General features: G+C 67.9%; 100 protein-coding genes and 1 pseudogene. 41 read left to right on the plus strand and 60 right to left on the minus strand.

The window, feature by feature from the left end; all coding sequences use genetic code 11:
* The first annotated feature begins 1 nt into the window (after position 1).
* From BC358_RS03885 to BC358_RS03915, 7 genes are all read left to right on the plus strand, one after another.
* Positions 2-526 carry a chemotaxis protein CheW gene (locus BC358_RS03885; protein WP_066160790.1) on the plus strand — a complete coding sequence of 175 codons (525 nt, stop codon included), beginning with the start codon at positions 2-4 and terminating at the stop codon, positions 524-526.
* Positions 527-529: 3 nt separating this feature from the next.
* Positions 530-2485, plus strand: a complete 1956-nt coding sequence (locus BC358_RS03890) for a methyl-accepting chemotaxis protein (protein WP_079364777.1) — start codon at positions 530-532, stop codon at positions 2483-2485.
* Positions 2486-2512: 27 nt separating this feature from the next.
* Positions 2513-4336: a methyl-accepting chemotaxis protein gene (locus BC358_RS03895; protein WP_079364778.1), complete on the plus strand. Its 1824-nt coding sequence runs from the start codon at positions 2513-2515 to the stop codon at positions 4334-4336.
* A 49-nt stretch (positions 4337-4385) separates the two neighbouring features.
* Positions 4386-5936: a methyl-accepting chemotaxis protein gene (locus tag BC358_RS22415; protein ID WP_143434164.1), complete on the plus strand. Its 1551-nt coding sequence runs from the start codon at positions 4386-4388 to the stop codon at positions 5934-5936.
* Between the two features lie 33 nt (positions 5937-5969).
* Positions 5970-7520, plus strand: a complete 1551-nt coding sequence (locus BC358_RS03905; protein WP_127805620.1) for a methyl-accepting chemotaxis protein — start codon at positions 5970-5972, stop codon at positions 7518-7520.
* A 91-nt stretch (positions 7521-7611) separates the two neighbouring features.
* Entirely contained in the window at positions 7612-9114 is a 1503-nt protein-coding gene (locus BC358_RS03910) for a M20 family metallopeptidase (protein ID WP_079364781.1), read from the plus strand.
* Between the two features lie 13 nt (positions 9115-9127).
* Entirely contained in the window at positions 9128-9979 is an 852-nt protein-coding gene (locus BC358_RS03915; protein WP_079364782.1) for an alpha/beta hydrolase, read from the plus strand.
* Between the two features lie 3 nt (positions 9980-9982).
* Here the strand turns inward: BC358_RS03915 and BC358_RS03920 are convergent, their stop codons facing one another.
* The 5 genes from BC358_RS03920 to BC358_RS03940 all read right to left on the minus strand — a co-directional run bounded on the left by BC358_RS03920 (position 9983) and on the right by BC358_RS03940 (position 14037).
* On the minus strand, positions 9983-10489 hold the full coding sequence (locus tag BC358_RS03920; RefSeq protein ID WP_079364783.1) for a YidB family protein: 507 nt from the start codon (positions 10487-10489) through the stop codon (positions 9983-9985).
* A gap of 48 nt (positions 10490-10537) precedes the next feature.
* Positions 10538-11713 (minus strand): MFS transporter, encoded by a 1176-nt coding sequence (locus BC358_RS03925; RefSeq protein ID WP_079364784.1) that lies wholly within the window; start codon positions 11711-11713, stop codon positions 10538-10540.
* Positions 11714-11769: 56 nt separating this feature from the next.
* Positions 11770-12114 carry a hypothetical protein gene (locus tag BC358_RS03930; RefSeq protein ID WP_079364785.1) on the minus strand — a complete coding sequence of 115 codons (345 nt, stop codon included), beginning with the start codon at positions 12112-12114 and terminating at the stop codon, positions 11770-11772.
* 97 nt (positions 12115-12211) lie between these two features.
* Entirely contained in the window at positions 12212-12934 is a 723-nt protein-coding gene (locus BC358_RS03935; RefSeq protein ID WP_079364786.1) for a 16S rRNA (uracil(1498)-N(3))-methyltransferase, read from the minus strand.
* A gap of 11 nt (positions 12935-12945) precedes the next feature.
* A complete protein-coding gene (locus tag BC358_RS03940) occupies positions 12946-14037 on the minus strand; it encodes an aminoglycoside phosphotransferase family protein (RefSeq protein WP_079364787.1) in 1092 nt (363 codons plus the stop codon).
* A 188-nt stretch (positions 14038-14225) separates the two neighbouring features.
* On the opposite strand from BC358_RS03940, the gene BC358_RS03945 reads away from it, so the two are divergent.
* The 3 genes from BC358_RS03945 to rsmA are packed head-to-tail and all read left to right on the plus strand — an operon-like array spanning position 14226 to position 18826.
* Positions 14226-16676, plus strand: coding sequence for an LPS-assembly protein LptD (locus tag BC358_RS03945; protein WP_256861414.1), 2451 nt, complete (start codon positions 14226-14228; stop codon positions 16674-16676).
* Positions 16677-16701: 25 nt separating this feature from the next.
* A complete protein-coding gene (locus tag BC358_RS03950; protein ID WP_243721654.1) occupies positions 16702-18039 on the plus strand; it encodes a peptidylprolyl isomerase in 1338 nt (445 codons plus the stop codon).
* A 22-nt stretch (positions 18040-18061) separates the two neighbouring features.
* Complete coding sequence (rsmA, locus tag BC358_RS03955; protein ID WP_079364789.1) at positions 18062-18826, plus strand: 16S rRNA (adenine(1518)-N(6)/adenine(1519)-N(6))-dimethyltransferase RsmA; 765 nt, start codon at positions 18062-18064, stop codon at positions 18824-18826.
* 192 nt (positions 18827-19018) lie between these two features.
* Here rsmA and BC358_RS03960 read toward each other — a convergent pair.
* The 5 genes and pseudogenes from BC358_RS03960 to bfr all read right to left on the minus strand — a co-directional run.
* Positions 19019-19414, minus strand: a pseudogene (locus BC358_RS03960) (barstar family protein); the annotation flags it as partial.
* A 58-nt stretch (positions 19415-19472) separates the two neighbouring features.
* Complete coding sequence (locus tag BC358_RS03965; RefSeq protein WP_079364790.1) at positions 19473-19904, minus strand: ribonuclease domain-containing protein; 432 nt, start codon at positions 19902-19904, stop codon at positions 19473-19475.
* Positions 19905-20109: 205 nt separating this feature from the next.
* Entirely contained in the window at positions 20110-22416 is a 2307-nt protein-coding gene (locus BC358_RS03970) for an NADP-dependent malic enzyme (RefSeq protein ID WP_079364791.1), read from the minus strand.
* Positions 22417-22621: 205 nt separating this feature from the next.
* Positions 22622-22834 (minus strand): bacterioferritin-associated ferredoxin, encoded by a 213-nt coding sequence (locus BC358_RS03975; RefSeq protein WP_066159489.1) that lies wholly within the window; start codon positions 22832-22834, stop codon positions 22622-22624.
* Between the two features lie 110 nt (positions 22835-22944).
* Complete coding sequence (gene bfr / locus BC358_RS03980) at positions 22945-23421, minus strand: bacterioferritin (RefSeq protein ID WP_066159482.1); 477 nt, start codon at positions 23419-23421, stop codon at positions 22945-22947.
* A gap of 220 nt (positions 23422-23641) precedes the next feature.
* On the opposite strand from bfr, the gene BC358_RS21715 reads away from it, so the two are divergent.
* The 3 genes from BC358_RS21715 to BC358_RS03995 all read left to right on the plus strand — a co-directional run bounded on the left by BC358_RS21715 (position 23642) and on the right by BC358_RS03995 (position 25945).
* The gene (locus BC358_RS21715; RefSeq protein ID WP_066159479.1) at positions 23642-23968 is read left to right on the plus strand and encodes a hypothetical protein; all 327 of its coding nucleotides are present in this window, start codon (positions 23642-23644) and stop codon (positions 23966-23968) included.
* Positions 23965-24423, plus strand: coding sequence for a hypothetical protein (locus BC358_RS03990; protein WP_179130003.1), 459 nt, complete (start codon positions 23965-23967; stop codon positions 24421-24423). The genes BC358_RS21715 and BC358_RS03990 overlap by 4 nt, the downstream gene beginning before the upstream one ends.
* Positions 24424-24523: 100 nt before the next feature.
* Positions 24524-25945 (plus strand): lyase family protein, encoded by a 1422-nt coding sequence (locus BC358_RS03995; protein ID WP_079364793.1) that lies wholly within the window; start codon positions 24524-24526, stop codon positions 25943-25945.
* Positions 25946-26047: 102 nt separating this feature from the next.
* On the opposite strand, the gene BC358_RS04000 is transcribed toward BC358_RS03995, so the two are convergent.
* The 15 genes from BC358_RS04000 to BC358_RS04070 form a co-directional block, all read right to left on the minus strand.
* Entirely contained in the window at positions 26048-28066 is a 2019-nt protein-coding gene (locus tag BC358_RS04000; protein ID WP_079364794.1) for a hypothetical protein, read from the minus strand.
* A complete protein-coding gene (locus BC358_RS04005; RefSeq protein ID WP_079364795.1) occupies positions 28063-28419 on the minus strand; it encodes a hypothetical protein in 357 nt (118 codons plus the stop codon). The genes BC358_RS04000 and BC358_RS04005 overlap by 4 nt, the downstream gene beginning before the upstream one ends.
* A gap of 126 nt (positions 28420-28545) precedes the next feature.
* Positions 28546-29580, minus strand: a complete 1035-nt coding sequence (locus BC358_RS04010; protein ID WP_256861415.1) for a DUF1513 domain-containing protein — start codon at positions 29578-29580, stop codon at positions 28546-28548.
* A gap of 136 nt (positions 29581-29716) precedes the next feature.
* Positions 29717-30781 (minus strand): imelysin family protein, encoded by a 1065-nt coding sequence (locus BC358_RS04015; RefSeq protein WP_079364797.1) that lies wholly within the window; start codon positions 30779-30781, stop codon positions 29717-29719.
* Positions 30782-30791: 10 nt separating this feature from the next.
* Complete coding sequence (locus tag BC358_RS04020; protein ID WP_256861416.1) at positions 30792-32297, minus strand: di-heme oxidoredictase family protein; 1506 nt, start codon at positions 32295-32297, stop codon at positions 30792-30794.
* Between the two features lie 6 nt (positions 32298-32303).
* Positions 32304-33491 (minus strand): imelysin family protein, encoded by a 1188-nt coding sequence (locus tag BC358_RS04025; protein ID WP_079364798.1) that lies wholly within the window; start codon positions 33489-33491, stop codon positions 32304-32306.
* Between the two features lie 70 nt (positions 33492-33561).
* On the minus strand, positions 33562-33930 hold the full coding sequence (locus tag BC358_RS04030) for a DUF3325 domain-containing protein (RefSeq protein WP_079364799.1): 369 nt from the start codon (positions 33928-33930) through the stop codon (positions 33562-33564).
* The gene (locus BC358_RS04035; RefSeq protein ID WP_079364800.1) at positions 33923-35635 is read right to left on the minus strand and encodes a PepSY domain-containing protein; all 1713 of its coding nucleotides are present in this window, start codon (positions 35633-35635) and stop codon (positions 33923-33925) included. Before BC358_RS04035 ends, BC358_RS04030 begins: the two co-directional genes overlap by 8 nt.
* A 12-nt stretch (positions 35636-35647) precedes the next feature.
* Positions 35648-35953, minus strand: coding sequence for an iron uptake protein (locus BC358_RS04040; RefSeq protein WP_079364801.1), 306 nt, complete (start codon positions 35951-35953; stop codon positions 35648-35650).
* Between the two features lie 38 nt (positions 35954-35991).
* Positions 35992-38154: a TonB-dependent siderophore receptor gene (locus tag BC358_RS04045; protein WP_079364802.1), complete on the minus strand. Its 2163-nt coding sequence runs from the start codon at positions 38152-38154 to the stop codon at positions 35992-35994.
* Between the two features lie 44 nt (positions 38155-38198).
* Positions 38199-40355 carry a TonB-dependent siderophore receptor gene (locus BC358_RS04050; protein ID WP_079364803.1) on the minus strand — a complete coding sequence of 719 codons (2157 nt, stop codon included), beginning with the start codon at positions 40353-40355 and terminating at the stop codon, positions 38199-38201.
* 168 nt (positions 40356-40523) lie between these two features.
* The gene (locus tag BC358_RS04055; protein WP_079364869.1) at positions 40524-41474 is read right to left on the minus strand and encodes a 1-phosphofructokinase family hexose kinase; all 951 of its coding nucleotides are present in this window, start codon (positions 41472-41474) and stop codon (positions 40524-40526) included.
* Between the two features lie 44 nt (positions 41475-41518).
* Entirely contained in the window at positions 41519-42052 is a 534-nt protein-coding gene (locus BC358_RS04060; protein ID WP_079364871.1) for an MOSC domain-containing protein, read from the minus strand.
* Positions 42053-42098: 46 nt separating this feature from the next.
* Entirely contained in the window at positions 42099-43496 is a 1398-nt protein-coding gene (locus tag BC358_RS04065; protein ID WP_079364804.1) for an aminopeptidase P N-terminal domain-containing protein, read from the minus strand.
* 43 nt (positions 43497-43539) lie between these two features.
* Complete coding sequence (locus BC358_RS04070) at positions 43540-44274, minus strand: nucleotidyltransferase family protein (protein WP_279512604.1); 735 nt, start codon at positions 44272-44274, stop codon at positions 43540-43542.
* 113 nt (positions 44275-44387) lie between these two features.
* On the opposite strand from BC358_RS04070, the gene tkt reads away from it, so the two are divergent.
* Positions 44388-46463 carry a transketolase gene (gene tkt, locus BC358_RS04075; protein WP_079364805.1) on the plus strand — a complete coding sequence of 692 codons (2076 nt, stop codon included), beginning with the start codon at positions 44388-44390 and terminating at the stop codon, positions 46461-46463.
* Positions 46464-46504: 41 nt separating this feature from the next.
* A complete protein-coding gene (gene gap, locus BC358_RS04080; RefSeq protein WP_079364806.1) occupies positions 46505-47503 on the plus strand; it encodes a type I glyceraldehyde-3-phosphate dehydrogenase in 999 nt (332 codons plus the stop codon).
* Positions 47504-47623: 120 nt separating this feature from the next.
* Here gap and BC358_RS04090 read toward each other — a convergent pair whose 3' ends face one another.
* The 3 genes from BC358_RS04090 to BC358_RS04100 are packed head-to-tail and all read right to left on the minus strand — an operon-like array spanning position 47624 to position 49580.
* The gene (locus BC358_RS04090) at positions 47624-48307 is read right to left on the minus strand and encodes a hypothetical protein (RefSeq protein WP_079364808.1); all 684 of its coding nucleotides are present in this window, start codon (positions 48305-48307) and stop codon (positions 47624-47626) included.
* The gene (locus BC358_RS04095; RefSeq protein WP_079364809.1) at positions 48301-49098 is read right to left on the minus strand and encodes a biotin--[acetyl-CoA-carboxylase] ligase; all 798 of its coding nucleotides are present in this window, start codon (positions 49096-49098) and stop codon (positions 48301-48303) included. Before BC358_RS04095 ends, BC358_RS04090 begins: the two co-directional genes overlap by 7 nt.
* Complete coding sequence (locus BC358_RS04100; RefSeq protein WP_243721652.1) at positions 49095-49580, minus strand: SET domain-containing protein; 486 nt, start codon at positions 49578-49580, stop codon at positions 49095-49097. Before BC358_RS04100 ends, BC358_RS04095 begins: the two co-directional genes overlap by 4 nt.
* 99 nt (positions 49581-49679) lie before the next feature.
* On the opposite strand from BC358_RS04100, the gene BC358_RS04105 reads away from it, so the two are divergent.
* Together BC358_RS04105 and BC358_RS04110 are read left to right on the plus strand one after the other, a co-directional pair.
* Positions 49680-52619, plus strand: a complete 2940-nt coding sequence (locus tag BC358_RS04105; RefSeq protein ID WP_079364810.1) for a DNA topoisomerase III — start codon at positions 49680-49682, stop codon at positions 52617-52619.
* A 33-nt stretch (positions 52620-52652) separates the two neighbouring features.
* Positions 52653-53303, plus strand: a complete 651-nt coding sequence (locus tag BC358_RS04110; RefSeq protein ID WP_079364811.1) for a glutathione S-transferase family protein — start codon at positions 52653-52655, stop codon at positions 53301-53303.
* A gap of 39 nt (positions 53304-53342) precedes the next feature.
* Here BC358_RS04110 and BC358_RS04115 read toward each other — a convergent pair whose 3' ends face one another.
* Genes BC358_RS04115 through BC358_RS04125 form a run of 3 tightly spaced genes read right to left on the minus strand, consistent with a single transcriptional unit; the run spans position 53343 to position 56039 of the window.
* Positions 53343-54812 (minus strand): sensor histidine kinase, encoded by a 1470-nt coding sequence (locus BC358_RS04115; RefSeq protein ID WP_079364812.1) that lies wholly within the window; start codon positions 54810-54812, stop codon positions 53343-53345.
* A 26-nt stretch (positions 54813-54838) separates the two neighbouring features.
* Entirely contained in the window at positions 54839-55507 is a 669-nt protein-coding gene (locus tag BC358_RS04120; RefSeq protein ID WP_066159418.1) for a response regulator transcription factor, read from the minus strand.
* A 43-nt stretch (positions 55508-55550) separates the two neighbouring features.
* Positions 55551-56039, minus strand: a complete 489-nt coding sequence (locus BC358_RS04125; protein ID WP_079364813.1) for a MarR family winged helix-turn-helix transcriptional regulator — start codon at positions 56037-56039, stop codon at positions 55551-55553.
* A gap of 137 nt (positions 56040-56176) precedes the next feature.
* Between BC358_RS04125 and recA the strand changes: the two genes are divergently transcribed.
* On the plus strand, positions 56177-57271 hold the full coding sequence (gene recA, locus BC358_RS04130; protein ID WP_066159414.1) for a recombinase RecA: 1095 nt from the start codon (positions 56177-56179) through the stop codon (positions 57269-57271).
* 8 nt (positions 57272-57279) lie between these two features.
* Positions 57280-57729, plus strand: a complete 450-nt coding sequence (recX, locus tag BC358_RS04135; RefSeq protein WP_079364814.1) for a recombination regulator RecX — start codon at positions 57280-57282, stop codon at positions 57727-57729.
* An 11-nt stretch (positions 57730-57740) separates the two neighbouring features.
* Here recX and argC read toward each other — a convergent pair whose 3' ends face one another.
* Positions 57741-58664 carry an N-acetyl-gamma-glutamyl-phosphate reductase gene (gene argC, locus BC358_RS04140; RefSeq protein ID WP_079364815.1) on the minus strand — a complete coding sequence of 308 codons (924 nt, stop codon included), beginning with the start codon at positions 58662-58664 and terminating at the stop codon, positions 57741-57743.
* A gap of 183 nt (positions 58665-58847) precedes the next feature.
* On the opposite strand from argC, the gene sucC reads away from it, so the two are divergent.
* The 10 genes from sucC to BC358_RS21725 all read left to right on the plus strand — a co-directional run bounded on the left by sucC (position 58848) and on the right by BC358_RS21725 (position 69469).
* Complete coding sequence (gene sucC, locus BC358_RS04145; protein ID WP_079364816.1) at positions 58848-60008, plus strand: ADP-forming succinate--CoA ligase subunit beta; 1161 nt, start codon at positions 58848-58850, stop codon at positions 60006-60008.
* Positions 60009-60023: 15 nt separating this feature from the next.
* Positions 60024-60917: a succinate--CoA ligase subunit alpha gene (gene sucD, locus BC358_RS04150; RefSeq protein ID WP_066159401.1), complete on the plus strand. Its 894-nt coding sequence runs from the start codon at positions 60024-60026 to the stop codon at positions 60915-60917.
* Between the two features lie 187 nt (positions 60918-61104).
* Positions 61105-61893, plus strand: coding sequence for a Stp1/IreP family PP2C-type Ser/Thr phosphatase (locus BC358_RS04155; RefSeq protein ID WP_066159398.1), 789 nt, complete (start codon positions 61105-61107; stop codon positions 61891-61893).
* Positions 61894-61932: 39 nt separating this feature from the next.
* Positions 61933-62553: an FHA domain-containing protein gene (locus tag BC358_RS04160; RefSeq protein WP_079364817.1), complete on the plus strand. Its 621-nt coding sequence runs from the start codon at positions 61933-61935 to the stop codon at positions 62551-62553.
* Between the two features lie 42 nt (positions 62554-62595).
* Entirely contained in the window at positions 62596-64857 is a 2262-nt protein-coding gene (locus tag BC358_RS04165) for a CHASE2 domain-containing protein (protein WP_256861417.1), read from the plus strand.
* A 35-nt stretch (positions 64858-64892) separates the two neighbouring features.
* Positions 64893-65696 carry an MBL fold metallo-hydrolase gene (locus BC358_RS04170; RefSeq protein WP_066159391.1) on the plus strand — a complete coding sequence of 268 codons (804 nt, stop codon included), beginning with the start codon at positions 64893-64895 and terminating at the stop codon, positions 65694-65696.
* A gap of 188 nt (positions 65697-65884) precedes the next feature.
* The gene (locus tag BC358_RS04175) at positions 65885-66460 is read left to right on the plus strand and encodes a prepilin-type N-terminal cleavage/methylation domain-containing protein (RefSeq protein ID WP_079364819.1); all 576 of its coding nucleotides are present in this window, start codon (positions 65885-65887) and stop codon (positions 66458-66460) included.
* Between the two features lie 171 nt (positions 66461-66631).
* Positions 66632-67213: a pilin gene (locus BC358_RS04180; protein WP_306292785.1), complete on the plus strand. Its 582-nt coding sequence runs from the start codon at positions 66632-66634 to the stop codon at positions 67211-67213.
* 37 nt (positions 67214-67250) lie between these two features.
* Entirely contained in the window at positions 67251-68063 is an 813-nt protein-coding gene (tfpZ, locus tag BC358_RS04185) for a TfpX/TfpZ family type IV pilin accessory protein (protein WP_079364820.1), read from the plus strand.
* 131 nt (positions 68064-68194) lie between these two features.
* On the plus strand, positions 68195-69469 hold the full coding sequence (locus tag BC358_RS21725) for a sulfatase-like hydrolase/transferase (RefSeq protein WP_143434165.1): 1275 nt from the start codon (positions 68195-68197) through the stop codon (positions 69467-69469).
* Positions 69470-69497: 28 nt separating this feature from the next.
* On the opposite strand, the gene BC358_RS04195 is transcribed toward BC358_RS21725, so the two are convergent.
* Genes BC358_RS04195 through moaC form a run of 7 tightly spaced genes read right to left on the minus strand, consistent with a single transcriptional unit; the run spans position 69498 to position 76134 of the window.
* On the minus strand, positions 69498-70187 hold the full coding sequence (locus tag BC358_RS04195) for an NTP transferase domain-containing protein (RefSeq protein WP_079364822.1): 690 nt from the start codon (positions 70185-70187) through the stop codon (positions 69498-69500).
* A complete protein-coding gene (locus tag BC358_RS04200; protein ID WP_079364823.1) occupies positions 70163-70762 on the minus strand; it encodes an HAD family phosphatase in 600 nt (199 codons plus the stop codon). The genes BC358_RS04195 and BC358_RS04200 overlap by 25 nt, the downstream gene beginning before the upstream one ends.
* Positions 70759-71520, minus strand: a complete 762-nt coding sequence (locus BC358_RS04205) for a class I SAM-dependent methyltransferase (protein WP_079364824.1) — start codon at positions 71518-71520, stop codon at positions 70759-70761. The genes BC358_RS04200 and BC358_RS04205 overlap by 4 nt, the downstream gene beginning before the upstream one ends.
* Before the next feature lie 24 nt (positions 71521-71544).
* Positions 71545-73599: a sulfatase-like hydrolase/transferase gene (locus BC358_RS04210; RefSeq protein WP_079364825.1), complete on the minus strand. Its 2055-nt coding sequence runs from the start codon at positions 73597-73599 to the stop codon at positions 71545-71547.
* Positions 73600-73611: 12 nt separating this feature from the next.
* A complete protein-coding gene (locus tag BC358_RS04215) occupies positions 73612-74256 on the minus strand; it encodes a YidC/Oxa1 family membrane protein insertase (RefSeq protein WP_079364826.1) in 645 nt (214 codons plus the stop codon).
* Positions 74256-75563, minus strand: a complete 1308-nt coding sequence (locus BC358_RS04220) for a hypothetical protein (RefSeq protein WP_143434166.1) — start codon at positions 75561-75563, stop codon at positions 74256-74258. Before BC358_RS04220 ends, BC358_RS04215 begins: the two co-directional genes overlap by 1 nt.
* A 55-nt stretch (positions 75564-75618) precedes the next feature.
* Positions 75619-76134 carry a cyclic pyranopterin monophosphate synthase MoaC gene (moaC, locus tag BC358_RS04225; protein WP_079364828.1) on the minus strand — a complete coding sequence of 172 codons (516 nt, stop codon included), beginning with the start codon at positions 76132-76134 and terminating at the stop codon, positions 75619-75621.
* Positions 76135-76195: 61 nt separating this feature from the next.
* Between moaC and BC358_RS04230 the strand changes: the two genes are divergently transcribed.
* Positions 76196-77764 (plus strand): M48 family metalloprotease, encoded by a 1569-nt coding sequence (locus tag BC358_RS04230; protein ID WP_079364829.1) that lies wholly within the window; start codon positions 76196-76198, stop codon positions 77762-77764.
* Here the strand turns inward: BC358_RS04230 and BC358_RS04235 are convergent.
* A complete protein-coding gene (locus tag BC358_RS04235; RefSeq protein ID WP_079364830.1) occupies positions 77747-78097 on the minus strand; it encodes a phage holin family protein in 351 nt (116 codons plus the stop codon). The genes BC358_RS04230 and BC358_RS04235 overlap by 18 nt on opposite strands.
* 78 nt (positions 78098-78175) lie before the next feature.
* Positions 78176-78931, minus strand: coding sequence for a TerC family protein (locus BC358_RS04240; RefSeq protein ID WP_079364831.1), 756 nt, complete (start codon positions 78929-78931; stop codon positions 78176-78178).
* Positions 78932-79275: 344 nt separating this feature from the next.
* Between BC358_RS04240 and BC358_RS04245 the strand changes: the two genes are divergently transcribed.
* Positions 79276-79710 carry a DUF3717 domain-containing protein gene (locus tag BC358_RS04245; RefSeq protein ID WP_079364832.1) on the plus strand — a complete coding sequence of 145 codons (435 nt, stop codon included), beginning with the start codon at positions 79276-79278 and terminating at the stop codon, positions 79708-79710.
* Here the strand turns inward: BC358_RS04245 and BC358_RS04250 are convergent.
* Positions 79692-80459: an MBL fold metallo-hydrolase gene (locus tag BC358_RS04250; protein ID WP_079364833.1), complete on the minus strand. Its 768-nt coding sequence runs from the start codon at positions 80457-80459 to the stop codon at positions 79692-79694. The two genes, BC358_RS04245 and BC358_RS04250, sit on opposite strands and share 19 nt — an antisense overlap.
* Positions 80460-80679: 220 nt before the next feature.
* Positions 80680-82095: an adenylosuccinate lyase gene (gene purB / locus BC358_RS04255; RefSeq protein ID WP_079364834.1), complete on the minus strand. Its 1416-nt coding sequence runs from the start codon at positions 82093-82095 to the stop codon at positions 80680-80682.
* 112 nt (positions 82096-82207) lie between these two features.
* On the opposite strand from purB, the gene BC358_RS04260 reads away from it, so the two are divergent.
* Complete coding sequence (locus BC358_RS04260) at positions 82208-82822, plus strand: glutathione S-transferase N-terminal domain-containing protein (protein ID WP_066159338.1); 615 nt, start codon at positions 82208-82210, stop codon at positions 82820-82822.
* Between the two features lie 117 nt (positions 82823-82939).
* Here the strand turns inward: BC358_RS04260 and BC358_RS04265 are convergent, their stop codons facing one another.
* From BC358_RS04265 to glnE, 9 genes are all read right to left on the minus strand, one after another.
* Positions 82940-83386 (minus strand): nuclear transport factor 2 family protein, encoded by a 447-nt coding sequence (locus BC358_RS04265; protein WP_079364835.1) that lies wholly within the window; start codon positions 83384-83386, stop codon positions 82940-82942.
* 6 nt (positions 83387-83392) lie between these two features.
* The gene (locus tag BC358_RS04270) at positions 83393-84259 is read right to left on the minus strand and encodes an SDR family oxidoreductase (protein WP_079364836.1); all 867 of its coding nucleotides are present in this window, start codon (positions 84257-84259) and stop codon (positions 83393-83395) included.
* Complete coding sequence (locus BC358_RS04275; RefSeq protein WP_079364837.1) at positions 84256-84798, minus strand: DUF3833 domain-containing protein; 543 nt, start codon at positions 84796-84798, stop codon at positions 84256-84258. Before BC358_RS04275 ends, BC358_RS04270 begins: the two co-directional genes overlap by 4 nt.
* Positions 84795-86141, minus strand: a complete 1347-nt coding sequence (locus BC358_RS04280) for an MFS transporter (protein WP_079364838.1) — start codon at positions 86139-86141, stop codon at positions 84795-84797. Before BC358_RS04280 ends, BC358_RS04275 begins: the two co-directional genes overlap by 4 nt.
* A gap of 7 nt (positions 86142-86148) precedes the next feature.
* Positions 86149-86715, minus strand: a complete 567-nt coding sequence (locus BC358_RS04285) for a chalcone isomerase family protein (protein ID WP_256861418.1) — start codon at positions 86713-86715, stop codon at positions 86149-86151.
* Between the two features lie 16 nt (positions 86716-86731).
* A complete protein-coding gene (locus BC358_RS04290; protein ID WP_079364839.1) occupies positions 86732-87940 on the minus strand; it encodes a cyclopropane-fatty-acyl-phospholipid synthase family protein in 1209 nt (402 codons plus the stop codon).
* Between the two features lie 20 nt (positions 87941-87960).
* Positions 87961-88770, minus strand: a complete 810-nt coding sequence (locus BC358_RS04295; protein WP_079364840.1) for a DUF1365 domain-containing protein — start codon at positions 88768-88770, stop codon at positions 87961-87963.
* Positions 88767-90185, minus strand: coding sequence for an NAD(P)/FAD-dependent oxidoreductase (locus BC358_RS04300; protein ID WP_079364841.1), 1419 nt, complete (start codon positions 90183-90185; stop codon positions 88767-88769). The genes BC358_RS04295 and BC358_RS04300 overlap by 4 nt, the downstream gene beginning before the upstream one ends.
* Positions 90186-90667: 482 nt before the next feature.
* The gene (gene glnE / locus BC358_RS04305) at positions 90668-93457 is read right to left on the minus strand and encodes a bifunctional [glutamate--ammonia ligase]-adenylyl-L-tyrosine phosphorylase/[glutamate--ammonia-ligase] adenylyltransferase (RefSeq protein WP_079364842.1); all 2790 of its coding nucleotides are present in this window, start codon (positions 93455-93457) and stop codon (positions 90668-90670) included.
* A 14-nt stretch (positions 93458-93471) separates the two neighbouring features.
* On the opposite strand from glnE, the gene BC358_RS04310 reads away from it, so the two are divergent.
* The 4 genes from BC358_RS04310 to BC358_RS04325 are packed head-to-tail and all read left to right on the plus strand — an operon-like array spanning position 93472 to position 101162.
* Positions 93472-97644, plus strand: a complete 4173-nt coding sequence (locus BC358_RS04310) for a YhdP family protein (protein WP_079364843.1) — start codon at positions 93472-93474, stop codon at positions 97642-97644.
* A 28-nt stretch (positions 97645-97672) separates the two neighbouring features.
* The gene (locus tag BC358_RS04315) at positions 97673-98479 is read left to right on the plus strand and encodes a carbon-nitrogen hydrolase family protein (RefSeq protein ID WP_066159315.1); all 807 of its coding nucleotides are present in this window, start codon (positions 97673-97675) and stop codon (positions 98477-98479) included.
* 4 nt (positions 98480-98483) lie between these two features.
* Positions 98484-100481 (plus strand): nitrogen regulation protein NR(II), encoded by a 1998-nt coding sequence (locus tag BC358_RS04320; RefSeq protein ID WP_079364844.1) that lies wholly within the window; start codon positions 98484-98486, stop codon positions 100479-100481.
* Between the two features lie 42 nt (positions 100482-100523).
* Entirely contained in the window at positions 100524-101162 is a 639-nt protein-coding gene (locus tag BC358_RS04325) for a response regulator transcription factor (protein WP_079364845.1), read from the plus strand.
* Positions 101163-101165: 3 nt separating this feature from the next.
* Here the strand turns inward: BC358_RS04325 and BC358_RS22065 are convergent, their stop codons facing one another.
* Positions 101166-101306, minus strand: coding sequence for a hypothetical protein (locus tag BC358_RS22065; protein ID WP_164868308.1), 141 nt, complete (start codon positions 101304-101306; stop codon positions 101166-101168).
* Between BC358_RS22065 and BC358_RS04330 the strand changes: the two genes are divergently transcribed.
* On the plus strand, positions 101239-102456 hold the full coding sequence (locus BC358_RS04330; RefSeq protein ID WP_079364846.1) for a murein transglycosylase A: 1218 nt from the start codon (positions 101239-101241) through the stop codon (positions 102454-102456). The genes BC358_RS22065 and BC358_RS04330 overlap by 68 nt on opposite strands.
* Before the next feature lie 9 nt (positions 102457-102465).
* On the opposite strand, the gene BC358_RS04335 is transcribed toward BC358_RS04330, so the two are convergent.
* The 7 genes from BC358_RS04335 to BC358_RS04365 all read right to left on the minus strand — a co-directional run bounded on the left by BC358_RS04335 (position 102466) and on the right by BC358_RS04365 (position 108216).
* The gene (locus BC358_RS04335) at positions 102466-102945 is read right to left on the minus strand and encodes a hypothetical protein (RefSeq protein ID WP_079364847.1); all 480 of its coding nucleotides are present in this window, start codon (positions 102943-102945) and stop codon (positions 102466-102468) included.
* 55 nt (positions 102946-103000) lie between these two features.
* Positions 103001-104950, minus strand: coding sequence for an SdrD B-like domain-containing protein (locus BC358_RS04340; RefSeq protein ID WP_066159302.1), 1950 nt, complete (start codon positions 104948-104950; stop codon positions 103001-103003).
* Positions 104947-105732: a hypothetical protein gene (locus BC358_RS04345; protein ID WP_079364848.1), complete on the minus strand. Its 786-nt coding sequence runs from the start codon at positions 105730-105732 to the stop codon at positions 104947-104949. Before BC358_RS04345 ends, BC358_RS04340 begins: the two co-directional genes overlap by 4 nt.
* A gap of 9 nt (positions 105733-105741) precedes the next feature.
* Entirely contained in the window at positions 105742-106194 is a 453-nt protein-coding gene (locus BC358_RS04350) for a hypothetical protein (protein WP_079364849.1), read from the minus strand.
* Positions 106191-106823 (minus strand): hypothetical protein, encoded by a 633-nt coding sequence (locus tag BC358_RS04355; RefSeq protein WP_079364850.1) that lies wholly within the window; start codon positions 106821-106823, stop codon positions 106191-106193. The genes BC358_RS04350 and BC358_RS04355 overlap by 4 nt, the downstream gene beginning before the upstream one ends.
* A gap of 89 nt (positions 106824-106912) precedes the next feature.
* On the minus strand, positions 106913-107506 hold the full coding sequence (locus BC358_RS04360) for a hypothetical protein (protein ID WP_127805694.1): 594 nt from the start codon (positions 107504-107506) through the stop codon (positions 106913-106915).
* A 200-nt stretch (positions 107507-107706) separates the two neighbouring features.
* Entirely contained in the window at positions 107707-108216 is a 510-nt protein-coding gene (locus tag BC358_RS04365) for an Lrp/AsnC family transcriptional regulator (RefSeq protein ID WP_079364851.1), read from the minus strand.
* 180 nt (positions 108217-108396) lie between these two features.
* Here BC358_RS04365 and BC358_RS04370 point away from each other — a divergent pair, with 180 nt between their 5' ends.
* The 4 genes from BC358_RS04370 to secF all read left to right on the plus strand — a co-directional run bounded on the left by BC358_RS04370 (position 108397) and on the right by secF (position 115334).
* Complete coding sequence (locus BC358_RS04370; protein WP_079364852.1) at positions 108397-111990, plus strand: indolepyruvate ferredoxin oxidoreductase family protein; 3594 nt, start codon at positions 108397-108399, stop codon at positions 111988-111990.
* Positions 111991-112134: 144 nt separating this feature from the next.
* Positions 112135-112458, plus strand: coding sequence for a preprotein translocase subunit YajC (gene yajC / locus BC358_RS04375; protein ID WP_066159282.1), 324 nt, complete (start codon positions 112135-112137; stop codon positions 112456-112458).
* Positions 112459-112482: 24 nt separating this feature from the next.
* Entirely contained in the window at positions 112483-114363 is a 1881-nt protein-coding gene (gene secD / locus BC358_RS04380; RefSeq protein ID WP_066159280.1) for a protein translocase subunit SecD, read from the plus strand.
* A gap of 14 nt (positions 114364-114377) precedes the next feature.
* Positions 114378-115334 (plus strand): protein translocase subunit SecF, encoded by a 957-nt coding sequence (gene secF / locus BC358_RS04385; protein WP_066159277.1) that lies wholly within the window; start codon positions 114378-114380, stop codon positions 115332-115334.
* Positions 115335-115343 lie beyond the last annotated feature (9 nt).

Genomic DNA, 115343 nt, shown 5'->3' on the forward strand with positions numbered 1-115343 from the left:
CATGGACATGCACTCTCCCTCCACCGCTGCCGGCGATGCCCGCCACGTCGCAGGCCAGCAAGGCGCCCATGCCGAATTCCTGACCTTCCGCCTGGGTGCGGAGGAATACGGGATCGACATCCTGCGGGTGCAGGAGATCCGCTCCTACGAGGAGCCTACGCGGATCGCGAACGCGCCGCACTTCATCAAGGGCGTGGTGAACCTGCGCGGGGTGATCGTGCCGGTGGTGGACCTGCGCATCAAGCTGGGCTGCGAGAAGGTGGAATACAACGGCTTCACGGTGGTGATCGTGCTCAACGTGCGCGGCCGGGTGGTCGGTGCGGTGGTCGATTCGGTCTCGGACGTGCTGGAGCTGGCCAGCGAGCTGATCAAGCCGGCGCCGGAGATGAACACCTCGATGGACACGAGCTTCATCACGGGCATTGCCAGCGTGGGCGAGCGCATGCTGATCCTGATGGACATCGAGGCGCTGATGAGCAGTCCCGACATGGGGCTGATGGACAGCAGCTCGCAGAACCTGCAGTAAGCCATGAAGAACCCCACCATCAACAACCGCTCGCTGGCACGGCGCGTCGCGCTGCTGGCGGTGGCCATGCTCTCGGGCGTGCTGGTGACGATCAGCGTTGTCATGAGCCTGGTGGCCGAGGAGCGCTCCCGCGAGCGCATCGTGCAGTGGGTGGGCGACAAGACGCAGTCGGTCGCCGATTCGGTGGACGCCTTCGACGCCACCGCGCGCCTGATGACCGACCGCGCGTACCGGCCGTTCCGGGCCAAGTTCTCCCAGTTCTTTGAACTGGACGAGGCGGCCGGCCTGATCAAGAGCTGGTCGTTCCGCCTCAACGGCGAAACGAGCGACGTGGACGACTTCAACAAGATGACCGGCGGCGTGGCCACCGTGTTCATGCGCAAGGGCGAGGACTTCGAGCGCGTGACCACCTCGCTCAAGAAGGAAGACGGCGAGCGGGCCGTCGGCACCCTGCTGGCGCGCGACCACCCGGCCTACCCGCTGGTGCTGCAGGGCCAGAACTACACCGGCCGTGCCGTGCTGTTCGGCAAGCCCTACATGACGCACTACGAGGCTCTGAAGGACCAGGCCGGCAAGGTGGTGGGCATCCTGTTCATCGGTTTCGATCTCTCGGACTTCCAGACCGCGCTGCAGAAGCTGGTGAGCGAGGCCCGTTTCTTCGAGAACGGCTCCACCGTGATCATCGATCCGCGCAAGAGCGATGCGGACGCGGTGTTCGTCGTGCATCCCACGGCGGCGGGCAAGAAGGTGCTGGAGGCCTACCCCTCGGCCGGACCGCTGCTGGCCAGCCTTCGTGCCACGCCCGAGGCGTTCGTGGCGGACTCCACGTCCCTGGTCTCGAACGACCTGTCCAGCCCCTGGGTGGTCAAGCGACCCACCAAGGCCGGTGGCTGGTGGGTGGTGGCCGAGGTGTCGGACGACGAGGCCATGGCGTCGCACTGGGCCACCATGTACGCCTTCTGGGGCCTGCTGGTTGCGGCCACCGCGGTGCTGGGTCTGGGCCTGTACTGGCTGGTGCGGCGCAATGTCAGCCGCCCGCTGGGCAGCCTGACCGTCGCGGTCACGGCCGTGGCCAAGGGCGACCTGAGCCAGCGCTTCACCACCGACCGCAGCGACGAGATCGGCCGTCTGGTGCGCGAGGTCGAGGACATGCGCCAGCGCTTCGTCGGCATGCTCGGCGAGTTGCGCCATGCCAGCGACAGCATCGGCACGGCGAGCGCGGAGATCGCTTCGGGCAACCAGGACCTCTCCAGCCGCACCGAGCAGGCGGCCAGCAACCTGCAGCAGACCGCGGCCTCCATGGAGCAGCTGACCAGCACGGTCAGGAACAGCGCGGATGCGGCGCGCCAGGCCAACCAGCTGGCTGCCAGCGCCTCGGAGATTGCGGTGCGCGGTGGTCAGGTGGTCGACCAGGTGGTGCACACCATGCAGGAGATCCACCACAGCAGCCAGAAGATCAACGACATCATCGGCGTGATCGACGGCATCGCGTTCCAGACCAACATCCTCGCGCTCAACGCGGCGGTGGAGGCGGCGCGGGCCGGCGAGCAGGGCCGTGGTTTCGCGGTGGTGGCGGCCGAGGTGCGCAGCCTGGCGCAACGCAGCGCCGAGGCGGCCAAGGAGATCAAGGGGCTGATCAGCGCCAGCGTGGACAAGGTCGAGACCGGCAGCCGCCTGGTGGGCGATGCGGGTCAGACCATGGGCGAGGTGGTGGCCAGCGTGCAGCGGGTGACGGAGATCATCGGCGAGATCAGCTCGGCCGCGGGCGAACAGAGCGACGGCATCGGCCAGGTGAACGTGGCGGTGACGCAGCTGGACCAGATGACGCAACAGAACGCGGCACTCGTAGAAGAGAGCGCAGCCGCCGCGCAAAGCCTCAGGGAGCAGGCCACTCGATTGACTCAGGTCGTGGCGACGTTCCGCACCGAGGGTGCGGCCCACACGGAATCGCTTCGCTGACCAGACCCGACCCCACGAAGGACCAACATGAAATTCAACAACCTCAAGATCAGCCAGCGCCTGGGCCTGGGCTTTGGTGCCGTGCTGCTGCTGCTCCTGCTGCTGACCGCCATGGCGTTCAATGCCGTGACTTCCGCGACCGCCGGACAGCAGCGCCTGCTCGAAATGAACCGGCTGGTGCAGCTCGCCGACGAGTGGGTGGCCAGCACGCAGCTGAACGTCAACCGCGTGATGGCGATGGCCAAGTCCGCCAACCACCCGGAGGTGGACAGCTACTTCAAGCCGCTGATGGCCGAAACCACCGAGCGCATCAACACGCTGCAGAAGGACCTGGAAGCGGCGATCACCTCCGAACAGGGCAAGAGCCTGCTGGCCGACATCGGCGCACGGCGCAAGGAATACATCGAGGTGCGCAAGACGTACTTCGATGCGCTCAAGGCGGTGGAGCCGGAGGCATCCACCATGCTGACCGAGAAGCTGTTGCCCGCGGCGCAGCGCTACATCGGCGCCATGCAGGAACTCCAGAAACACGAACATGCGCTGGTGGCCCAGGAAGTGGAGCAGGCCGGCGCCGCGCTGTCGCGCCAGATGAGCATCATCGGCGTCCTCGCCTGCGTGGCCCTGCTGGTCGGCGCGCTGGTGGCCTGGCGCGCGGCCCGTTCGGTGTCGGTGCCGGTGGCCGGTGCGGTGCGTGCCGCGCGGGCGGTGGCCGATGGCGATCTGACCCAGCCGCTGGTCGTGGACCGTGGTGACGAGCTCGGCCAGCTGCAACAGGCGCTGGCCGACATGAAGGCCTCGCTGGTGGCAACCGTGTCCCAGGTGCGCGGCGCCAGCGACAGCATCAACGTGGCTTCCCGCGAGATCGTCTCGGGCAACCACGACCTCTCCAGCCGCACCGAACAGGCGGCCAGCAACCTGCAGCAGACCGCGGCCTCCATGGAGGAACTGACCAGCACGGTCAGGAACAGCGCCGATGCGGCGCGCCAGGCCAACCAGCTGGCCGCCAGCGCCTCGGAGATTGCGGTGCGCGGTGGACAGGTGGTCGACCAGGTGGTGCACACCATGCAGGAGATCCACCACAGCAGCCAGAAGATCAGCGACATCATCGGCGTGATCGACGGCATCGCGTTTCAGACCAACATCCTGGCGCTCAACGCGGCGGTGGAGGCGGCGCGGGCCGGCGAGCAGGGCCGTGGTTTCGCGGTGGTGGCGGCCGAGGTGCGCAGTCTGGCGCAGCGCAGCGCCGAGGCAGCCAAGGAAATCAAGGGGCTGATCAGCGCCAGCGTCGACCGCGTGGACGCGGGCAGCCGCCTGGTGGGCGAAGCCGGTCAGACCATGAACGAGGTGGTCGGCTCGATCCGCCGTGTGACCGACATCGTCGGCGAGATCAGCGCGGCCGCAGGCGAGCAGAGCGACGGCATCGGCCAGGTCAACACCGCTGTCAACCAGCTGGACCAGATGACGCAGCAGAACGCCGCGCTGGTCGAGGAAAGCGCGGCAGCTGCCGAGAGCCTGAAGGACCAGGCGGCCCGGCTGGCGCAGGTCGTGTCGATTTTCAAGGTCGATGGCGCCATCCGCGCCACGGGCGCCCCCGCCCAGCCGGCGGCAGCACCCGCTGCCTCTGCGACCCGCGCGACCACCGCACCCGTGCAGGCGGCCCGGGCACCGGCTTCGGCACCGGCCAAGGCGGCCGCGAGCCCGGTGGTGCGCGAACAGCCGTCCAAGGCATCGGCCCCAGCACCGCTGACCACCGCCACCCGGGCTCCTGCGCCCGCTGTGGCCCCGGTGTCTCCCGCCAAGGTGGTGACCAGTGCCAGTGCCAATACCGAAGGCGACTGGGAAAGTTTCTGAAGCCAATACCAACCTTCCGGCGAGTCTCATCATGTGGATCCGGTCCTTTATGCGTCACTTTTCCATCCGCTTCCGAATGATCGGCGCCATCGGCGTCGTGCTGGCCCTGCTGTTCGTGGTGGGCAGCGCCGGTCTGTGGGGCATGCAGCGCATGCAGGCCCTGAGTCAGGAGTTTGTCGATCACGCCTTCCATGAGACCGTCGAGCTGTCCAAGCTGCGACTGGCCATGGCGGACCTCAGCCGCCACGAGAAGGACATGGTGATCCACTACGAATCGCCCGAGCAGCTGTCGCTGGCGAACATGAAGTGGGAGAAGACCCGCGACGAGATCGGCCAGCTGATGCTGGCACTGCAGCAGGGCGAGGCCGACGAGGACAACGCGGTGCTGCAGCAGATGAGCGCCAAGCTCAAGGACTACTCGGCGGCGGTCGAACCCACGGTGGCCAACATCAAGGCCGGGGGCTACGACAGCGCCACCGTGGCCAACCGCATGCTGGCGCGCGCCCACGACCGCTACGCCGAACTGCAGGCCGACATGAAGAAGATCGAGGCCATCATCTCGGCGGAAGCGGCGGCGGTGCAGGCCGAGCAGGTCGGCACCGGTCAGCAGACGATGCTGCTGTTCGGCATCGCGGTGGCGGTGGCGGTGCTGGTGGTGGTGCCGACCACCCTGGCCAACATGCAGAGCATCTGCCGCCCGCTCGACCAGGCGCAGCGCCTGGCCATGGCCATCACGCGCGGCGACCTCACCCAGCCGGTCGCGGTGGAAGGCAAGGACGAGCTCACGCGGCTGATGTCGGCGCTGGGCGAGATGCAGGCATCGCTCGCACGCATCGTCAGCCAGGTGCGCCAGACCACCGACAGCATCGGTGTGGCCAGCGCGGAGATCGCCTCGGGCAACCAGGACCTGTCCAGCCGCACCGAGCAGGCCGCCTCCAGCCTGCAGCAGACCGCCAGCAGCATCGACCAGATCACCAGCACCGTGCAGCAGAGCGCCGAGTCGGCGCGCCAGGCCAGCGAGATGGCCCAGGCCAACGCGGTGGTGGCGGCGCGCGGCGGCGAGGTGGTCGGCGAGGTCGTGGCGACCATGCAGGAGATCAACCACCGCAGCCAGAAGATCGGCGACATCATCGGTGTGATCGACGGCATCGCCTTCCAGACCAACATCCTGGCGCTCAACGCAGCCGTCGAGGCGGCGCGCGCGGGCGAACAGGGCCGCGGCTTTGCCGTGGTGGCCGGCGAGGTGCGCAGCCTGGCGCAGCGCAGCGCCGAAGCGGCGCGGGAGATCAAGGGCCTGATCGGCGCCAGCGTCGAGAAGGTCGAGGCCGGCACGCGCCAGGTCACCGAGGCCGGCACCACCATCGGCGAGATCGTCGCGAACGCGCAGAGGATTTCCGATCTGATCGGTCACATCACCACGGCGGCCAACGAGCAGAGCCAGGGCATCGGGCAGGTCAACGGCGCCGTGGGGCAGCTCGACCAGATGACGCAGCAGAACGCCGCGCTGGTGGAAGAAAGCGCAGCGGCGGCCCAGAGCCTGCAGGACCAGGCGCAGAAGCTGGCCGGTGTGGTGGCCACTTTCCGGCTGAGTGCCGGTTGATTTAGGTAGAGAGAAACAATCATGTTGAATCAGATGAGTCTTCGCGGCCGCATCCTGCTGCTGGTGGTGGTGGCGGTGCTGGGCATCGCGGTCATGGGTGCGCTGTCGGTGGTGCAGACCAAGCGCCAGCTCACCGACGCCCGCCACGGTCAGCTCGTCACGGCGGTCGAGTCGGCCCACTCCATCGTCGAGGGCTTCCGTGCCATGCAGACGTCCGGCAAGCTCGGCGCCGAGGTGGCGCAGGCAGCGGCCAAGGCCGCGGTCGCGCATGCGCGCTACGGCGAGGGCGGCAAGGAGTACCTCTACATCTGGTCGCTCGACGGTGTGGGCGTGATGCACCCGATCAAGCCGGAGTGGGATGGTCAGAACATGGTCGGCAAGGTCAAGGACGGTGAGGGTGCCGACGTCATCGCGTCCCTGGTCAACGGCATGCGCCAGAGCACCGACGGCCGGGCCTTCGTGCAGACCAATTTCCCGCGCCCGGGCGACACGAAATCGGTGCCCAAGCTGCAGTACATCATGAAGGTCGATGGCTGGAACTGGATGGTGGGCTCGGGCCTGTACACCGACGACCTGGACGCCATGGTGTGGCGCACCCTGGCGGTCAACGGTGCGCTGGCGCTGTCGGGGCTGCTGGTGATCGCCGGCATCGGCTGGCTGACGCTGCGCAGCGTGATGCGCCAGATCGGTGGCGAGCCGGCCCTGGCGGTGTCGGCGATGCGTTCGGTGGCCGATGGCGACCTGACCGTCACCCTGCCCCGTGTGCCCGCTGGCAGCCTGCTCGCGGCGCTGGCCGACATGATCGCCTCGCTGCGGGGCACCGTGAGCCAGGTGCGCACGGCGACCGACAGCATCAGCACCGCCAGCACCGAGATCGCCTCGGGCAACCAGGACCTGTCTAGCCGCACCGAGCACACGGCCAGCAACCTGCAGGAAACCGCGGCCAGCATGGAAGAACTGACCGGCACCGTGCGGCAGAGCGCCGAGTCGGCGCGCACGGCGACCCAGCTGGCCGAGGCCGCAGCGGGCACCGCACGCCGCGGCGGCACCGTGGTGGGCGAGGTGGTGCACACCATGCGCGAGATCAACGAGAGCAGCCGCAAGATCAACGACATCATCGGCGTGATCGACGGCATCGCGTTCCAGACCAACATCCTGGCACTCAACGCAGCCGTCGAGGCGGCGCGCGCGGGCGAACAGGGCCGCGGCTTTGCCGTGGTGGCCGGCGAGGTGCGCAGCCTGGCGCAGCGCAGCGCCGAGGCCGCCAAGGAGATCAAGGGCCTGATCGGCACCAGCGTGGACCGCGTGGAGGCGGGCACGCGCCTGGTCAGCGAGGCGGGCCAGACCATGGACGAGATCGTGGCCAGCGTGCAGCGCGTGACCGACGTCATCAGCGAGATCGGTGCCGCCACAGGCGAGCAGAGCCAGGGCATTGCCCAGGTCGGCTCGGCGGTGGCCCAGCTGGACCAGATGACGCAGCAGAACGCTGCGCTGGTGGAAGAGAGCGCCGCCGCGGCCCAGAGCCTGCGGGACCAGGCGCAGCGGCTGGCTGGCGTGGTCGCCACCTTCCGCCTGTCGGCCTGAGCGCGGTTTTCGGAAGTTCCCGCCGTCCTGCCGGGGCGGTGGTCTGCCTATACTGGCCCTCTGTCGCACCGCCCGCGCCGAGAGGACCGCCATGAACGCCCGCCTGCCCGCTTCCGCCCTGCCCCTGGAACCGCAAGCCCTGCAATCGCAGGTCGACGCCGCCTGGCGCGAATCCATCGTGCCCGAGCTGCAGCGCTACATCGCGGTGCCGGCCAAGTCGCCGATGTTCGACCCCGACTGGGCGGCCCACGGCCTGCTCGAACGCGTGCTGCAGAACGCCGCCGACTGGGTGCGCGCGCAGCAGGTGCCCGGCCTGCAGCTGGAGATCGTGCGCCTGAACGACGCGCACGGAAAGCCGCGCACACCGGTGCTGTTCTTTGAACTGCCGGCCAGCGAAGGAAAGGACGGCACGCCCGCCCCGGCGTCTGGCCAGACCGTGCTGATGTACGGCCACCTCGACAAACAACCCGAATTCAACGGCTGGCGCAGCGACCTGGGGCCGTGGACCCCTGTGATCGACGACGGCAAGCTCTACGGCCGCGGTGGCGCCGACGACGGCTACGCCATCTACGCCGCCATCACCGCCATCCAGGCGCTCAAGGCCCAGGGCGTGGCGCACCCGCGCATCGTCGGCCTGATCGAGACCAGCGAAGAAAGCGGCTCGGCCGACCTGCTGCCCTACGTGGACGCGCTGAAAGCGCGACTGGGCGACGTGGGTCTGGTGATCTGCCTGGACAGCGGCGCCGGCAACTACGACCAGCTGTGGCTCACCACCAGCCTGCGCGGCATGGCCAGCGGCGTGCTCAAGGTCGAAATCCTCACCGAAGGCATCCACTCGGGCGACGCGTCCGGCCTGGTGCCGTCGAGCTTCCGCATCATGCGGCAGGTGCTGGACCGGCTGGAAGACAGCGGCACCGGCCGTCTGCTGCCGGCCAGCTTCCACTGCGAGGTGCCGGCCGAGCGGCTGGCGCAGGCGCAGGCCACCGCCGCCATCCTGGGCGACGAGCTGTTCAAGCGCTTCCCCTGGGCGCACCACGACTGCGGCGGCGCTACCGTGTCCGCCCTGCCCACCACCACCGACCCGGTCGAGGCGCTGCTGGCGCGTACCTGGCGGCCCACGCTGTCGGTCACCGGCGCCGACGGTTTCCCGGACATCGCCAACGCCGGCAACGTGCTGCGCCCGTACACCGCGTTCAAGCTCAGCCTGCGCCTGCCGCCGCTGGTCGAGGCCGCGCCCGCCGTGCAGCAGCTCAAGGCCCTGCTGGAAGACAACGCGCCCTACCAGGCCAAGGTGACGTTCGAGGGCCTGAGCTCGGCCACCGGCTGGAATGCGCCCTCCACCACGCCGTGGTTCGAGCAGGCGCTGCAGGACGCCTCGCAGGCGCACTACGGCGCCGCCTGCGCCACCATCGGCCAGGGCGGCACCATCCCGCTGATGAACATGCTCAGCCAGGGCTTCCCCACCGCGCAGATGATGGTCTGCGGCGTGCTCGGCCCGCGCAGCAACGCGCACGGGCCCAATGAATTCCTGCACCTGGACTACGCGCGGCGCCTGACCGCCTCGGTGGCGCAGGTCATCGCCCGCATGCCCTGACGCCGCGCCGCCCATGTCCGACACCACCCAGGCGCCCTTCACCCTGCGCGACGGCCTGAACATCGCGCTCTACGACTGGCCCCTGCCGTCGCGGCAGCGGCCGCGGGCCGTGGTGCTCATCGTGCATGGGCTGGGCGAACACGCCTGGCGCTACGACGCGGTGGCACAGCGCCTGAACGAGTGGGGCTTCAGCGTGCGCGCCTACGACCAGCGCGGCCACGGCGACTCGGGCGGTGACCGCGGGGTGCTGTCGGACGACGACGACCTGCTGGCCGACCTGCAGGAGCTGGTGGACGACACGCGCCGGCACATCGCCGAACCCTGGGCCTGCCCCCTGGTGCTGCTGGGCCACAGCATGGGCGGCCTGGTGGCCTCCACCTTCGTGCAGCGCGGCATCGAGCCGGTGGATGCCCTGGTGCTCTCGTCGCCCGCGCTGGACACCGGCATGAGCGCGTTCCAGCGCCTGCTGACCCGGCTGCTCTACCGCTGGGCACCCGACCTCACCGTGCCCAACGGGCTGGATCCGAGCGGCATCTCCCACGACCCGGCGCAGGTGGCGGCCTACCAGCGCGACCGGCTGGTGCACAACCGCATTTCGGCGCGGCTGGCGCGCTTCATCGACAGCAACGGCCCGCGCGTGGTGGCGGCCGCGCCGACCTGGCAGGTGCCCACGCTGCTGATGTACGCCGGGGCCGACCGGCTGGTGCGGCCCGAGGGCAGCCGCGCCTTTGCCGCGGTCGCGCCGAAGGGGCTGGTGCACAGCCGCCGGTTCGATGGGCTGTTTCACGAAATCTTCAACGAGACCGACCCCTCGGCGGTGTACGCCGAACTGCGCGCCTGGCTCGACGCGCACATTCCGGCCTGAGGCTCAGCGCCGGCCCATCAGGCCGCCGAGCATGCCCATGAGGTCGCCCGCATCCAGACCCCCGGCACCACCGCGCTGACCGCCGCCGAGCAGCGAACCGAGCGCGTCCAGGCCGTTGTCCGGCGGCACCTGCCCCTGGGGGGTGAGCTGGTCGATCAGGCCGGGCAGCAGGTCGGCCATGGTGCCGGCGGCCTGCTGCTGGCTGCCCCCGAGCTGGCGGGCGATCATGTCCATCAGGTCCGGGCCCAGGGCGCTGCCCAGCGCGTCGGGCGAGACCGGCTGGTTGGCCCCCGTGCCGACCCAGGAGGAGGCGGCGTCGCCCAGGCCGGCCTGCTGCAGTTTGGCCAGGATGCCCGAGAGTCCTCCCGCGTTGTTCATCAGCACGCCGATCAGACCGATCAGCAGCTGCGGGTCCAGACCACCGGGGCCGCCTTGCGCCGGCTGGCTGTTCTGCTGTCCCCCGAAGGCGGCGTTCGTGGCCGCGCCCACCAGTGAATCCAACAGTCCCATGCGAGCTCTCCTCTCAATGCGTGGCGTCCGGCGCCGACCGGGGCCGGTTCAGGCCGGATTGTGGGCCGCGCGCCGGAGCCAGGCAAGCCAGCCCAGCGCCACCCCGGTGAGGGCCACGGGCACCAGCGAACCCAGGTTCAGCAAGGCCCAGCCCTGGGTGGTGACGAGGGCACCGGAGGCGAACGAGGTGACGGCCATGGTGGCAAAAACGAAGAAGTTGATGGCGGCCTGTGCGCGGTCTTTTTCCTCAGGCCTGTAGGCCTGCAGCGACAGCGTGGTGCTGCCGGTGAACAGGAAGTTCCAGCCCACGCCCAGCAGGAACAGCGCGATCAGGAACTGGTGCAGGTCCACACCGGTCAGCGCAATGGCGATGCAGGCGGCGTTCAGCAGCACGCCCACGCCCATGATGGTCAGCACGCCGAAGCGCTTGATCAGGTGGCCGGTGAAGAAGCCGGGCGCAAACATGCCGATCACGTGCCACTCCAGCACCAGCGCGGCGTCGTCGAACTCGAAGCCGCAGACCTGCATGGCCAGCGGCGTGGCGGCCATCAGCAGGTTCATCACGCCGTAGCCCAGCGCCGCGCCCGCGGCGGCCACGATGAAGACGGGCTGCCTCATGATCTCCGAGAGCGGCCGGCCGGTGTCGGCGTTGGCCTTCTTCGGCGGCAGCGGCGGGAACGTCATGAAGGCCATCACCGCCATCGACAGCAGCGCCACCACCGCCAGCGCCAGGTAGGCGCCGGCGAACGGCACCTCCAGCAGGTTGCGCGTGCGGCTGGCCAGGTTGGGGCCGAGCACCGCGCCCACCAGACCGCCGGCCAGCACCAGCGACACCGCCTTTTCGCGGTAGTCCGGTGCCGCCAGTTCGGCGGCGGCGAAGCGGTAGAGCTGGCCGTTGGCGCTGTAGTAGCCGGCGATCACGGTGGCCGCCACCAGCAGCCAGAAGTTCTTGTCCATCGCGGCCCACCAGCACAGCAAGGCCGAGCCCAGGGCGACCAGCAACCCGATCTGGAACGAGCCCTGGCGGCCGAAAGCGCTCTGGGTGCGCGCCACCAGCGGGGTGGACAACGCGCCGCCGACCACATAGCCCATCACCGGCAGGGTGGCCATCCATCCCAGCGGGGCCAGCGAGAGCCCCACCAGCCCGTTGATGGCGATGAAGACCACGTTGTTGGTCAGGAACAGGCCTTGCGCGGCGGCCAGCAGCCAGAGGTTTTTGTTCATAAGTCAGCGTTTATACAAGGTGGCGGCGCCGCGCCGCACGCCACCCTGAACGCGGCTCAGGATTGCGGCCGTGTCACGGCGACCAGGCGCATCCCCTTGCCGCGGCTGAGAAAGTACTCGCCTTGCGGACTGATGACCACCGCGCGGTGTGCCGCAGGGTCCGAGAAGTAGCGCCACCCTTCGCCGGCCTGGCCGGCGCCCGCAGTGGTGGGCACCACCTGCATGCCGTGATCGAAGCCCTGGGCGGAACGGTTGGAGCGGCTGTGGTGGGAATCGTCACGGTGCTGCGCCGACCGCTGGGTCGGCTGGTTATCGCGCTGGTGTTCGCCGGCCGTGGCCAGCGATGCGGTGGTGGCCAGGGCCAGGCAAGCGGCGCCAGCGAGAAGCAGGTGCTTGTTCATGGTGAACTCCTTCGTGCGTGGCAGTCGGTATTGACTGTGGAACGCAGTCTGTGCCGGTCCGCCTGTACCCGCGCTGAAGGGTTCGTTCAGCGGTCGTTCACACCTGGGCGCTCACCAGGGCCGCGAGCGCCGCCGTTTCCGCCCGCAGGATGCGGGGCCCCAGCGTGACGGGCACAAAGCCCGCGGTGCGCGCCAGGGCGTCTTCCTGCGCAGACAGTCCGCCTTCCGGGCCGCTGAGGAAGAGCACCGGTGTGTCGGCCGGCTGCTCGCGCAGCACCTCCGGCAGCGGGCGTGAGCCGTCCGCCAGCGAGAGCACGCAGCGCAGCGGGGCGATGTGCCCGCTGTCACGCAACCAGGCGGCCACGTCGGCCACCGGCCGCACCGCTGGCACGCGGTTGCCGCCGCACTGTTCGCAGGCCGCGACCGCGACCGATTGCCAGTGACCCTGCTTCTTGGCCGCACGTTCACCACTGAGGCGCAGCACGCTGTGCGCGGTGTGCAGGGGCTGCAGGCTGGCCACGCCGAGTTCGGCGGCCTTTTCCACCAGCCAGTCCATGCGCTCGTTGGCCGGCATGCCCATGGCGAGGTGCACGCGCCGCGCCGGCTCGCGCTCGACGTCTTCAAACGCGCCGACCTTGACCGCGACGTCGCTGCGGCCCATGCGCAGGATGGTGGCCGACCACTGGCCACCTTCTCCGTTGAACAGGGTGATCGCATCGCCGGGCTGGTGGCGCAGCACCTGCACGTGGCGCGCGGCAGCGGCCGGCAGTTCCAGCTCGGCGCCGGCGCTCAGCGGGATGGGGCAGTGAAAGCGGGGCACGCTGGAACGGCTCAGACGCGGCCGAAGGCGAAGCCGCTGGCCGCCTGCAGGCCTTCCACTTCATCGATCAGTTTCAGCAGCGGACCGAGTTCCCGGTAGCGGTGGGCGGTGGCCCGGATGTAGGCGATGAAGCGCGGCGCATCGGCCAGGTATTTGGGCTTGCCATCGCGCAGCGTCAGTCGCGCGAAGATGCCGGCCACCTTCAGATGGCGCTGCAGGCCCATCCACTCGACCGCCCGGTAGAAGGCGCCGAAGTCGCTGTGCCAGTCCTCGAAGTCCATCAGCCCGGCCTTGCGCGCCTTTTCCCAGTAGCGCACGGTGATGTCGATGACGAAGTCCTCTTCCCAGCTCAGGAAGGCGTCGCGCATCAGGCTGGCGATGTCGTAGGTGATGGGGCCGTGCACCGCGTCCTGAAAATCGAGCACGCCCAGCTGCTGCGCGGGCGTGGTGCCGGGCTGGGCCGGGATCATCAGGTTGCGCGGCATGAAGTCGCGGTGCACATGCACCACGGGCGCGGCCAGGTTGCGCGCCACGATGGTGTCGAAGGTCTTCTGCAGCGTGCCGGCGATGGCGCCTTCGATCTTCACCTGACGGTGCTGCGCGAGGTACCAGTCGGGAAACAGCTGCAGCTCGCGGCGCAACAGGGCTTCGTCGTAGGGCGGCAGTTCGCCCGGCTTCGAGGCCAGCTGCCAGGCCAGCAGCGTGTCCACCGCCTGCAGGTAGCGCGCATGGTTGGCCTGGGGGTGGTCGGCGTCGATCCGCTCCATCATGGTCTGCGTGCCCAGGTCGGGCAGCAGCATGAAGCCCCGGGGTTCGTCCCAGGCCAGGATGTCGGGCACCAGCAGGCCGGCGGCCTTCATCAGGCCCGCCACGTGAACGAAGGGCGCGCAGTTTTCCTTGTCGGGCGGTGCATCCATGACGATGCGGCTGCCGCCGTCGACGGTGTCCACGCGCAGGTAGCGGCGGAAACTGGCGTCGGCCGAGGCCGGGCGCAGCGTTTCGGGGCGCAGGCCCTGGGCCGTGGCCAGCCCTTGCAGCCAGTGGTCGAAGGCGGCGTGGCGGGCCGGATCGGCCCAGGTGACTGCGGGGGTGTTCGGCGTCATGGAAGCGGGGGGAGACGGAGGCGCCGACGTGCTGGCAGGCCGGGCGGGTGGCATAGGATAATGGCCGGAGATTCTACAAATCCCCCTTGCCGTTGGTCACCTCCGCCGGCAGTCCGAGGCCCGGTCGATCGACAGCGACGGGGCATGTGCCACCGAAATCAGAGACGGCCGTTTCGCCACACACCGCCTTGAAACCTGATTCCTCCTCCCTGAACAGCCCCGCCCGTCTGCCGCGCATGGCGCGACTTCCGGAACCCACCACCCTGGCGCGCGCTGTGCAGGGAGCGTTGGCCATGCTCGCACTGGGCGGCGCCTGTGCTCCGTCCTGGGCCCAGAACACCGGTGCCGGTCCCGACGCGGCGGCCATCCGGCTCAAGTCCGGCGAGTCGCTGATCCAGCAGGTACCGACGGAGGTTCGCAAGCAGCTGCCCGTTTTCATCTGGGGCGAGAGCCTGGAAGGCGAAATGGACGGGGTGACGGTCATGCAGGGCGGCGCCGAGCTGCGCCGGCACGACACCGTGATCCGCGCCGACCGCATCGAACACGACAAGCGCACCGGCGAGACCAAGGCCCAGGGCAATGTGCTCATCAACCGCAACGGCGACCGATTCACCGGCCCGGATGCCGAGGTCAACGTCAACAGCCACTGGGGACACTTCAACCAGCCCGAGTTTTCGCTGCTGAAGAACGAAGGCAAGGGCGATGCGCGCCGGGTCGACTTCATGGGCGACGACCGCACCATGGTGTACGACGGCCGCTACTCGACCTGCCCGCGACCGCCGGGCTCGACCTGGATGCCCGACTGGATCGTGCGCGCCTCGTCCATCGAACTGGACCGGGTGGAGGACGTGGGCATTGCCAAGTCGGGCGTGATCGAGTTCAAGGGGGTGCCCATCCTGGCCGCGCCCATCCTGAGCTTCCCGCTGTCGGACCAGCGCAAGACCGGTGCCCTGCCACCCAGCCTGAGCATCAGCACGCAGAGCGGCGTGGAGCTGTCGACGCCCTACTATTTCAACATCGCCCCCAACTACGACGCCACGGTCACGCCCACGCTGATGACCAAGCGCGGACTGGACCTGTCGGGCGAATTCCGGTATCTGCAACCCGGTTACACCGGCAGCCTGCGCACGTCCTACATGCCCTCGGACAAGCTGCGCGACGACGACCGCTGGGCGGTGGCCTACCGCCACAGCCACCAGCTGACCCGACCGATCGGTGGTGGCAGTCCGATTGGACTGCGCGTGAACCTCAACAAGGTCAGCGATGACAACTACTGGCGCGACTTCCCGCGCACCATCACCTCGCTGACCTCGCGCCTGCTGCACAACGAGGTGTCGATGGGCTGGGGCAAGGGGCCTTGGTCGGTCAGCGCCGGCATGTACCGGTACCAGACCCTGCAGGATGTGAATGCGCCGATCACACCCCCGTTCGACCGGCTGCCGTCCATGGGCTTTTCCTACGAGCAGCCCAACCAAACCCTGTTTGGTGCCCCTGGCTGGGATTTGTCCTTCGCTACCAACGCGACGCGCTTTCAGCGCGCGGTGCTGAGTGCGGGTGTGCCCACAGGGCGGGAGATCGGTGGCGACCGTTCGGTGGCCGTGGCCCAGATCGCGCGCCGCTGGCAGGCGCCGGGCTGGTACGTCACGCCCAAGGCGCGCGTGCACATGGCGCGCTACAGCAACGACAATACGACCGGGTCCAATGTGTCGGCCACGCGCACCGTGCCGACGGTCAGCATCGACAGCGGCCTCGTGTTCGAGCGACCCACCGAGTTCCTCGGCACCAGCTACATCCAGACCCTGGAGCCACGCGCCTTCGCGACCTGGACGCCGTTCCGCGACCAGAGCAAGCTGCCCAACTACGACTCGGGCGCCCGCGACTTCAACTACTCCAGCATGTTTGCCGAACATGCCTTCAGTGGCAACGACCGCATCAGCGACACCCGGGCGGTGACGGTGGGCGTGAGCTCGCGTCTGCTGGACTCGGAGACCGGGGCCGAGGTGGTGCGCCTGGGTGTCGCCCAGCGCGCCCTGCTGGCCGACCAGAACGTCACGCTGCCACGGGGCACGCCGGTCACCGAACGCCTGAGCGACACCCTGCTTGCGGGGCGTGTGCAGTGGGATCCGCTGTGGTCGCTCGACGCCAACGTGCAGTACAACACCAAGACCCGCGAGTCCCGCCGCACCACTCTCGGTGGCCGGTACACCCCAGGGCCTTACAAGGTGCTCAGCGCCGCCTACCGCATCCAGAAAGGTGTGAGCGAGCAACTCGATCTGGGCTGGCAGTGGCCGCTGTCCGGCATCTGGGGCCGCACGCCCGAACCGGTGCCTGGAAGGGCACTCGGGCCGGGGCAGTGGTACGGTGTCGGGCGCCTGAACTACAGCATGCCCGACCGCAAGCTCATCGACGTGATTGCCGGTTTCGAGTACGACGCCGGCTGCTGGCTGGGACGTGTCGTCCTGGAGCGTCTGCAGACCAGTTCAAACACCTCGGATCGCCGCATCCTGTTCCAGCTCGAGTTCAACGGGTTCTCGAAGGTCGGTGGCAGTTCCTTGCAGAGCATCCAGGCCAACGTGCCCAAATACCAGTACCTGCGTGAAGAAGTCGTCCAGCCCAACCGTTTCCAGCAATATGACTGACCGTCCGGGAGTTCACCTCAGAGGCTTGCAGATCCTGTTGGCCGGGGGGCTGTTGCTGGGCGCGTGGCCGGCGCAGGGTCAGGCACTGCGCCCTGCCGCGGAGTTGCAGCGCCCGGTCAGCGGGCCCTCGACCCGCACCGTGGACTACATCGTCGCACTGGTCAACTCCGAGCCCGTGACCAATTTTGATGTCCGGCAGCGCATGTTGCGTGTCGAGCAGCAGTTCGCGGCCCAGGGCCGCAGCCTTCCTCCTCGCGACCAACTGGCGAAGCAGGTGATGGAGCAACTCATCGTGGAGAGGGCGCTGTTGCAGCAGGCCACCGAACAGGGCGTTCGGGTGGACGAGGCCACACTGGCGCAGGCCGAGCAATCGCTGGCGGCTCAGAACCAGCTCAGTGTGGAGGCCTTCCGGCGGCGGCTGGCCGCCGAAGGCATGGACATCAACAAACTGCGCAACGAACTGCGCAACCAGGTGCTGCTGCAGCGCCTGCGCGACCGCGAGGTGGAGGCGCGCGTGCGCGTCACCGAGGCCGACATCGACCGCTTCATCGCGGAGCGGCAGGCGGCCCGTCCCGAAGGGCTGGAGCTCAACCTGGGACACGTGTTGGTGCAAGTGCCCGAGGGAGCCGGCCCCGACAAGCTGCGTGAGCTGGAAGCCCGGGCCCAGGGGGTGGCCGACCGGTTGCGCAACGGTGCCGATCTGGCGGTCCAGGCGCGCGAGTATTCAGAAGCGCCCGAGGCGTCCAGTGGAGGTCTTCTCGGGTTCCGCCCGCTGTCGCGCCTGCCCGAACTGTTTGTGCAGGCCACACGCAACCTGCCGGTGGGCGGCGTCGCCGGGCCCTTGCGCAGTGCGGCCGGGCTGCACGTGCTCAAGGTGGTGGACAAGCGCCAGGCACCGTTGCCCGAACTGAGCGTCGTGCAGAGCCGCGCGCGCCACATCCTGCTTCGTCCGGGGGCTCAGCTGAGCCAGGACGAAGCCATTGCAAGGCTGAACAGCTATCGCCAGCAGGTCGCTGCGGGGCAGGCCAGCTTTGAAGATCTGGCCCGTCAGCACAGCCAGGATGGCTCTGCCCGCCAGGGCGGCGACCTGGGATGGGTGTCGCCCGGCCAGTTCGTGCCCGAGTTCGAGCAGGTGATGAATGCGCTGCGCCCTGGCGAGGTGTCGCAACCGGTGGTGTCGCGGTTTGGTGTGCACCTGATCCGGCTGGAGGAGCGTCGCCAGGCCGCGCTCAGCGAGCGTGAGCAGCGCGACATGGCGCGCGAACTGGTGCGCGAACAGAAGGCCGACGACGCGATCAACGCGTGGACCGAAGAAGTGCGCAGCCGCGCCTTTGTCGAGATGCGCGAAGCGCCGCAGCCTTGAGTCGTCACCGGCACGCCCGCGCATGAAGCATGTCGCGCGAAAGCGCTTTGGTCAGCACTTCCTGAGCGACACCGCCATCATCGATGCGATCGTCGCAGCGATAGCGCCCTCGCCATCGGATGCCATGGTGGAAATCGGTCCGGGTCTGGCGGCCCTGACCCAGCCGCTGGTCGAGCGCCTCGGACGCCTGACGGTGATCGAGCTGGACCGGGACCTGGCGGCCCGCCTGCGGGAGCACCGCCTGCTGGATGTGGTCGAGTCCGACGTGCTTCGTGTGGACTTCACCGCGCTGGCCGCGCGCTGGCCAGGCCGCAAGATCCGTGTGGTGGGCAACCTGCCCTACAACATCTCCAGTCCGATCCTGTTCCACCTGCTCGATCATGTCGCGGTCGTTCAGGACCAGCACTTCATGCTGCAGAAAGAGGTCATTGACCGTATGGTGGCCGCACCGGCCACCGCCGACTACGGGCGCCTCTCGGTGATGCTCCAGTGGCGCTATGCCATGGAGAACGTGCTGTTCGTGCCGCCGGAGAGTTTCGACCCACCACCCCGGGTCGACAGCGCGGTGGTGCGCATGGTGCCGCTGGTACAGCCGCCAGCGATGGATTTCAGGACCTATGGCGACCTGGTGCAGACCGCGTTCAGCCAGCGCCGCAAGATCCTGCGCAACACCTTGGGCAGATGGCTGGAAGCCCGTGGCTTTTCGGGCGACTTCGACCTGCAGCGCCGGGCGGAAGAGGTGCCGGTGGCGGAGTACGTCGCACTCGCGCAGGCCGTTCGGACGTGAAAAAGCCGCTGCACGAGCAGCGGCTTTTTCAGGTTCTGCGGTTGATCAGGCCGCGGTCAGCCAGTAACCCGCATTGAACGGGCTGCTCATGCGCAGCGCCATCGGGCTCACATCCAGGATCTTGTCCGTGGGCATGGGCTCTTCGTTTTCCACCTCGATCGGCTCTTCACCTTTTGGGGCGCGCGCGACCGAGAAGGAATAGAAGCAGCGGAACGGGATCTTGCGATCGCTCCAGTAGTCGGCCGCGTCGCGGAAGATGTCCAGCAACTGCTCGCGCGCTTCCTTGTCGAACTTGGCATGCGCCGGGATGTGTTCGAGCACGACGATGAAGCCGGTTTGCGGGCCCGATTTGTGGACCAGATCGGTCATGCAGTCGTAGAGGGCGTCGAAGTTCTTGCCGAAATGCGGCGGCAAGGTGTACTGCGCTGCGATCAGTTCGAGCACGTCCTGCTTGCTCTGGGCCTTGGCCAGGTTGGCATACAGGAAGTGGTGACCCAGCTGCTCGGCGGCGGCCTGCAGGTCCTTCACGCCGAAAGCGCGGATCGACTGAACGATGTTGGTACGAACATTACGAAGTGGCGTGTCCATCTCCGCGTCTCTTTCTACAGTCAAAGTTGAAAACGAAATCCACTCACATCACCGCGGGTCACTGCACGATCAGCCGGAAGCTGCTGTAGTGGTCCTCGGTGTAATAACAGGCATCTGGCGAACGTGGCTGCTGGCCTCCGCACACGATCCGCCTGGCCCCGCGGTGTCTCAACCCCGGCGTGGGCACTGTGTATTCCCGGTAATAACCCCGTTTCTGGCTGGGCAGCAGGTGCTCTCGGTTGCCGAACACGGTGCCGTCCTTCTCATACCGGAACGGACCACCCTGGCGGATCTGCTCCATGACATCCTGTCCCTGTGGCGGCAGGCCGGTGAAGGCCACCGAAGCCACCGCTGAGCCGGGAAGTACGGAAGAAGGGGTCCGGGCTTGCACCAGCATGGTGCTCAGCGACGTCGCCAGAACCGCTGCAAGGGCCAGTCCCACGACCAGCCCGACACGGCTCCTTGTTGCCCGGATCGGTTGCAGACCCATCAAAGTCCCTGTGTTCCTGAAGCCATCCACCTGCCCCGGGGGCGTTCGCTCTGCGCGAATTGAGCCCCCTTGTCGGGGTGGGTTAACCCTGAAATACAAGCGCGCAAGTGTGCCTGATGCGCTGCAAAAAAGCAAGTTGTTGCTGCTTAATTAAGCAGGTTGAGCAGGGGCAATTGTGAAAATTAGTTAGTGCTTGCTATATGCATCAACCTTGGCGCTGCACGTTGGCTTCGGCCACCGTGAGGGCGGTCATGTTGACGATGCGGCGGACGGTGGCGCTCGCGGTGAGAATATGCACAGGTTTTCCCACCCCCAGCAGCATCGGGCCGATGGCGATGTTGCCGCCAGCCGCGGTCTTGAGCAGGTTGTAGGCGATGTTGGCCGCGTCGATGTTGGGGCAGACCAGCAGGTTGGCGTCGCCCTGCAGGGTCGAGCGCGGCATGATCGAAACCCGTGCATCGGCGTCCAGCGCCACGTCGCCGTGCATCTCGCCGTCCACCTCCAGCCATGGTGCATTCGATTGCAGGATGGCCAGGGTCTCGCGCATCTTGACCGCGCTGGGCTGGTTGCTGGAGCCGAAGTTGCTGTGCGAGAGCAGCGCCGCCTTGGGCGTGATGCCGAAGCGCATCATCTTGCGGGCCGCCATCTGGGTGATCTCGGCCAGCTGTTGGGCCGTGGGGTCGTAGTTGATGTGCGTGTCCACCAGGAACACCTGGCGGCCGGGCAGCATCAGCGCGTTCATGGCGGCGTAGCAGTTGGAGCCTTCGCGCTTGCCGATCACCTGGTCGATGTAGTCCAGGTGCAGCTGGGTGTTGCCCCAGGTGCCGCAGATCATGCCGTCCACGTCACCGCGACGCAGCAGCATGGAGCTGATCAGGGTCAGGCGCCGGCGCATCTCGATCTTGGCCAGCTGCTCGGTCACGCCGCGGCGTTCCATGAGCTGGTGGTAGGTGGTCCAAAGCTCGCGGTAGCGTGCGTCCTGCTCGACGTTGACCACGTCGTAGTCCAGACCCTCCTTCAGGCGCAGGCCGAACTTCTCGATGCGCGCGGCAATGATGGTCGGCCGGCCCAGCAGGGTCGGGCGGGCCAGGTTCTCGTCGACCACGATCTGGCAGGCGCGCAGCACCCGCTCCTCTTCGCCCTCGGCGTAGGCGACGCGCTTCTTCAGTGCCGTCTTGGCGGCCGCATACAGCGGCTTCATGATGGTGCCGGAGGCGAACACGAAGCTCTGCAGGCGCTGCTTGTAGGCGTCCATGTCGGTGACCGGTCGCAGCGCCACGCCGCTGTCAGCCGCAGCCTGCGCCACGGCCGGCGCGATCTTCATCATCAGGCGCGGGTCGAAGGGCTTGGGGATCAGGTACTCGGGGCCGAAGGCCAGTTTCTCGCCCGCATACGCGGCGGCCACCACCTCGCTCTGCTCGGCCTGGGCCAGCTCGGCAATCGCGTGCACCGCGGCGATCTCCATCTCGTCGGTGATGGTCGAGGCGCCGGCGTCCAGCGCACCGCGGAAGATGTACGGAAAACACAGGACGTTGTTGACCTGGTTCGGGTAGTCGGTGCGGCCGGTGGCCATGATGGCGTCGTCGCGCACCGCCTTGACGTCTTCGGGCGCGATCTCGGGGTTCGGGTTGGCGAGCGCGAAGATCAGCGGGTTGGCGGCCATCTTGGCGACCATCTCCTTCTTGAGCACGCCACCGGCTGACAGGCCGAGGAAGACATCGGCGCCTTCGATCGCCTCGCTGAGCGTGCGCTGCTCGGTCTTCTGAGCGAACACGGCCTTGTCAGGGTCCATGAGTTCGGTGCGGCCTTCGTAGACCACGCCGGCCAGGTCGGTGACCCAGATGTTTTCGCGCGGCAGGCCCAGCTTGACCAGCAGCTGGATGCAGGCCAGCGCGGCGGCCCCGGCGCCCGAGGTCACCAGCTTGACTTTCTTGACGTCCTTGCCCACGACCTTCAGGCCGTTGAGCAGGGCAGCGCCGACCACGATGGCGGTGCCGTGCTGGTCGTCGTGGAAGACCGGGATCTTCATGCGCTCGCGCAGCTTGCGCTCAATGTAGAAGCAGTCCGGCGCCTTGATGTCTTCGAGGTTGATGCCGCCGAAGGTGGGTTCGAGTGCCGCGATGATCTCGACCAGCTTGTCCGGGTCCTTCTCGTTGATCTCGATGTCGAAGACGTCGATGCCCGAGAACTTCTTGAACAGCACGCCCTTGCCTTCCATCACCGGCTTGGCCGCCAGCGGGCCGATGTCGCCCAGACCCAGCACGGCGGTGCCGTTGGTGATGACCGCCACCAGATTGCCGCGGCTGGTGTACTTGAAGGCGTTGACCGGGTCGGCCACGATTTCTTCGCAGGGCGCAGCCACGCCGGGCGAGTAGGCCAGCGCCAGGTCGCGCTGGTTGACCAACTGCTTGGTGGCGGCAATGGCCACTTTGCCGGGGACGGGTTTCTCGTGGTATTCGAGGGCGGCGCGGCGCAGCTCTGCGCGCTTGTTCTGTGCTTGTTCGGTGCTCATTGGACTGTCTCCGGCGAGGTGATTCTGCAATGCGAAACGCTATTGCGCATTCTAAATCTTGGGATTCGGCATGACCATCGTTTTTTTGCGAACGGATGGTTCGGGTGCCTGTGACATTCTGGGCCGGAATCCGGCGCGCGCAAGCACGGTTTTCCACAGCAAAAAGCCGCCCCGGGGGCGGCTTTTTGCTGCAAGGGGTCCGGAATCAGGCCGGCGCCGGTGCCTCGGTCTGCAGTTGCAGGTGTGCGGTGGGCTGGGAGGGGCGGCACTGCATCCACACGGCGCGGGCGCTGGACTCGCACTGCCCGCACTGGGTGGCCACACCCATGTCGATCTGGATGTCGTCGAAGCTCGCGCCGCAGCGCGCGGCCTGGGCGATGGCTTTGTCATTCACACGGCGGCAGACACAGACGATCATGGTGGCAAGGGGTCAGAGGAAGAACAAGCAAATGATAATTGCTCGCATTCAAACCGCAAAGTCCCCTGTGTGCCCAGGGAATTGACCCCCGGTGTCCGGGGGATCTCCGGTCAGCCCTCGTCGCCCATCTGGCTCTGCAGATAGTTCTGGATGCCCACCTTGTCGATGAGTTCGAGCTGGGTTTCGAGGAAGTCGATGTGTTCCTCGGTGTCGTCCAGGATCTTCATCAGCAGGTCGCGCGAGACGAAGTCGCGCACCGACTCGCAATAGGCGACGCCGTCCTTGATGGTGGCCTGCGCACCGCGCTCCAGCGCCAGATCGCTGCCCAGCATCTCGGGCACGTTTTCGCCGATGTTGAGCTTGCCCAGGTCCTGCAGGTTGGGCAGGCCGTCGAGCATGAAGATGCGGTCCATCAGCCAGTCGGCGTGTTTCATCTCGCCAATCGACTCTGAATATTCCTTCTTGGCCAGCTTGTCCAGGCCCCAGTGCTTGAGCATGCGGTAGTGCACGAAGTACTGGTTGATGGCGGTCAGCTCGTTCTTGAGTTGGGCCTGCAGGTGGGCAATGGCTTGCGGGTCGCCTTTCATGGTGAGCTCCTTTCTTGAAAATTGGCAGCGCTCGACCCGCATTGTGGCGTCGCGCCGCGCCGACACCAAACGCCGGACAGGCAGCCGCACTTCGGCAGTTGAATAATGAGAATGATTCTCATATACTGAGTCATCTGTTGACCGCCAGCCAGCCAGGCTCCGTTGCGACGCCTGTTTCCTGCCAGCCAGCGATGGAACCCACCGGCATGGAGGCCCTCCCGTGAATCATCCCGACACCCCGATCAACGCCTGCTGCGACGAGGAATATGTGCTGCCCTCGGTGGAGGCACTCATGGCCGGCACGCTGGCCCTCATGACCGGCTATGCGCAGGCCGCCGCGGGCGACCTGCACCGGTCGCTGCTGGCGCGCAAGCTGGTGTCCAACCTGTTTTTCCTGTCCGAGCACCCTCAGGTCTCGCCCCACATGCGCTGCATGCTGGCCAACCTGAGAACGCGCTGGCAGCTGGAGGTCGAACAGGGAGGTGCCCCGAGGTGCGTACCGGCCCCCACGCCGCTGTGGCACAGCGCACCGGAGGTGCTGCAGTGAGTGGCCGCCCCGCCATGGCCAGACACGAAGCGAGGGCCCTGGTGGTGCGCGAGCTGGTGGCCGAACACGGCGTCCTGTCGCGGCGGCTGGCACAGCTGCAGCAGCGTGTTGGCGATCAGTTGCAGGCCAGCGCCCGGCGGCAGGCGGCGCTGGACGGAGAGAACATCCGGTTGCGCGGCGAACTCGTGCGGATGCGCACGGCCGTGGCCTGGGACCTCCGGTCGGCAGCGCTGGTCCCGCGGGCCGCGACCGGCCCGCGTGGTCTTGCTCCGCGCATCGCTCCCGGGCTGCTCGAGGCCCAGGCCGTGATCTGCCAGACCGGCTGTGCCGGCCACGCCCACCCCTGGCTGGAGCCCGACGGACAGTGCCGGCGCACCGGGCAGGCCTGTGATCGGCTGGAGGACGAGACCCTGTCCACCGCCACCCGCGGGGCTGGCCCGTCGGACCCGGAGTGACCCTGCCCGCAGTGGTCGCATCGGGGGGCACCGGGGTGGTGCCCGGCGGACGGGCGCACCATGGCGCCCCGGCCCTGCGGCCATCCGATGGGAGCGTCCCATGATCCCTCCCCACACGTCCGGTCCCGCGGCGGAAAGCGGCGACTGGCGCACCGAACACGATTCCATGGGCGCGGTGTCTGTGCCGGCCCAGGCGCTCTACGGTGCGCAGACCCAGCGCGCCGTGCTCAATTTTCCAGTCAGCGGCCAGCCGATGCCCCCGCTCTTCGTGCGCGCGCTGCTGCAGCTCAAGGCCGCCGCCGCGCAGGCCAACGGCGAGCTGCAGGCCATTCCCGCCGCCGAGGCCGGGGCCATCGCGCAGGCCTGCGCCGCGCTGCTGGCGCTGGACGATGCGGCGCTGATGCTGCACTTTCCTGTCGATGTCTTCCAGACCGGCTCGGGCACCAGCAGCCACATGAACGCCAACGAGGTGATCGCCACGCTGGCCAGCCGAGCGCTGGGCACACCGGTGCACCCCAACGACCAGGTCAACGCCAGCCAGAGCAGCAACGACATGGTGCCCAGCGCCCTCCACGTGGCTGCGGCGCTGGCCCTGCACCAGCGCCTGCTGCCGGCGCTCGACCACCTGGTGGCGGTCACGCAGACCAAGGCCGCGCAGACCCATGGCTACGTCAAGACCGGGCGCACCCACCTCATGGACGCGACGCCGGTGCGCATGGGCCAGGCGCTGGCCGGCTGGGCGGCGCAGCTGGAGGCGGCGGCGCTGCCCCTGCGCGCTGCGGCCACCGCGCTGCAGCAGCTCGCGCTGGGCGGCACCGCGGTGGGCACCGGGGTGAACGCCGACCCGCGCTTCGCGCCGCTGTGCGCCGCCGCACTGGCGCGCGCCACCGGCCTGCCGTTCGCGCCCGCCGCCAACCGCTTTGCGCTGATGGGCGCGCAGGACACGGCGGTGGCCACATCGGGCGCGCTCAAGACGCTGGCGGTGGCGCTGATGAAGATCGCCAACGACCTGCGCTGGATGAACTCCGGCCCGCTCGCGGGCCTGGGCGAGATCGAGCTGGAAAGCCTGCAGCCGGGCTCGTCCATCATGCCCGGCAAGGTCAACCCGGTGATCCCCGAGGCCACCGCGATGGTGGCGGCGCAGGTGATCGGCAACGACACCACCCTCACCGTTGCCGGGCAGTCGGGCAACTTCGAGCTCAACGTGATGCTGCCGGTGATCGCGCGCAACCTCCTGGAGAGCATCGGCCTGCTGGCGAACGTGATGCCCCTGCTGGCCGACAAGGCCATCGCCAGCTTCAGGGTCAACGAGGCGCGGCTGCAGCAGGCGCTGGCGCGCAACCCGATCCTCGTGACGGCGCTCAACCCGCTGATCGGCTACGCAAAGGCCGCCGAGATCGCCAAGCAGGCCTACCGCGAGGGTCGGCCCATCGTCGATGTCGCGGTCGAGCACACCAACCTGCCGCGCGAAGAGCTGGAGCGGCTGCTCGACCCGGCGCGGCTGACCGGGGAGGAGGGGTAGCCCCCACGCTCCGCCGCTGCGCGGGTCGCTGCCCCCCCGAGGGGGTGCGAATTCAGCTTGGGGCGGCCCGGCGCTGAATTCCTGGCCCCCACGCTCAACCGCTCAGGCCATCGCGCGCTCGGGCGCGGCGTGGGTCGGTGCAGCAGGGGCTGCGGCGGTGCGGGCGGTGTCCTGCGTCTGCGCCTGGGCCGTCTGCTGTGCCTGCGCCAGGTGCTGCTCTGCGGGTTTTGTCTGCGCCTCCCGCACGCCGAACTCGCTGACCGGCGCGCTGGCCTGCACCATCGCGATGCGCTCGCCGTCCTTGCTCAGGTGGAAGGCGCGCACCTCGCCGCGGTGCGCATGCGCCTGCGCGTGGCTCACGGCGGCAGCGCTCACGCGGTCGATGCGCTCGTCGTCCAGTCCCCGCGCGCGCAGCCCCGGCGCCAGCTGCTCGCGGGCCAGCGCGTGGTGGCGCTGCTGTTCGGGCGTGAGCGATGAGTTCTGGCCCGAGCGCGTCGGCGCGGCCTGAGGGACCCGGGGCTTCAACTCGGCGGGCAGCTCCGGCGGCGTCAGGCCGCGCTCCTTGTAGGCCTCGCGGATCGCGCCCAGGTGACCGATGTCCCGCCACAGCTCGTTGGCCCCCTGCTGTACGCGCCCGGCCTGGCGCTGCTGCGCCAGCGCCTTGGGCCAGCCCTGGTCGACGTTGTTGTGCGAGTCCTTGTTCGACTGCAGCGCCATCAAATCCCGCCGCCCCTGCACCACCTCGCCCGCGAACTGCTGGTGCTTCTGCGCCAGCTGCTGAGGGCTCAGCGCACGGTAGTTCTCCAGCGGTTCGTGGGGCAGGGCGCGTGGGTACTGCTCGTGCACCGCGTCGCTGTAGGCCCCGCGCACCGCATCAAGGGGCTTCTTGCCGGCGTCGATGTGGCGGGCCAGGGCGTCGTTCACATCGTCCTTGTCCACCTTGGGGAAGCGCGCGTGCATCGCCTCCCAGCCCTGGTCGATGCCGGCCCGGCCCTCGAAGTAGCGCCCGTTGCGTTCGGCTTCCTGGCCGAAGGCGGTGCTGGCCGCGTCCAGCCGGGTCTGCAGGCGTGCGCGCTCGGCCGGGTCGGTGGTGTGCGAAAGATCTTCCCTGTGCCCATTGATCTGGCGCAGCAGGCGGCCTTCCTTCGACACGTAGTCATAACCCAGCTGCCCCACCTCGCGCCCCAGGGTTTTGGTCCACTGCTGCAGGCGCGAGTCCTCGTAGAGCTTCTCGGCGCCATAGGCTGCGGCGCCACCGGTGGCCAGACCGCCCGCGATCGGTCCGACCGGCCCCGTGACCGGGCTGGTGAGCGCGCCTGCGGCGGCGCCGGGAATGGCACCCACGGTGGCCGCGCCGCCGGTGATGGCGGTCCGGGCGGCCTGGTTGGCGGTCTCCTCGCCGCCGCGCACCCACTGCTCGCGGTTGGAGCGTGCGGTGTCGATGGCGGCGTCGACCTGGCCTTTGGCGTCCACCACGCCGTAGGCCGTGCCCAGCACGCCGGCGGCTTTCACTGCGGGACGAATGCCATGCCCTTTGACCGGAAGGTGCAGACGGTTGTCGACGGTCTTGACGAATTCGTGCGGTTCGTAGAGCTGGCGGTTGGGCGTCAGGTACTGGCGCGCGCCGCCGGGTTTGTTGACCTGACCGTCCAGTTCGCTGGTGGGTGCCACCGTGTTGACGAACACCTCGGTGGGCGCCTTCGGGGTGATGCGGTAGACGTCGTACTGGGGCGACTCGCTGCCGACCGGCAGGGCGAAGTGGTGGGAGAGGTTCCGGCCTTCCTTGATGGCGGCATCGAGGTCGGCCTGCTTGGCCCAGAACGGAGAGAAGGGTGAAGGCTGCTGGCCTTTGGGGACGATCTTGACCAGGGGCTCGTCGAGCATCTCCATGCGGGGGAGTTCGCGGCCGGAGGTGATCTGTTCGATGGCGCGCTCGCGGAGCTTGTCTATGGAAGCGTCGGGTGCGGCCTCATTGAGTCTGGTCAGATACTTGAGCCCGTCAGGACTCTTCAGGTATTTTTTGGCCTCCTCTTCGCTGACACCATGCGTTCTGAAGGTGTTGGCTTTGGCAACCGCTTCAATGTGGTTCTGTTTTAGTTCTTCGGATGTCAGGTCGCTCATGACCGGCCTCCGCTGCCAGTGCCTTTCCTGATGTTCTCAATGATGGCGTTGATGTCCTGGTCGTCCTGAGAAAGCCCCCCTTCCATTTCTATTGCGAACGCCACATAGGCACCCTCAACGTCTGGATCTTTGTAGCCTCGGTAAAGGCCCTCGCCGGAGACAGCCCATCTGGCTGGTATGTCGTGCCGATCAGCGATGGGTGCGTGGACCCTGCCCGCCTTGGCGTCCTCAATCAACGGGCGCATGCTCTCCAGCAGGCCCTGCACCCGCTCCTCATTCGGATACTGCTGGCACACCCATTCAAGGCGCTCGGCGGCGGCCTTGAGCTTGGCGGGATCGATCTTCTGTGTCATGGCGGCTTCCCTGAAAACGGTTGTTGTGAACGACGAACCGGGATGTTCCCACACCCCGGCGCCGCCCGGTTCAACCGCTTGCGGTCCGCCGCAACAACCCCCGGGTGGCGTGGTCCGGCTCAGTCTTCAGGCCACCGGCACCCAGTGGTTGTCGAGCTGCAGCGGTGCCGAGGTGGGGCGGGCCTCGCCCTGCGTGCCGAGCACGCTGCCGGCGCCGCCCAACCACCAGCGGCCGTCGTGGCTGGCCAGGGCGCAGGCTTCGCGGTGCGCCAGTGCGCGTTGCCAGACCCCGCGCGCGTCGTACAACGCCAGCTGGTTCGCGCGCGGGCAGCTGACGGCGAAGCCGCCACCCGGCCAGGCGCAGATGTCGCCGCCGTAGCCGGCCACCGGCGGCTGGCCTTCGGCGGGGCGCAGGGTGCGGCCGTCCCACACCGCGAGCACCGGCGCGCCGGCCTTGTCGCTGGACTGCGGGTGTTCGGCCTGCAGCGCGATGCCCAGCGTGCCCGAGACCGGGTCGAAGGCCAGGTGGCGCAGGCTCAGGAACGGGTCGGCCAGGCGCCACTGACCCAGCAGCTCTCCGTTGGCGGGGTGTAGCGCGACGAGGGACGAATCCATGCGCCCGAGTTCGCGCTTGCTGCGCCCGGTTTCGGGCAGGGTGGGAATGCCGCCGTTGGCCACCATCAGCGTGCCGGCGGGCAGGTCGCCCACGGCCTGCGGCAGCGCCAGTAACTGGTGCGGGTCCATGCCGTGCGTGGCCCACTCGCCGGCCTTCTCCAGCGACGCCGCGTCGCGCACGCCGATGCGGCCTTGCGCGGTGTCGAGGTCGGTCTCGGTGGTCCAGAGCGTGGCGCTGCCGGTGCGCGAGATCACATGGCCGTTGAAGCGCCGGTCCTCGCCGATCCAGTGCCACTGCGTGCGGCCGCTGGCCGGGTGCCAGCGCAGCAGCCAGTCGCCCGGCCGCCGCGCCACCGCCAGCACCGAGCCCCCGGCCTCGGCCCACAGCCCATGCGCCCGCGTCGGCACCACGAGCGAACGCTGCACCGACCACGACGAATCACCCACCGACAGCAGGCCGATGTGCTGTTCGGTGCCGCTCTGCCAGGCGGCGAGCAAGGTGGTGTTCTTCGCTGCACCGGCCCAGGTCGGTACAGAAGCAGCCACGCCTGCGACCATGAGCAACAGCCGCCGGCGCGAAATGCCTTCATCCAGCAGCCACCGCGGAACCGGCTTTGCCGGGCCGCCAGTGGCGTCCCCCCTCAGGGGGGAAGACGCCGAAGGCGGCGCAGGGGGGAGGCCCTTAATCACCATCCGCATCGGAAAACCCCAGCGGCACATCCAGCGCCGCCGCCACCTCCGCCTGGAACAGCGTGGTCACGCCCTTGAGCGTTTTCGACAGCGCCATCAGCTCCTTCTCGCCCGCCTTCGCGGGTAGTGCGGCGATGGCCGCATCGGCGCGGTCCAGCGCCTGGCCCCAGCGCTGCGCCAGCGCGATCTGGCCCTTGCCCATCAGCAGGGCCTCGATGGGCACCAGGCCCTGGCCCGGCTGCGGCGGCTGGGCGCGTTGCGCGGCGCTCAGGCGCGCCTGCGTGCGCAGCGCCTGCCACTGCGCGCGCCATTCAGCGGCGTTGTCGGCAGGGGCCAGACGGGCGAACTCGGGAGCATGGCCCTTGCCGGCCGTGCGGGCCTTCTGCACCGGCTGCTCGATGTGGGCCCAGCGCAGCCGCTCCAGACCGCCGAGCCACTGGTTGATCCACTCGGCGAAGGCGCTGCGGGCGGCGTCCTCGTCGCTGGTCCAGTCGCGCGCGGCGAGTGCGTCGAACCCCGTGCGCAGTGCCACCGCCTCGGCCTCGATGCCTTCGGCCACCAGCACCAGGTAGGGGCAGTGGGCGGGCGAGGGTGGGGCGGCCAGCAGCTGCTCCATCGCTGGAAAGCCCTTGGCCGGTGTGCCGACGGACTCCATGTCCGCCAGTGTCTTGGGCGCGCGCGCCAGCGCCTTGGCCAGCAGGGCCGGCCGCGTGGGCCAGAAGTCGATCTGCCGCTGCGAGCGGCGCTCGATCACCGGGCCCAGCGCGGGGGTGGACAGGGCGTCCCAGGCCAGCAGGGCACGGCGCCAGGCGTCCTTCAGCGCCGCCGGGGCGGCAGGGCCAGCGCAGTGCTGGCGCGCGGCGGCGGTCAGTGCTCTGGCCTGGGTCTCGAAGTCGCGCGCCAGCGGCGGCAGGTGCTGCGCATACAGGCCCTGCAGCGCGTCCTCGCCGCTGTAGTAGGGGAAGGCGAGTGCGCCACCGGTCTGCGCGTGCAGACTGGTGACGGGCAGCGCCGCGATGGCCAGCAGGCCGGCCAGGGTGTGTCGGCGGTTGATCATGTTTGCGCCTTCACAAGGAGTTGACGAACGCGACCAGCGCGTCGCGGTCACGTTTCGAAAACTTCAGCACCTGGTCCTTCGACGCCTGTGCCTCGCCGCCGTGCCACAGCACGGCTTCGAGCACGCCGTTGGCGCGGCCGTCGTGCAGCAGGCGCTGGTGGCCGTTCACGTCCTTGAACAGACCCACGCCCCACAGCGGCGGCGTCTTCCATTGCCGGCCGTTGGCCTGGAAGTCGGGCCGCCCGTCGGCCAGGCCCTCGCCCATGTCGTGCAGCAGCAGGTCGGTGTAGGGCCAGATGCGCTGGCCGGCCACCTTGGGGCTGGTCAGGCGCGGGAACAGCGGCTCGCCGGTGGTGTAGCTGGGCCGGTGGCAGGCGGCGCACTGGGCCTGCGCGAACAGCGCCTGGCCGCGCAGCACCTGCGGGTCGTCGGGCTTGCGGCGCGCGGCCGGGGCCAGGGTGGCGGCGTAGAACACCACATCGCCCAGGGTCTGGTCGTCGATCTCGGGCACCTGCGCGCTGGCCTGCGACGAGGGCATCAGCCCGTCGTGGCCGGTGCGCTTGCCGCCGCCGTGCGGTGCGGCCAGGCAGTCCTTCTGCGCGGGCGTGCAGGCCTCGCGCCAGTTGACGCTGCTGGTGATGCCCATGTCGCCCAGGAAGGCGCCCGCGCTCTGGTGTGCCAGGCTGCCGGTGTTGGCCTTCCAGCCGAAGCGGCCGATCACCTCCTTCTGCGCGAAGGCGTCCCAGACGCGGTTGGGCTGGCCCTTGATGGGGCCGGGCGCGGCGGCCTGCTCGCGCGCGTTGGCCAGGATCTCGCGCTCGGGAATCGCTTCGAGCAGGCCCAGGCCGGCCATGTGCGGCGCGATGCGCGGGCTGACCATCACGTCCCTGGCCATGGCGCCGTAGCCGAGGTCGGTGAAGGTGTAGACCGGCTTTTGCAGGGTGTAGCGGGTGCCGTCGGCGAAGCGGCCGTGCACCGGCGTGCTGCGGATGCGGACCGTGCCCTCGGCCTTCACGCCCTGGATGGCGGCGTTGTTGAACTGGTCACCGTAGGTCGCCTCGGGCACCACGCCATCGTGCGGCGCGGGCGTGCCGGGCACCGAGAGGCGGAACAGCAGCGCGACCGTCGGGTCGGGCTCGGGACCGAGTGTCTTTTTCCAGTCGGGCGGCGCGCCGCGGCCGTCCATCACGTGGCAGCCGGCGCAGGAGCGCGCGATGAAGTGCGGGCCCAGACCGTCGCGCGCCGTGGTGGAGGCGGGGGCCTCGACCCAGTTGCGCTTGAAGAAGGAATTGCCGATGACAAAGCGCGTGCGCTCGGCATCGTCCAGGTTGGCCAGCGGGAAAGAAAAGGAGTTTCTGCCCGTGGTGTGCACGGTGGTGGCGCCGCCGGTGAACTCGCCCAGCGGGTCCGGGTCGGCGTCGGCGGCGGCGGGTCCGACCAGGACCCACGCCGCCGCACCGATGGCAGCGGCCCCCATGGCTGGCGCGAAGCGCGTGGCTTTGGGAAGGAAGTTCATGAAGGATCAAGGCTCCACGAGGGTCAGCTTGGCGATGCCGACGGCGGACGCGGATTCCACCAGCAGCTTGGACTGCGACACCAGGCTGGCGATGGTCTTCTCGATGGCCGGGCGGCCGGCCGAGCCCTTGACGATGGCGCGGTCGAACGGCGCGGGAATGGCCTCGGCGCCCTTCACAGAGTCGGCGATCTGGGCGGTGGTCTTCTCGGCCAGGGCCGGGTTCTTCGCGGCCACCAGGTCGCGCACGCCCGGGCCCTTGAGCACGCTGCCGTCGCGGCGCGTGTACTCGCCGGTCCACACGTTCTGGATGCCCTTGGCGTTGCTCACCACTTCGCGGTGGGTGTTGTCGGAGAAGCAGGAGTGCTCGTCTTCCTGGTCCTGCGAGTTCAGGGCCACTTCCATGCGCTCGCCCGAGAGTTCACCGCGCGAGAGCGAGCCCAGGCCGACGATGATCTTGCGCACCGACTCCTTGCCGCCCTTCTCGAACTTCGCGCGGTAGTTCTTGGCGTTGGGTTCCCAGGCCTTGACCAGGGCCGACAGGTCGTCGATCAGCAGCTCGGTGGCCACGGTCAGGTACTGCCCGCGGCGCTCGGCGTTCTGGCCCTTGCCCACCACATAGTCCTCGAACGAGCGGTTGCCCGGGCCGGTCTCGCTCTGGTCCTGGCCCCACAGCAGGAACTCGATGGCGTGCCAGCCGGCGCTGATGTTCTCCTCGCCGCCGCGTTCGTTGGCCTTGGCCAGTGCCGCCTTGGTGATCTTGAACTTGGCGTTGTTGACCATGCCGGCGCCGGGCTTGCCGGTCACGTAGTCCACATAGGCCTCGTCCAGCGGCCAGGCGTTGATCTGACCCTCGGGGCCCTTGTCGTCGTCGATCGGGCCGCCGTAGAAGCGGAAGGCTTCCGTCTGGCCGTAGAACTCGCGGGCATGAAGCCAGGCCTTGCGGGCCTTGGTCAGACCGTCGGCCGAGGGCGCCTTGGTGAACTCGGCGATGGCGGCCTGCAGGTCCTTGGCGGCGGCCAGGGTGTCGGCGTAGTTGGCGTGCACCAGGGCGGCGTAGTGGGCGGCCACGGCCTTGTGGTCGACGGCTGCGGCCGCCGCGGCCGCGGGTGCGGCGGTCTGGGCGTGGGCCGGCAGCGAGGCGGCGGTCAGGGAAGCCAGGGCCAGCACGGCGGCGGCGACGGTGTGCAGTTTCATCGGTGGTTGCTCCTGAGAAAATAAATGAGAATGATTCTAGTTTTAAAAACTTAAGATTCGTTGACGCCATTCACCGGATGTCGACCGGGCCTGGTGAGGATTGTTCGCGGCGCGAGGATCTGAAAGGCTCGGCAGAGGCCCAGGGGCGCAGCCAGTGCGTCCGCCAGGCCAGCAACTGACCCACGCCCAGCGCGCTGCCGGCCAGCAGCATGGTCCACACCAGCACCGCCATCGACGGCCGGTCGGCCGACAGGCAGGCCAGCAGCGAGAGCAGCAAGGCGGCTGCGCCCAGGGCCCGCAGCCGCCGGCGCGTGCCTCGGACCTCGTCGGCGTGCCGGTGCATCACCTGGCCCCAGTGCACCTCCATCGCCAGCGCGAGCCAGGCCATGCCGCTGAAGCTCAGCGCCGCGGCCAGCAGCAGCCACAAGGTTTCAGACATGGGCCACCTCCGCCACCGCATCGCTGCCCGCCGGGGCGGTTGTCGCGCGAGGCGCAGCCTGCTCGCGCCGGGCCAGCTGGCGCGCCGCCCAGCCGGCGATGGCCGCGCTGGCCAGCAGGCTCAGGTCCACGCCGGCCACGGCCCAGTAGGTCTCGGTGAACACGGTCCTGACCAGGTGGTCGCCAGTGGTGACGGCGTTGAGCGCCACGGCCGCCACGGCCAGCGCCGCGATGGCCCAGCACTGTTCGCGCCAGGCCGGGTTCATGCGGGCCTGCGCCACCGGGGCGCTGCGCACCAGGGCGTGCGCCAGGGCCAGCGCCCAGACGGCGAAGAAGACCGCCTTTTCCCAGTCGCCCTTGCCCGCCAGGTCGGGCGGCAGCAGGCGGTTGGCCACCAGCATGCCGATGGCGGCGATCACCATGCCGGTGACCGTGGTCACGGCCAGCGCATCCACCACGCGGCTGCCCTGCCCGCCAGCTTTCGCGTGCTGCTGCTTGCGCTTCTCGACGAAGAAGACGAAGCCGGTGGCGATGCAGACGCAGCCCAGCAGACCGCCCAGCACATAGAGCCAGCGCAGGAACCAGTGTTCGAAGTGCTGCAGGTGCAGGCCGGTGAGGAACTCGTTGACTTCCGAGACCGGGCTGCGCGGCGGGTCCTCGCGCAGCAGCTCGCCGGTGCTGCCTTTGAAGTGGATGCCCTCGCCCACCAGCGCCACGCGGTCGCTGCCGGCGCGGTACAGGCTCACATAGCTGTTGGCGTCGCCCACGTGGTGCACCACCAGGAAGCCCACCTCGCCCGCCATGTCGCGCGCGGCCCAGCGGCGCTTGGCCTCGGCCACCATCGTGTCCACCGAGGCCAGGGGCGCGGGCACACCGGCGGCCTCGTGGGGCAGGCCGGTCTCCTGCGCCTCCATCACCTCGTGCTGGTCGTGCAGGCCCTTGAGCTGGAACTGCGAGACCGGCAGGAAGTAGAAGGCCGCAAAGATCACCAGGCCGGTGAAGGCGAAGAAGAAGTGGAACGGCAGCGCGACCACGCCGGTCATGTTGTGCAGGTCCAGCGCGCTGCGCTGGGTGTGCTTCTTCGGCCGGAATGTGAAGAACTCGCGGAAGACCTTGCGGTGGATCACCACGCCGCTGACCAGGGCGGCCAGCATCACCAGCGCGGCCAGGCCGACCAGGAAGATGCCCAGGTTCTTCCACGACCAGTTCAGGCTGTAGTGCATGGGATAGAACCAGTCGCTGCCGATCTTGAGCTGGTCGGCGCGCACCACGGCGCCGCTGCGCGGGTCGATGGTGGTCTCACCATGGATGTGGTTGTGGCCGTCCGGGTCTTTGGCCAGCGGCACCTTGAAGCCGATGCCCATGCGCAGCACCGGGTCGCGGTGCGTGGTGTAAGCCCAGTACTCGTCGGCCGGCAACGCCAGGCGCGGCGTCATCGGGCCTTTGGCCGGGTCGTGCAGCGTGGCCATGTTGGCCGCGTAGTCGGCGGCGTCGGGTTCGATCTTCCTGAACGCCGGCAGCAGCAGTTCATCGAAAGAGGGCATGGGCTGCGGGTCGAAGCGCGTCTCGGGAATGGCCCAGCGGTCGATCTCGCGGTCGAACACCGAGAGGGAGCCGAAGAAGAACACCACGATCAGCACGAAGCCGATCACCAGGCCGAACCAGGTGTGCAGCCAGGCCATGGACTGCCGGAAGTTCTGGAACATGGGGGTTTCCTTTCAGGACAGGATCGCGCGCTGGATCGCCCAGGCGGCGGTGAACAGCAGGGCCGCGCCCCCGGCCAGCACGGCCCAGACGCGGGCGATGCTGGCGGCGGCGAAGCTCCAGAGGAACAGGCCCAGGAACACCAGGAAGGCGAGCATGAGCACGCCCATCTCGGCGTCGTGGTACGCCACCCCCAGGCCCGTCAGCGCGGCCACGCCGGCGGCCGCAAAGCCCCAGGTGAAGGCGTAGGCGCCGAAGATGCCGGCGGTCACACGGGCGGTGATCGCCGGCCAGCGAAGCGAGTTGTGGGGATGTGCCATGGTGGGGGTGTGCAGAGGATGGGAGGAGGCGGAGCCACTCAGAAGCGATGCTTGAGCGCGAGGGTGAACTTGCGCGGTTCTCCCTGCGTGTAGCCGCTCCAGGAGCTGTCGTAGAAGACCTTGTCCAGCAGGTTGCTGATGTTCAGTTGCACGGACGTGCGCGGGGTCAGGGCATAGGCCGCCATGACATCCACGAGTGCGTGGGCGGGCTGGCCGACCCGCTCTTCCAGACCGGTGACCGGGTGGGTGGCCGTGACCGGAGGCCTGCTTTCCCACACCAGACCACCGCCCAGGCTCAGCTTCTGCAGGGCACCGCCGAGGGTGTGCCGGGTGAACAGTTTGAGTTGCTGGCGCGGGTGCTCGGTCACCACATGGGCGCCCTGTGCGTCGCGGGCGCTGAACTGGGTCCAGCCAGCGCCGAGTTGCCAGCCGGGGGCCACTTCGCCCGACACCTCCAGTTCGACACCCTGCGACTCGACCCCCTGCGCAGCGCGCGAGGCCACGGTCGCGGTGCCCGGTACGAAGTAGCCCGCATCGGGCGTGGCGAGGTTGTCCTGGTCGGTGCGGAACACGGCGGCCGAGGCGTTGAGCCTGCCGTTGAAGAACTCGCCCTTGATCCCGATTTCCGAGCTGTCGCCTTCCAGCGGGTCGAGGTACTGGCCGCGGCGGTCCTTCTCGGTCTGGGGCTTGAAGATGGTGGTGTGGCTGGCGTAGACCGACAGGTGGTCGTTCAGGTCGAAGACCACGCCGGCGTAGGGCGTGAAGACGCTGCTGTGCCGCAGGGTGTAGGCCTCCGCGGTCCATGCGCCGACCTCACCCTGGCGTTTCCATTGGCTCACGCGCCCGCCCACGATGAACTTCAGCGCGTCGGTGATCTGCAGGCGCGACGCCGCATAGGCACCGGTCTGGGTGGTGGTGTCCCGGCTGGCCAGGTAGAACGGCGACATGGCCGGTTCGGGGTAGCTGCCGTCCCATTCGTTGAAGTTGCCCACCTCGGGCAGGCCCGAGAGGGCGTCGCGGTTGTCCCAGCCGTCCTTGAGCTGGCTGTGCATCGCGCCAACGCTGAGTTCGTGTTCCCGTCCGCCCAGGCGGAAGGGACCGCTGGCCGAGACACTGGCGTGGTTCTGCGTGGGCTCGGCGTGGTAGTGGTAGGGATAGGCGGACATGCCCAGGCCGGTGGACCGGTCGGGTGTGCCCATCACCCACAGCAATTTGGAGTCTTCCACCTGCTTGCGGTGGGCGAGGTCGGTGCGCACGCGCCAGCGGTTGGCCAGCCGGTGTTCCAGGCTGGCGAAGGCCGTGGTCTCTTCGGTGTCCCACTGGTTCCAGCGCGTGGCGGTGGTCTTGGAGCGGTCCCATTGGGTGCGCCCACCGTCGGCGTACCAGTAGGTCAGTCCCCCCCAGTAGACGCCGTTGCGCTGGCGGGTCTCGTGGCTCGCGCCCACGCTCACGCGCGTGCCGGGGGCCAGATCGGCGTCCACCACGCCGTAGAACACGCTGCCCCGGGTGTTCTCCAGGTCGATGAAGGCGTCCTGGGCGTCGGCGCTCAGCACCACGCGCCCGCGCACCGACGCGTCGCTGTTCAGCGGCGTGCTCAGGTCCAGGGTGCCGGCGCGGTGGTTCCAGCTGCCGAGCTCCGTTTCCACCGTGGCCGTGAAGGTCTTGCTGGTGGCGTGTTTGCGCACCAGGTTGATGGCCGCGGACGGGTCGCCCGCGCCGTTCAGCAGTCCGGTGGCGCCGCGCACCACCTCGATCCGGTCGAAGGGCGCGGTGCTGATGGTCTCGGCGCCGATGTTGCCGGTGAACATGGGCACGCCATCGAACTGGTAGTTGGAGATGAGGAAGCCGCGCGCCGACAGGCCGTTGCGCCCGCGGTCCATGCTCTTGAGCGAGACACCGGGGGTGGCGCGCAGCGCGTCCTCGACCGTGTCCATCGCCTGGTCCTGCATGCGCTCGCTGGTCACCACGCTCACCGACTGCGGCGTGTCGCGGATCGAGAGTGGCAGGCCGGTGGCGGTCGACGTGGCTTCCGTCGTGTAGGACCCCGAACCCTCCGAGGTGGCGTCGGGTGTTCGCTGGGCCTTGACGGTGACGGGCGCGAGCGTGGCTTCTTCGGTGGGCTGGGCCAGGGCCTGGGCCGGCAGGGTCTGCAGACAGGCGGCGGACAGCGCCGCGCAGAGGGACGTGAGGGGGTGGTGCATGGCGGATCGGGACGGCGTGGGTGGACGAGGCGGGGCGTGTGGCTTCAGTACGCCCAGTTCAGCGTCACCGAGGCGCTGCGCGGCTCGCCGTAGTAGTTCTGGTCCCACAGCAGGCTGTTGAGGTACTTCTCGTCCGTGGTGTTGCGCAGGTTGGCCGTCAGGCTCCAGTGTTTGCTGAAGCGGTAGCGCGCCATCAGGTCCAGCAGGGCGTAGGCGTCCTGGGCCGAGGTGATGCCGCCGCCCTGGTCGCGCGAAATCGCGCTCTGCCACTTCAGGCTGGCGCCCAGCTCCAGGCCGGGCACGGCGTCGATGGCGACCGTGGTCGACAGGCGCAGGGTCTGGCGCGGCACGAAGGTGCGCACGTTCTGGCCGTCCTCGCCCTTGATGCGGTTCTGCGCGTAGCCTGCGCTCAGCTGCCAGCCCGGGGCCACGGTGCCGGCGATCTCGGCCTCGAAGCCGCGGGCGGTGGCGTCGACCCCGCGGTAGTAGGAGATGCCGTTGGCAAAACCGGCGTACTCGGCGGTGTTGTCCTGCTGGGTGCGGAAGACGGCGAGGCTGGCGTTCAGGCGCTTGTCGCTCGATTCGAACTTCAGGCCCAGTTCGCCGGTGCGGCCCTCCACCGGGTCGAGCACCGCGCCGCTGGCGTCCAGCTCGATCTGCGGGTTGAAGATGCTGGCGGCGCTGCCGTAGACCGAGACGTTCGGATGGACGTCGTAGACCAGGCCGGCAAAGGGCTGGGTCTTGCTGGCGCGGTAGTTGTGGTCGACGCCGTACTGCACGCCCGCGCTGCTGGCGCGCGTGAGGTTCAGCCCGGCGATCAGCTTGAGGCTGTCCGAGAGGCTGAACTTGCCGGCGCTGTAGACCGTGCGGCGCTTGTCGACGCGGTTGCCGAAGGCCGAGACGCCCTGGTCGAAGTCGGGCATCGCGAAGCTGCCGTCCAGCACCTGCTGCAGCGTCAGCGCCTGGCCCAGGTCGTCGTAGCTCGACGCCATGTCGACCTTGTTGCGGCCGGCCGAGGCGCCGAACACCGCTTCGTGCCGGCGGCCGCCGAGCTGGAACGGCCCCTTGAACTGCAGGTCGGCGAGGGTCTGGCGCTCCTGGTGGTCGTAGGTCGAGGGCCAGCTGAACAGGCCGGCGCCGGTCGCGCGGTCGGGCGTGCCATAGATGTAGAGCATGGCGGTGTCCGAGCTGATGCGGCGCTGGTTGAGCGTGGCCTTGGCGCTCCAGCCGTTGCCCAGGTCGTGCAGCAGCTCGGCGAAGCTGCGGCCGTCGTCGGTGTCCCAGCGGGCCCAGGCGGGCGCCGAGCTGGCCGAGCGGTCGTAGTCGATGGCCGAACCGTCGCTGTAGTACAGCGGCAGCGCGCCCCACATCAGGCCCTGGGGCCGGTTGTTCTGCTGGGCGTGGCCCAGGGTCAGCACGGTGGACGGACCCAGGTCGGCCTCGATCACCCCCGAGGCCACCTGCTTGCGGGCGTGGTAACGGTCGAGGTAGGAGTTCTTGTCCTCATCGGCCACGATCACGCGGCCGCGCAGGCTGCCGCTGGCGTTCAGCGGGCCGGCCACATCGGCGTCGACCCGGCGCAGGTTCCACGAGCCCAGGGTCAGGCCGGCGCTGGCCTGCAGCTTCGCGGTCGGGCGCTTGCGCACGAAGTTGACCGTGGCCGAAGGGTTGCCGGTGGACGAGAGCAGGCCGTTGGCGCCGCGCAGCACCTCCACGCGGTCGTAGATCGCGGTGTCCATGTCGCCGTTGAGCAGGCCCGAGGCGAAGGGCAGGCCGATGCCGTCCTCCTGGAAGTTGGTGATGTCGAAGCCGCGGGCGGAAAAGTAGGTGCGGTCGGTCTCGACCTTCTCGACCTGCACGCCGGTCACCCCGGACAGCAGGGTGCGCACCTCGTTGAGGCCGAAGGCCTGCATCTGGGCCTGCGAGGTCACGCTGATGGACTGGGGCGTCTCGCGCAGGCGCAGGTCCAGGCCGGTGGCCGAGCTGGACACCGACGCGCCGAAGGCCGGCGACTGTTCGGTGGGTGCGGCGCTGGCGCTGTCGCGCACGACCACCGTGCCCAGCATGGGCTCAGGCGCGGCGGGTGCCGTCTGGGCCAGGGCGGACGGGGTCAGTCCGAACAGGACCGAACTGGCGAGGGCGATGCGGGAAGCGAGGGCGAGCGGGCTGAGCGCTGCCGGGGCAGACAGGTGGGTGTTCATGGGTCAAGAGACAGCAGTTCCGTCGTACGACGGGGGTCATTGGCTGGCTCTTGACGGCGCGCGGCGGGAGGCGCGCCCGTGGCTGGCTGGTCTTAAATGATAACCATTATCAATAAATGCCTCAAGACGTTGCCCTCGCCGCCCGTCCGCAGACCGGGCACTGCCGCGTCAGGCCACTGCCCGCACCTGGACCTTGGTGAACAGCCGCCGCACGTCGTCCGGCCGTGCGAGCCCGGTGCCGGCGGTCAGCAGTGCGGCCGAGCCGGCGGCCACGCCCCAGGCGAAGGCCTGATCCATCGGCATGCCGTGCTGCCAGGCCCAGACCAGGCCGGCGACGAAGCTGTCGCCCGCGCCCACCGCGCTGGCCACCGGCATGTCCAGTGGCGGTGCGAACCACATCGCCTCGCGCGTGACCAGCAGCGCGCCCAGGTGGCCCAGGGTCAGCGCCACGATCTCGCTCCGGCCGTCCAGCACCAGCTGGCGCGCCGCGGCTTGCCACTGGGCCGGCGTCTCCAGCGTCTGGCCGCTGAGCTCGGCCAGCTCCTTGAGGTTGGGCTTGAACAGGAACACACCCTCGGCCAGCGCCGCCGCCAGCGCCGGCCCGGAGGCGTCGAGCACCAGCCTGGCGCCGCGCTGGTGGCACAGGCGCGCGACGCGGGCGTAGAAGTCGGCGGGCACGCCCGGCGGCAGGCTGCCGCTGGCGACCACCAGGTCAGGGAAGTCGCTCAGGCTTTCGAGGTGCTGCAGGCAGGCCATCCATTCGGCCTCGCTCAGGTGCGGGCCGGGCATGACGAAGCGGAACTCGGCGCCGGTGCTGTGCTCGTGCACGGTGAAGCTCACGCGGGTTTCGTCGGCAATAGGCAGGAACACGCTGTCCAGGCCCTCGTCGCGCATGCGCTTCTCCAGCCACTGCCCCGGGGAGCCGCCGGTCGGGCACAGCGCCACGCAGCGCCCGCCCAGGCGGGTGAGCACGCGCGCCACGTTGACGCCGCCGCCGCCCGCGTCGTGCAGCGTGTCGCCGCAGCGCAGCTTGTGCGTGGGCACGACGGATTCGGTCTCGGTCGCGAGGTCGACCGAGGGGTTCATGGTCAGGCAGAGGATGCGGGGCGGGGTGTTCATGCGGCGGTTGTACCGCATGCGCCGCCCGGCGGCTTTGCCCGGCCTCAACGGATGTGTTTGGCCCGCTTGGCGAGAAAGGCCTGCGCCACGGTCATGCCGCGCCGGCCGGGGCGCACCACGATGTCCTGTCCGGCCTGCACCGTGCCCGGCTGCGCCACGGCCAGGTACCAGCCGCAGTTGCAGGCGTCCACCATGAGGCGCCCTGCGTCGGGCAGACCGGCTACGGCATTGAACTTCGAGCAGGGTTCGCGCGGCGCGGTGACGCGCAGCACCAGATCGCCGATGACCCATTCGTCGCCGATCCACACCTCGCTCTCGCGCAGGCCCTCCACGCTCAGGTTCTCGCCGACGAAGCCGAACGGCAGCGGTTCGTCGAACATCGACACGCCGCGTTCGCGCCGCAGGCGCTGCCAGGTCGGCAGGTGCTCCACCGGGTAGGCGTAGACCGCCTTGTCCAGGCCGCCGTGGTAGGCCGGGTCCGCCTGTTCGTCACCGGCCAGGCCCAGCGGTCCGACCGCCACCGCGCCGCCCACCGGCGTCTTGCCGATGGCCGACAGCACACGCCGGTCACCCACCATCAGGGGGCGGACCACGCCGGTCTGGACGCTGACGATCCGCGTCACCTCAGCCGCGCATCAGCGCTTCGATCTCTTCGGCCTTGACCGGCACATCGCGCGTGATCAGCTCGCAGCCGCTGTCGGTGACGATGGCGTCGTCCTCGATGCGGATGCCGATGTTCCAGAACGCCTCCGGCACGCCTTCGCCCGGGCGCACGTACAGGCCGGGCTCGATGGTCAGCGCCATGCCCGGGCGCAGGATGCGGCTGGGGCGGTCCTTGATGACTTCGCCCGAGAGCGGGTCCTTGCGTTCGTTCACCGTACCCACTTCCGACGGTTCGACGTAGCTCCCGCAGTCGTGCACGTCCATGCCCAGCCAGTGGCCGGTGCGGTGCATGTAGAACGGGAAGTAACTGCGGTTGGCGATCACGTCCTGTGCGCTGCCGACCTTGTTCTTGTCCAGCAGGCCCACGTCGAGCAGGCCCTGCGCCAGCACGGCCACCGTGGCTTCGTGCGGGTCGGTGAAGCGGTTGCCGGGTTTTGTCGCGGCCACGGCCGCGTCCTGCGAGGCCAGCACCAGGTCGTAGAGCGTGCGCTGCGGGCCGGTGAACTTGCCGTTCGCGGGGAAGGTGCGCGTGATGTCGCTGGCGTAGCCGTCCAGCTCGCAGCCGGCGTCGATCAGCACCAGCTCGCCGTCGCGGATGGGCGCGGCGTCGGCGCGGTAGTGCAGCACGCAGGCGTTGGCCCCGGCGGCGACGATGCTGCCGTAGGCCGGGTACTGCGAGCCGTGCTGGCGGAACTCGTGCAGCAGCTCGGCGTCCAGGTGGTACTCGCGCACGTCCTGCCCGGCGCGCAGCATGGCGGCGCTCCTCTGCATGGCGCGAATGTGGGCGCGTGCGCTGATCTGCGCCGCGCGCCGCATCACGGCCTGCTCGTGCGCGTCCTTGATCAGGCGCATCTCGTCCAGCGGGCCGCACAGGTCGCGCTGCTGTTCGGGGCACAGCGCGCCGTAGCGCACGCGGGCGCGCACGGGTTCGAGCCAGCCGTTGATGCGGCCGTCCAGCCCCTTGTGGGTGGCGAACGGGTACCAGACCACGCTGCGGTTTTCCAGAAGCTTCGGCAGGCGCTGGTCCAGCTCGCTCACGGGGAAGGCGGCTTGCACGCCCAGCGCGTCGGGCGCGGCGGCCGGGCCCAGGCGGATGCCGTCCCAGATCTCGCGCTCGGCGTCTTTCGGGTTGCAGAACAGCGTGGCCTCTCCCTCTGCAGTCAGCACCAGCCAGGCGTTGGGCTCGGTGAAGCCGGTCAGGTAGTAGAAGTAGCTGTCGTGCCGGAACAGGAAGTCGCTGTCGCGGTTGCGCTGCTGCTCGGGCGCGGTGGGCACGATGGCGATGCCGCCGGGGGTCAGCTGCGCGGCCAGGCGGGCGCGGCGCTGTGCGTAGAGGGTGAATGAGGTCTGGGCGTCCATCGCCGCATTGTGCGGCTTTTGTTTGCTCGCGCGCGGCGCAGGGTCAGCGGTTCAGCTCATCGAGGCGCTCGGGCGTGCCCACGTCGGTCCAGGGCCCGGTGTAGAGCTCGGCACCCACGCGCCCGGCGTCCATGGCCTTGCGCAGCAGCGGCGCCAGCGGCTCGGCTGTGCCCTGCGGGTTGCCCGGGACGGTGTCGCTCCATGGCGACTCGAACAGCTCGCGGCGGTACAGACCGATGGTGCTGTAGGTGAAGCGCTCGCCGTCGGCGGTGTTCAGCGCGCGGCCGTCGGGCGACAGACCGAAATCGCCCCGGGGGTTGTGCGGCGGGTTGGGCACCAGCCAGAGGTGGGCCAGCCGGTCGCTGGCGACGAAGCGGTCCACGCTGTCCTGGCTGAAGACGAAGTCGGGCGCGTACACGTCGCCCGCCAGCACCCAGAACACCTCGCCCAGCAGGGGCAGGGCGCGCGAGATGCCGCCCGCCGTCTCCAGGGCGTAGCCGAAGTCCTGCCCTTCGTGCGAGAACCGCAGCTCGGCGCCCGGGTGGTGCTGCGGCCAGTCGGCGAAATGCGCCGCGATCTGCTCGCCCAGCCAGCCGGTGTTGATCACCAGCCGGTCAAAGCCGCCCCGCGACAGCGCTTCCATGGCCCATTGCATCAGCGGCTGGCCGCGCAGTGGCAGCAGGGGTTTGGGGGTGATGTCGGTGAGCGGCCGCATGCGCATGCCCCGGCCGGCGGCCAGGATCATGGCGGGAATGGGCGTGTGAAGGGTGGAGGCCATGGTGGGTGCGCGTTCAGTGAACCGCCGCGCGCATTATGGTCCGCCGACGGGGGCCGATAAAATCCCTGGTTTCGGCCCGCGCCGACCCCTTCTCTCCTCCCCTTCCCTGCACCATGTCCGACGCCACCCCCAGCACCGCCTCCGCCCCAGTTTCCGCCGTGAGCGCCCAGACCCAGGCCAACGCCATCCGCGCGCTCGCCATGGACGCGGTGCAGGCCGCCAACTCCGGCCACCCCGGCGCGCCCATGGGCATGGCCGACATGGCCGTCGCGCTGTGGGGCCGCCACCTGCGCCACAACCCGGCCAACCCGGCCTGGGCCAACCGCGACCGCTTCGTGCTGTCCAACGGCCACGGCTCCATGCTGATCTACGCGGTGCTGCACCTGACGGGCTACAAGCTGCCCATCGGCGAACTCAAGAACTTCCGCCAGCTGGGCAGCAAGACCGCCGGCCACCCCGAAGTCGGCCACACGCCCGGCGTCGAGACGACTACCGGCCCGCTGGGCCAGGGCATCACCAATGCGGTGGGCATGGCGCTGGCCGAGAAGCTGTTGGCCAGCGAATTCAACCGTGAAGGCCATGCCATCGTCGACCACCACACCTACGTGTTCCTGGGCGACGGCTGCCTGATGGAAGGCATCAGCCACGAGGCCGTGGCCCTGGCCGGCGCCTGGAAGCTCAACAAGCTGGTCGCGCTGTACGACGACAACGGCATCTCCATCGACGGCCAGGTCGCGCCCTGGTTCATCGACGACACCCCGAAGCGTTTTGAAGCCTGCGGCTGGAACGTGATCCGCGCCGTCGACGGCCACGACGCCGACGCCGTGAGCGCCGCGATTGCCGCCGCCAAGAACAGCGCCGACAAGCCGACGCTGATCTGCTGCAAGACCAGCATTGGCAAGGGCAGCCCGAACCGCGCCAACACCGCCAAGGCCCACGGCGAGCCGCTGGGCGCCGAAGAAATCAAGCTCACCCGCGAAGCGCTGGGCTGGAGCCACGAGCCCTTCAAGATCCCCAAGGACGTGTACGCCGCCTGGGACGCCAAGGAGGCTGGCAAGGCCTTTGAGGCCGCCTGGAACGAACAGTTCGCCGCCTACAAGGCCGCCTTCCCCGAGCTGGCCAAGGAGTTCACTCGCCGCATGAAGGGCGAGCTGCCCAAGTCCTTCAACCAGGTCGCTGTCAACGCCGCCGTCGAAGCCCACACCAAGGCCGAGACCGTGGCCAGCCGCAAGGCCAGCCAGATCGCTCTGGAGCACTTCACCGCGGCCCTGCCCGAACTGCTGGGCGGTTCGGCCGACCTGACCGGTTCCAACCTGACCAACACCAAGTCCACGCCCAACCTGCGCGTGGACCTGGCCGGCAACGTCGTGAAGAACGAGGCTGGCGTGGGCGGCCGCCACATCAACTACGGCGTGCGCGAGTTCGGCATGGCCGCGATCATGAACGGCGTCGCCCTGCACGGTGGCTTCATCCCCTACGGCGGCACCTTCCTGACCTTCTCCGACTACAGCCGCAACGCCATCCGCATGGCCGCGCTGATGAAGCAGCGCGTGGTCCACGTGTTCACGCACGACTCCATCGGCCTGGGCGAAGACGGCCCGACCCACCAGTCCATCGAACACGTCGCCAGCCTGCGCCTGATCCCGGGCCTGGACGTCTGGCGCCCGGCCGACACGGCCGAAACCGCTGTGGCCTGGGCCGTGGCCCTGCAGACGGCCAACCGCCCCAGCGCCCTGTGCCTGTCGCGCCAGAACCTGCCGTATGCGCCCAAGGCCGACCTGGCCGACATCAGCAAGGGCGGCTACGTGCTGTCCGAGCCCGCCGACGTGGGCCTGAAGAAGAAGACCCAGGCCGTGATCATCGCCACCGGTTCCGAAGTGCAGCTGGCGCTCAAGGCCCAGGAAGCCCTGGCCAAGGAACACAAGATCGCCGTGCGCGTGGTCTCGGTGCCCAGCACCAGTGTGTTCGACCGCCAGAGCGCCGACTACAAGGCCGCCGTGCTGCCCAAGGGGCTGCCGCGCGTCGCCGTCGAGATGGGTGCCACCGACGGCTGGTGGAAGTACGGCGTGTCGGCCGTGGTCGGCATCGACACCTACGGCGAATCGGCCCCGGCGCCGGTGCTGTTCAAGCACTTCGGCTTCACCCCCGAGAACGTGGCCGACACGGTGCGCGCCGTGCTCGCCAAATAAGGTTTCCCTTTCTTTTTTCATCCATCACAGGAGCTGAGGACATGGCTATCAAAGTCGGTATCAACGGTTTCGGCCGCATCGGTCGCAACGTGCTGCGCAGCGCGATCCAGAACTTCCCGGACATCGAGATCGTGGCCATCAACGATCTGCTCGAGCCCGACTACCTGGCCTACATGCTCCAGTACGACAGCGTGCACGGCCGCTTCAAGGGCACCGTCAAGGTCGAAGGCGGCAACATCGTCGTCAACGGCAAGACCATCCGCCTGACGCAAGAGCGTGACCCCGCCAACCTGAAGTGGGCCGACGTTGGCGCCGACGTGGTCATTGAATCCACCGGCCTGTTCCTGGACAAGGTCACCGCCCAGAAGCACCTGGACGCGGGCGCCAAGAAGGTCATCCTGTCCGCTCCCTCCAAAGACGACACCCCCATGTTCGTCTACGGCGTGAACGACAAGACCTACGCCGGCCAGGCCATCATCTCCAACGCTTCGTGCACGACCAACTGCCTGGCCCCTGTGGCCAAGGTGCTGAACGACAAGTGGGGCATCAAGCGCGGCCTGATGACGACGGTGCACGCGGCGACCGCCACGCAGAAGACGGTGGACGGCCCGTCCAACAAGGACTGGCGCGGTGGTCGCGGCATCCTGGAAAACATCATCCCGTCCTCCACCGGCGCTGCCAAGGCCGTGGGCGTGGTGATCCCCGAGCTGAACAAGAAACTGACCGGCATGTCCTTCCGCGTGCCGACCTCCGACGTGTCGGTGGTGGACCTGACCGTTGAACTCAACAGCGAAGCCACCTACGAAGAGATCTGCGCCGAAATGAAGGCCCAGAGCGAAGGCGCACTCAAGGGCGTGCTGGGCTACACCACCGACAAGGTCGTGGCCACCGACTTCCGCGGCGAGACCTGCACCTCGGTGTTCGACGCCGACGCCGGCATCGCGCTGGACAAGACCTTCGTGAAGGTCGTGAGCTGGTACGACAACGAGTGGGGCTACTCGAACAAGTGCCTGGAAATGGTCCGCGTCGTGAGCAAATAAGCTCCCCCCTGCGCCGCTTCGCGGCTTCCCCCCGGAGAGGGGACGCACCCTGTGGCCCGGCAAAGCCGGTTCCACGGGTGCCCTGGACTCAAAAAGCCGCTGTGGAAACAGCGGCTTTTTTCATTCGCACGGCTGGAGCTTCTTGCCGGCCAGGGGCTCGCTCAGGCTTTCGATCGATGTGCGCTGCTCGTCGGTAATGGCGGGCAGGCGCAGGGTCCACGAAACGCTCTCGGGGCGCTCCAGGGCGGCGCGTGCGGTGCGCACGCCCTTCCTGGCGACGTCCTTGAGCGCCTGCTGCACCGACTCCTCGCTGGAGAAAGTGCCCAGCGCCAGGCCCGGCCCGGCCGACGGCAGGTTGACCTCGCGGAACTCGATCTTGAGCTCGCGCAGCTCGCCCTTCTTCTTCGCCATCTGCTCGTCGTTGTAGCGGCCCATGTAGACGATCCAGCGGCCGGAGGACTTGGCCTCGCTGAACTGCCAGAGCGCTTCGTTCAGGCCGGTGCTGGCCAGCGCAGCGCGCAGCGCGTCGGCCTGAGGCGCCGTGAAGCCGCTGGCCTGCCAGCAGGACGTGGCGGGTGCGACCTCGGGCGAGCTGGGGGTTGCGTCGGTGGCCTGCGCCACGTCTTCCGCTTCTGCGCGAGGGCCATTGAGCAGGCGCAGCGTGCCCGGTTCGATCTGCGCGTTCAGCCGTTCCGGTTCGCTCTGCTGGACGGGCGCCAGGCCCAGCCCCGCCAGGAAACCCTGGGTCCAGGCGAAGTAGACCGCGTTGGCCAGCAGCAGGGCGATGGCGACGAGTCTCAGCATGGGCGCACGCTCACTTCCGCGCTGTGCACGGTGCGCAGCCCCTGCGCCGTCCGCACGCGCAGGGCGCCCTGCGCGTCGACACCCTCGGCGGTGCCCTCCGTGCCGTCGGTCAGCCGCACGGCGCGGCCCAGCAGGGCGTCGCGCAGCGCGAAGCGGTTCGCAAAGGGGGCGAACCCGTCCGCGCCGAAGCGCAGCACGTCGCGCACCAGCGCGGGCGCAACCAGGGCCAGGGTCTCGCCGGCGGTCACACCCATGCGCACCTCGGCCAGCCCGGCCGGCGGCATGGCCGCCACCGCACCGGGCGTGGCCAGCGACTGCACCGCTGCCGTGTCCGGGCGCGCGATGTTGATGCCCACGCCCACGACGACGGTGCGCGGCGCCGAGGCACCGTCACCGGTGCCCGCGGTCTCGACCAGGATGCCGCCCAGCTTGCGCTGCTGCAGCCAGAGGTCGTTGGGCCACTTCAGCTGCACGTCCGGATGCAGGCTCTCGGCCAGGCTCACGCCCACCGCCAGCGACAGGCCCGACCAGTCGGCCGGCGCCAGCGGCAGCGCCAGCGAGAAGGTCAGCGACTGACCCGCCCGGCTGTGCCAGCCCTTGCCCATGCGGCCCCGGCCAGCCGTCTGTTCCTCGGCCGCCAGCAGTACCGGCTCCACCAGCCCGTCGCGGGCGCGGCGCATCAGTTCGCTGCTGGTCGAGTCGATGCGGGGCAGCACCTCGACGGTGAAGGTCGGCAGGTCGGCGACGACCGACTGCCAGACGGATTCGGCGTGGGCGAGCAGGTCGGTCATCCGAGCTTCGTGGCGCGGCCGCCGCGTTTGGGGGCCAGCAGCGTGCCGCGGCAGTTTTTCGAGCCGCACCAGCAGGGGTACTGCTTCTTGAGGGCTGGCGTGTAGGGCTCGTCGATCACCAGGCCGTAGTCGTAGAACAGCTCTTCGCCGGCCTTGATGTTGCGCTTGGCGCGGATGAAGACCCGGCCCTCGTCGGTCTCGGCCTCGCAGTTGGGGTCGCAGCTGTGGTTGATCCAGCGTGAGGAGTTGCCGCCGTACTTGGCGTCGATGACGTGGTCCTCGTCGATGTGGAAATAGAAGGTGTGGTTGGGGTCCTTCGGATCGTGCGGGTGGCGGCGCAGCGCCTCGTCCCAGCTGATGACCTCGCCCACGTACTCGATGACGGTTTCGCCTTCGGCCAGATCGACCAGGGCGTACACCCCCTTGCCGTGAACGCCCGAGCGGCGGGTCTGGATGCGGCGTGCGGGGGCGGTTTTCTTCACGATCGGGAATTTTGGTAAGGTTGTTTCATGCAGGTGCGCGCGTATGTGCGTGTGCGCCCCCGTGCGCGTGTACACGCGCGTGAAGCCCAAATTGTAGAGATGAACAAAACACTGGTCATTGCAGAGAAGCCGTCCGTGGCCCAGGACATCGTGCGCGCGCTTACCCCGGTGGCGGGCAAGTTCGACAAGCACGACGACCATTTCGAGAACGAGCAGTACGTCGTGACCTCCGCCGTCGGCCACCTGGTGGAGATCGCCGCGCCCGAGCAGTTCGACGTCAAGCGCGGCAAGTGGAGCTTCGCCCACCTGCCGGTGCTGCCGCCGTTCTTCGAGCTCAAGCCCATCGACAAGACCAAGTCGCGCCTGTCGGCCGTGGTCAGGCTGGCCAAGCGCAAGGACGTGGGCCGCCTGATCAACGCCTGCGACGCGGGCCGCGAGGGGGAGCTGATCTTCCGCCTGATCGAGCAGTACGCCGGCGGGCAGAAAAGCGGCCAGTACCAGGGCCTGGGCAAGCCGGTCCAGCGGCTGTGGCTGCAGTCCATGACGCCGCAGGCCATCCGCGACGGGTTTGAAAAGCTGCGCAGCGACGAGCAGATGCGCGGCCTGGCTGACGCAGCGCGCAGCCGCTCAGAAGCCGACTGGCTGGTGGGCATCAACGGCACCCGCGCCATGACCGCTTTCAACTCGCGCGACGGCGGCTTCTTCCTGACCACCGTCGGCCGGGTGCAGACGCCCACGCTGTCCATCGTGGTCGAGCGCGAAGAGCAGATCCGCGCCCACCGCAGCCGCGACTACTGGGAAATCCACGCCAGCTTCCTGGCCGAGGCCGGCGAGTACCCCGGCAAGTGGTTCGATCCCGCCTTCAAGAAGCCCACCGGCGACGACGCCGACGCCGACCTGCGCGCGGACCGCCTGTGGGACCACCGCGAGGCGCTGGCCATCGTCGAGGCGGTGCGCGGCAAGGCCGCCAGCGTCACCGAAGAGAGCAAGCCCACCACGCAGGCCAGCGGCCTGCTGTACGACCTGACCAGCCTGCAGCGTGAGGCCAACGGCCGTTTCGGCTTCTCGGCCAAGACCACGCTGCAGCTGGCGCAGAGCCTGTACGAGCGCCACAAGGCCCTGACCTACCCGCGGACCGATTCGCGCCACCTGCCCGAGGACTATCTGGGCACCGTGAAGCAGACCTTCGAGATGCTGGCCGACAGCGGCATGAAGCACCTGGCGCCGCACGCCCTGACGGCGCTCAACGGGAACTACATCAAGCCCAGCAAGCGCATCTTCGACAACAGCAAGGTCTCGGACCACTTCGCCATCATCCCGACGCTGCAGGCGCCCAGCGGCCTGAGCGAGGCCGAGCAGAAGCTCTACGACCTGGTGGTGCGCCGCTTCCTGGCGGTGTTCTTCCCCAGCGCCGAGTTCATGGTGACGACGCGCATCTCCAAGGTGCTGAACCACCACTTCAAGACCGAAGGCAAGGTGCTGGTCAAGCCGGGCTGGATGGCGGTCTACGGCAAGGAAGCGGCCGAAGACGTGGAAGGCGCGAAGGACGGCGACAAGGGTCAGAACCTGGTGCCGGTGCGCGAGGGCGAGACGGTGCGCACCGAGACCGTGGAGGCCAAAGGCCTGAAGACCAAGCCGCCGGCGCGCTATTCGGAAGCGACGCTGCTGGGCGCCATGGAAGGCGCGGGCAAGTTCATCGAGGACGACGAACTGCGCGAGGCCATGCAGGAGAAGGGCCTGGGCACCCCGGCCACGCGCGCAGCCATCATCGAAGGCCTGCTGAACGAGAAGTACATGCTGCGCGAAGGGCGCGAGATCATCCCCACCGCCAAGGCCTTCCAGCTCATGACCCTGCTGCGCGGCCTGGAGGTCGAGGAACTCTCGCGCCCCGAACTGACCGGCGAGTGGGAATACAAGCTGGCCCAGATGGAGCACGGCAAGCTCTCGCGCGCGGCCTTCATGGCCGAGATCGCCGCCATGACCGAGCGCATGGTGAAGAAGGCCAAGGAATACGACCGCGACACCGTGCCTGGCAACTACGCCACGCTCGAAGCGCCCTGCCCCAACTGCGGCGGCGTGGTGAAGGAAAACTACCGCCGCTACGCCTGCACCGGCGCCGACGGCAACAGCGAGGGCTGCGGCTTCTCGTTCACCAAGTCGCCCGCCGGCCGCACCTTCGAAGTGACCGAAGCCGAGGCCTTTGTGCGCGACAGGCACATCGGCCCGCTGGAAGGCTTCCGCTCCAAGGCCGGCTGGCCCTTCGTGGCCGAGATGACCCTCAAGTACAGCGACGAGGACAAAAACTGGAAGCTGGAGTTCGACTTCGGCGACGACAAGAACGCCGAAGAAACCGGCGAGCTGGTGGATTTTGCGGACCAGGAGGGCCTGGGCGCCTGCCCGGTCTGCGGCGCCCCGGTGTTCGAGCACGGGGCCAACTACGTCTGCAGCAAGGCAGTGCCCACGGCCGCCCAGCCCACGCCCAGCTGCACGTTCAAGAGCGGCAAGGTCATCCTGCAGCAGCCGGTGGCGCGCGATCAGATGAGCAAGCTGCTGGCAACGGGCAAGACCGACCTGCTGGACAAGTTCGTCTCCATGCGCACACGCCGCAGCTTCAAGGCCTTCCTCGCCTGGGACAAGGAGGCCGGCAAAGTGAACTTCGAGTTCGAGCCGCGCGAGAGCAAGTTCCCACCGCGCAAGACCGCCGGAGCTGCGGCCAAGGCCGCACCTGCCAAGAAGGCTGGCGCAGCCAAGAAGGCGCCGGCTGCGAAAAAGGCCGCCGCGCCCAAGGCCCCGCGCAAGACCACCGCCGCCACCGGCAAGCAGCCCAGCGCTGCGCTGGCCGCGGTGATCGGCGAAGGCGCGGTCTCGCGCCCCGAGGTGGTCAAGAAGCTGTGGGACTACATCAAGGCCCATGGCCTGCAGGACGCGGCCGACAAGCGCAAGGTCAACGCCGACGCCAAGCTGCGCCCGGTGTTCGGCAAGGACCAGGTCACGATGTTCGAGATCGCCGGCATCGTCGGCCAGCACCTGGTCGACTGATTCCATTCACCACAACACCAGGAGACACGGTCCATGAGCCTCCAACTCTTCTTCGCCCCAGGCGCCTGCTCGTTCGTGCCACACGCCATGCTCGAACTGGCCGGCGTGCCGTTCGAGCCGATGATGGTCAAGCTGCACAAGGGCGAGCAGCGCAGCCCCGAGTACCTCGCGATGAACCCGCGCGGCCAGGTGCCGGTGCTGGTGGACGACGGCGAGGTGATCACGCAGATCGTGGCCATCCTGCTGCACCTGGACGCGAAGTTCCCGCAGGCCGGCATCCTGCCCGCCTCGGGCGTGGCGCGCACCCGCGCGCTGTCCACACTGGCCTGGATGAACAACACGGTGCACCCGACCTTCACCCACGTGTTCATGCCGCAGAAGTTCACCGACGACGAGGGGGCGCAGAAGATCATCCGTGCCTTTGCGGCGAACAGCTACAAGGGGTTGCTCGGCGAGATCGAGGCCATGGCCGCCAAGGCCTCGCCCTGGCTGTGCGGCGAGGCGCCATGTGCGCTGGACGCCTACGCGCTGACCCTGCTGCGCTGGGGTGGCTACGCCGGCATCGACCCGACCACGCTGCCCGCGACCTGGACCCTGGTCCAGCGGTTCGCCGCGCTGCCGGCGGTGGCCCGCGTCATCGAGCGCGAGCGCCTGCAACTCAACGTCTACCAGCCCGCGGCCTGAGCGCGATCCGCGCAGCGGTGGAGCGTGGGGGCAACAACTCTATTCGTCGGGCGAACGGCGCGCGGCAAAACGGATCGACACCCGCAGCCCGCGCCGCTGGCTTTCGGCGTGTGCGTCCTCCATCATCACCAACGCCCCGTGCTGCTGGGCAATCTCGTGCACGATGGCCAGCCCCAGGCCTGAGCCATCGACGTTGGTGCCCAGGGCGCGGTAGAACGGCTGGAGCACCAGCTCGCGCTCGTTCTCCGGAATGCCCGGGCCGTTGTCCTCGACCTGCAGGATCTGTACGCCGCTGAAACGGTCGAACAGCACGCGTGCGGTCACCACGCCGCCGCGACCGCTGTAGTTGATCGCGTTGTCGACCAGGTTGCGTGTCATCTCCTGCAGCAGCGTGGGGTTGCCATCCATCAGGCAGATCTCGGGCATCTCGTCCGGGCCTTCGTAGCCCAGGTCGATGCCGTGTTCCAGCGCCCGGGGCACCGAGTCGCGCACCACGCCAGTGACCAGCTGCGCGAGGTCGATCTGCGCCGTGGGCAGGGTGCGGCCGGTGGTTTCCGCGCGGGCCAGGGCCAGCAGCTGGTTGACGGTGTGGGTGGCGCGCGTGCTGGAGTGCGCGATCTGCTGCAGCGAGCTGCGGATCTCCTGCGGGTTGGATTCCCGCTGCGCCAGTTCGGCCTGCATGCGCAGGCCGGCCAGCGGCGTCTTGAGCTGGTGCGCGGCGTCGGCCAGGAAACGCTTCTGGGTGGTGAGCGAGGCGGTCAGGCGTGTCAGCAGGTCGTTGATCGATGACACCAGCGGGGCCACCTCCTGCGGGATGAAGGACTCTTCGATCGGGCTGAGGTCGTCGGGCTTGCGGGCGCGGATCTTCTGCTCCAGGTCGGAGAGCGGGCGGATGCCGCGCACCAGCGCCAGCCACACCAGCAGCACCGCCAGCGGCAGGATCACGAACTGCGGCACCATCACGCCCTTGATGATTTCCGTGGCCAGCGTCGAGCGCTTGCCCTTGGTTTCGGCCACCTGCATCAGCACCAGCTGGCTGGGGTCGCTGTGCCGCGCTAGCCAGGTGTAGGCCACGCGGACCTCGTCGCCGCGCACCTCGTCGTCGCGCAACAGCACCCGCCCGGCGGCCGGCACGCTGGTGTCGGGTGGTGGCGGGAAATCGGCCTCGCCGCTGATCACGCCCTGCCGGGCATCCCGGAGCTGGTAGTACACCAGGTCGCTGTCATCCGCCTTGAGCAGGTCGCGCGCCTGCGGGGTCAGGTTGAAGCTGACCTTGTCGTCCTTGGTGACGACAAACTGTGTGAGTGCCTGAAGGTTGAACTCGAGCGCCCGGTCAAATGGTTTGGACGCAATGCTCTGGGCCACGAACCAGGTCAGTGCCAGCGACAGCGGCCACAGCAGCAGCAGCGGCGTGAGCATCCAGTCGAGGATCTCACCGAACAGGCTGCGCTGCTCGCGCTGGAACAGTCCGAAGGTGATCCGGTGGCTGTCCTGCTTGTGATCGGGCATGTCGGGGCAGGAGGGCGCTCAGGCGCTCAGATCTTTTCGAGGCAGTAGCCCAGCCCCCGTACGGTCGCGATGCGGATCGGGCCTTTCTCGATCTTCTTGCGCAGACGGTGGATGTAGACCTCGATGGCGTTGTTGCTTACCTCCTCGCCCCACTCGCACAGCCGCTCGACCAGTTGGTCCTTGCTGACCAGGCGGCCGGCGCGCTGCAGCAACACCTCCAGCAGGCCCAGCTCGCGTGCCGAGAGTTCGACCATCTTGCCGTCGATGGTGGCCACGCGGCCGGCCTGGTCGTACACCAGCGGGCCGTGCTTGATGGTGGAGCTGGCGCCGCCCATGCCACGGCGCGTGAGCGCGCGCACCCGGGCTTCGAGCTCCTGCAGCGAGAACGGCTTGGCCATGTAGTCGTCGGCGCCGTAGTCCAGGCCCTTGACCCGCTCATCGACGCTGTCGGCGGCGGTCAGGATCAGCACGGGCAGGGCCGAGCCGCGTGAACGCAGGCGCTTGAGCACCTCCAGGCCGTGCAGTTTGGGCAGGCCGAGATCGAGGATCAGCAAGTCGAACTCGTTGTTGGTCATCAGGGCCGCGTCGGCCTCGCTGCCATTGGCCACATGGTCGACCGCGGCACCTGCGGCCCGCAGACTGCGCAACAGACCGTCGGCCAGGACCTGGTCGTCTTCTGCAATCAGGATGCGCATGGGTGTCTCCTTACGGGTTCTGGGGTCATTGTAGGTGGCGCGCCTAGCGCGAAGCATACGCCTCCAGCCCCAGCGCGACCACGGTCGCCACCTCGGTGCCGACCTGCGCGCGGAACTCGGTTTCCGCCCGCACCACTGCCAGCCGGAAGGCCTCCAGCCAGAGCAGGCCGGTCTCGGTGAAGACGATGCGCCGCGCACGCGCGTCCAGCGGATCGGGCTCGCGCCGCACCAGGTCCCAGGCCTCGCACTGCGCCACCAGATCGCCCATGGCCTGCTTGCTCATGCCTGCGGCGGCGGCCAGTTCGGTCAGGCGCGAACCCTTGAGGGCGAGGTGGCGCGTGATGTGGATGTGGGCGGCGCCGATCTGCTCGCGTGCGGCCAGGTTGGACAGGGCCAGGGGCACATTGGCGTCGTGCGCCATCAGGAACAGCACGCGCTCGTCAAAGCGGCGCAGCGCATGACCCATGACACGGCCCAGGTGGGTGGCCCGCCAGCGGTCGTCGGCGGTCGTGGAAGCGGGTGAGACAGGCATGGCAAATGGTAAGGCAAACTGACCATTTATTGGCTTGTGAGAAGTTTATGTGGCGATACACTCCTGTTCAGACATCCAGCCTGTACATAAATCCACAGACTGATGCAAGTACCCACTCACACACAGGAGCACCGCACATGGACAACGCCACCAACACCGAAAAAGCCAAGGCCCTGCAGGCCGCGCTGGCCCAGATCGAAAAGCAGTTCGGCAAGGGCACCATCATGCGCCTGGGCGAAGGCGAGGCCATCGAGGACATCCAGGTGGTCTCCACCGGTTCGCTGGGTCTGGACATTGCTTTGGGTGTCGGCGGCCTGCCCCGTGGCCGTGTCATCGAAATCTACGGCCCGGAATCCTCGGGTAAGACCACGCTGACCTTGCAGGTGATTGCCGAGATGCAGAAACTCGGCGGCACCTGCGCCTTCGTCGATGCCGAACACGCGCTGGACATCCAGTACGCGCAGAAACTGGGCGTGCACGTGCCCGACCTGCTGATCAGTCAGCCCGACACCGGCGAACAGGCGCTGGAGATCGTGGATTCACTGGTGCGCTCTGGTGCGGTCGATCTGGTCATCATCGACTCGGTGGCGGCGCTCACGCCCAAGGCCGAAATCGAGGGCGAGATGGGCGACAGCCTGCCCGGCCTGCAGGCCCGCCTCATGAGCCAGGCCCTGCGCAAGCTCACTGCCACCATCAAGAAGACCAACTGCACGGTCATCTTCATCAACCAGATCCGCATGAAGATCGGCGTGATGTTCGGTTCGCCCGAAACCACCACCGGTGGCAACGCGCTCAAGTTCTACGCCTCCGTCCGCCTGGACATCCGCCGCACCGGCACCATCAAGAAAGGCGAGGACGCGATCGGCAACGAAACCAAGGTGAAGGTGGTGAAGAACAAGGTCTCGCCACCGTTCAAGACGGCCGAATTCGACATCCTGTTCGGCGAAGGCATCAGCCGCGAAGGCGAAATCCTTGATCTGGGCGTGCTGCACCGGGTGGTCGAGAAGTCCGGTGCCTGGTATGCCTACAACGGCGAGAAGATCGGCCAGGGTCGTGACAACGCGCGCGAGTTCCTCAAGGAGAACCCCGAGCTGCGCGTGGAGATCGAGAACAAGGTGCGCACCGAGCTGGGGGTGCCCCTGCTGCCGGTTGATGCGGGAGCCGAAGAAGCTGCCCCGGCCGTTGCCAAGGGCAAGAAGGCCAAGGCCACCGAAGCCGAGGCCGCTGAATAAGTCCTGCGGTGGGGTTCGACAAGATCTCGCTCAAGGGCCGAGCGCTGCGGCTGCTGGCCGGCCGCGAACACTCGCGCGCCGAGCTGGAGAAGAAGCTGGCACCCCACGAGCAGGAGCCTGGTGAAGTGCAGCGCGCCCTGGACGAGCTGCAGGCCAAGGGCTTCATCAGCGAACAGCGGGTGGTCGAGTCGGTGATCCACCGGCGGTCCGCCCGGCTGGGCGCAGGTCGCGTGAAGCAGGAACTGCAGGCCAAGGGCGTCAGTGCCGAGGCGGTTGCCGAGGCGGTGGACCGGCTTCGGGGCACCGAGACCGAGCGGGCCCGCGAGGTCTGGCGCAAGAAATTCGGCGAGCCCGCGGCGGACGCGGCGGGTCGTGCCAAGCAGATGCGATTCCTCGCATCGCGCGGCTTTGGCGCCGAGGCGATCCGTCGTGTGGTCCGCGGTGCGGACGACGATTGATACGGCGGGCGTTACAGCCCCAGCATGAGCTGCAGGTTCTGCACGGCCGCGCCACTGGCGCCTTTGCCGAGGTTGTCCAGGCGCGCGATGACGACGGCGTGGCGGTGCGTCTCGTTGGCGAACACGCGCAATTCGAGTTGGTTGGTGTCGTTCAGTGCGGTGGCGTCCAGCTTGCCGTCGCTGGTCGCGGGCAATACGCTGACCCAGCCGCCTTGCGCCGCGCTGGCCGCATAGTGCGCCTCCAGCGCGTCGTGCAGATCGCTGGCCTTGGGCTGACCGGGCAGGTCGTCCAGATGCAGGGGCAGCTGCACCAGCATGCCCTGGCGGAAGTTGCCGACCGCAGGAATGAAGATGGGGCGCCGGTTCAGGCCGGTGTAGCGCAGGATCTCGGGAATGTGCTTGTGCGACAGGCCCAGCGCGTAGGCCTCGTGCAGCGGGGCGTTGCCGGCCTCGTAGGCCTCGATCATGGTGCGGCCACCGCCCGAGTAACCGCTGACCGAGGGCAGCGACACCGGAAAGTCTCTGGGCAACAGGCCTGCATCGATGAGGGGGCGCAGGATCGCGATGGCTCCTGTGGCGTAGCACCCGGGGTTGGCGACGCGGTCCGCCTTCTGCACGGCCTCGCGTTGACCCGCGCTCAGTTCGGGGAAGCCGTAGATCCAGCCATCGTGACAGCGGTGTGCGGTGGAGGCATCGATGATGCGGGGTTTGCGGCCCGGCAGGCTGTCGACCATGGCGACCGACTCGATGGCCGCATCGTCGTGCAGGCACAGGATCACCAGGTCGGCTTCTGCCATGAGGGCCTTCTTGGCCTCGGGGTCCTTGCGCCGTTCGGGCGCAATGCTCAACATTTCGATGACGGGCATCTGTTGCAGACGCTCGCGTATCTGCAGGCCGGTGGTCCCGGCCTCGCCGTCGATGAAGATTCTGGTCATGGCGGCTCCTGTTGGTGTCAGTCAGGGTTCAGCGACGGGCTCGATAATTATGCATTATGTAAGCCAGCGCTTATATATTGGTGCGTCGCAACATGATACAGTCGTCGGTTGCCGTGTCCACGAGTCCGCGCACCGGCTGTGCCCTTTGGCCGGATCGAACAACCCCAGTCCGAGAGAAACCTCATGAAGATTCACGAGTACCAAGGCAAGGAAATCTTGCGTCAGTTTGGTGTGCCGGTCCCCCGCGGCATTCCCGCGTTCACGGTGCAGGAAGCCGTTGAAGCCGCGCAGAAACTCGGTGGCCCGGTCTGGGTGGTCAAGGCCCAGATCCACGCCGGTGGCCGTGGCAAGGGCGGTGGTGTGAAGGTGGCCAAGAGCATTGACGACGTCAAGGCCCGCGCCACGGATATTCTGGGCATGCAACTGGTCACGCACCAGACAGGTCCAGAAGGCCAGAAGGTCCGCCGCCTCTACATCGAAGACGGCGCCGACATCAAGAACGAACTGTACGTGTCGCTGGTCACCGACCGCGCCACGCAGAAGGTGGCCCTGATCGCGTCGAGCGAAGGCGGCATGGACATCGAGGAAGTGGCCCACTCCACGCCCGAGAAGATCATCACCGAGATGATCGATCCGCTGACCGGCATCACCGAAGCGCAGTCGCGCAAGGTGGCGACCGCCATCGGCCTGACAGGCGGCTCCGTGGACCAGGCGGTCGATCTGTTTGCCAAGATCTACAAGTGCTACATGGACACCGACGCATCGCTGGTGGAAATCAACCCGCTGAACTGCGACTCCAAGGGCAACCTGATGGCCCTGGACGCGAAGTTCAACTTCGACGCCAACGCCCTGTTCCGCCATCCCGAAATCGTGGCCTTCCGCGATCTGGACGAGGAAGATCCGGCCGAAATCGAGGCTTCCAAGTTTGACCTGGCCTACATCAGCCTGGACGGCAACATCGGCTGCCTGGTGAACGGCGCTGGCCTGGCCATGGCCACCATGGACACCATCAAGCTGTTCGGCGGCGAGCCTGCCAACTTCCTGGACGTGGGCGGCGGTGCCACCCCCGAGAAGGTCACCGAAGCCTTCAAGATCATGCTGAAGAACCCCAAGGTCAAGGGCATTCTGGTCAACATCTTCGGCGGCATCATGAAGTGCGACACCATCGCCACCGGCGTGATCACCGCTTGCAAGGCCGTGAACCTGAACGTGCCGCTGGTCGTGCGCATGAAGGGCACGAACGAAGAGCTGGGCAAGAAGATGCTGGCCGAGTCCGGCCTGCCCATCATCGCTGCAGACACCATGGCCGAAGCCGCGACCAAGATCGTTGCTGCCGTCAAGTAAGCCCGGAGAACACACATGTCGATCTACATCAACAAAGACACCAAGGTCATCACCCAGGGCATCACGGGCAAGACTGGCCAGTTCCACACCGAAAAGTGCCAGGAATACGCGAACGGCAAGAACTGCTTCGTGGCGGGCGTGAACCCCAAGAAGGCGGGCGAGTCGATCTTCAACATCCCGATCTACGCCTCCGTGAAGGAAGCTGCCCAGCAGACCGGCGCCACCGTGTCGGTGATCTACGTGCCGCCCGCAGGCGCTGCAGACGCGATCTGGGAAGCTGTGGAAGCCGACCTGGACCTGGCCATCTGCATCACCGAAGGCATCCCGGTCAAGGACATGCTGATGGTGCGCAACAAGATGAAGGCCAAGGAAGCTGCTGGTGGCAAGAAGACGCTGCTGCTGGGCCCCAACTGCCCTGGCCTGATCACGCCTGACGAGATCAAGATCGGCATCATGCCCGGTCACATCCACCGCAAGGGCCGCATCGGCGTGGTGTCCCGTTCGGGCACGCTGACATACGAAGCCGTGGCCATGCTGACCGAAGTGGGTCTGGGCCAGTCGAGCGCCGTGGGCATTGGTGGCGACCCTATCAACGGTCTGAAGCACATCGACGTGATGAAGGCGTTCAACGACGATCCGGACACCGATGCCGTGATCATGATCGGCGAAATCGGCGGTCCGGACGAAGCCGAAGCCGCCCAATGGTGCAAGGCCAACATGAAGAAACCCGTGGTGGGCTTCATCGCTGGCGTGACGGCCCCTCCCGGCAAGCGCATGGGCCATGCCGGCGCGCTGATCTCCGGCGGTGCCGACACGGCCGACGCCAAGCTCGCCATCATGGAAGAGTGTGGTTTTGTGATCACGCGCAACCCGTCCGAGCTGGGCAAGCTGCTCAAGGCACAGCTGTAATCAGCGTCAACAACGAGAGAAAAGGCCACGCGTTCGTGGCCTTTTTTTGTTCCTTTGGGGTCGATGGTTCAAAGTCTGGCATCCGGGTTTGAAGCCTAGAAAAGGCAGGTGACTGTCTTCAAAGCGTGACAAATGTCTCAGCGAGCAACGGCCGCGGAATCTGATTCAAGCTATAAAACCGGTCTACATGATCTTCGAGTATTACAGCCAGACAGATCCCGGCCTGATTCGTGAAAACAACGAAGACTCGGTCGCGCTTGATCCTGCCAATCAGGTGGTCGTTCTGGCTGATGGCATGGGTGGGTACAACGCTGGCGAGGTGGCCAGTGCCATGGCCACGGGCTTCATTCACAACGAACTGGGGCGCTGGATGACCGAGGGCGGTCACGAGGCGCATGCGCGCGAGCTCAAGCGGGCCATGGAGATCTGCGTCGACAACGCCAACCGGTCGATTTTCAATGCGGCCAATTCCAATCCGCTGTATGCGGGGATGGGCACCACGCTGGTCATGGGGGTGTTCCAGGGCGCCCGGGTCATGATTGGGCACGTGGGCGATTCGCGTTGCTACCGCCTGCGGGGCGGGACCCTTCAGCAGATCACCAGAGACCATTCGCTGCTGCAGGAGCAGATCGATGCCGGGCTGATCTCGGTGGAGCAGGCGCAATTTGCCACCCACAAGAATCTGGTGACGAGGGCGCTGGGTGTTGAAGACACCGTGCTGCTTGAAGTCAACGAGTTCCGGGTCGAGGACGGCGACATCTACCTGTTCTGTTCCGACGGTCTGAGCGACATGGTGCCCGACGAGCGCATCGCAGAGATCCTGCTGGAGGAGGCTGGGCTCGAGGCCTCGGGTCGCAGCCTGGTCGACTGCGCCAATGGCAACGGGGGTCGCGATAATATTTCGGTGATACTGGCCCAGGCCCGCGCCAAACCGGTCAAGAGGGGCCTGTTGTCGCGTATGCTGGGGCAGCCGTAAACAATTGGCATTAGTTATTAGGTTCCAGAGGAGTCGGCCATGCCGAAAATGATCGTTTCCATCGACGGCGTCGTCATCAAGGAAGTGCAGCTCACCAAGGATCGCACGACGCTGGGCCGTCGGCCGTACAACGACATCGTGATCGACAATCTGGCGGTCAGCGGCGAGCATGCCGTCATGCAGATGTCGGGTGCAGATGTGTTCCTGGAAGATCTCAACAGCACCAACGGAACGTACGTCAACGGCAAGGCGATCAAGAAGCAGCAGTTGCAGAACGGCGATACCGTCGAGATCGGCAAGTACAAGATCAAGTTCTTCCACGAAGGGGCTTCCGATCAGCAGGAAAAAACGACAGTGATCAATTCGGGTGCGGTGGTGGCATCCGAGCATTCGACGGTGGGTGAAGCCTCCATCCGGGTCATGTCGGGGGCGGCGGCTGGCCGCGAGGTGCCGCTGGTCAAGGTGGTGACCACGATCGGCAAGCCCGGTGTTGCCGTGGCGGCCATCACTCGCCGTCCGCATGGCTTCGTTGTGGCACTGGTGGAGGGGGCGGTCAAGCCCACGGTGAACGGCAAGGCGCTGACCACCGAGGCCGTGAACCTCCAGAACGGCGACATGATCGAACTGGCCGGCACCCAGATGCAGTTCGTCCAGGCCTGACGTTCTGTCTGCGGGAGTCGCCGCCTAGGCGGCCCGCTTGCCATGAAACGCCTCATGCGGGCCTTGAGCAGACATGGCCGGCGCGTGGCCGTTTCCCTGCTGCCGCTTCTGCTGGGTGTGCTGCACGTCCTGGGCCTGCTGCCTCTGGACAGTCTGCAGCGGCTCGACGACCATCTCTATGACGCGCGCCTGCGCTGGACCATGCCGGCGACCCTGGACGAGCGCGTGGTGATCGTGGATATCGATGAACAGAGCCTGGCCGAGGTGGGGCGCTGGCCCTGGCCCAGGAACCGCGTGGCGGACTTGGTGGATGCGCTGTTTGATCGCCACCAGATCGCCTTGCTCGGCATGGACACGGTGTTTGCCGAGCCGGACGGAAGTTCCGGTTTGCCCCAGCTGGAGCGACTGGCTCGCGAAGACCTGAAAGATCTTCCAGAATTTTCATCAGCGCTCACACGCCTGCGTCAGGGGCTGGATCATGACCTGCGCCTGGCCGACGCTTTGCGCGGTCGGCCGGTGGTGATGGGCTTCTACTTCAGCAACGAATCCGGCGGGCGGACATTCGGGACTTTGCCTGAGCCCGTGCTCAGGCGCGCCGACCTGCAGGGCCGCGCTCTGCAGGCCACGCAGTGGACGGGCTACGGCGCCAACCTGCCGGGTCTGGCGTCTGCTGCGCCACTGGCGGGATTCTTCAATGCCGTGCCCGGTGACGACGGAATGGTGCGCTCCCTCCCCCTGCTGGCCGAGCACGGCGGGGCGTACTACGAATCCTTGTCCCTCGCCATGTTCCGGACGATCACCGGCATGCCGACGGTCGAGCCGCGCTATCCGCCACAGCCGGCGGTGGGCGGCCGCTACGACCTGCCCCGCAGCATCGCACTGCGCAAGGAAGGCGGAACGCTGGAGATCCCGGTGGACGAACGATTGGCGGTGCTGGTGCCATTCCGCGGGCCTGGTGGTCCTCAGGGGGGATCGTTCCGCTATATCTCGGCGTCTGATGTGCTGGCCCATCGGGTGGCGCCTGATGTGCTGAAGGGCCGCATCGTGCTGCTGGGCACCACCGCCCCCGGTCTGCTGGACCTGCGCGCCACACCTGTGGGCGAGGCCTATCCCGGCGTCGAAACCCATGCCAACGTGCTGACGGCACTGATGGACGGGCGCATGGTCGCACGGCCCGACTACGCCGCCGGCTACGAGCTGGCCGTGCTGTTGCTGGCCGGCATGGTGCTGGCGTTCGGGCTGCCTCTGGTGGGCGCTGCCGGTGCCGTAGGCCTGAGCCTGGCGGTATTCGCCGCCGTGGTGGGGCTCAACACCTGGCTGTACCTGGGCCATGGTCTGGCACTGCCCATGGCCGGCACCCTGGTGATGGCAGGGCTCACCTTCGTGATCAACATGAGCTACGGCTACCTGGTGGAAAGCCGGGCCAAGCGGGAGCTGGTCCAGCTGTTCGGCACCTATGTGCCGCCGGAACTGGTCGACGAGATGGTCAGGGACCCCGACAGCTACAGCATGGAAGCCAGTACGCGGGAACTGACCGTGCTGTTCTGCGACATGCGCGGTTTCACGGCCATTGCCGAGTCCATGCCGCCCACCGGGCTGCAGGCGCTGCTCAACACCGTGTTCAGCCGACTCACGCGGGTGATCCGACAGCACCGAGGCACCATCGACAAATACATGGGCGATTGCGTGATGGCCTTCTGGGGAGCCCCTGTCGAAACCCGAGGGCACGCCGCACTGGCCGTGCAGACGGCGCTGGACATGGTCGCCGAGATCGCGGCCATCAACCGCGAACGTCAGGAAGCAAGCCTGCCCGCCATTGGCGTGGGCATCGGGCTGAACACCGGCGACATGTGCGTGGGTGACATGGGATCGGACGTACGGCGCAGTTACACCGTGGTCGGCGACGCCGTGAACCTTGGCGCCCGGCTGGAGGGGCTGACCCGTGTGTACGGCGTCGACGTGGTGGCCAGCGGGTCCACGCGCCAGCAGGCGCCGGACTTCGTCTGGCAGGAGCTGGACCGGGTGCGGGTCAAGGGCAAGGTGCAGGCCGTGGACATCCACACGCCCCTGTGCGCCGGCGACCAGATGACGCCGGAACTTTCAGACGAGTTGAAAGAATGGGAGCAGGCACTGCTGGCCTGGCGCCAGCAGAACTGGGACCGCTGCCTTGCTCATTTGGAGAAGCTGCAGCGGAAGAATGCCAAAAAAGTCCTTTACCGGCTCTACGCCGAACGGGTAGTCTCCATGCGGGTTGAGCCTCCGCCAGCGGGTTGGGACGGCTCCACCGCATTCGACACCAAATAATCCGCCCGAACGGGCCACCAACTCCTGGAACATTGATGAGGGTACGCGTACTGGGCTGCTCGGGCGCTATATCGCAAGGCTGCCGGACGACCTCTTTCCTGCTCGACGACGATGTGCTGATCGACGCCGGGACAGGGGTGGGCGACCTCAGCCTCGACGAAATGGCCCGGGTCGACCATGTGCTGCTCACCCATTCCCACCTCGACCATGTGGCCAGCCTGCCCCTGATGCTCGATGCCGTCGCCGCGCGGCGGCTGGCGGCGGGCGCCGCGCCGCTGGTGGTACACGCCCTGCCGGGCACCATCTCCGCGCTGCGGGTGCACATCTTCAACAACCTGATCTGGCCCGATTTTTCGACCATCCCCAGCGCAGAGACGCCGCTGATGCGCTTTGTGTCCATCACCGTGGGCGAACTGCTGCGCGTGGGGGGCAAACGCATCGAGGTGCTGCCGGCGGTGCACACCGTCCCGGCCGTGGGCTATGCGGTCGACAGCCCCAGCGGCCACTGGGTGTTCAGCGGCGACACCGAGCGCAACCCAGCGTTCTGGCAGCGTGTCAACCGGATTGATGTGGCCATGCTGATCATCGAGACCGCGTTCAGCGACCGCGAACGCGAACTGGCCCAGCGCAGCCTGCATCTGGCGCCCAGTTCGCTGGCCGACGAACTGGACCAGATCGACCGCAGCCGACGCTTTCCGATCTACATCACCCACACCAAGCCGGCGGAAACCGGGCTGATCATGGAAGAGATCCGCCGCTTCGACGACGCACCCAACCGCCCGAACGATGTGCGCCACGACATCCGCTGGCTCAGCGCAGGACAGACCTTCGAACTGTGACAATTTTTGTCCCCTGAGGGTCGGGTGACAAAAATTGTCAGTGACCGCCGGCGACAGAGGACACAAATCGTCACCTACAGCGGGCGGAGCGTGAAAAAGCACGCAAAGAACAGGGCAAATCGGGTTGGCACGCTCCATGCGTCGAAGTCCCTGTCCTCAACCCACAACCCCCCTTCAAGGAGTTTTCAATGAAGCGTTCCCTGCAAAAAGGTTTCACCCTGATCGAACTGATGATCGTGGTGGCCATCATCGGTATCCTGGCTGCTGTGGCGCTGCCGGCTTACCAAGACTACACGGTGCGTGCGCGTGTGACGGAAGGTCTGTCGCTGGCTGGTGACGCCAAGTCGCAGATCGGTACTGGGTCCGCCACCGCCGCTGATCTGGCCGTGACGACCCAGACCTGGAATGACCAGGCCGGTGGTGTGGGTGCCACTTCCAAGTATGTGACCAGCGTTCTGATGGCTGAAGCCGCCAACGCTGCAGCAGTGACCGCCACCACCGGTGAAATCACCATCACCTATAGCGCCCTCGTCGGCCCCATCACCGCCGGAACCGACGATACGCTGGTGCTCTCCCCCTGGATCAAGTTCGGTTCTGCCTCGGCTGACCAGGTTCAGTTGGGTGCTTCCTACGCCGCAGCGGAAACCGGCGCGATTGATTGGAGCTGTCAGTCCGCCACCGAAGCGACGTCTACTGCTCGTGGCCGTTCTGCTGCCACCGCAGGCACGCTTCTGGCCAAGTTTGCTCCGAACGAGTGCCGTTGATGATGGGTTGGTGATGCAACTGATCGATGCGAGCCAGAGCTTGCGGAGCAGTTGCCATCAGAGGCGCCATCAGGCGCCTCTTTTTTTGTCTGATGTCTTGTGGGGTTCAGGCCAGGAGCGGCTCCAGTGCATCAATGGCACGGCAGCGTGACGCTTCAAAGTCGGGACGCAATGCAAATCCAACGCGAGAAAATCATGAAAAAAGCGCCAGAGCAAGGCTTCACGCTCATTGAGCTGATGATTGTTGTCGCCATCGTTGGCATTCTTGCGGCGGTGGCATTGCCCGCTTACCAGGACTACACAGTGCGAGCCAGGGTGACCGAAGGCATCGCATTGGCAGGCGACGCGAAGGCGCAGATTGGTGTGGGGGTCGCCACGCAGACCGACCTCGCGGCAGCTGCCGAGGCATGGAATGACCAAGCGGGCGGGCAAGGGTCTACAAGCAAATATGTTGCTCGGGTGCGGATGGAGGAAGCCGCTGGGGCAACGCAAGGCGAGATCACCATCGTTTACGCAGACACTGTCGGCCCCATTACCCCCGGCACCAATGATTCGCTTGTACTGTCGCCCTGGGTCAAATATGGGTCTGGGTCGACAGAGGTCATTGCCTTGGGCTCCTCTTTTGCTGCAGGGGTCACAGGCGTTCTCGACTGGAGTTGCCAATCCGAGGCCATGCTTTCATCCAATTCACGCAATATGCCGGGTACATTGGGTACGCTTCCGGCCAAGTATGCGCCCACAGAGTGCCGCTGATCTTTGCTGCACCTGGGGCATCTTTTAGGTGTGCATCATGATTGAAAGGACGATCATGGGGGATGGGAGGCAGTTGTCCGTGCATTTCTTAGACAACTTGCAGGCCAGAGCAAAAGCAGCGGGAGCGCATCTGCTCGCTTCCTGTTTGATCGCAGGTGGGATAGCGGCGCTGGTGTTTTTGCTCTGGTATCCGGGTGACTACAGCACTCTCGCCGGCGGCATGGAGTTATTCCTTCTCGTTATGACGGTTGATGTTGTGTTGGGTCCGTTGCTCACATTTGCCGTTTTCAATCGAAAAAAAGGGATGGCACATTTGCGCCGAGATATCTCCATCATCGTGTTGCTTCAAATGTCCGCGCTGGCTTATGGCGTGCACACCGTGTTCATTGCGCGACCCGTGGCGCTTGTGTTTGAATTCGACAGGTTTCGTGTGATTTCATCTGCCGATGTGCTGGAGTCGGAGCTGCCACAGGCTCTGCCGGAGTTTCGGCGGCTTTCACTGAATGGGCCGGAGACCGTGGCCCTTCGGCGTCCTGAGGATGGGGATGAGAAGTCGAATGCGCTAGCGTCCGCAATATTTGATGGCGTGGACACCGGACAACGACCAAAGTTTTGGATACCCTATTCGGCAACTGCGCGAGCGATGGCTGTGGCCAAGGCGCGTCCCTTGGAGGATCTTGTCCAGAAGTACCCTGAAGCGGCACACGACATCTCAGTTCTGACCAAGCAAAAAAAAGCAGATGGTGCTTCATTGAGCTTTTTGCCGGTGCTCGCCAAGAACGACGCGGTTGCTGTACTGCGTGAAGACGGCTCTTTGGTCACTTTTCTTCCTTACGACGGATTTTTCTGATGTGTCCTGGGCGGCGCTCGGAATCGTGGTGTAGATACCTCTGCCTGCTTGCGCTATTCGTTTTACTGAATACGGCCTTTCAGCTCCTGTCGCTAAAACTCGGATTCAAACGGCATCTTTTCAGTGCAGAGATGCTTTTTGCTCTGGTGTTGATGACATTTGGTATGAGGTGGCTCGGTGCCGTGGCATTTGCGGTATCGGTCGCGCTCGAACTCTCGCTGGGTATGGTGTCCGTGTTCTTCCTGTTCGAGCCTTGGCAACTGGTCGACATGAGCGAGTTTTTGCTGGAGGCGCGACCTACCTACCTTGCATTATTGATAGCAGCTGGTTTACTGGTGGTGGCAGGTACATGGTTGTTCTTCAGAGTCAGTAGCAAGATTCCTTGGCGACCCTATGGGTTGGGGCACGTGTTGATTGCATTGATACTGCTTCAGGCGCAATGGGTCCTGTCCCAAGAGCAGCAAACTTTTTTTGCGCCAACGCTGGCTGATCGAGAGCACCTTCTTTTTGGAAGCTCTGCGCATCTTGCACGCGAGGTTATGGCGATCAACAGGGGTGAAGTGATTGGAAACGGTCCAGATGATGCAGAGTACCTACCGATCCAGCATGCTTCAGCGGTCCGGACGGTTTGGCCCCAGGGACTGCCCAAGGCGAATCGCATATTGTTTGTAGTCGCTGAATCTTGGGGGCAGCCGAAGGATCCGGGGGTGCTGCAAGAACAGCTAAAACCAATAGCTGGCAGTTCGCGAGTGCAGGGTTTGTCTTTGACAAAAGTGCATGCCTTGGGTGCGACTGCGGCAGCTGAGCTGCGAGAGCTTTGCGGCATCCTTCCTACACGACTCAATTTCAGAAAGCTGACGGCTTCCGCTGTGGGAGATTGCCTCCCTCGCGCATTGGCCCGAAGTGGCTACCGTACCGTCGGGCTGCACGGCGCTCATGGACTGATGTACAGGAGATTGCTCTGGTGGCCTGAGATCGGTCTCAACGAAATGCTCTTCCGAGAGGCATTGCCTTCCAATGGCTCGGTTTGTTATTCATTCCCCGGGTTCTGTGATATCGAGCTGTTTTCAGTCATTAAACAACAACTGGCCAGCGAGCGAATTTTCCTCTATTGGTTGACGCTGAACTCGCACGTGCCGTACGACCGGCGCGATGTGACGTCGTACCGTGAGTCATTGTGTCAGGGTGTTTTAGGTGCCACCTATCCGGAGCAGTTGTGCAACTACCAAAACCTGCATGTGCAGTTCTTTGAAGGCCTTGCCAGATTGATAGAGGATGATTCAATGGCTGGTGTGGAGGTGGTGGTGGTTGGTGACCATGCGCCAGTGTTTAACGACGGAGACACAAAAATACGCTTCGAGCGGAATGAAGTACCGCTTTTGCACTTCATCGTGGCAGGGCGTTGATCAGGTGGAGGCAAAGCGCGCGAGCGCATCAAGCCGAAGGTGGGGATTTCGACTGCGTGCGCAGGGTTAGTTCGAAACGCTTTGCTTCAGACAAATCTGCAATGGTGTCCACCTCCCGTAAGTTCAGTTGAAAGCCTGGGGCTGGAATGTCTTGCTCTAGCCGGGTGAACACATAGCTGACCGCACCATCCAGGAGGTCGGCGGGGCCGGCGAAAACATTGGCCCATTCGAGTTTTGTCGCTTGTGCGCGCGTGAACCCAGTTACAAAGAACCGCCCTTCGTGTTCTGCTTGCGTCTTCACGTAAACCGCGTTCTCGCTGCTCGAGGGAGTGACACCGATCAGCAGCGGATGGCACGCGGCTTCGGTGACAAAAGCCTGGAGCGATTCGGGTTCAATCAGCAGGTCTCCATCAAGGAATAGCACCTTCCCATGGCAACCACGCGCGCCCAGTGCCATGCTCTGCGCCGTGTTGGTGGTTCGGAACTGGGGGTTCCGGACCAGCACTACATCTCGGTGCCTCCTCGCAACGAGGTCCACGATCATCTCCTCGCGATAGCCGACCACCACATGGATTCGCCGCACCAAGGGGGTCAGCGTGTCGATGAGCTTGCTCAACAGCGTGCTTCCGCCAATCTCCAGCATGCACTTGGGGATGCCGTATCCCAGTCTGGAGCCAAGACCAGCGGCGGCGATCACAGCGAAGTCAACAGGCTGCATAAAGTCTTTCCATCATGAATCACGTAGTCGGCAGCACCGATGGCTGCCGCGGTCGGGCTGTGCGTTCCACCGTAGGCGATGGCCACGTCGGCTGCGCGCAGCATGGGGACATCGTTGGAGCCGTCACCCACGGCGATGATCCGGGAGTGGCCCAGCGCCCGGAGATGGTCGACGGCATCGCCCTTGTTGAGTATGTTGTCGAGGCGCACCTGACCATCCACCAGACTGGCCGAAGAGAAGTAGCCTGAGCAACCGAGCGACTCAACCACAGGGCGAGTCCAGAGGTCCAGGTTGCCTGTCACGACAAAGCATGAGTCCGACCGCTCTCGAACGAATGCGAGAAGTGTCTCGTCCATGGGTATGTCGGCGATGATGGAGTGCACCCTGTCTGCAGGGACGCGGCCCAGGATCGCAACCCGCAGCGCCAGCGACTCCTCAAAAGTGATCAGGCCTTCCATCGTGATGCGTGTCAGCGTCGCGATTTCCTGAGAGATGCCCAGCTCGGAGGCAATGCATGGGAGGATCTCCGTTCGGGTGAGCGTTCCGTCTAAGTCAAAGCAGAAGGCCGTACTCATGAGGCGCGCTCCACCACCAACCACCGCTGCCGGGTCTCTGCCCGGTTGTTCAGTGTCTGGTCACCGTAGACATCCCCGCTGTCCGTGAGTTGGCAACCCTGGACTCCCATCGCCTGGGCCATGAAGGTGCGCAGTTCGCTGTCTGTGCGGTAGATCGCGTGGTAGTCCTGCTCCAGTTCTTCGGAAAAATGGTCCTTGATGGTCAGTCGCTGTCCCTGGGCCACCGGCTCCCGAAAAACCGCTCTCCCGCCGGGTGCCAAAGCGTCGGCCACGCAGCGCAGGGCGCGCAAGAGTTCGTCGTCGTTCAGATAGATCAGTACCCCCGCACACAGCACGCGATCGAAGGGGAGACCCTCCCCGAGCGACGCCAGAGAAAAATCGTCCATTGATGCGACGGAAAACCTGCATGTGCTCTCCGCGCCGTATCGAGACCTGGCGTACGCCACCAGATCACTGCTGAAGTCCAGGCCGTGATAGGCACGGCACTGACCCAGCAGGCTGCCGACCCAGCGGCCAGTGCCACAACCGACATCCAGCACCCGCTGGGAACCGTCCAGCAGCAGCAGGGGTAGCAGACAGGCTTTCTCCGCCTCGTCGCGGCGTTCCGCAAGGTCGGCATGCTTGTCCTGATAGATGACAGCCCTTACTGGGCCCACGCGCTCGATACGGCGGGCCCTCTCAGCAAAGAAGTCACCTACTTTCGAGCGATCAATCCGGGGAGGATCGCTGCTCTGGTCGTCGGAAAAGATACGGCTCATGATTCGTAGTGAGTGTTGTGCGACTCAGGGAGCGGAGCTGCTCCATCCTTCGCGGTTGAAGGGGTCCTTGCCTGTGAGCATCAGCTGTTTCCTAACGACAAAGGCATCGGGTTTCTGAAGGCTGAACTGCCAGGGGACCAGCGACACGGGAAACGGGTCGTCGCGTCCATCGGTCGCAATCGGCTTGTTGTCCAAGTATGGGTTGATGCATCCACCGATGGACCTGCACAAGATGATTGGCACCTCAGCGTTGGGCATGAACGTTTCGGACACTTTCATTGCACCCTTGGCGCCCGCGTCCTTGACAATCACGAGGGGGCGTACGCTGACATAGGTGTTGTCGGTGGCTCCCCCCGCAATCGCTCGGCTGGAGCTGTCCTGCACCGATCCCACAATGCCGTGGTCCGACGCGATGACGATGGTTGTCTGGTCGTAGACACCGACCTCTTTCAGATGATCCAGGTATTGGGCCACCAGTCGCAGTGCGCATCGGGCGGTGTTGGCGTGCTGGAGGGAGAACAGGCTCTTGTGGCCTAGCTTCTGGAGTTCTTCGGTGGACACATGCAGCTGGGTGGTCTTTGGAAGACAGTCGAGACCCATGTAGTAGGGTTCGTGGGGCAGGATGTTGGTGACCATGTTGAAGGCCGGTGCCGCGTCATCGACCGAGGTCAGCTCTTTCAGAGAATCGAGCTCGGCCCACTCGCGGAACGTGGTGCCTGACGAGTGGTCAAGAAAGGGTTGCCACGGCCCCCTGGCGTAGATCGCCTCCTTCATGGCATAGGGCGCGACGCGCATGGCACCCAGCAGCGATAACAGACTGGCGTAGTTCGCCTCCGCGAGCGCATGGACCGGAAAGCCCATCTGCTGGGCTTTCTGTCGCGATACACCTGCGGGGATGTGCGAACAGAACACGCTTTCCCAGTTCAGAAAACTGCAGTCCCCCATCATGGTGAAACCCAGTCCCCGGGGGTTGACCACGTTCGTGCGGTATCCCTTCTGAGCGAAGTTGCGAGGGAGGATGGAAAAGGCCTCGACCGACAAGTCCTTCAGCGATCGGCCTCGTGCGTTCATTTCGACGGGAAGGTAGTCGTAGCCACCCAACAGGGGATGGACACCTGCGATCGAATTCTCTCCGGCCGAGACGCTGCGTGGGTACCAGGTGAACCCACTCAAGCGGTCTGCGAGCTGAGGTTCGTCTCTCAGGGCCGATTCCACGTGAGAGCCCATGAAGCGGTCGAGAAAGATGAACAGCGTGTTCGGCTGTGTTCGGGAGAACACCATGGGTCTGGAGTGCGTTGGTGTTTCGTTGATGTTCCCGGCCAGACCCACCTGATCGCGGGACGCACTGAAGCCGACGGCCAGGGCAATGGAAACGTTGGCCATCATGACCGCGCCTAGAACCGCTCGAGAGCCGAACCGCAGCCAGCAGTACCGCAGCGCGAACGCGACCGCGAGCACGACCACCAGATCCATGGCGCTTCTGAGCAAGATGTCCTGCAGCGGGCGCGCAAGCTGCTCGAACGCCAGCCCGGTCAGCATGGGGTATCCGAAAGGCAGCACGAAGGCGTACATCCAGCCGAGGAAGAAGGCGCCAGTGGCCACCACTGCCATGGCGGCGCGCAGTCCTGGGACTGTGGCCAGCAGGTAAATGAATGCCGCGCTGTACACGATCACCATCACGTCGCGCACATTCACCTTGAGCAACCGATCCATGTGGATGCCCAGCTCTCCCGGTGAAGTCAAAAAGGTGGTGATGGGAATGGCGACCAGAACCAGCAGTGCGATGCCAAATATGGACAACAGGAACAGCGCAAGCCGGTATCGGCCCACGAAGACCGCCAGCGCGCTGTGGGACGGTTTGTCCGCCACATACCAGCCCAGGACCGTGGCCAGTCCTGACGCGACAATCGTCCCGACGGAACACTCGTGCCAAAGGGACAGGGTTGCCACGAGAAACAGCAAACTCACCTGGATAGAGAACACGACACCCGCGTGCTTGCCGGAACCTGTCCGTTTCAGCAGAGCCGTCGCTGTGACGACGATGATGAACCCGACAACAAAGACAACCAGAGCTTCCATCGGATGTACTGTTCAGCGGCGCAGAGCGGCCATGTTGCGGACCAAGGACCAGAGGTTGTTGATGGTCCAGTACAGCACGAGGCCCGAGGGGCTCGCATACAGCAGGACCAGAAAGACCAGGGCCAGTGCAATGCCCTGCCCGCGTTGCCCTTTGTCTTTCACGTAGTAGGTCACCGACAGCACATTGATGGCCGTCATCAGCAAGGGCAGGAGATGCAGGCCACCGAGAAGGCCGTCGGGCTGGCCCAGGTCGCTGATCTGGCCGAATGCGTGACCGTCCAGCAACTGGGAGCCGGAGAGGAACTGGAACACGGTCGCAAACACCAGAATCTGCAGCAGCAGTTCGTTGGAGGAGAGCAGGGCGTGAATGGGGTGGTGCCCAAACTGCCGGTGGACGGCACGGATGTAGAAGTAGCGCTCGCGACCCTGGAAGTTCGCTTTCATGCGCGCAACCTCCTTGTTCATCGCGGCGAGCTTTTCCCGTCCAGCCTTTGCACGAGCCTCCATCTGCCGGTAGGCCGGTGCCAGCAGCAGGTTCAGCAGAAGAGCAAAAACGATGATCCTCGGGCCGGAATCGAGCCCGGGGACCGCATCAAAAAGCCACCGGTAGATCACCATCAGTGGCTGCAGGAAAAGGATGTCGAGGATCTCGAACATCACGCATGGACCTCGCGTGTGCCGATCGATGCGCCGGTCTTTTCGACGGCGTAGAGTTCTGCCAGCTGGCGTGCTGCCACATCGCCCGCTTGCCCGAAGTTGTAGACCAGCTGGCTGCGCACCTTCTCCAGTGTTTCGACAGAGTGCGAACGCAGCACCTTCTCCAGGTGATCCGTGATGTGGTCGATCTCCGTGGGTTGCACAGGGACGATGAAGTCGCGGCACAGTTGCTTGAGTTCGCTGTCGCCTCCCAGCAGCTCGCCTTCCAGTCCTCCTGTCTTCATCTGACGATCAATGACGACCACAGGGCGCTCGTAAATGAACGCGAATTCGTGCGCGATGCCAGAGATGTCGCTCAGAAGAATGTGGGCCCTTGACAGTGCCGATACGGGTGTTCTGTCAGTGCTGACCTCGACGCCCTCCAGTCCGAGAATCTCGCTGTAGAGCTCTGGTTGGGACACCCGCATCTGGGGGTGGGGGCGAACGATCACACGGAAGCGCCCTGCAATGGTTTTCACAAAGCCGGTTCCAAACGCCTCGAACATGCTCAACGGGCCCCAGCTCGGGGCGATCAGCACGACGGGCTCGCCTTCCAGAGGAGGGGCTTGCCGTGCAGCCTTGGTCATTTCGTCGTAATGCGGAATGCCGGTTTCCAGCAGGTTTTTCGGGCGAGCCTGACGGATCGACTCGATGCGCCGAATGTTGGCTTTCACAATGGGGCCGCAACACAGCACCGAATCGAAGTGATCGTAGGCATACGGGCGCACGAACCGGGACTCTCCCAGCGCGTGTTGCACGATGGCGTAGTGCCGGACGCGCCGAGAGCGGCGGAAGGTCATTACATCCAGCTGTGGTGTCGTCGTCACCAGGAGGGTGGCCTCAATGTTGTTGAGGTAGGCGTAGCCCATCATTCCCTCGGGAATGGCGCGATGCACCGTTCGGTTGGGAAGGGTCTCGAAGGAGTTGTCCCTGGGATACATCGTGAAGAAGGTCACCTCGATGCCTTGTGCATCCAGTGCATGGACGATCGGGATGAATGTGATTTCATAGCGAGGGTCCTCGCAGTGAATCGCGATCTCACACCGTTGATCCCGGTGACGCACGCGAAAGAACCAGTCGATCGCCCGGTAGTAAATGCCACGCACTGCGAAGTAGACAGAAACCACCAGTCCCGTGACCACGTAGAAGAGCGCACTGCCCGTGCCGGGGTCGATGTAGGCGGCAGCCGGAGACGAGTACAAGACCAAGGCCACCGCAGCCAACAGGGGGTGCGAGCGGGGTGGTCGCCAGAATGAAGGCTGGTGCATGACAGTTCTGCAGACGAACGTGTTCAGGCGGACTGGGCCAGCGTGCGGCACAGGTTCATTGGCTGTTGGCCGGTTCCGCCACAAAACTCCCACTCTTCCCGCCATGCTTCTCCATCAGCCGTACCCCGCTGATGGTCATGCCGCGGTCCACGGCCTTGCACATGTCGTAGATCGTCAGCAGCGCCACGCTGGCGGCGGACAGGGCTTCCATCTCCACGCCGGTCTGGCCGGTGCATTCGGCGGTTGCGCGGCATTGCACGCTGCTTGACGCCTCGTCCACCTCGAACTCCACCGCCACGCGGGTGAGTGCAATCGGGTGGCACAGGGGGATCAGGTCGCTGGTTTTCTTGGCGCCCTGGATGCCCGCGATGCGGGCGATGCCCAGCACGTCGCCCTTCTTGGCGCTGCCGCTGCGGATGAGCGCCAGCGTGGCGGGCAGCATGGTGATGCAGCCTTCCGCGATGGCCACCCGGTGGGTGCTGGCCTTGGCCGACACGTCGACCATGTGGGCCTGGCCCTGGGCGTCGAAGTGGGTGAGCGGGCTGGGCGGCTGGGTGGGTGCGTCGGACATGGTGGCGGTTCTTTGCGCGGTCTTTACAGAAACCTCTGGGGCTTGGCGGCATCATACGGGGATGGTTTTCCACGCCCGCCCCCCGCTGTCGCCGCGTTTCCGCCGCTGGTCCGTCGCCGTGCTCGCTGCCGCGCTGCTGCTACCGCCCTCGGCGGGCACGCGCGCGCAGTCCGGTGTCAACCTGCCCTCGCTGGGCGACGGCGCGGGCATGTCGATCGCGGCCGAGCGACGGCTGGGTGACAGCATCGCGCGCGACATCTACCGCGACCCGGACTATCTGGACGATCCGGTGCTGGTCGACTACCTGCAGACGCTCTGGCAGCCGCTGCTGGGCGCTGCGCGGGCCCGGGGCGACGTGCCGCCCGAGTTGTCGGACCGGCTGGCCTGGCAGCTGCTGATCTCGCGCGACAAGCGGGTCAACGCATTCGCCCTGCCTGGCGGGTACCTGGGGGTGCACCTGGGGCTGGTGGCGGCGACCGAGTCGTCTGCGGAGCTGGCCAGCGTGCTTGCGCACGAGCTCAGCCACGTTTCGCAGCGCCACATCGCGCGCATGCTCACCAAACAGGACCAGGCAGCGCCCTGGCTGATGGGGGCCATGATCCTCGGGGTGCTGGCGGCGCGGGCCAATGTGGATGTGGCCAACGCCGCCATCGCCGGCAGCCAGGCGGTGGCGATCCAGAACCAGCTCAACTTCTCGCGCGACATGGAACGCGAGGCCGACCGCGTCGGTTTCGGTGTGCTCACCGGCGCCGGATTTGAACCGCTGGGCTTTGTGACCATGTTCGAGAAGCTGCAGCAAGCGGCCCGGCTCAACGACGACGGATCGTTCCCCTATCTGCGCAGCCACCCGCTGACCAGCGAGCGCATGGCCGACATGCGGGCCCGGGTGCCGCTGGCCGACGCGCCACTGGCCGGTCCGCGCGTTGGTGCTCCGGTCACAGGGCCGGCGGCTACGCCACCCAAGGCCTTGCATTCACTGATGGCGGCCCGTGCCCGGGTGCTGTCGGAGAACGGGCCAGACCGCCAGCGCGCCTGGCTGCAGGCCGGGCAGGCGCCCAACGCCGCGCCCGCGGCCCAGTACGCGGCAGCCCTCTCCGCCCACCGGCTCGGGCAGTCGGCGCAGGCCTTGTCCATCGCGCGCCAGGGCCGCGCCGCCGCAGCGCCGGGTACCCAGGACGCCTGGGCTCTGCTGCAGCTGGAGATTCTGGTTGGGCCGAATGCCCGGGCGCTCAACGACGCTTCGCTGGCCACACTGCGAGACCAGGCGCTCGCCGGAAGCACCCGGGCCGATCTGCTGTTCGGCGCTCAGGCGGCGCTGGCCAGCCAGGGGGCCCTGGCCGGGGCCGCCGCCCGCCTGCAGGCCTGGGTGGTGGCACAGCCGAAGGATGCGCAGGCCTGGCAGACCCTTTCGCGCGTGCAGGCCGCGCTGGGTCAGCGCCTGCGCTCCGTGCGCTCGGAGGCCGAAGCGCGGGCGGCACAGATGGACTACGGCGGGGCGCTCGACCGCCTGCGCGCGGCGCAGATGCTGCCTGCGGCCGAGCGCAATGCCGACCCGATGGAGCTGGCCATCGTCGACGTGCGCCGGCGCGAGGTCGAGGAACTGTTGCGCGACTCAGCGCGACAGGAGTGACTTCACCGCGGCATCCACCACCAGCATGATCGCCGAGTAGATCAGCGAGCCCAGCAGCGCGGCGCCGAAGCCGTTGACGTGGAAGCCGTCCAGCACGCTGGCGGCGGCCCAGAACAGCAGGGCGTTGATCACGAACAGAAACAGCCCCAGCGTGACCAGCGTGACCGGCAGGGTCAGCAGCACGAGGATCGGGCGCAGCACCATGTTGAACAGGCCGATCACAAAGGCGGCGATTAGGGCCGAGGTGAAACTCTGCACCTGAACCCCTGGGTACAGGTAGGCCACCAGAAGCAAGGCGCAGGCGGCGAGCAGCCAGGTCACGAGTGTTTTCATGCGGCCAGCATAGCACCGGCTATGAAAAAGGGCGGCCCCTTTCGGAAGGCCGCCCCAGGACGTTCAGAGCTCGGGCGATCAGGCGCCGGCTTCTTCCGCGGGCTTCTGGCGCGAGGCCACGAACTTGCCGACGGCCAGCACCAGCAGGGCTCCGGCGACGTGGGCAGTCCAGTACAGCGTGTCGGAGATGACCGCCAGACCCTGGGTGTCCACCGAGCCCAGCTTGGGCATCCAGGTCCACTTGTCCGGGTTCACGAAGGCGGGGTCGGTGACCAGCATGCCGCCCGCGATCCAGCCCAGCAGCATGCCGCCGGCCACGATGATCACCGGGAAGCGGGCCATCAGCTTGATGACCAGGGTGCTGCCCCAGACGATGATGGGGATGGAGATCAGCAGGCCCAGCACCACCAGCAGCAGCGAGTGCTCGCCTGCGTTCTGGGCGGCGCCGGCGATGGCGATCACGTTGTCCACGCTCATTACCAGGTCGGCCACGATGATGGTCTTGATGGCGGCGAACAGCTTGTCGCTGCCCTGGATGTCACCGTGACCATCTTCGTCAGGCGCGATCAGCTTGATGCCGATCCAGACCAGCAGGATGGCGCCGACCAGCTTGAGGAAGGGCACGTTCAGCAGCGTCATGGCGAACGCGATCAGGACCACGCGCAGGACGATGGCGCCCGCCGTGCCCCAGATGATGCCCTTGGTGCGCTGCGCAGGCGGCAGCTTGCGGCACGCCAGCGCGATCACGACCGCGTTGTCGCCCCCGAGCAGGATGTCGATGATGATGATCTGTCCCAGAGCGACCCAGAACTCGGGTGAAGTCAGGAAATCCATTGGATGCCTCGTTGTGTGGTGGTGGGCCCCTGACAGGCCGGTTCCGGCGCAGACCGACCCTCGGCGCCGGATGGTGGACATCGGCGCGAAGGGGCAGTGAGGCCTAGATCGGTCCGCAGGGACGGTCCAAAGGTCTTGCTCAGGCCGGTGGCGGGCACCGGGCTCGGATCGCCGGAAGCATGTGCTTCGTCCTGACGACGACCCGAACGGGTTGAAACGGTGCGCCTGGCGCGGTTTCCTCCCGGAGAGCTACTCCCCTTCGAGTCCGGCGATTGTAGCGGCGCGGTTTCCTGTTCGACCCTGATTGCAGGTAAGCACTTTCCACACCGTATCATCGCCGTCCCATGGCCGGCATCCACATCACCGACATCGAGGCAGCCATCAACTACTGGCGTGAGCGCTCACCCTCGTCCGACGCAGCCATGCCTCTGACACTGCCCCTGCGTGCTCTGGCCGAGGTCTATGCACTGATGGTCTACCACCGGCAGACCGACACCGACGAGGCGGCCCTGCCGCCCGCGGCCCGCCAGGCCTGGCTGGCCTGGTTCGACACCACGCCGGACACGCCCTGCATCGCCATCTGCTCAACCAGCCAGGGCGACGAGGTGTGCAAGGGCTGCGGCCGCAGTTTCGATGAAGTCCAGCACTGGACAGCCATGAGTCCGGCCGAAAAACGGGGGGTGTGGCGGCGCATCACCCTGCAAGGTGACGCCTGGCGCTTCAACCGCTACGCCGAGCGCGCGATCGAAGAGAAAGCAGGTCAGGCCGGGATGGTGTAGTTCGCCTGCGTCACGTTGTCGATGCCGCAGGTCAGGTCGCCGATCCAGCCGATGAACTCCTTGACCGCGTTGCCCGCCAGCGGCGCGCCGTGCTGCGGCACGATCATCTTGATCGGCAGGTCCCGCACCATGTTCGCCCACAGGCGCAGGATCTTCTGCGACACCATGTAGCGGCGGTGGAAGGCCTCCATGCGGGCCAGGTGGGGCGCCAGACTGGTGATGATTTCGCCCGCTTCCTTGGACGTGCCCAGCGACACGCCCAGATCGCCGGAGAACAGGATCTTGCTCACCGGGTCCCAGAACTGGAAGTTGCCCTCGGCGTGCATGAAGTGTGCCGGCAGCGCGATGATTTCGCTGCGCCCGAGCTTGATGCGCATGCCGGGGTCGGGGATGCCGATGATGCGGCCCGCGGTCTTGCCCGGCTTGCAGAAGTGGGGCGCAAAGCGCTCCCACAGCTTGGAGATGTAGAGCGTGGCCTGGGTGCTGGTCATCCAGCGGTCCAGCGAGGCGATGATGTCCGGGTCGGCGTGCGAGGCCAGGATCTCGGTGAGCTTGTTGGGCGGGAAATAGCGGCCGATGGTGAGCAGCAGCTCGTTGAACGCCATGTTGCCGCCCGGGTCGATCACCGCTCCCTGGTCGCCATCGATCACCAGGAACTGGTTGGCCTGCACGGCTTCGCCGCCCTCGTCGCTGAGGTTGGCGAACATCAGGCAGACGTGCCCGTTCTGGTTGAACAGTTCAATGGCCATGGCGGGGAGCTCCTGGGGCGCGTGCGCCCTGCGTCGGGCGGCGGCTGATAAAAAAACAAGCGCCGGACTTTATGCAGCGGCATCCAAGTGCCGGTTGCGATATGTCAAACGTGTCACGGACTGTGCATGAAAAACCGCACAACTTCAGGGGGTTGTCCGCCCAAAACGCAAAAAGGCCGGACAACTGGTGCCCGGCCCCGGCCAGATTCATGCAAAAGAATTACGTTCGCCGCGCCAGTTCGGCGGCCTTGCCGACGTAGCTGGCCGGCGTCATGGCCAGCAGCCGGTCCTTCTCGGTCTGGGGGATCTCCAGGCTGCGGATCAGCGTGTGCAGTGCCTCGGCGGTCACGGTCTTGCCGCGCGTGACCTCCTTGAGCTTCTCGTAGGCGCCTTGCACGCCAAAACGGCGCATCACGGTCTGGATCGGCTCGGCCAGCACTTCCCAGGCGGCGTCCAGGTCGGCGGCCAGGGCTTCTTCATTGAGTTCCAGCTTGTTCAGGCCGGTCATGAGCGAGCTGTAGGCCAGCACCGCGTAGCCCAGGCCCACGCCCATGTTGCGCAGCACGGTGGAATCGGTCAGGTCGCGCTGCCAGCGGCTGATGGGCAGCTTCTCCGACAGGTGCTTGAGCACGGCGTTGGCCAGGCCCAGGTTGCCTTCGGCGTTCTCGAAGTCGATCGGGTTGACCTTGTGCGGCATGGTCGAGGAGCCGATCTCGCCGGCCTTCAGGCGCTGCTTGAAGTAGCCCAGGCTGACGTAGCCCCAGATGTCGCGCGAGAGGTCGATCAGGATGGTGTTGGTGCGAGCGATCGCGTCGAACAGCTCGGCCATGTAGTCGTGCGGCTCGATCTGGATCGAATACGGCTGGAAGGTCAGGCCCAGGCCCAGCGGCTCGGGTGTCTCGATGACCTTCCTGCTGAAGGCTTCCCAGTCGAAGTCGGGCCAGGCGCTCAGGTGGGCGTTGTAGTTGCCGACGGCGCCGTTCATCTTGCCCATGAGCTTGACGGCCGCAATGCGCTCGCGCGCGCCGGCCAGGCGCACGACCACGTTGCCCAGTTCCTTGCCGACGGTGGTCGGGCTCGCGGTCTGGCCGTGGGTGCGGCTGAGCATGGGCACGTCGGCGAACTGGTGCGCCATCTCGCGCAGGCGGGCGATCACCTGGTCCAGCGCGGGCAGCAGCACGGCGTCGCGGCCGCCCTTGAGCTGCAGGGCATGGCTGGTGTTGTTGATGTCCTCGCTGGTGCAGGCGAAGTGCACGAACTCGGCGGCCTTCTCCAGCTCGGGGCGCGCGTCGAACTTGGACTTGATCCAGTACTCGACGGCCTTGACGTCGTGGTTGGTGGTTTTCTCGATCTCCTTGATGGCCATGGCATCGGCTTCGGAGAAGTTCTTGACCAGGCCCATCAGGTAGGTGCGGGCACCGGGCGAGAGCGGCTGGAACTCGTTGAAGCCCGCGTCGGACAGGGCGATGAACCAGGCGATCTCGACCTGCACGCGGCGGTGCATGTAGCCCTGTTCGCTCATGAACGGGCGCAGCGGCGCCAGCTTGCCGGCGTAGCGGCCGTCCAGCGGCGAGAGGGCGGAGACGGGGGTGAGGCTGCCGGAGGCAGCGGCGGAGGGGGCAGAGGTCGGGCGCATCCCCGGATTGTAGAAGGCGGGTCCGGCGCCCGGCGGATCCCCCAGGCCGGCACGGGCGGCGGAGCCGCTCGCTAAAATGGCCTGCCCAGGGACCCCCACAACTCCACTCCTCATGAAACTCATCGGCGCCGTCACCAGCCCTTACGTCCGCAAAGTGCGGGTCGTCATGGCCGAGAAAAAGCTCGACTACCAGTTCATCCAGGAAGATGTGTGGTCGGCCGACACCTCGATCGCCGCTTCCAACCCGCTGGGCAAGGTGCCCTGCCTGGTCATGGAAGGCGGCGAGGCCGTGTTCGATTCGCGCGTGATCGTCGAGTACCTGGACACGCTCTCGCCCGTGGGCAAGCTGATTCCGCCCTCGGGCCGCGAGCGTGCCGAGGTCAGGACCTGGGAGGCGCTGGCCGACGGGGTGATGGACGCCGCCATCCTGGCGCGGCTGGAGGCCACCTGGCCCGGCCGCAGCGAGGAGCAGCGTTGCCAGGCCTGGATCGACCGCCAGATGGCCAAGGTCGACGCCTCGCTGGTCGCCATGGCGCGCGGCCTGGGCGACAAGCCCTTCTGCTCGGGCATCCACCTCAGCCTCTCCGACCTGGCCGTGGGTTGTGCGTTGGGCTACCTCAGCTTCCGCTTCCCGCAGCTGGAGTGGCGCACCACGCACCCCAACCTGGCGCGCCTGGCCGACAAGCTGGCGCTGCGCCAGAGCTTTGCCGACACGCGCCCCAGCTGAAATCCCCCACCCCCGCGCCGCGCCTGCGGCGCGTCACCCCCTCAAGGGGGCGATGCCTGCGGCCTGGCGGAGCCAGTTCCGCGGCATCCTCAACAGCTTCCCTGCAGGCGTTTCGGGTCAGCTGTTCGCTTTGCGTTTGAGCCAGCGCATCAGCGCGCCCAGCACGGGCAGTTTTTCGTACAACTCTTCGGCCGCGTCCCAGTAGTCGCGGTGGTCGAGCACGCGGCCGTCCGCCGCCAGCCGCAGGTGCGAGCCGCCGCGCACCACCTGTTCGGTGGTGGTGTCGAAGCGGCGCATGCGGAAGCGGAACTCCCAGACCAGGAAGGCTTGGTCGCCATCGACCAGCTGGCTGGTGACGACGAAGTGCGGCTGGTGCAGCGACGCGAACATGTGCTCGAAGATGCGGCGGATGGCGGGCAGCCCGCGCACCTCGTTGAACGGGTCCTTGAAGCGCGCGTCGGGCGTGTAGTACCGGTCCAGCCGGTCCAGGTCCTGCGGCTGCAGCCGCGCATAGAAGTCGGCCAGCCGCTGGACGGCCTCGCGCAGGTCGGTCGTTGGGGTCATGCCGCTTTATAGACCGGTGGCGCGGTGCACGATCGGGAAGTAGGCGCGGTAAGGCAGCAGGCGCAGCAGCTTCATCCAGACCGTGAAGCGGCGCGGGAAGTGGACCTCGAACCGGCCGGCCGCGATGCCGTCGAGCATGGCGCGGGCCGCCTCGTCCGGCGAGATCAGGGCCGGCATCGAAAAATCGTTCTGCGCCGTCAGTGGTGTCTTCACGAACCCGGGGTGCACCACGCTCACGCCGATGCCGCGCGGCGCCAGATCGAGGTGCAGCGTCTCGGCCAGGTGGGTCAGCGCGGCCTTGGTCGGGCCGTAGGCCAGGCCTTTGGGCAGGCCGCGGAACCCGGCCACGCTGCTGACCAGGCTGATGTGGCCCTGGCCACGGCCGATCATGGCCGGCAGCAGGGCGTCCAGCAGGTTCAGCGCGCCGCCGTAGTTGATCGCCATGTGGCGCTGCATCTCGGCCAGGTCGAAGGCCTCGGCCCGCAGGGCGCGGTAGTGGCCGGCGCAGAACAGCACCAGGTCGACCGGTCCTTCGGCGAGCACGGCGCGGGCGGTGAGCGCCACGGCCCGCGCATCGGTCACGTCCATCGGCCAGGCTTGGACCGGCGCGGGCTGGCCGGGCCGGGTGTGGCGGTCCACCAGCGCCTGCAGGCCGGCCTCGCTGCGTGCGGACACCAGCACGGTGGCGCCCAGGCCGATCAGTTGCTCGGCCGCGGCCAGGCCGATGCCGCTGGAGGCGCCCACCACCCAGACCCGCAGGCCTCGCCAGGAGGCGATGCGCGGGTTGAACGGCCGCCACAGGCCTGGGCCGCGGCGCGGCCGGGCCGCACCATCGGCGGTGGTGGGGTCGACGAAGCTGCGGTGGAGGCTCATGAGGATCGCCGCACAAAACTGAGCGTGACCTCGCCCAGGCGGATGCCGAACTTGCTCATCACGGCCTTGTTGAGCATCACGCGCTCGTCCAGCAGATACATCCAGTCGTCGAACTGCACGTTCCAGACCCGGCCGTCCACCGGCAGCGCCAGCGTGTAGCCCCAGCGGAAGGCGTTGCCCGCGGTCTGGCCCTCGGCCACGCCGACCACGTCGTCGGCCCGGCCGGTGTAGCGGCCGTTGCCCTCGTGCTTGAGGCGCCAGATGCGCTTCTGGGTCGTGCCGTCCGAGTAAGTGAAGTCCTCGTCGAGCACGCCTTCGTCGCCGTTCCAGGTGCAGCGCATGACCACGGTGAAGCGCCGCACCACCTGGCCGCTGCGGTCGGTGAACACACCGTAGGCGTCCAGCGTGCCGTTGAAGTACTGGCGCAGATCCAGCACGGGTTTTTCGGTGGCGTAGTCGCCGACCTGCGGGCCGGCGCAGCCGGTCAGGGCGAGGGCGGCCGTGGCGGCGCCGGCGGTGAGCAGCAGTCGTCTTTTCATGGGAGGGCTTTCAGGGTGTCGGGCAGTGGCGCGCCGGTCGCGCCGGGGCGGATGACCAGGACCTGCAGCAGGCCGGCGGCCAGCAGCTTCAGGCCGCAGGGCAGCAGGCAATAGGCCACGGTGAGGGTCCACAGGGCCTGCGGATCGCGTGCGCCGGGCTGGTAGCCGAAGGCGCCCAGCAGCGGCAGGGCCAGGCCGGCGGCCAGGGCCAGGTTGAGCTTGGCGGCGAAGTTCCACCAGCCGAGGTAGGCGCCCTCGCGCTGGCCGCGTTCGCCCAGTTCGTCCATCAGGCCTGTCAGCAGCGCCGAGGGCAGGGCCAGGTCGGTGCCCAGGGCCACGCCGGAGAGCGCGCAGACGACCAGGAAAGCGGTCACATCGCCCGCGCCCAGCGTGGCGGCCCAGATGAAGACCGCCACCGAGAGCGCCATGCCCGCCAGCCAGCAACGCGCCAGGCCCAGGCGCGGCACCAGCCGCACCCACAGCGGCAACGAGAGCGCGGCGCACAGGAAGTAGGTGGCCAGGAAGGCCGGCTCCACGCTAGCCGGCGCCTGCAGCCGGTCCTGCACAAAAAACAGGACGAGCGTGGCGGGAACCGCGCTGGCCGTGCCGTTGACCACGAACACCGCCAGCAGGCGCACGAAGCGGGGTTGGCGCAGCGGATGGGCCAGCGTGTTCTGGTGCGCCAGCGCGCCCAGCGTCAGGCCGCGCGCCGTGGGCACCACGGCGGCGCTCCAGGCCCACCAGCCCAGCGCCAGCAGCACCGCAAAGGCGGCCACGGTGGCGCCCAGGCCCAGGGTGCCCGGCAGCACCGCGGCGGTCAGCACGCCCACCAGGGCCAGGCCTTCGCGCCAGGCGCTGATGCGGCTGCGCTGTGCCTCGTTGCCGCCCAGGCGCGTGCCCCAGGTCTGGTGCGCCACACTGGCCACGCTGTAGGCGGTGTAGGTGACGGCCATCAGCACACCGGCCCAGGCCAGCAGCGGTACCGCGTCGCCGCGCAGGGCCGGGGGCGGGAACAGCAGGCCCCACAGGCCGAACGCCAGCACCAGCGCGGCCACCGCGCCCGCGCCCAGCACGCGGCGGTGGCTGCGGGCGAACAGGCGGTCGATCCATCGTCCGATCCACGGGTCCAGCACCGCGTCGAACAGGCGCGCCGCCAGCAGCACCGCGCCCAGCGCCGCCAGCGGCACACCGAATGAGCGCGCGTAGTGGTTGGGCAGCACCACGTAGAGCGGCAGCGCCACGAAGGCCAGCGGCAGGCCGAGCAGTCCGTAGCGCAGGCCCTCGCGCCAGGCCCCGGGCGCGGTGAAGCGCGCGGCGTCGGCGGAGGCGGTGGTGGTGACCATGGGCGGCTCAGCGTGCGGCGCCGGCGATCAGGGCCTCGCGCAGCCGGGGCTGCGAGGTGCGGGGCGAGAGCCAGATGCCGAAGAAGCGCTCGGCGAACACCGGGTCGTCGACCACGCCGCGCAGGCGGCCGTTGTAGTAGAAGTGCGCGCCCCGGCCGGGCAGGTGCACACCCATCAGCCGGTCGCCGGGTGCCACGTCGGGAAACACACGCTCCATGGCGGCTTTCCACTCGGCGGCCTGGGCCGGCGCCAGCGGGGCGATGTCCTGCATCTCGTCGATCGAACGCTGGGCGATGTCGGCGCCCTTGAAGGCGCGCCGGTACTGCAGCTCCAGCGCCAGGCGCTGCTGCTCGAAGCCCTCGGGCCGGAACGCTGGCGTTGTGTAGAGCGTGGCGACATAGACCTCGAAGCCCCAGTAGCGGAACAGCGACTGCCCGCGCGGCGCCTTGCCGGCAAGCGCGGCCTCGGCCGCCTCGGCCGGCGCGTTGGCGTGCACCGGGGCGGCCAGGGGCAGCCACAGCGCGGCGGTGATGGCCACCACGGTGAAGGCGCGCTGGGGCAGTTGGTGTCGCACGGCCGGTCCTCCCGGATCAGTCGGGTTGGCGCAGGGTGAACTGCACGACGTCGGTGTTGCCTTCGTCGAAGGCGGCCTCGCAGTAGGCGAGGTAGAACTCCCAGGTGCGCAGGAAGCGCTGGTCGAAGCCCTGCTGCAGCACGCGCTCCTGGTTCAGCAGGAACTGCTGGCGCCAGACCCGCAGCGTCTGCGCGTAGTCGGGGCCGAAGTGGAACTGGTCCACCACCTGCAGGCCGGCGCGTTCGGCCGCGGCGCGGAACTGCGCCGGGCTGGGCAGGCAGCCACCCGGGAAGATGTACTGCTGGATGAAGTCGGTGCCGGCGACGTAGCGGTCGAACAGGTCGTCGCGGATGGTGATGCTCTGGATGCAGGCCCGGCCACCCGGCTTGAGCAGGCGCGCGACGGTATTGAAATAGGTGTCCCAGTACTCGCGGCCCACGGCCTCGACCATCTCGATGGAGCAGATGGCATCGAAAGGGGCGTCGCCGATGTCGCGGTAGTCCTGCAGCCGCAGGTCGGCGCCCGGGTTGCGCCGCTGCGCGAACGCCAGCTGTTCGGTCGACAGCGTCACGCCGGTCACCGAGGCGCCGAACTCGGTGATCGCCTTCTCGGCCAGCGCGCCCCAGCCGCAGCCGATCTCCAGCACGCGGTGGCCGGGCTGCACGCCGGCCATGCGCAGGGCGCGCCGCACCTTGGCGTGCTGCGCGTCCACCATGTCCTGGCCCGGCTGCTCGTACAGCGCCGACGAGTAGTTCCAGGTCTCGTCCAGCCAGAGACCGTAGAAGGCGTTGCCCAGGTCGTAGTGGGCGTGGATGTTCTTGCGGCTGTTGGCCTTGCTGTTGCGGTTGAGCAGGTGGCGCAGGCGGTAGGCCAGGCGGCCGATCCACGAGCCGTAGACCACGTCTTCCAGCGCCTCGCGGTTGGCGATCAGCAGGCGCAGCAGGTCGGACAGCTGCGGCGTGCTCCAGTCGCCGGCGATGTAGCTCTCGGCGAAGCCGATGTCGCCCGATTTCAAAGCCGCTCCGAACACGTTCCAGTTGGTCAGCCGCATCGAGGCCAGTGGTCCCGCGCCACCACCGAAACGCTGCACCGTGCCGTCGGGCAGCTGCAGCGTGAGCGAGCCGTGGCGCAGGCGCTGCAGCAGCTGCAGCGTGGTGCGGGCGGCGGCCGGGGCGTGGCGGGGCAGGGAAAGGCCGGCGCTCTGCGGGGCGGTGGTGCTGTTCATGTCGTGTCGGAAGGCAAGGGTCAGCGGGAGGCCGGGTGGCCCGGGGTCACGAAGTCCGCCGGTGCGGCGGGCTGGCGGAAGAAGGGCGCCTGCTTGAGCCACAGGCGCAGGGCCTGCCAGTGGATGCGGGCGATCACGCCCAGCGTCATCAGCGGGTGGCCCCAGAGTGCGCGCCGTGCGCTCGCGGCGTCCAGCGGCTGCAGCGTGCCGCTGACGCTGGTGCGGATCAGGGCGTCGGCGCCAGGCTCGTCGTGGAAGTCGATGCGCACCACCGTGCGGTCTTCGCCGCCGTGCTGCGTGCGCATGAAGACGAAGCGGTATTCGCCGCGCACCGGGGCGAAGGGCGAGACGTGGAAGACCTTGTCGGCCGTGGCCGGCACGCCGTGGCGCGGCGCGTCCAGCAGGTAGCAGTGGCGCTCGCCGAAGGTGTTGTTGACCTCGGCGACCACCGCGCGCAGCGTGCCGTCGGCGCGGTGGCAGTACCAGAAGCTCACCGGCTTGAACACGTAGCCCAGCACGCGCGGGTAGGTGTGCAGCCAGACCTCGCCATCCGCGTCGCCGATGCCGTGCTCGGCCAGCAGGCCGTCGAGCCAGGCCAGGCAGTCGTCGCGGCCGTCGCCGTGGTCGCGGTCGTGGAAGGCCAGTGCTGCCCAGCGGTTGCGTGCGAGCGCGCCGGGGCCGTTTTTCCGAAGGCTGCGCAGCGGCAGCATCAGGAAGAAGGTCGGGTAGGCGAAGGCGTGCGCCTTCGGGCGCGAGCGGGCGTGGCGCACCTGGCCGAAGCCGACCAGGGTTTGCGCAGCGCTCACGGCGCTCCCGACGACTGTGTTCATGCAAACACTCCCGGCAGCGCGGCGTCGCGGGTCTCGGTGGCGCTGCGCTGCGGCAGCAGGTCGTGGGCCATGATGAGTTCGCGCGCGGCGCGCAGGCCGGCCTTGAGGCCGTCTTCGTGGAAGCCGTAGCCCATCCAGGCGCCGGCGTAGAAGGTGTCGTGCCGGCCCTGCAGGTCGACCATGGCCTTCTGGGCGCGGATGGCGGCCAGGTCGAACACCGGGTGGGCGTACTCGTATTCGCCGATCACGGTGGCCGGGTCGATGGCGCGCTGCGGGTTGAGCGAGACGATCACCGGGGTCTTCAGCGGCAGCGGCTGCAGCCGGTTGATCAGGTAGTGCAGGCAGACCCGCGGCTCGTCACCGGCGCCGCCGGCCTCGTAGTTCCAGGCCGCCCAGGCCTTCTCGCGCTGCGGCAGCACCGAGGCGTCGGTGTGCAGCACCGCGCGGTTGGGCTGGTAGCGCACCGCGCCCAGGGCCGCACGCTCTTCGGGCGTGGCGGCCTCGCCCAGGATGGCCAGCGCCTGGTCGCTGTGGCAGGCCATGACGATGGCGTCGAAGCGCTCGACCCGGCCTTCGCTCACCACGCGCACGCCCTGGGCGTCGCGCAGCACCTGCTGCACGGGGGTGTTCAGGCGCCGGTCGGGAATACGAGCGACGATTTTTTCCACGTACTGCCGCGCACCGCCGGCCACCGTGTACCACTGCGGCCGGTTGGTCACCTGGATCAGGCCGTGGTTGTGGCAGAAGCGCACCATGGTCGCGACCGGGAAGCGCAGCATCTGGTCGGTCGGGCAGCTCCAGATGCAGCCCATCATGGGCAGGAAGTACCAGTCGCGGAAGGCGGCCGAGAAGCGGTGGCGCTCCAGAAAATCGCCCAGCGGTTCCAGCAGCGGGCTGTCGGCGCCGAGGTCGTCGCCGCGCTTGGCCAGTCGGGTGGTCAGGCGGTTGAAACGGACGATGTCCGCCAGCATGCGCCAGAAGCGGGCGTTGCCCAGGTTTTCGCGCTGGGCGAACACGGTGGAGAGGTCGCTGCCGCTCCATTCCAGCGCCGAGCCGCGTGGCCCGGCGCCCGGTGCCTGGACCGAGAACGACATGTCGGACGGTGCCACCGGCACCTGCAGCTGGTCGAACAGCGCCAGCAGGTTGGGGTAGGTGCGCTCGTTCAGGACGAGAAAACCGGTGTCGACGCCGAAGGTGGTCGGGCGGCCCAGGGGGTCGGCCAGGGTCACGTCCACCGTGTGGGTGTGGCCGCCGAAGTAGTCGCCGGCCTCGAACAGGGTCAGATCGGCCAGGCCGCTGAGGGTGTGGGCGGCTGCCAGGCCGGAGATGCCAGAGCCGACGATGGCCACGCGCGGGCGCTGCGGAGGATTCGCGGGCGCACCGCCGATCGGGGAGGGGGTGGGGACCGAGTACATGGCTCAGCCCAGACGTGCCGCCACCCGCTGGGGGCGGCGGAGGGGGGAAGAAGAAAAGCCTGCGAAGCGCCCCGACGCGAAGGAGGGAGGGAGGGAGGAGGAGGAGAAGCGCCTCGGGATTTCATCCGCCGCGATCGGCGGAAGGCTTCGCAGTGCAAAAACCTGAACATACGACAGCACCAACTTTGGCGCCATCGTGAAAGCATTGAGAGGATTCGTGGCGGAAAAGTTCCGCGGGTGGATGACCATGTGCCCTCCGGTGGCTGATGTACCAAAATGAACTGCTTGGTTTTATTTTGACTGATCAGTCACAAAACAGCCGAAACATTCTTTTCAACACCCATGAAGGGAGCATGGTTATCGGTCGGAATGGCCCGCGCAGCGGCGGAGCGTGGGGCCAGGGAACTCAGCGCCGGGCCGCCCCAGGCTGAGTTTGCGCCCCCTCGTGGGGCAGCGACCCGCGCAGCGGCGGAGCGCTGGGGCTATGCCGTCTTGCCCAGCGCGTGGCGCCAGAGTGCCTGCACCGCGGCCGCCATGCCGGCGGCCGCGTCGGCGCCGATCTGCGGGGGCGCCTCGTCCAGCCGCGCGCGGTGCTGGATGGCACGCAGCTCGCGGTAGGCGTCGGCGGCTTCCTGGCCCACGCCCTTGGGCAGCAGGCCCACGGCCTCGGCGCGCTGCAGCAGCGCGATGTTGCCCAGGTTGCCGCGCAGTTCCGGGTGTTCGCCCGAGTGCGCCAGCACCAGGTACTGCACCACGAACTCCACGTCGACCATGCCGCCCGGGCTGTGCTTGACGTCGAACTGTTCGCCGCGCACCGGGTGGGCGCTGCGCACCTTCTCGCGCATGGCGGTGATTTCCTGCGCCAGCGCCGCGCGGTCCCGTTCGGCGGTGATGACCGCCTCGCGCACGGCGTCGAAGCGCGGCTGCAGACCGGCCATGCCCATCACGAAGCGCGCGCGGGTCATGGCCTGGTGTTCCCAGGTCCAGGCGGTGTTGCTGCCACGGCCGCGCTGGTAGTTCTCGTAGGCGGTGAAGGTGGTCACCAGCAGGCCCGAGTTGCCATTGGGCCGCAGCGCGGTGTCGATTTCGAACAGGTCGCCCTCGCCGGTCTTGACCTGCAGCCAGTTGATCAGCTTGCGCACGAAGGCGGCGTAGATCTCGCTGGCGTTTTCGTCCTCGTCCTCGTAGACGAACACGATGTCCAGGTCGCTGCCATAGCCCAGCTCCTTGCCGCCGAGCTTGCCGTAACCAATGATGGCGAAGGCCGGCTCCTCGCGGTGGCGGTTTTTCAGCCGCGCCCAGCACCAGCGTGCGGTCACGCGCAGCACCGCGTCGGCCAGGGCCGAGAGGTCGTCGGCCACCTGCTCCACCGTCAGCACGCCCTCGATGTCGCGCGCCAGGGTGCGGAACACCTCGGCGTGGTGGGCGCGGCGCAGCAGGTTCAGCAGCTCTTCCTCGTCGTCCTCGCCGGTGCGGCGCAGCGCGGTGCGGCGGTCTTCGAGGTCGGCCTCGAATTGGGCGGCGTCAAAGCGTTCTTCCATCAGCTGGCGCCCGGCCAGCTCGTCGATCACGCCCGGGTGCTTGAGCAGGTAGCGCGCCGGCCATTTGGCCGCACCAAGGATGCGCAGCAGCCGCTCGTGCACCGAGGGCCGCTCCTGCAGCAGGGCCAGGTAACTCTCGCGGCGCAGCAGCGGCTCGATCCAGTCGGCCAGGCGCAGCGCGGCCTGTTCGTTGACGCGGCCTTCGTCGAGCCAGGCGCCGGTGCGCTGGACCAGGCGCACCAGGCGCAGGCGGGCGTCCTCGCGCAGCGCCAGCACCCGCGGGTGCTCGCACCACTGCGCGACCTTGGCGGCGAAGGCCTCGGGCAGCCCGGCCATCACGCCCTGCAGGTCTTCCACGGCGCCGCGCGAGCCGTTCTTGTTGCAGCCCTTGCCGTTGCAGCCGCCGCCGGGCGCGCCGCCCAGCAGGATGTCGAACTCGTGGGCCACGGTCTCGCGGTGGGCGTCCAGCGCGCACAGGAAGGCGCACATGTCGGGGAAGCCCAGGGTGGCGGCGATCCAGGCCAGGTCGTCGTCGCGGGTGGGGATCAGGTGGGTCTGCTGGTCGTCCAGGTACTGGATGCGGTGTTCGACCTTGCGCAGGAAGTCGTAGGCCGCGGCCAGCGCGTCGGCGGTGGCGCGCGGCATCAGGCCGGCCTTGGCCACGCGCTGCAGCGCGTCCAGCGTGGGGCGGGTGCGCAGTTCGGGGAACTGGCCCCCGCGCACCACCTGCAGCAACTGTACGGTGAACTCGATCTCGCGGATGCCGCCGCGCGAGAGCTTGACATCGTTGGCCCGGCCCGGGTTGCCGGCGGCGCGCTTGGACGCGTGGTCGCGGATCTGGCGGTGCAGGGTGCGCAGCGAATCGAAGACGTTGTAGTCCAGGTACTTGCGGAACACGAATGGCAGCACGGCCCCGCGCAGTGCGCTGGCGCTCTTGTCGGCGATGCAGGCGGCCGGCGCGACGACGCGGCTCTTGAGCCAGGCGAAACGCTCCCACTCGCGGCCCTGCACCAGGAAGTACTCCTCCAGCGCGCCCAGCGACACTGCGGCCGGCCCCGAGTTGCCGTTGGGCCGCAGCGCCAGGTCGACCCGGAACACCTGGCCGTGTTCGGTGGTCTCGCCCACCGTGTTGTAGATGTGCTTGACCGCCTTGCCGAAGTACTCGTGGTTGCTGATGCGGTTGCGGCCCGCCGTGTTGCCGGCGGTTTCGCCGTCGGCGTCGTACACATAGATGAGGTCGATGTCGCTGGAAACGTTCAGCTCGCGCGCGCCGAGCTTGCCCATGCCGATCACCCAGAGCTGGGCGCGCTGGCCGTTCTCGTCCAGCGGCGCACCGTGCAGATCGTCCAGGTCGGCAAACGCCAGCCGGCAGGCCTGGTCCAGCGCCAGCTCGGCCAGCTCGGTCACTGCGCGGGTGATGTCCTGCAGGGACGCACCCTCTTCGCAGTCCAGCACCACCAGCCGCTCCATCACCAGCTGGCGCAGCACGCGCAGGGCGGCGGGCATGGGCAGGCCGCGGCCGGTGAGGGTGGCCAGGCAGGTGTTCATGGCCGCCTTGACCGGCGGGCCCGGCGGCAGGCAGGCCAGCTCGTTCTCGTAGCGGCGGCGCACCCGTTGCACAAAGCGAGAGTGCTCGGCCAGCCGGGGCGGCAGCGGGGTGTCGGCGGGGTTCACATTTGGCGACAAAGGAGAAACCGACGCTGCGGAACCGTCGAGAGGGCTGACCGTCATAATTTGCGTTGGATATGAATCAAAGCCCGGCCCCAGCCGCCCCTGCCTCAAGAACCCAGAAGACCTGGTCGGCGATCACTCGGCTGTTGCTGTGGATGGTGCTGACGGTCTGGCTCCTGTTCGCACTCACCTGGGGCACCTTGCATTTTTGGATTGTGCCGCGAATCGGCGAATGGCGCCCCGACCTGGAGCGCTGGGCCAGTGCGGCGGTGGGGGTACCTGTCCAGGTGGGTGCCATCCGCGCCGAATCGCAGGGCGACGCCAGTGCCCGCGCCGGCTTCCTGCTGCGCCTGGTGCCGACGCTCGAACTCAGCGACGTGCGCCTGCTCGACCCCCAGGGCCGCGAAGCCCTCCGGCTGCCCAAGGTGCGGGCGGCGGTGTCGGTCACCTCGCTCTGGCGCCTGGGCTTCGAGCAGCTGCTGATTGAAGCGCCGGTGCTCGACATCCGCCGCACGCCGCAGGGGCGCATCGAAATCGCCGGCCTGGATTTTTCGGGGCCGCAGACCGGCGACCACCGCGCCGCGGACTGGTTCTTCTCGCAGTCCGAGTTCGTGATCCGGGGCGGCACCGTGCGCTGGACCGACGAACTCAAGGGCCAGCCCCCGCTGGCCCTGAACCAGCTGAGCTTCGTGGCCCGCAACCGAGTGCGCAGCCACCTGCTGCGGCTGGATGCGACACCGCCGCCCGAGTGGGGACAGACCTTCAGCTTGATGGCGCAGATGCGCGAACCCCTGCTGGACCTGGGGCCGCAGCCGCCGAACCAGGCGCCCTGGCACAACTGGAGCGGTGAGGTCTACGGCGATTTCCCGGCGGTCGATGTCTCGCGCCTGAGGGCCTATGTCGACCTGTCCGAATGGGGCGTCGAGGTGCGCGCCGGCCAGGGCCGCCTGCGCGCCTGGGCCGATGTCGAGCGCGGCCAGGTGGCCGGCGCCACCGTCGACATGGGTCTGCGCGAGGTCGCCACGCGGCTGGGCGAACAGCTGCCGGAGCTGGCGCTGGAGCGGGTCGATGGCCGGGTGGTGGCCAGCTGGGGCGCCCAGGGCTTTCAGGTGGCCAGCGACGACCTGAGCTTCCGCACCCAGGACGGCCTGGACTGGCCCGCCAGCAAGCTGCGGCTGGCGCACGACAACGGCCTGTCCCGCGGCGCGAATGCCAGCGCGACGACCACCGTCGAGGCCGACCGCCTGGACCTGGCGGCGCTGGCCGCGCTGGCCACGCGCGTGCCCCTGCCCCAGGCCAGCCGCGACCTGCTCACCAGCCTGCGCCCGGCCGGTCAGGTCCAGGGCCTGTCGGCGCGCTGGCAGCAGCCGGTGGTGCCGGCGGCGGTGGCGGGCCAGCCCCCGCCGTCGGCACCACCCGTCACCGCCTACCAGGCCAGGGGACGGGTCAGCGGCCTGGCGCTGGCCGGCCAGCCCAGTGGCCGCATGTCGGCCTACGGGCCCTACCCCGAACTGGGCCGGCCTGGCGTGGCGGGCGCCAGCGCCGACTTCGACCTCCATCAGGACGGCGGCACCGCGCGCGTCTCGATCACCGATGGCGCGCTGGAGCTGCCGGGCATGTTCGAGCAACCGCAGATTCCCATGACCAGCCTCCAGGCCGACGCCCGCTGGAGCGTCTCGGGTGAGCGCATCGAGGTCTGGCTGGAGAACATGCGCCTGGCCAACGCCGACGCCGCCGGCACCGGCCGCCTGCACTGGACCACGGCAGACCCGGCGCGCAGCAGCGCCAAGTCGCGCTTCCCCGGCGTGCTCGACCTCAGCACCACCCTCACCCGCGCCGACGCCGCCCAGGTGCACCGCTACATGCCGCTGTCGGTGGGCACCGACGCGCGCCGCTACGTGCGCGAGGCGATCCGCGGGGGGGCGTCCGACCGCGTCGAGTTCCGCGTGCGCGGCGACCTCTGGGACCTGCCCTTCTACCAGGCCGGCGCCGACGGCGAGTTCCGCATTTCCGCGGCGCTCAAGGGCGTCGACTTTGCCTACCTGCCGCCCTACCTGCAGGACGAGGGCGCACCGGCCTGGCCGGCGCTCAAGGCCGTCAATGGCCAGCTGGTGCTCGAAAAGGCATCGCTGAAACTCAGCGGGCTCAGCGCCGGGGTCGAGGGCCTGCCGCAGGTGCGGCTGGGCGAGGGTGAGGTGCTGATCCCCGACCTCATGGGCACGCCGCGGGTCGAGGTCGGCGCGCGCACCCAGGGGCCGGCCGCCGAGGTGCTGCGCTTCGTGCAGACCTCGCCGCTCGACGGCTTGCTCTCCGGCGCCCTGTCCAGGGCCACGGGCACCGGCAATGCCGGGGTGTCGTTCAAGCTGCAGCTGCCCCTTGAGAAGATCGAGGACTTCGCGCTGCAGGGCAGCGTGCAGCTGGGTGGCAACGACCTGCGCATCACGCCCGATGCGCCCCTGCTGGAGCGCAGCAGCGGCAGCATCTCCTTCACCGAGCGCGGCTTCCGGCTGGCCGACGCCCGCGCCCGCCTGTATGGCGGCGACGTGGTGCTCGAAGGCGGCCTGCAGCCCGACGCGCGCGGCGTGGCCAGGGTGGAGTTCCGCGGCCAGGGCAGCGCCACCGCCGAAGGGCTGCGCGACGGCGGTCTGGGCTTCGTCTCGCGCCTGTTCGCCAGCGCCAGCGGCAGCGCGGCCTACACCGCGCGCCTGGGCTTCCGGGGCGGCGCGCCGGAGATCAGCGTGACCAGCTTGCTGCAGGGCCTGGCGGTGGACCTGCCGGCACCGCTGTCCAAGAAGGCCGAGGACAGCCTGCCGCTGCGCTACGACAACGCTGTGGTGGGGGTGGCGCCCGAGGGGGCTGGCGAGGTGGCCCGCACCGACCGGCTGGCGGTCGAGATCGGCCCCGCGGCGCAGCCCCTGCTGTCGCTGCAGTACGAGCGCGACGTCACCGGGACCGAGGCACGGGTGCTGCGCGGCAGCCTGGGCGTGGGTCTGCAGGCGGGTGAGGCCGCGCCGCTGCCGCTGCAGGGCGTGGCGGCCAACCTGCGCTTTGCCCGCATCGACGTGGACGCCTGGGAGCGCGTGTTCAGCGAGGCCAGCGGCGTCGACGTGCGCAGCACCAGCGCGGGCACGACCGCGCCGACGGCCCAGGCGGCCAGCCTGAACTACCTGCCCACCGTGCTGGCGGTGCGCGCCGGCCAGGTGGATGTCGACGGCCGCAGCTTCAACAACGTGGTGCTGGGCGGCTCGCGCGAGGGCACGCAGTGGCGCGCCAACGTCGATGCCGACGAACTCAACGGCTATGTGGAATACCGCCAGGCGGCGGGTGGCAGCGCCGGCAGCGTCTACGCGCGGCTGGCGCGGCTGGACCTGGCGCCCAGCGCCGCGGCCGATGTCGAGCAGCTGCTGCAGCAGCCCAGCAGCGTGCCGGCGCTGGACATCACGGTAGAGAACCTGGTGCTCTCGGGCCGCCAGCTCGGGCTGGTGGACATCCAGGCCGTCAACCGCGGCGTGGGACGCAACCGGGAATGGCGCCTGAACAAGCTCAACGTGCGTGTGCCCGAGGCGCGGCTGATCGCCAGCGGCAACTGGGCGGCCACCGGGGACGAGGGTGCCGCGCGCCGCACCCGGCTGGACTTCCGGCTGGATGTGGACGACGCGGGCCAGCTGCTGACGCGCTTCGGCCGTGCGGGCGTGGTGCGCGGTGGCAGCGGCCACATCGAGGGTGAGATCGGCTGGCTCGGTTCGCCCTTCACGCTGGACTACCCCAGCCTCTCGGGCGAGATGGCGGCCAACTTCGAGACCGGCCAGTTCCTCAAGGTCGAGCCGGGCGCGGCCAAGCTGCTGGGCGTGCTGAGCCTGCAGGCCCTGCCGCGGCGGCTGACGCTGGACTTCCGCGACGTGTTCTCCGAAGGCTTCGCCTTCGACTTCGTGCGCGGCGACGCCAAGATCGCGCAGGGCGTGGCGACCACCAACAACCTGCAGATGAAGGGGGTGAACGCCGCCGTGCTGATGGAAGGCAGCGCCGACATCGTGCGCGAGCAGCAGGACCTCAAGGTGGTGGTGGTGCCCGAACTCAACGCCGGCACTGCCTCGCTGATCGCCACCGCCATCAACCCCGCCATCGGCCTGGGCACCTTCCTGGCCCAGTTCCTGCTGCGCGAACCGCTGCAGTCGGCCACCACCCAGCAGTTCCACATCAGCGGCGGCTGGGCCGACCCCAAGGTCGAGAAGATCGAAAAGAAGTAAAAACGCACACCGATACCAAGGAGCACCCATGAAAGTCGCCGCCATCCAGATGGTCTCGGGCATCAGCCTGGACGCCAACCTCAGCGCCGCGCGCGCGCTGCTCGACCAGGCCGCCCGCGCCGGCGCCGAACTCGCGGTGCTGCCCGAGTACTTCTGCTTCATGGGCCAGCACGACGCCGACAAGCTGCTGCTGGCCGAACAGACCGGCCTGGGCACGGTGCAGGACTTCCTCTCCGACGCGGCGCGCGAGCTCAAGCTGTGGATCGTCGGCGGCACGCTGCCCATGGCCACCGACGACCCCGCGCACGCGGCCAACGCCTCGCTGGTCTACGACCACAAGGGCCACTGCGTCACCCGCTACGACAAGATCCACCTGTTCCGCTACGACAACGGCCGCGAGGCCTACGACGAGGCGGCGGTGCTGCGGGCCGGCGACACGCCGGTCTCCTTCGAGATGCCCACGCGCCACGGCGAACACTGGCGGATCGGCATGAGCGTCTGCTACGACCTGCGCTTCGGCGAGCTCTACCGCATGCTCGCCGCCGACCTGCTGCTGGTGCCCGCCGCCTTCACCCACACCACCGGCCAGGCGCACTGGGAGGTGCTGCTGCGCGCCCGCGCGATCGAGAACCAGGCCTATGTGATCGCCAGCGCCCAGGGTGGCGTGCACGAGAACGGCCGCCGCACCTGGGGCCACAGCATGGTGATCGACCCCTGGGGCCAGGTGATGGCGATGCAGGCCGAAGGCCCGGGCGTGGTGCTGGCCGACATCGACCTTGAACGCCTGCGCAGCGTGCGCGAACAGCTGCCGTCCCTCCAGCACCGCAGGCTGTGAGCCTATGAAACGACCGCCGCGGCGATGGCTGCTGTGGGGCGCGCTGCTGCTGCTGGTTGTGCTGCTGCTGGGCGTGCTGGTGTTCCTGGCCGCCGAGTACGAGGAATCGCGCGACCAGGAGGCGCTGGAGCGCGACGCCGCGGCGCTGGCCGGCGACATTCGCAGCGGACTGGTGCGCAACGTGCAGACCCTGCAGGCGCTGCACAGCGTGGCCCCCACAGCCGCCTCGTGGCAGGACCCGGCCGCCGAGCTGCTGGAGCAGCACCGCGAACTGGTGCGGCTGGAGTGGCGCGACGCCGGTCTGCGGCTGCTGGCCGAGCGCGACTCGTCCTATGTGTCCGACCTGTACGGGCAGATGGCGCGCACCCAGGCCCTGCCCGACGTGCGCCAGGCCTGCGAGAGCGCCCAGCGGGTGTCCGGCCCCTCCTTCTCGCCCAGCTACTTCTGGCCCATGAGCAGCGGCCTGGGCATGGAGCTGATGGAGATGTGCCTGCCGGTCGTGCGCGCCGGCGCAGCCGAAGGCTACCTGGTGGCGACCTACGCCCTGCCCGGCCTGTTGTCGGAGCTGACCAACAAGGCGCTGCTGCGCAACCGCGGCCTGGCCTTCACCGAGGTCGATGGCACCCGGCTGGCGCTGCACAGCACCGTCTCGGGCAGCCGCAGCCTGCAGGTGGCCAGCGCCCTGCTGGACCTGCCGGGCCACACGCTGATGCTGCGGCTGGAGAGCCCGCGCAGGGTCGTCGGCCTGTTCCCCAACGTGCTGACGGCGGTGGTGGGTGCGCTCTCGCTGGCCCTGCTGGCGGTGCTGGTGCTGCTGGGGCGCGACATGCGGCGGCGCCAGCGCGCCGAGACCGAGGTGGCCGAGGCACTGGCCTTCCGCAAGGCGATGGAGAACTCGCTGGTGACCGGGTTGCGCGCGCGCGACATGAACGGCCGCGTGACCTATGTGAACCCCGCGTTCTGCCAGATGGTGGGCTTCTCCGCCAGCGAGCTGATCGGCTCGGGCCTGCCCGCGCCCTGGTGGCCACCCGAGCTGGTGAACGAGTACCAGCAGCGCCAGGCGGTGCGACTGGCCGGCCAGGTGCTCCCGCGCGAGGGCTATGAATCGGTGTTCCAGCGCAAGGACGGCACGCGCTTTCCGGTGCTGATCATCGAGGCGCCGCTGATCGATGCCCAGGGTACGCAGACCGGCTTCATGAGCGCCATCCTCGACCTGAGCGAGCAGCGCCGCGTCGAGGAGCTCAACCGCGCCTCGCAGGAGCGGCTGCAGGCCACCGCGCGCCTGGCCACCGTCGGCGAGATGGCCTCGCTGCTGAGCCACGAACTGAACCAGCCGCTGGCCGCCATCGCCAGCTACGCCAGCGGCTCGCTCAATCTGCTGGACGACGCCGATGCACCGCCCGATCTGCTGCGCCAGGCCATGCAGCGCGTGAGCGAACAGGCCGAACGCGCCGGCCGCGTCATCAAGAGCGTGGCCGACTTCGTGCGGCGGCGCGAACAGGTGCGCGAGGCGGTGGCGCCGGCCGACCTGCTGGAGGCCATCCTGCCGCTGCTGGGCCTGCAGGCCAAGAAACTGGGCATCCGGGTGGAGACCCGCATCGCGCCCGGTTGTCCGGCGGTGCTGTGCGACCGCACCATGGTCGAGCAGGTGCTGCTGAACCTGGCGCGCAACGGCATGCAGGCGATGCCGGAGGGCGATCCGCCGCTGGCCTCGGGCCTGCGCAGCATCCAGATCCACATCGCGCCGCGCCGCGCGCAGTCCGCCGATGGCGAGCCGCTGCGCAAGACCTGGGTCGAGTTCGCGGTCACCGACCACGGGAAGGGGCTGAGCGACGAGGTGCGCGAGAAGCTGTTCACGCCCTTCTTCACCACCAAGGCCGAGGGCATGGGCCTGGGCCTGTCGCTGTGCCGCACCGTGATCGAGCAGCACGGCGGCGCCCTGACCTTCGAGCCGGCCCAGCCGCGCGGCACGGTCTTCCGCTTCACGCTGCCGGGGGTGTAACCCCCACCCTCCGCCGCTGCGCGGGTCGCTATCATCCCGCCCATGACCCAGCATCCCGACGCCAAGGTGTTCATCGTCGACGACGATGCGGGCGTGCGCGATGCGCTGGCCTGGCTGCTGCGCACGCGGCGCCTGCTCAGCGAGCGCTACGACAGCGCCGACGCCTTCCTGGCCGAGATCACCCGCTGGTCGTCCGAACCCGCCGTGCCCTGCTGCCTGCTGCTGGACGTGCGCATGCCCGGCACCAGCGGCCTGGCGCTGTTCGAGCAGCTGCTGGCGCTGCCCTGGCAGGCGGCCATGCCGGTGATCTTCCTCTCCGGCCATGCCGACGTGCCGACCGCCGTCGACGCCGTCAAGCGCGGCGCCTTCGACTTCTGCGAGAAACCGTTTTCCGACAACGCCCTGGTCGACCGCGTCGAGCAGGCGCTGGCGCTGTCGGCCCAGGTGCAGGAGGGGCGGCGCGCACAGCGCAGCGTGCAGCAGCGCCTGGACAGCCTGACCGAGCGCGAACGCGACGTGATGGACCTGGTGATCGAAGGCCTGCCCAACAAGCTGGTGGCCGACCGGCTGAACATCAGCGTGCGCACGGTGGAGGTCCACCGCTCGCGCGTGTTCGACAAGATGGGCGTGAAGTCGGCCGTCGAACTGGCCAACGCGCTGCGCCAGCTGGGGGCGCGCTGAGGCTCAGTCGTCCCGCGGATCGGGCCTCTCGGCCTTGCGCTCCTCGGGCAGTTCCCCGTTTTTCCGACCCGAGAACATGGTCCACCACACGATGAAGATCAGCAGTACCAGCGCAGCGAGCGCTTCGAGCAGCAACAGGGTCATGGACAGGGGCCGGAGCGCACTGGTTCGGTGGACGACGGCGCTGATTGTAGGCAGCCTGGCCGCCTGCACCACCGTCGAGGTGCCGCCCTCGGCGCCCGCGCCGGGCGCCCGCCCGGCCGACGGCAGCCTGCCGCCGGCCATCCAGCAGCCGGCCAGCCGCTGGGTGCCGGTGCGCTGGAGCGACCTGCCCGGCTGGGGCCTGGACAGCCTGCACGAGGTCTGGGGCGCCTGGGTGCGCGGCTGCGAGAAGCCCTCGCCGGTGCAGGCGCCGCTGTGCGCCGAGGTGCGGCCGCTGATCATGGCCGGCACCGCCGAGCAGCAGGCCTGGATCGAAAGCCGCTTCCAGCCCTACCGCGTGGTCGAGCCCGACGGCAGCGCGCCGCAGGGGCTGCTCACCGGTTATTACGAACCGGTGCTGGAGGCCTCGCGCGCCACCACCTTCAGCCACCGCGTGCCGGTGTACGCGCCGCCGGTCGGCGTGCGCCTGGGCGGCAACGAGCCGCCCTGGTACACCCGGCAGGAGATCGACACCCTGCCCGCGGCGCAGGCCGCGCTCCGGGGGCGCGTCATCGCCTGGCTGTCCGACCCGATCGACGCCCTGGTGCTGCAGATCCAGGGCTCGGGCCGGCTGAACATCAAGGAGCCCGACGGGACGGTCAAGCAGGTCCGCGTGGCTTTCGCGGCGCACAACGGCCACCCCTACCAGAGCGTGGGCAAGTGGCTGCTGGACCGGCGCGAGATCCGCGAAGGCAACTGGGAGGGCATCCGCGCCTGGGCCGCGCAGAACCCCGGCCGGGTCAACGAGATGCTCTGGAGCAACCCGCGCACGGTGTTCTTCCGCGAGGTGCGCCTGACCGAGCTCAACGCCCGCTTCGGCCCCGCCGGGGCGCAGGGCGTGCCGCTGACACCGGGCCGTTCGATCGCCGTCGATCCGCAGAGCATCCCCTACGGCACGCCGGTCTGGCTGGCGTCCAAAGGGGTGGTCTTCAACCAGCAGCGCCTGGTGATGGCGCAGGACACCGGCGGCGCCATCACCGGCGCGGTGCGCGCCGACCTGTTCACCGGTTGGGGCAACTGGGGCGACGCGCCCTACCAGCTGGCCTCGCGGCTCAAGCAGCCGCTGCAGATGTGGGTGCTCTGGCCGCGCTGACAGCGGGTTTCAGAGGGTGGTGATGTCGGTCTGCACCGGCCAGTCCTGACCGGCACCGGGGACGTTGGCCGACGGGCCGAACTGGTGTTGCAACACCATGGTGTAGCGACCCGGACGGTCGCTGCACAGGCGGTAGGCCTGGCCCGCCGCCTGCAGCGTGACACCGGATTCGGGGGCGGCGCGCACCTGCCACTGGTCGACATCCGCAGAGCGCAGCCGCAAGGTGACGCAGAAGCCCCGCTTCATGTTCGAGAGCACCACCAGGCGCTGCTGGCCGCCGAGCAAGCCGTCGGCGCCGCTGGTGAGTTGCGACGGGTGGCTGTTTTCGAGCACACGCATGACGGGCGGCACGACGATGCGGAAATCCAGTGCCCCGCTGGTGGCGGGTGCCAGGGTCGTGAGCTGCGCTTCCCCCTGGCTGGCCGCGGGGGCCAGCACCAGGCCCAGGCCGACGGCCAGGGCAGACAGGAGGCGGTGTGCGGGCTTCATGCCCGCTTTATCGGTCCTCCGGGCGCGGACTTGACCCCTTTTCCGACGTGCGGTGTCAGCGGGGCCGCTGCACCGGCAGGCTCAGGCGGGTGGTTTCGCGCAGGCGCAGGTCGATCGTGACCTGTCCGTCGTCGACCACGCTCCACGGCAGGGGCAGGGTGTCGTTGCGCACGCTCACCGTGCGCGGGCCGGAGGCCACGAAGGGGAAGCTGAAGCGGCCCTGGGCGTCGGTGCGCACTGCATACCGGTTGTCCAGCGCGATCGTGACGCCGGGCACCCCGGTCTCGTTGGCGTCCTGCGTGCCGCTGGCGTTGTCGTCGAAATACACGATGCCTTCGATGCGGCCACCGCCCTCCTGGGGCCGGCCGCCCAGCGGAACATTGCGGCTGCCCGCTTCGTCCTCGTACCGCAGCAGCACCAGGAAGCTGCGGTCGCTGTTGCCGGTGGTGGTCGTGGGCAGCGGCGCCAGCGGGTCCAGCGGCCGGCGCTCCGGTGTCTGACCGATGGCGCGGGTGTACTGGCCGCTGATGCTCCAGTGGCGGTTCAGGCGCCACTGGGCGCCCAGGTTCAGGTTGTGGCGCTGCTGCCCGTTGTCGCGCCGCTCGGTGCCGAGCTGGCCGCGCAGGTCGGCACCGTTGCTCAGCGGAGCCTGCAGCGCGAGCGCACCGGACCAGAAGTTGTCGCTGTCCTGGTTGGCGGCGTAGCGGCCCATGCCCAGGGTGGACGACAGGGTCCAGCCCAGTGGCACGGCCCATTCCTGGTCGTAGCTCAGCACCCGCGCGGGGCCCTGGAGGTCGGCGCCGCCGGCCAGTTCGAGTCGCCATCCGCTCTGGCCCCAGTCGTTGGTGCGGCGCCAGTCGGCGAAGCTGTTCCAGGCCTGGCCGTCGAAACGGCGCAATGCGGCACCGGCGCTGAACTGGTTGTCCCGGTCGATGCGCCAGCGCGCGCTGGCCGAGGCGTAGCTGCCGTTGCCCACCCGCCCGCTGACCGAGCGCAGCCAGTCGTAGGAGGCTTCTGCCGACCACTGGCGGGTGCGCCACTGGCTGCGCAGGGTGGCGCCCTGCACGTCTGAGGGCATGGCCTGCGCGGCCCAGCTCAGACCGGGGTCGAGCCGGTACAGGCTCAGGCCGTGCTGGCGCGGGCCCTCGTCCCATTCGCTGTCCACCCAGACGCCCTGGGCGCTCACGCCGCCCGCGCCGGTGCGGCTGCTCACCAGCTGGGCCTGGCTGCGGTGGCTGGCGCTGTCCCGCCGCAGGGCGAGGTGGCTGGCGTCGGCGTCGGTGCGTCCCGAGGGGTTGTCCAGCGTGGCGCTGGTGAGCACATCGGTGGCGCGTTCGTGCTGCAGGGCGAGCGTCCAGCCGTCCGGCTCGGTGGCGCGCGCGCCGGGGCTGCGCCACTGCGCGCCAGCCAGGTGGCGCCGTCCGCCCAGGCCCTGGAATCCGGTCACCGGCTGGCTGGTGAGCTGGCCGGGCTCACCGCCCGCGGCCAGCAGCTGCAGCCCCTGTCCCGTGTGTTCCCACTGGCCGCTGAGCCCGCGCAGCTGGGTGCTCGGGAGCAGCACGCGCGAGGGCAGGCGCGACAGGTCGGTGCCGGGGGCGGTGATCACGCCCAGATCGTGGTCGCCGGTCCAGCCGCCGGGCAGCGGCAGTGCGCGCTGGCGCAGCGTCAGGGTGTATTCGCGCGGGCTGGGCGAGACGCTGCCGTCCATCGACAGCATGCCGTGGTTGGGGGTTTCGATCAGGCCTTCCAGGGCGTAGGCCAGGCGGGTGCGGCGCGAGGCGTCAAAGGACTGGTTGCCAAGCCGGGTCTCCAGGCGCAGGTAGCGCGGCCAGCCGCCGCGGTCGTAGTCGTTCTGGCCGTCGTTCTCGTCGGCCAGTGGCGCCAGGCCCTCAATGATCCGGTCCTCGTAGGGCGCGGGAGCGGGGGCGTTGGCCGCGTTCTGCGCCTGCGCCTGCGCCGCGCCCAGTGCCAGGGCGCCGGCCAGCAGCCAACCTCCCCGGATCATGGGGCGAAGCTCGCGTCCAGCGGCAGCTTGTTCTTGCCGGATTCCAGCTGGCCCCGGACCTTGATCGGAAAACGCAGCGTGGGTGCGTTCTTGCCGTCGACCGCCACCGGCGCGAGGGCGATGCGGCGGGTCTCGCCGGGCAGGATGGGCAGGTCGGCGGGCGACATCTCGGCGCTCTGGCCGGCAGCGTCGGTGGCGTCCAGGAAACCCTCGAGCCGGCCGGTGGCGGTGCCGGTGTTGCGCACCCGCACGGTGGCGGTGGGCTGGCCGTTGGCCTGGACAGTCTCGGTGCCGGCGATCGACAGGGCCGGCGCCACGTCGCCGATGGCGGCGTAGACGATGACGCCGATGCGCCCGCCCACGGGGAAGCTCACCGCGCCCTCGACCTTGGCGGCCTCCAGGCCCTCGACCATGATGGCGAAGCGGCACTCGCGCGGCGGGGTGCCGGCCGGCGGGGCGATCTCGAATCGGTAGCGGTAGCGGGCCCCGGGCTGCAGGGTCAGCTCGCGCCGTTCGATCGCCACCCAGGGGCGGCAGCTGTCTGGGGCCAGCTCGTTCGTGAACGCGACCTGGTGGTCGGCATCGAGCGTCCAGTCGTTGGTGTAGATGCGGTAGTTGCCGGCGGCGCGGCCGACGTGCTGGATTTCCAGCACCTGGCGCAGCGGCTGGCCGGCCGCGGTCCGGACCTCGAAGCGCGGCGGCGAGATGAAGGCGGCAAAGCCCTGGGCCCAGGCCATCGCGGGCAACAGGACGAGCAGGCAGAGGGAAACGAGGCGGCGCATGTCGGCGGGTCAGTCGGTGTCGAACTCGAAGTGGAAGTTCAGCCGGCGGCTGGCGCTCTGCCAGTCGGGGCCGGAGCGCAGGCGCACTTGCATCTGGTCGCGCAGGCTGTCGGCGCCGATGGTGCCGGCCCAGACCAGCGCGCGCTCGCCCGAGACCAGGCGGCCCGAGCGCAGCGGGCCGTTGGTGGTCCACACGGCTTCGATGGACGAGGCCTGGTCGAGCGGCAGCACCATGTAGATGCGCCCGCTGCGGCCCACCCAGTCGCGGGTGTCGATGTGCAGGTGCACACGGACCCAGGTTTCCATGCCGCCGTCGCGGTCGCCCGGGGTCTGGGGCAGCCACTCCATCTGCGCGGTGGGCGGCGTGGTGTGGCTCAGCGAGTCGTCCAGGCGGTGGGTGCCCGCGCTGGCGGAGGCGCAGGCCAGGGCCAGCACCAGGCCGGTCAGGAGACTTGTGTTCACGGGCTGCTCAGGGTGTAGGTCACCCGGCCGTCGTAGGTGCCGGCGGCGCGGATGGCGCTGTTGGCGTAGCGGAACGTGTGACAGTTCTCTATATAGGTATTGGCCGGGATCGTGGTCAGGGTCTGGGTGCCACCGTTGAAGGTGCCGGCCGGGATCACGTTGGGCACGCCGCTGCCCGCCGCCGAGACAGTCCAGCTGATCTCGTTGAACGGGATGGTGTCGCCTGCAGTGGTGGTCAGGCTGGCGGGCGAGGTGACGCGCAGCATGGCGCTGGCGGGCCCGTTGCCGGGATTGCTGCGCCGGTAGGAGGCGCCGATCATCACCTGCGCGGACGGTGTCGGGCAGGTTCTGTAGCGGTCCCCGTAGAGGCTGGCGGACTGCGTGCTGTTGCTGGTCATGGCCTGCGGCGCGCCCGACAGCAGCTGGGCGGCGGTGAGGTCGGCGCTGACCAGGTTGACCGTGCCGCTGTTGCCGTCGGCGGTGCCGTTGCCGACGTGCAGGAAGACCCGGCGCGAGGCCGCGGCGATGGTCAGCGACCAGGCCTGGGCGGGCAGTGCCTGCAGCCCGGCGCATACCACCAGGCCGGCGCCGATCAGGCGCAGCAGGGAGGGGGGCGGGGCGGTCTTCATGGCTGTGTCGTGTCCCGTCACCGGTGGTGCGGACACCAGGGCGCGGGCGACCGCCGGCGCAGGCCGGCCAGCGGTCGGGCGGCGCAAGGTCAGGGCATGGCCGCGGTGTAGGTCACGCGGCCGTTGGTGGTGCCGTAGGTGCCCGGAGCGACCACGGCCGAGTTGGCGTAGCTGAAGGTCCAGTTGGCCGAGCGGTCGGTGATCTTGGTGCCCGACGACAGGGTGACGTTGCTGGCCACGCCGGCGCCGGTCAGGGGGATGGCCGGGCTGGGCAGTGCCGCCAGGCTGGAGGTGGCCGTGATCTCGGACCAGGCAATGGTGTCGGCGGTGCCGTTGGTCAGGGCGCCGGTGGTGTTGGCGGTCAGGGTGATCTGGCCGTTGTTGCCCAGCACGCGCACCGGCACCACGTTGCCGGTGATGGCGCCTGCGGGGTTACCGGTGCCAATGGCCGACGGGTTGCTGCTGTAGTCGAAGGTCACCGTATCCACCGTGGTGTTGGTGGTCAGGCCGGCCGCACCGGTGCCCACACCCAGGAACAGCACGCGCGGCACCACGATGCGGAAATCCAGGCGGGCGTTGGCATCGCCGGTGCCGATGGTCAGCTGCGACTCGGCCGATGCGAGCAGGGGGGTGGCCAGGGCCAGAGCCAGGGCGGACTTGAGGATCAGGGAGGACTTGTTCACGACGTTTCCTTCTTCAGGGTTGCGCAGCGCCGATGAACACTTTCTGATGCCATCGTCCCGCTGCTGAGCAGGCCGTACTGTACGCAGCCTGTCCCCTGGGGCCAAGAGACACGGTGGGGAAAAGTCACACTTTTCAAAGACTTGGCCGCCATTCCCGACCCAGCGGTCAAACCAAGGGGATAAGCGGTATCAAAAAGTGCTCAAGTTTCGGATCGGTTGGCCGAGCCGACACTTTGGTTCACAAGATGCCCCAGCGGCAGCGCGCTGCTGGCTTTGACCTCACCGAGCGAAAAGCTGGTGTGCAGGTCTTTCACGTTGGGCAGGTGGATCAGCACCTCGCGCGCGAAGCGGCTGAACTCGGCCAGGTCGGGGCACACCACCTGCAGCTCGAAGGTGCCCGAGCCACTGATGTAGTGGCAGCTGACGATCTCCGGGATCTGCCGGATGGCCTTCTCCATCTGGCCCAGCGCGTCGCCGCTGTTGCGTTCGGCGTCCAGCCGCACGAAGGCCAGCACACCCAGGCCGATCTTGCTGCGGTTGAGCTCGGCCCGGTAGCCGGTGATGAAGCCGGCCTCCTCCAGCGCCCGCACCCGGCGCCAGCAGGGCGCGGCCGACAGCCCGACCCGGCTGGCCAGTTCGGCGTTGGTCAGCCGGCCGTCGGCCTGCAGTTGGTTCAGGATGGCCAGGTCGAACTTGTCCAGTGTTTCCATGAATCCGTATTTTGAGAAAGACTCTTTCTTGAATATCGCAAAACTGGGCACGAAAAGCAAACACCTGTCGGCGACCGGGCCATACACTGAGCGGCACACTGGCACCAGCCTACCCGGCTGTCTGTTGGTCACCGATCCGCCCACAAGGCGGGCACTTCCACCCCCGCAGGAGACAACAAGATGAACGCCCCACTGCCCGAGCACATCCGTCGCGCGCTCGAAACCGTCACGCTGGACGACAAGTACGCCCTTGACCACGGGCCCGCCTTCATGAGCGGGGTCCAGGCCCTGGTGAAGCTGCCGATGCTGCAGCGCCAGCGCGACGCCATGGTCGGCAAGAACACCGCGGGCTTCGTCAGCGGCTACCGGGGCTCGCCGCTGGGCGGCTACGACCAGGCGCTGCAGAAGGCCGCGCCCTACCTGAAGCAGCAAAACGTGGTGTTCCAGCCCGGGGTCAACGAAGAGCTGGCGGCCACGGCCGTGTGGGGCACGCAGCAGCTGGGCTTCGCGCCCAAGGGCAGCAACAAGTTCGACGGCGTGTTCGGCATCTGGTACGGCAAAGGCCCGGGCGTGGACCGCTGCTCCGACGTGTTCAAGCACGCCAACATGGCCGGCACCACGCCCTGGGGCGGCGTGATCGCGGTGGCCGGCGACGACCACGTGGCCAAGAGCTCGACCGCCGCGCACCAGAGCGACCACATTTTCAAGGCCTGCGGCCTGCCGGTGTTCTTCCCGTCCACGGTGCAGGAAATCCTCGACCTCGGCCTGCACGCGTTTGCCATGAGCCGCTTCAGCGGCGTGTGGACCGGCATGAAGACGATCCAGGAGATCGTCGAGTCCAGCGCCACCGCCATGATCGATCCCGAGCGGGTGCAGATCGTGATTCCCGAGTTCGACATGCCGCCGGGCGGCCTGCACATCCGCTGGCCCGACGCGGCGCTGGACCAGGAGGCGCGGCTGTTCGACTACAAGTGGTACGCGGCGCTGGCCTACGTGCGCGCCAACAAGCTCAACCACAACGTGATCGCCGGCCCGCACGACCGCTTCGGCATCATCGCCAGCGGCAAGGCCTTCAACGACACGCGCCAGGCCCTGCTCGACCTGGGTCTGGACGACGCCACCTGCCGCCAGCTGGGCATCCGCCTGCACAAGGTGGCCGTGGTGTGGCCGCTGGAGGCGGGCATCACGCGCGAGTTCGCCACCGGGCTGCGCGAGATTCTGGTGGTGGAAGAGAAGCGCCAGGTCATCGAATACCAGCTCAAGGAAGAGCTCTACAACTGGCGGCCGGACGTGCGCCCCAACGTGCTGGGCAAGTTCGACGAGGTCGAGGGCGACTACTCGGGCGGCGAATGGAGCCGCCCCAACCCCAGCGGTAACCAGCTGCTGCGCGCCAACGCCGACCTGAACCCGGCCCTGATCGCGCGCGCCATCGCGCGGCGCCTGAAAAAGCTGGGCATCCCCTCGGACATCGAGGCCCGCATCGACGCGCAGCTGGCCATCCTGGACGCGCAGGAGCGCTCGACCCAGACCCTGCTGGCCGGTGCCTCGGCCGACGCCAACCGCCAGCCCTGGTTCTGCTCGGGCTGCCCGCACAACACCTCGACCCGCGTGCCCGAAGGCTCGCGCGCCATGGCCGGCATCGGCTGCCACTTCATGACCATCTGGATGGACCGCGCCACCGTGGGCTTCACCCAGATGGGCGGCGAGGGCGTGCCCTGGGTCGGTCAGCAGCCCTTCAGCAACGACCAGCACATGTTCGCCAACCTGGGCGACGGCACCTACTTCCACAGCGGCCTGCTGGCGGTGCGCCAGAGCATCGCCGCGGGCGTGAACATCACCTACAAGATCCTCTACAACGACGCGGTCGCGATGACCGGCGGCCAGCAGGTCGGCGAGCGGCCCGAGGGCCACAGCGTGGTGCAGATCGCGCAGAGCATGCGCGCCGAGGGCGCGGTGAAGATCACCATCGTCACCGACGAGCCGGAGAAGTACGCGTCCGTGCAGGGCCTGCCCAGCGGCATCGCGATCCAGCACCGCGACACGCTGGACGCGGTGCAGCGCGAGTTCCGCGAGATCAAGGGCACCACGGTCATCATCTACGACCAGACCTGCGCGACCGAAAAGCGCCGCCGCCGCAAGCGCGGCACCATGGTCGAGCCCGACAAGCGGGTGGTCATCAACGAGCTGGTCTGCGAGGGCTGCGGCGACTGTGGCGAGCAGAGCAACTGCCTGAGCGTCGAGCCGCTGGAAACCGAATTCGGTCGCAAGCGCCGCATCAACCAGAGCAGCTGCAACAAGGACTTCTCCTGCGTCAAGGGCTTCTGCCCCAGCTTCGTCACCGTCCAGGGCGGGCAGCTGCGCAAGAAGGACAAGAAGGGTGCGGCCCTGGCCTGGTCCGGCGCCGAGCCGCCGCTGCCACGCCTGCCCCAGCTGACCGACGAGGCCTGGGGCATCGTGGTGGCCGGCGTGGGGGGCACGGGCGTCATCACCATTGGTCAGCTGCTGGGCATGGCTGCCCACATCGAGGGCCGGGGCATCGTCACGCAGGACGCGGCGGGCCTGGCGCAGAAGGGCGGCGCGACCTGGAGCCATGTGCTCATCGGTGCCAGCCAGGACCACATCCGCACCACGCGCGTGGGCACGGCCTCGGCCGACTTGGTGATCGGCTGCGATCCCCTCGTGGCCGCCGGCAAGGAGACGCTGCAGCGCCTGCGCGCGGGCCGCAGCCATGTGGCCCTGAACACCAGCGCCACCCCCACGGCCGCGTTCGTGAAGAACCCGCAGTGGCAGAACCCGGCGCAGGCCTGCGTGGACTCGCTGGTCGCTGCCTTGGGCGATGCCGCGGTCGGCCGCTTCGATGCCGAAGCCGCCGCCACGCGCCTGATGGGCGACTCGATCTACACCAACCCCATGATCCTGGGCTACGCGTGGCAGAAGGGCTGGGTGCCGCTGGGGCTGGAGTCGCTGATGCGCGCCATCGAGCTCAATGCGGTGCAGGTGGAGAAGAACAAGCAGGCCTTCGACTGGGGCCGCCGCGCGGCCCACGACCCGCAGGCCATGGCTGCGCTGCTGGCACCGGCCAACCCGGCGCAGGTGATCCAGTTCAAGAAGCGCGACAGCGTCGAAGAGCTGGTGGTCCGGCGCGTGGACTTCCTGACCGCGTACCAGAACGCCGCCTATGCCCAGACCTACAAGGACTTCGTGGAGCGGGTGCGCCAGGCCGAAAGCCGACTGGGCAAGACCTCGCTGACCGAGGCGGTGGCGCGCTACCTGTTCAAGCTGATGGCCTACAAGGACGAGTACGAGGTGGCACGCCTGCACACCGACCCGGCCTTCCGGGCGCAGATCGCCGAGCAGTTCGAGGGCGACTATCGCTTGCAGCTGCACCTGGCGCCGCCGCTGTTCGCGAAGACGAACGACAAGGGCGAGCTGATCAAGCAGACCTATGGACCCTGGATGCTCAAGGCCATGTCGGTGCTGGCCCGCTTCAAGGGCCTGCGTGGCACCGCGCTGGATGTGTTCGGCCGCACCGAGGAGCGCCGCACCGAGCGCGAGCTGATCGTGCAGTACCGCGCCGACATCGAGGGCCTGCTGGCCGGTCTCAACGCCGACTCCCATGCCCTGGTGCTGGAGGTCGCGCGCCTGCCCGAGCAGATCCGCGGCTTCGGCCACGTCAAGGCCCGGCACCTGGCGGCTGTGCAGACCCGGCGCGAGCAGCTGCTGGCCCAGTGGCGCGAGAGCACCGCTGGCGCGCCACGCAGCCGGGCCGCCTGAGCCAGACCCCTCGTCCGGCCAATCCCCCGGTCGCCGGCCGGGGGAGACCGCGACTTACAATGACCGGTTCCGCCGCAAGGCCCGGCTGGGTGCGCCCGCCGGGCCTTCGGTTTGTCCCCTGACCTTTTCGTTGGAGACCGTCCCGTGTTCATTTCTTCTGCTTATGCCCAGGCCGCCGCTGGCGCCGGTGACACCCAGAGCACCCTGATCAGCATGCTGCCCCTGGTGCTGATGTTCGTGGTGCTGTATTTCGTGATGATCCGGCCCCAGATGAAGCGCCAGAAAGAGCACAAGGCCATGATCGAAGCGCTGGCCAAGGGCGACGAGATCGTGACCGCCGGTGGCTTCCTGGGCAAGGTGTCCAAGATCGGTGAAACCTACATCGGCGTGGAACTCGCCGACGGCATGGAAGTCCAGATGCAGCGCACGGCGGTTGTCCAGGTGCTGCCCAAGGGAACCATCAAGTAACCAGCCGGCGCCGAAGGCCCTGACATGAACCGTTATCCGCTCTGGAAGTACCTGATCATCGCGGTCACGCTGGTGGTCGGGGTGCTGTATTCGCTGCCCAACCTGTTCGGCGAATCGCCGGCGGTGCAGGTCTCGGCCGCCCGCTCCTCCGTCAAGGTCGACGAGACCACGCTGACGCGTGTGGAGCAGGCCCTCGGGCGCGAGAGCCTGGCGCCCACGCTGATCCAGCTGGAGGGCGGCTCGGTCAGGGCCCGTTTCGATTCCACCGACAACCAGCTCAAGGCCCGCGACGCCATCGAGCGCACGCTCAACCCCGATCCGGCCAACCCGGGTTTCGTGGTGGCACTGAACCTGGTGCCGCGCACACCGGCCTGGCTGGCGAGCATCGGCGCGTCGCCGATGTACTTGGGCCTGGACCTGCGCGGTGGGGTGCACTTCATGCTGCAGGTCGACATGCCGGCGGCGCTGCAGCGCAAGGCCGATGTGCTGGCCACCGACCTGCGCACCGCGCTGCGCGAGAAGAACGTGCGCCACGGTGGCATTCAGCGCAACGCGACGACCATCGAGTTGCGCGCCCGCGACGAGGCGACCGCCACGGCCATCGAAAACCTGATCGCCGACCAGTTCGCCGATCTGCAGGTGGTGCGCACACCCGACGGCGCCGAATTCCGCCTCACCGCCACGCTCAAGCCGCAGGCCGCGCTGGCGGTGCAGTCCCAGGCGGTCAAGCAGAACATCACCACACTGCACAACCGGATCAACGAACTTGGCGTGGCCGAGCCGGTGATCCAGCAGCAGGGCGCCGACCGCATCGTGGTGCAGCTGCCCGGCGTGCAGGACACGGCCAAGGCCAAGGACATCCTGGGCCGCACGGCCACCCTGGAGCTGCGCCTGGTGGACGAAAGCACGGAAGGTCTGGCGGCCGAGAGCGGTTCCGGCATGGTGCCCTTCGGTTCCGAGAAGTACCTGGAGCGCAATGGCCGCCCGGTGATCGTCAAGCGCGAGGTGCTGCTCACGGGCGAGAACCTCACCGACGCGCAGGCCGGCTTCGACGACCAGCAGCAGCCGGCGGTTCACCTGACGCTCGACGGCAAGGGCGCGCGCATCTTCCGCGACGTGACGCGCGAGAACATCAACAAGCGCATGGCCATCATCCTGTTCGAGAAGGGCAAGGGCGAGGTCGTGACGGCCCCGGTGATCCGCTCCGAGATCGGCGGCGGGCGCGTGCAGATTTCCGGCAGCATGACGACGGTCGAAGCCAACGACACCGCGCTGCTGCTGCGCGCCGGTTCGCTGGCCGCGCCGATGGAAATCATCGAGGAGCGCACCATCGGCCCGAGCCTGGGCAAAGAGAACATCGAGCGAGGCTTCAACAGCGTGATCTGGGGCTTCGTCGTGATCGTCGTCTTCATGTGCATCTATTACATGCTGTTCGGCGTGTTCTCCAGCCTGGCACTGGGCTTCAACCTCGTGCTGCTGGTGGCGGTGCTGTCGATGCTGCAGGCCACGCTGACGCTGCCGGGCATTGCGGCCATGGCGCTGGCGCTGGGCATGGCCATCGACGCCAACGTGCTGATCAACGAGCGGGTGCGCGAGGAGCTGCGCAACGGATCTTCGCCCCAGACAGCGATCAACATCGGCTACGACCACGCCTGGGGCACCATCCTGGACTCCAACGTCACTTCGCTGATCGCCGGCATCGCACTGCTGATCTTCGGTTCCGGCCCGGTGCGCGGCTTCGCCGTGGTGCACTGCATCGGCATCCTGACCAGCATGTTCTCGGCCGTGGTGTTCTCGCGCGGCCTGGTCAACCTCTGGTACGGCCGGCAGAAGAAACTCAAGAGCGTGTCCATCGGCACGGTGTGGCGCCCCGAGGGCGGTAGTGCGGTGGCCAAGGCCGACTGACCGGGAATACGAAGATGGAACTGTTCCGTATCCGCAAGGACATCCCGTTCATGCGCCACGCGCTGGTGCTCAACGCGATCTCGGCCATCACCTTCGTGCTGGCAGTGTTCTTCCTCGTCTCGCGCGGCCTGAACCTGTCGGTGGAGTTCACCGGTGGCACCGTGATGGAGGTCGCCTATCAGCAACCTGCCGATCTGGAGTCCGTGCGTTCGGTGATCGAGGGGCTGGGCTACGCCGATGTGCCGGTGCAGAACTTCGGCACCTCGCAGGACGTGCTGCTGCGCCTGCCCGCCCGGGAGGGGCTGAGCTCCGGCCAGCAGAGCGAGGCGGTCATGGCCGCGCTGAAGGCGCAGGACCCTGCCGTCCAGCTGCGCCGCACCGAGTTTGTCGGCCCGCAGGTCGGGCAGGAACTGGTGCAGCACGGCCTCATGGCGCTGGGTCTGGTGATCGTGGGCATCATGATCTATCTGGCGGTGCGCTTCGAGTGGAAGTACGCGGTGTCGGCCATCATCGCCAACCTGCACGACGTGATCATCATCCTGGGCTTCTTCGCCTTCTTCCAGTGGGAGTTCTCGCTTGCGGTGCTGGCGGCCGTGCTGGCCGTGCTGGGCTATTCGGTCAACGAATCTGTGGTGATCTTTGACCGCATCCGTGAAACATTCCGCCGCCAGCGAAAGATGTCCACGGTCCAGATCATCGACCGCGCCATCACCTCGACCATCAGCCGGACCATCATCACTCACGGTTCGACCCAGATCATGGTGATGTCCATGCTGCTGTTCGGTGGCCCGACGCTGCACTACTTCGCCATGGCGCTGACCATCGGCATCCTGTTCGGCATCTATTCCTCCGTATTTGTGGCGGCGGCCATCGCGATGTGGCTGGGCATCAAGCGCGAAGACCTGATCAAGACGTCCGCCAAGTCTGCATCGGGCGATCCGGACGATCCGAACAGCGGGGCGGTGGTCTGAGCTTCCGGG

Source organism: Hydrogenophaga sp. H7 (genome assembly GCF_002025745.1).
Classification (GTDB): Bacteria; Pseudomonadota; Gammaproteobacteria; order Burkholderiales; family Burkholderiaceae_C; genus Hydrogenophaga; species Hydrogenophaga pseudoflava.

Bases quoted from the DNA above. Each gene is read 5' to 3' on its own strand.
- BC358_RS03885 (WP_066160790.1), top strand. From the start codon at position 2: ATGGACATGCACTCTCCCTCCACCGCTGCCGGCGATGCCCGCCACGTC.
- BC358_RS03890 (WP_079364777.1), top strand. From the start codon at position 530: ATGAAGAACCCCACCATCAACAACCGCTCGCTGGCACGGCGCGTCGCG.
- BC358_RS03895 (WP_079364778.1), top strand. From the start codon at position 2,513: ATGAAATTCAACAACCTCAAGATCAGCCAGCGCCTGGGCCTGGGCTTT.
- BC358_RS22415 (WP_143434164.1), top strand. From the start codon at position 4,386: ATGCGTCACTTTTCCATCCGCTTCCGAATGATCGGCGCCATCGGCGTC.
- BC358_RS03905 (WP_127805620.1), top strand. From the start codon at position 5,970: ATGAGTCTTCGCGGCCGCATCCTGCTGCTGGTGGTGGTGGCGGTGCTG.
- BC358_RS03910 (WP_079364781.1), top strand. From the start codon at position 7,612: ATGAACGCCCGCCTGCCCGCTTCCGCCCTGCCCCTGGAACCGCAAGCC.
- BC358_RS03915 (WP_079364782.1), top strand. From the start codon at position 9,128: ATGTCCGACACCACCCAGGCGCCCTTCACCCTGCGCGACGGCCTGAAC.
- BC358_RS03920 (WP_079364783.1), bottom strand. From the start codon at position 10,489: ATGGGACTGTTGGATTCACTGGTGGGCGCGGCCACGAACGCCGCCTTC.
- BC358_RS03925 (WP_079364784.1), bottom strand. From the start codon at position 11,713: ATGAACAAAAACCTCTGGCTGCTGGCCGCCGCGCAAGGCCTGTTCCTG.
- BC358_RS03930 (WP_079364785.1), bottom strand. From the start codon at position 12,114: ATGAACAAGCACCTGCTTCTCGCTGGCGCCGCTTGCCTGGCCCTGGCC.
- BC358_RS03940 (WP_079364787.1), bottom strand. From the start codon at position 14,037: ATGACGCCGAACACCCCCGCAGTCACCTGGGCCGATCCGGCCCGCCAC.
- rsmA (WP_079364789.1), top strand. From the start codon at position 18,062: ATGAAGCATGTCGCGCGAAAGCGCTTTGGTCAGCACTTCCTGAGCGAC.
- BC358_RS03965 (WP_079364790.1), bottom strand. From the start codon at position 19,904: ATGGGTCTGCAACCGATCCGGGCAACAAGGAGCCGTGTCGGGCTGGTC.
- BC358_RS03970 (WP_079364791.1), bottom strand. From the start codon at position 22,416: ATGAGCACCGAACAAGCACAGAACAAGCGCGCAGAGCTGCGCCGCGCC.
- BC358_RS03975 (WP_066159489.1), bottom strand. From the start codon at position 22,834: ATGATCGTCTGTGTCTGCCGCCGTGTGAATGACAAAGCCATCGCCCAG.
- bfr (WP_066159482.1), bottom strand. From the start codon at position 23,421: ATGAAAGGCGACCCGCAAGCCATTGCCCACCTGCAGGCCCAACTCAAG.
- BC358_RS03995 (WP_079364793.1), top strand. From the start codon at position 24,524: ATGATCCCTCCCCACACGTCCGGTCCCGCGGCGGAAAGCGGCGACTGG.
- BC358_RS04000 (WP_079364794.1), bottom strand. From the start codon at position 28,066: ATGAGCGACCTGACATCCGAAGAACTAAAACAGAACCACATTGAAGCG.
- BC358_RS04005 (WP_079364795.1), bottom strand. From the start codon at position 28,419: ATGACACAGAAGATCGATCCCGCCAAGCTCAAGGCCGCCGCCGAGCGC.
- BC358_RS04015 (WP_079364797.1), bottom strand. From the start codon at position 30,781: ATGATCAACCGCCGACACACCCTGGCCGGCCTGCTGGCCATCGCGGCG.
- BC358_RS04020 (WP_256861416.1), bottom strand. From the start codon at position 32,297: ATGAACTTCCTTCCCAAAGCCACGCGCTTCGCGCCAGCCATGGGGGCC.
- BC358_RS04025 (WP_079364798.1), bottom strand. From the start codon at position 33,491: ATGAAACTGCACACCGTCGCCGCCGCCGTGCTGGCCCTGGCTTCCCTG.
- BC358_RS04030 (WP_079364799.1), bottom strand. From the start codon at position 33,930: ATGTCTGAAACCTTGTGGCTGCTGCTGGCCGCGGCGCTGAGCTTCAGC.
- BC358_RS04035 (WP_079364800.1), bottom strand. From the start codon at position 35,635: ATGTTCCAGAACTTCCGGCAGTCCATGGCCTGGCTGCACACCTGGTTC.
- BC358_RS04040 (WP_079364801.1), bottom strand. From the start codon at position 35,953: ATGGCACATCCCCACAACTCGCTTCGCTGGCCGGCGATCACCGCCCGT.
- BC358_RS04045 (WP_079364802.1), bottom strand. From the start codon at position 38,154: ATGCACCACCCCCTCACGTCCCTCTGCGCGGCGCTGTCCGCCGCCTGT.
- BC358_RS04050 (WP_079364803.1), bottom strand. From the start codon at position 40,355: ATGAACACCCACCTGTCTGCCCCGGCAGCGCTCAGCCCGCTCGCCCTC.
- BC358_RS04055 (WP_079364869.1), bottom strand. From the start codon at position 41,474: ATGAACACCCCGCCCCGCATCCTCTGCCTGACCATGAACCCCTCGGTC.
- BC358_RS04060 (WP_079364871.1), bottom strand. From the start codon at position 42,052: ATGGTGGGTGACCGGCGTGTGCTGTCGGCCATCGGCAAGACGCCGGTG.
- BC358_RS04065 (WP_079364804.1), bottom strand. From the start codon at position 43,496: ATGGACGCCCAGACCTCATTCACCCTCTACGCACAGCGCCGCGCCCGC.
- BC358_RS04070 (WP_279512604.1), bottom strand. From the start codon at position 44,274: ATGGCCTCCACCCTTCACACGCCCATTCCCGCCATGATCCTGGCCGCC.
- tkt (WP_079364805.1), top strand. From the start codon at position 44,388: ATGTCCGACGCCACCCCCAGCACCGCCTCCGCCCCAGTTTCCGCCGTG.
- gap (WP_079364806.1), top strand. From the start codon at position 46,505: ATGGCTATCAAAGTCGGTATCAACGGTTTCGGCCGCATCGGTCGCAAC.
- BC358_RS04090 (WP_079364808.1), bottom strand. From the start codon at position 48,307: ATGCTGAGACTCGTCGCCATCGCCCTGCTGCTGGCCAACGCGGTCTAC.
- BC358_RS04095 (WP_079364809.1), bottom strand. From the start codon at position 49,098: ATGACCGACCTGCTCGCCCACGCCGAATCCGTCTGGCAGTCGGTCGTC.
- BC358_RS04105 (WP_079364810.1), top strand. From the start codon at position 49,680: ATGAACAAAACACTGGTCATTGCAGAGAAGCCGTCCGTGGCCCAGGAC.
- BC358_RS04110 (WP_079364811.1), top strand. From the start codon at position 52,653: ATGAGCCTCCAACTCTTCTTCGCCCCAGGCGCCTGCTCGTTCGTGCCA.
- BC358_RS04115 (WP_079364812.1), bottom strand. From the start codon at position 54,812: ATGCCCGATCACAAGCAGGACAGCCACCGGATCACCTTCGGACTGTTC.
- BC358_RS04120 (WP_066159418.1), bottom strand. From the start codon at position 55,507: ATGCGCATCCTGATTGCAGAAGACGACCAGGTCCTGGCCGACGGTCTG.
- BC358_RS04125 (WP_079364813.1), bottom strand. From the start codon at position 56,039: ATGCCTGTCTCACCCGCTTCCACGACCGCCGACGACCGCTGGCGGGCC.
- recA (WP_066159414.1), top strand. From the start codon at position 56,177: ATGGACAACGCCACCAACACCGAAAAAGCCAAGGCCCTGCAGGCCGCG.
- argC (WP_079364815.1), bottom strand. From the start codon at position 58,664: ATGACCAGAATCTTCATCGACGGCGAGGCCGGGACCACCGGCCTGCAG.
- sucC (WP_079364816.1), top strand. From the start codon at position 58,848: ATGAAGATTCACGAGTACCAAGGCAAGGAAATCTTGCGTCAGTTTGGT.
- sucD (WP_066159401.1), top strand. From the start codon at position 60,024: ATGTCGATCTACATCAACAAAGACACCAAGGTCATCACCCAGGGCATC.
- BC358_RS04155 (WP_066159398.1), top strand. From the start codon at position 61,105: ATGATCTTCGAGTATTACAGCCAGACAGATCCCGGCCTGATTCGTGAA.
- BC358_RS04160 (WP_079364817.1), top strand. From the start codon at position 61,933: ATGCCGAAAATGATCGTTTCCATCGACGGCGTCGTCATCAAGGAAGTG.
- BC358_RS04165 (WP_256861417.1), top strand. From the start codon at position 62,596: ATGAAACGCCTCATGCGGGCCTTGAGCAGACATGGCCGGCGCGTGGCC.
- BC358_RS04170 (WP_066159391.1), top strand. From the start codon at position 64,893: ATGAGGGTACGCGTACTGGGCTGCTCGGGCGCTATATCGCAAGGCTGC.
- BC358_RS04175 (WP_079364819.1), top strand. From the start codon at position 65,885: ATGAAGCGTTCCCTGCAAAAAGGTTTCACCCTGATCGAACTGATGATC.
- BC358_RS04180 (WP_306292785.1), top strand. From the start codon at position 66,632: ATGCAAATCCAACGCGAGAAAATCATGAAAAAAGCGCCAGAGCAAGGC.
- tfpZ (WP_079364820.1), top strand. From the start codon at position 67,251: ATGATTGAAAGGACGATCATGGGGGATGGGAGGCAGTTGTCCGTGCAT.
- BC358_RS21725 (WP_143434165.1), top strand. From the start codon at position 68,195: ATGCTTTTTGCTCTGGTGTTGATGACATTTGGTATGAGGTGGCTCGGT.
- BC358_RS04195 (WP_079364822.1), bottom strand. From the start codon at position 70,187: ATGCAGCCTGTTGACTTCGCTGTGATCGCCGCCGCTGGTCTTGGCTCC.
- BC358_RS04200 (WP_079364823.1), bottom strand. From the start codon at position 70,762: ATGAGTACGGCCTTCTGCTTTGACTTAGACGGAACGCTCACCCGAACG.
- BC358_RS04205 (WP_079364824.1), bottom strand. From the start codon at position 71,520: ATGAGCCGTATCTTTTCCGACGACCAGAGCAGCGATCCTCCCCGGATT.
- BC358_RS04210 (WP_079364825.1), bottom strand. From the start codon at position 73,599: ATGGAAGCTCTGGTTGTCTTTGTTGTCGGGTTCATCATCGTCGTCACA.
- BC358_RS04215 (WP_079364826.1), bottom strand. From the start codon at position 74,256: ATGTTCGAGATCCTCGACATCCTTTTCCTGCAGCCACTGATGGTGATC.
- BC358_RS04220 (WP_143434166.1), bottom strand. From the start codon at position 75,563: ATGCACCAGCCTTCATTCTGGCGACCACCCCGCTCGCACCCCCTGTTG.
- moaC (WP_079364828.1), bottom strand. From the start codon at position 76,134: ATGTCCGACGCACCCACCCAGCCGCCCAGCCCGCTCACCCACTTCGAC.
- BC358_RS04230 (WP_079364829.1), top strand. From the start codon at position 76,196: ATGGTTTTCCACGCCCGCCCCCCGCTGTCGCCGCGTTTCCGCCGCTGG.
- BC358_RS04235 (WP_079364830.1), bottom strand. From the start codon at position 78,097: ATGAAAACACTCGTGACCTGGCTGCTCGCCGCCTGCGCCTTGCTTCTG.
- BC358_RS04240 (WP_079364831.1), bottom strand. From the start codon at position 78,931: ATGGATTTCCTGACTTCACCCGAGTTCTGGGTCGCTCTGGGACAGATC.
- BC358_RS04245 (WP_079364832.1), top strand. From the start codon at position 79,276: ATGGCCGGCATCCACATCACCGACATCGAGGCAGCCATCAACTACTGG.
- BC358_RS04250 (WP_079364833.1), bottom strand. From the start codon at position 80,459: ATGGCCATTGAACTGTTCAACCAGAACGGGCACGTCTGCCTGATGTTC.
- purB (WP_079364834.1), bottom strand. From the start codon at position 82,095: ATGCGCCCGACCTCTGCCCCCTCCGCCGCTGCCTCCGGCAGCCTCACC.
- BC358_RS04260 (WP_066159338.1), top strand. From the start codon at position 82,208: ATGAAACTCATCGGCGCCGTCACCAGCCCTTACGTCCGCAAAGTGCGG.
- BC358_RS04265 (WP_079364835.1), bottom strand. From the start codon at position 83,386: ATGACCCCAACGACCGACCTGCGCGAGGCCGTCCAGCGGCTGGCCGAC.
- BC358_RS04270 (WP_079364836.1), bottom strand. From the start codon at position 84,259: ATGAGCCTCCACCGCAGCTTCGTCGACCCCACCACCGCCGATGGTGCG.
- BC358_RS04275 (WP_079364837.1), bottom strand. From the start codon at position 84,798: ATGAAAAGACGACTGCTGCTCACCGCCGGCGCCGCCACGGCCGCCCTC.
- BC358_RS04280 (WP_079364838.1), bottom strand. From the start codon at position 86,141: ATGGTCACCACCACCGCCTCCGCCGACGCCGCGCGCTTCACCGCGCCC.
- BC358_RS04290 (WP_079364839.1), bottom strand. From the start codon at position 87,940: ATGAACAGCACCACCGCCCCGCAGAGCGCCGGCCTTTCCCTGCCCCGC.
- BC358_RS04295 (WP_079364840.1), bottom strand. From the start codon at position 88,770: ATGAACACAGTCGTCGGGAGCGCCGTGAGCGCTGCGCAAACCCTGGTC.
- BC358_RS04300 (WP_079364841.1), bottom strand. From the start codon at position 90,185: ATGTACTCGGTCCCCACCCCCTCCCCGATCGGCGGTGCGCCCGCGAAT.
- glnE (WP_079364842.1), bottom strand. From the start codon at position 93,457: ATGACGGTCAGCCCTCTCGACGGTTCCGCAGCGTCGGTTTCTCCTTTG.
- BC358_RS04310 (WP_079364843.1), top strand. From the start codon at position 93,472: ATGAATCAAAGCCCGGCCCCAGCCGCCCCTGCCTCAAGAACCCAGAAG.
- BC358_RS04315 (WP_066159315.1), top strand. From the start codon at position 97,673: ATGAAAGTCGCCGCCATCCAGATGGTCTCGGGCATCAGCCTGGACGCC.
- BC358_RS04320 (WP_079364844.1), top strand. From the start codon at position 98,484: ATGAAACGACCGCCGCGGCGATGGCTGCTGTGGGGCGCGCTGCTGCTG.
- BC358_RS04325 (WP_079364845.1), top strand. From the start codon at position 100,524: ATGACCCAGCATCCCGACGCCAAGGTGTTCATCGTCGACGACGATGCG.
- BC358_RS04330 (WP_079364846.1), top strand. From the start codon at position 101,239: ATGGTCCACCACACGATGAAGATCAGCAGTACCAGCGCAGCGAGCGCT.
- BC358_RS22065 (WP_164868308.1), bottom strand. From the start codon at position 101,306: ATGACCCTGTTGCTGCTCGAAGCGCTCGCTGCGCTGGTACTGCTGATC.
- BC358_RS04335 (WP_079364847.1), bottom strand. From the start codon at position 102,945: ATGAAGCCCGCACACCGCCTCCTGTCTGCCCTGGCCGTCGGCCTGGGC.
- BC358_RS04340 (WP_066159302.1), bottom strand. From the start codon at position 104,950: ATGATCCGGGGAGGTTGGCTGCTGGCCGGCGCCCTGGCACTGGGCGCG.
- BC358_RS04345 (WP_079364848.1), bottom strand. From the start codon at position 105,732: ATGCGCCGCCTCGTTTCCCTCTGCCTGCTCGTCCTGTTGCCCGCGATG.
- BC358_RS04355 (WP_079364850.1), bottom strand. From the start codon at position 106,823: ATGAAGACCGCCCCGCCCCCCTCCCTGCTGCGCCTGATCGGCGCCGGC.
- BC358_RS04365 (WP_079364851.1), bottom strand. From the start codon at position 108,216: ATGGAAACACTGGACAAGTTCGACCTGGCCATCCTGAACCAACTGCAG.
- BC358_RS04370 (WP_079364852.1), top strand. From the start codon at position 108,397: ATGAACGCCCCACTGCCCGAGCACATCCGTCGCGCGCTCGAAACCGTC.
- secD (WP_066159280.1), top strand. From the start codon at position 112,483: ATGAACCGTTATCCGCTCTGGAAGTACCTGATCATCGCGGTCACGCTG.
- secF (WP_066159277.1), top strand. From the start codon at position 114,378: ATGGAACTGTTCCGTATCCGCAAGGACATCCCGTTCATGCGCCACGCG.